The following is a 115343-nucleotide window of genomic DNA, read 5'->3' on the forward strand; positions in this document are numbered from 1 at the left end:
AGCGCCGGCCAAATCGTATTTGACAACCTGCCGCTTCTTTTTGCAGTAGGGGTTGCGATCGGTCTTGCCAACGGAGACGGTGTTGCCGGAATCGCGGCTATTATCGGATACTTGGTCATGAACGTATCCATGAGCGCCGTGCTTATGGCAAACGGCAGTATTCCGTCTGACAAAATTGAACGGGCAAAGTTTTTTGCGGAAAACCATCCGGCCTATATTAACATGCTGGGGATACCCACTTTGGCGACGGGCGTGTTCGGCGGTATTATCGTCGGGGTTCTGGCCGCGTTATTGTTCAACAAGTTTTATAAAATTGAACTTCCGCAGTACCTCGGATTCTTTGCGGGTAAGCGGTTCGTCCCGATTATCACATCAATTTCCGCATTAATTCTCGGTCTTATTATGTTAGTGATCTGGCCTCCGATCCAGCACGGTCTGAATTCCTTCTCCACGGGTCTTGTGGAAGCGAATCCAACCTTGGCGGCCTTTATTTTCGGGATGATTGAGCGGTCATTGATTCCGTTCGGTCTTCATCACATTTTCTACTCGCCGTTCTGGTATGAATTTTTCAGCTATAAAGATGCGGCCGGAGACATCATCCGCGGAGATCAGCGGATTTTCATGGCTCAGATCAAAGACGGCGTACAGCTGACGGCGGGAACATTTATGACGGGGAAATATCCGTTTATGATGTTCGGTCTTCCGGCGGCAGCGCTTGCAATCTATCATGAAGCGAAGCCTGAAAAGAAAAAACTTGTAGCCGGAATCATGGGTTCTGCCGCTCTGACAAGTTTCTTAACGGGAATTACCGAGCCGCTTGAATTCTCATTCTTGTTTGTGGCTCCTATCCTGTTTGCGATTCACTGCGTATTCGCGGGACTTTCCTTTATGGTCATGCAGCTTCTGCATGTAAAAATCGGTATGACCTTCTCAGGCGGTCTGATTGACTACTTCCTGTTCGGAATTCTGCCTAACCGGACGGCTTGGTGGCTTGTCATTCCGGTCGGCTTAGGATTAGCCGTCATTTACTACTTCGGTTTCCGGTTTGCGATCAGAAAGTTCAATCTGAAAACGCCGGGCCGTGAAGAAGAGGCTGCGGATGAAGGTGCGGGCGCCTCAGGCGAAGCCGGCGACCTTCCTTATGAAATCCTGCAGGCAATGGGTGATCAGGAAAACATTAAGCACCTTGACGCTTGTATCACGAGACTCCGCGTTACGGTCAACGACCAGAAGAAAGTGGATAAGACTCGTTTGAAACAGCTTGGCGCCTCAGGCGTTCTTGAAGTCGGAAACAACATTCAGGCCATTTTCGGCCCGCGTTCTGACGGTTTAAAAACACAGATGCAGGATATTATCGCCGGACGCACGCCGCGCCCTGAACCGAAAGTATCCGCGCAAGAAGAAGTCAGCCAGCAGGTTGAAGAGGTTATCGCAGATCCGCTCCGAAACGAGCAGGGTGAAGAAGTGTTCGCTTCTCCGATCACCGGCGAAATCCATCCGATTACCGATGTGCCTGACCAGGTGTTCTCAGGAAAAATGATGGGTGACGGTTTTGCGATTCTTCCTGAAGAAGGAATCGTCGTATCGCCTGTCCGCGGAAAAGTGCTGAATGTTTTCCCGACAAAACATGCGATCGGCCTTCAGTCTGACGGCGGAAGAGAGATCCTGATTCATTTCGGAATCGACACAGTCAGCCTGAAAGGCGAAGGATTCACTTCTTTTGTTTCTGAGGGTGACCGGGTTGAACCGGGACAAAAGCTGCTTGAAGTTGATCTTGAAGCGGTTAAACCTCATGTTCCTTCATTAATGACACCGATTGTCTTTACAAATCTTGCCGAGGGTGAAGCGATTTCCCTTTCGGCCGAAGGTACCGTAAAACGGGAACAAAAAGATATTGTGAAAATCGGAAAATAAGCATATAAATACGCCGTGCTTGTCAGATGACAAGTACGGCTGTATGATATAATATTGTGTAGTAAAATAGCTTTAATTTAAAGGAGAATGATAATCATGGCACAAAAAACATTTAAAGTAACAGCAGATTCCGGAATCCACGCTCGTCCTGCGACAGTTCTTGTACAGACTGCAAGCAAATACGATGCTGACGTAAACTTAGAATATAACGGCAAAACAGTAAACCTTAAGTCAATCATGGGCGTTATGTCTCTAGGTATTGCTAAAGGCGCTGAAATCACAATTTCCGCTTCAGGCGCTGACGAAAACGATGCTCTTAACGCTTTAGAAGAAACAATGAAAAGCGAAGGACTCGGCGAGTAATGCAAGAATTAAAAGGAATAGGCGCTTCAGCCGGAATTGCGATTGCGAAAGCATACCGGCTTGAAGAGCCGGACTTAACGGTTGAAAAGAAAAACATTGCTGATGCTGCGGCTGAAGTAAGCCGTTTTGATGAAGCGATTGTACGTTCTAAAGAAGAGCTTGAAAAAATTAAAGAGCATGCTTTAAAAGAACTGGGACAAGACAAAGCTGACATTTTCTCCGCGCACCTTTTAGTTCTGAGTGATCCTGAGCTGTTGAACCCGGTAAAGGAGAAAATCAGCGCAGATTCAGTCAATGCTGAATTCGCTTTGAAAGAAACAGCTTCCATGTTCGTTACTATGTTTGAATCAATGGATAACGAATACATGAAAGAGCGTGCGGCGGATATCCGTGACGTAACAAAACGTGTGACGGGGCACCTGCTGGGCGTGGAAATTCCGAACCCGAGCATGATCTCAGAAGAGGTTGTTATCGTGGCTGAAGATTTGACACCGTCTGATACGGCGCAATTAAACCGCCAGTTTGTAAAAGGTTTTACAACTGATATCGGCGGACGCACTTCACACTCCGCGATCATGGCCCGTTCGCTTGAAATTCCGGCTGTCGTCGGCACAAAAGCGGCTACAGGGACAATTGAAAACGGTGTTACGGTAATCGTAGACGGAATCGATGGCGATGTGATCATCGATCCTTCCAGTGAAACGTTAAAGAAATATGAAGAAAAGCACAGTGCTTACCTGGCGCAAAAAGCTGAGTGGGCGAAGCTCGTCAATGAACCGACTGTTTCAAAAGACGGCCATCATGTAGAGCTTGCCGCAAACATCGGCACACCTGACGATGTAAAAGGCGTTCTTGAAAACGGAGGAGAAGCTGTAGGGCTTTACCGTACGGAATTCCTTTACATGGGACGCGACCAGCTTCCGACGGAAGACGAGCAGTTTGACGCTTATAAAACGGTTCTTGAGCGTATGGAAGGAAAATCAGTTGTCGTTCGGACATTGGATATCGGCGGCGACAAAGAGCTTCCTTACCTGCAGCTCCCTAAAGAAATGAACCCGTTCTTAGGCTACAGAGCCATCCGCCTTTGCCTTGAAGAGCAAGAAATCTTCAGAACTCAGCTTCGTGCGCTGCTTCGTGCAAGTACATACGGTAACTTAAAAATCATGTTCCCGATGATTGCGACAGTAAACGAGTTTAAACAGGCGAAAGCGATTCTTCTCGAAGAAAAAGAAAAACTCGTCGAAGCCGGCGTAGCGGTTTCTGACGATATTGAAGTCGGTATGATGGTAGAGATTCCGTCTACAGCCGTTATCGCAGATCAGTTTGCCGCAGAAGTTGACTTCTTCAGTATCGGAACAAATGACTTGATCCAATACACGATGGCTGCTGACCGCATGAACGAGCGCGTAGCTTATCTGTATCAGCCATACAATCCGGCGATTCTCCGTCTGATCACCCTTGTTATTGAAGCCGCTCACAAAGAGGGCAAATGGGTCGGCATGTGCGGAGAAATGGCGGGAGACGAAATTGCGATTCCGATTCTTCTCGGCTTAGGCTTAGATGAGTTCTCGATGAGCGCTACATCCATCCTTCCGGCAAGAACGCAGATCAGCAAGCTTTCTAAAAAAGAAGCTGAATCATTCAAAGAAACAATCTTGTCTATGAGCACGACAGAAGAGGTTGTCGCATTCGTTAAAGAAACATTCAATAAGTAATACAACAGCCAGACGGTGTAAGCCGTCTGGTTTTTTCATATTCGGAAAAAAAGGGGGAACAATAACTTTCAACAGGAGGGATTATCATGACAAAATCATTTGCAGCGGGGGATACGGTCTATGTGATTTACCGCAATCCGCATGCCGCCAATGTTGCCCATATTAAAGAGGCGGAGATCGTCCATCACCCGTATCATGAGGGAGAACTGTCTCTGTTTTTATACGAAACCTATCATCCGCTGGCCGAAGATGACGCGGTCTTTTCGACATATGAGGAAGCGGAAGCGCTTTACAGCGAGCTTTTTGAAGAAGACCGATATCATTGATCAAAGGAAATGTTTACAACGCATATTCACACTCTTTTGAACGGAAAGTAACAACATGAGAATATGTAAAGGGAGTGTCTGTCTATGAAGCCGTTTGTGCCCCAGCTTGTTTATATTGAACCGAGAGCGCTCGAATACCCGTTAGGACAAGAGCTGAAGAATAAGTTTGAAAACATGGGGCTTGAGATCAGAGAAACGACATCGCATAATCAAGTCCGGAATATTCCGGGGAAAAATCACTTGCAGCAATACCGGAACGCGAAATCAACATTGGTAATCGGCGTCCGGAAAACACTGAAATTCGATTCTTCAAAGCCGTCCGCCGAATATGCCATTCCGTTTGCGACGGGCTGTATGGGGCATTGCCACTATTGCTACCTGCAGACGACGATGGGGTCAAAGCCTTACATCCGGACATATGTCAATGTGGAAGAGATTCTGGACCAGGCTGATGAGTATATGAAAGAACGGGCGCCGGAATTTACAAGATTTGAAGCCTCTTGTACGTCTGATATCGTCGGAATTGATCATCTGACACATACATTAAAAAGAGCCATTGAACATTTCGGACAAAGCGAATTGGGGCAGCTCAGATTCGTGACTAAATTTCACCACGTCGATCATTTGCTTGATGCAAAACATAACGGAAAGACAAGGTTCAGATTCAGCATCAATGCGGACTATGTCATTAAAAACTTTGAACCGGGAACTTCTCCGCTCGACAAACGGATAGAAGCCGCCGTCAAAGTCGCTAAAGCGGGCTATCCGCTCGGTTTCATCGTGGCGCCGATTTATATTCACGATGGCTGGGAGGAAGGCTATAAGGAACTGTTTGAGAAACTTGACGCGGCGCTTGATGAAGACGTTCGGCATGACATCACATTTGAACTGATCCAGCACCGTTTTACAAAACCGGCCAAACGGGTGATTGAGAAGAACTATCCGAAAACAAAGCTTGAGCTTGATGAAGAGAAGCGCAGATACAAATGGGGACGCTACGGAATCGGCAAGTATATATACCAAAAAGACGAAGAACATGACTTAAGGGAAACACTCGAATCTTATATCGAAACCTATTTTCCGAAAGCGAAAATCGAATATTTTACGTAAGGCGGAGCTGTCGGTACGACGGCTCTTTTTTTGCCGTTTCAAATGGCGGAAATTTTTGATATTTATTTCAAGGTTTATTCATTTTCTTGGCCGAAAGACCGATATAACTCTCAGGAGGGGATGGTTATGTTTAAAAAAATGCATATCAAAATTGCTGTGTTTGTATCCGCAATGCTTATCGTAACGGTTGTTTTTTTAACGGTTTCTTCATATTTGACATTAAAGCCGATGATGACGGAGGAAGCAAAACGTACGACAGAGAATGTCACCAATTCACTCGGTCAGAACATTGAGCTTCAGCTGAAAAATGATGAGACCGTATTAATGAGATTAGCAGGCGGTGAATTGTCCCGGTCTTTTCTATCAGATGGGAAGAAAGAAACCGCGCGGCTTTTTAACGATGAGTTAAAGCAGATCGGACAGAATGACAAATATGTCGCGCTTGCGTACGTCGGAACCGCAAACAAACAAATGTTTACATATCCAAAGGCCGATTTTGCCAAAGACTATGATCCGACAAATAGAACGTGGTATAAGATGGCGGCTGAAAAACCCGATAAGGTTGTCTGGACTGACCCTTATAAAGATGCAGTGACGGGAGACATGATCGTGACGGCGTCAAAAGCCATTCAAAACAGCGGAACCGTCGTCGGGGTGGCGAGCTTAGATCTGAAGCTGTCCTCCATTCAGAGCATGGTCAACGAGCAAAAGGTCCCGTATAAAGGATTTGCCTTTTTAGCGGATGAAAATGGCTCTCTTCTGGCGTATCCGGAAAAACAGGGGAAAAATATTTCGGAAGATCAGACGTTAAAAGACATCAGCACGGACAAAGAAGGCATCAAAGAGCTGCAGGGGAACATGGTCGTCTACCAAACGGTAAAAGAAACAGGGTGGAAAGTCGGAACGCAGTTTGAAAAAGATCAGCTGATGGGAGTAGCCGACAAAATGAACACGGTGAGCATTTTTATGTCACTGATCGCCCTTGTGATTACGATCGGACTCAGCTATTTCCTCGCAAAAACGATAACCGGGCCGATTCAGCAGCTGATCGCCAAAACAAATTCAGTCTCAGCGGGAGATTTAACCGTCCGCGCCCAGACGAAATCAAAAGATGAAGTAGGCGAGTTAACAAAAGATTTTAACCAAATGGTTGAAAATATGAAAGAGATGGTCGAACAGGTCAAAGCCTCTTCGGAAAATGTGTCCGATACATCTGACCAATTAACCGTCATTTCACAAGAAACAAATGAAACGAGCGGACAAATCGCAAAAGCGATAGAGGAAGTCGCCGCCGGAGCGACAGAGCAAGCGTCAGAGGTTGAGACGATCAACGAAAAATCAGAAAATCTCTCAGTCAAAATAAAAGGAATCGCAGATCGCGCAGGCAGCATAAAACAACTCTCAAAATCTTCAGAGGATGCCAGCTACAAAGGACTGGACGCGCTCGGGCAGCTGCTGATGAAGTCAAACGAAGCCAATTCAGAAACGAAAAAAGTAGAGGCAATGCTGAATGACCTGGAAGAACAAACGAAAAACATAGAAGAAGTCGTGACGGCAATATCCGCCATTTCAGACCAGACGAACCTCTTGGCGCTGAATGCGAGCATTGAAGCCGCAAGAGCGGGAGAAAGCGGCCGGGGCTTTGCCGTCGTCGCGGAAGAAGTCCGCAAGCTTGCTGAACAATCAGCTCTTTCTTCCGGCCATATCAGTGAGACGGTCCGTCTGATTCAATCTGAGACAAAAGAAGCGTCACACGCGATGATTGAGGCAAGCAGAATGAATGATGAACAAAACAGCGCCATTCATGAAACGGGTGAGGTTCTCAATCTGATTACGACGGAAATGCAGTCTCTCGTTCGAGGTATAGATCATATTTACAATGACATTCAAAAAATGAGTGAAGAACAAGCCGCGATTCAAGAAGCGATTCAAAGCATCTCCGCCATTTCTCAAGAATCTGCGGCAGCGGCGGAAGAAGTGAACGCTTCTACTGATGAACAGCTCGTTACGCTTGAAAAAGTGAAGCAATCGACTGATATGTTAAAGAGCGCAAGCGAAGATCTCATCAGCGCCATTTCTAAATTCACCTTGTAACGCGGTCTCTATCAGCCTATAATATGGTAATATAGACATGAAAGAATAACATAATGAATCGCATCAGGGGAGGAAAGCGCAGTGAACAAAACGGTCGGATTTATCGGTTTGGGCGTCATGGGAAACAGTATGGCATCGCACATTTTAGAAGCGGGCTATCCTGTTTTAGTCTACACGCGTACGAAACAAAAAGCGGAAGAGATTCTGAATAAGGGAGCGGTCTGGCAGGAGACGGTCAAAGACCTTTCAGAGAAAGCTGACATTATTATTACCATGGTCGGCTACCCGAGTGATGTCGAGGAAATCTATCTCGGCGAAAACGGCATTCTCCGTCATGCAAAAGAAGGGGCGTTTGTCATTGACATGACGACATCAAAACCGTCTCTGGCGAAGAAGATAGCGGAGAAAGCCAAAGAAAAGTCCATTCACGCCTTGGATGCACCCGTTTCCGGCGGAGACATCGGCGCGAGGAACGGAACGCTTGCCATTATGGCCGGAGGAGAAAAAGAAGCGTTTGAAGCATGCCTGCCGCTTTTCTCCGTTATGGGGGAAAACATTCAGTATCAAGGGCCGGCCGGCAGCGGCCAGCATACGAAAATGTGCAATCAGATCGCGATTGCAGCGGGAATGGTCGGAGTGGCTGAAGCGATGGCTTACGCTGAAAAATCCGGTCTGAACCCGGAACAAGTACTGAAAAGCATTACAACCGGAGCTGCCGGAAGCTGGTCATTGACCAACCTCGCTCCCCGTATGCTGAAAGGCGATTTTGCGCCCGGATTCTACGTGAAACACTTTATTAAAGACATGGGCATTGCCCTTGAAGAAGCGGAGCTCATGGGAGAAGAGATGCCCGGATTGGCGCTCGCCAAATCATTATACGACAAGCTTTCTGCGCAAGGTGAAGAAAACAGCGGAACTCAAAGTATTTATAAGCTTTGGGTGAAATAAAAAAGATTGCCCGCAGGGGCAATCTTTTTTATTATTTATTTTCCGATGAATTGCTGTGTCCAGATGTTTCCTGATTCTACGTAACCGACACCGATTTGAGTGAACTCAGGATTCATGATGTTCTTTCTGTGGCCTTCGCTGTTCATCCAAGCTTTAACGACAGCTTCAGGAGTCGGCTGTCCTTTGGCGATATTTTCACCGGCAGTTTTATAAGTGATTCCGAAAGACTTCATCATATCGAAAGGTGAGCCGTAAGTAGGGCTTTGGTGATCAAAATAGTTTTTGTCTTTCATATCTTGTGATTTTGCGTGAGCGGATTTGCTTAATTTTTCATCAATCTGCAGAGGTTTTAAGCCTTGCTTTTGTCTCTCTGCATTTGTCAATTCAACGACTTTCTTTTCGTACGCACTGACTGATGAAGGAGTTTTCTCGCTGCTGTTGTTTGTGTTATCTGTCTGTTTTGCATTGTCAGCTGTCTGGTTTTGATCGGCTTTCGGTTTTTCGGCAGCTGCCGGAGCTGTTTTTGCCGGTGTTTCTTTTTGAACGTCTTTAACTGTCATGTCAGAATGCTTTGCGTGTTTTTGCAGCAGCTGAGTCAGTTCTTTCTCATTTTTAACGTTCAGCTTTTTCACGCTCGTTTTCATATGTAGTTTTTCAACAGCCTCTTGAAGAGTCAGATGCTGTACAGTGTTTCCTTTTTTCACGGTAACGACGTGCTGGCATGACAGCTCTTTTGCAGATGCCTGCTGAATGCCTCCGAATGTAATCAAACTGACTGCCGCGGCGGCAGATAAGAGAAATGCTTTTTTCATAGTTAATAGCCTCCCAGAGAAGTTTTTTTCTACATGAAAAATCTTATCACAGCTTTTTTGTCATAATGCAGGCAGCCATTTCCTTTGACAACAAACTCTTGTCATAATTGTAATTGAGCGCAGAAAAATGGCTCTATACCGGGAAAAACGATCTGTATTTATTTTTTAAAATCCGTTACATCTCTTCAAATTATTTGAAGTGTTAGATATATTTTAAGATAATTTGATCTTGACAGTTTTTTTTACCCGTTTTCGCTGTAACAACTTTTACAAAAATGTTACAATTAAAATCTGTTTATGTAAATATATTCAATGATTTGAGAGGTGTAACAGAAAGTGGCTGAAGTCGCGCGCGAACCAAAGAAAAAAACGAAACGTTACAGAGCGCTGAGAATGAATCTCTATTTTTTGATTGTTTTTCTTCTCTTTACGGCACTGATTTTTAAACTCGGCATCGTCCAGATTGTCGAAGGGGATAAACACCGCCAGGATGCGGAGAAGGCAAATGCAAAAACCGCCTATTATCCGACACCGCGGGGAAAGATGTATGACAAGCGGAACAGGGTGGCGGTTGATAACCAGGCTGTGCCTGAAATTGTATACGTTTCTACCTCAAAAACCTCGGCAAAGGACAAATTGAAAACGGCAAAAAATCTCGCCGCACTGATTCATATTGATACTGAATTTATGAAGGATCGAAATATCATTGATTACTGGCTTGCCGCACATCCGAAGAAGGCGGAAAAGCTTATGAAGGATTCAGAAAACAGCCTGAAATCCCAAGAAGTGTACAAACGCCAGATTGAACGCGTTCCGAAGCAGGAGATTGATGCGATCAAAAAAGATAAAAAAGAGCTGCAAATTGCGGCGATTTATACGCGTTTTTCAAGCGGCAACGCCTATCAGCCGCAAGTCGTCAAATCAATGGACCCGAATAAGCTGAACGGAAACGGAAACAGCGGTTCATTGCTTGACGAGCATGAAAACAACAAGCAAAAACCAAAAAGCGATCTGACATATGAAGAAGTTTCCGTCGTATCCGAGCACCTGAAAGAGCTCCCCGGCATTGACGTGATCAATGACTGGACGCGGAAATATCCGTACGACAAAACGCTGTACTCTCTGTTCGGCGGTGTGACGACACCGGAACAGGGATTGTTGGGCGAACGGAAAGATTACTATGTCACAAGAGGCTACTCACTGAATGACCGGGTGGGAAAAAGCTACATCGAATATCAGTATGAGGACTATTTAAACGCGCATAAAGAAAAAGTAGAGTATGTGGAAAACAGCAAAGGTGAGGTCGTCAGCCAAAAGCCCGTCGATGAAGGCAGCAGAGGCTACGATCTGCAACTCTCGCTCGATATGGAATTACAGTCGAAAGTCGAAAAAGTCATTGAAAAAGAGCTGAGAAGAAGCCGCGCCGCAGGCAACTATATGGTTGACAGAGGATTTGCCGTCATGATGGACCCGAACAACGGGGATATTCTCTCAATGGCGGGGAAACGCATCGATCTCGAAACAAATAAAACACAGGATTTTGCGATCGGATCATTTACGACCCAATATGAGATGGGCTCTTCTGTTAAAGGAGCGACTGTTCTCGCAGGTTACCAAAGCGGTCTCCCGCATTATAAAACGTTTGTCGATGCACCGCTTGTATTTAAAGGCAAAACGAGAAAACAATCGTGGACACAAATGGGGACCATTACTGAGCTGACCGCGCTGCAAAGGAGTTCAAACGTATATATGTTTCATGTGGCCATGCATATAGCCGGCATTACCTACGTCCCGCACGGCATGCTGCCTGCCGGATTAGACGATATTAAGAAAATGCGCAACTACTACGCCCAATTCGGCCTAGGTGTGAAAACCGGGATTGATCTTCCTCAGGAATCAGCGGGAATGCAGTCAAATCCGCAATTGGTCGGGGGATTGCTGCTGGATTTTGCGATCGGACAGTTTGATACATATACGCCGCTTCAAATGGCACAATATATTTCGGCCATCGCAAACGGCGGATATCGCGTCCAGCCGCGGATTGTCACAAGCATTCATGAACCGGACAGCAAAAACAAGCTTGGAAAAGCGATTGAACAGCGAGATATTAAAGTTTTGAATAAAGTAAATAACAGTCCGAGCGATTTTGATCAAGTTCATAAAGGAATGAAATTGGTTACAAGCTCACCTCAAGGAACGGCTTATTCAACATTCCAAGGTTCCGGCGCTGATGTTTCCGGAAAAACAGGAACCGCGCAGACGCGCTATTACGGCACGAACAAAAACTGGTGGGGGAAAGAAACGTATAACCTGACCTTTGTCGGTTATTATCCGTCAGAACATCCACGAGTGGCATTCAGCGTCGTCGTTCCGTCTGTTCGAGATGATAAAGATCATATCAGTAAAAACATTGCCAAGGGAGCAGTTGACGCTTACAAAGAGCTTGAAAAGAAATACAATAAAAAATAACAAATGAAAGGGCGGCCGAACATATCGTGCGCCCTTTCTTTCATTCAGGAAAATTGACGTTCACAATAAGAATAGAAGGAGAATGCTTATTTTTTAGCGAATCAATCTAGTGGAATTTCTTTTTATACCAGTCCGTGTCCAGCCTGCAGTGCGAGTATAATGCAAAGGAGGGATTCTGTGGAACAGGATACTCAGCATGTCAAACAGTTTCAATCGAAAACCGATCTTCATGCCGTTTTGACGTCTAACGGGCGTATTATGTATATTTCTGCAAACTGCAAATCGTACTTCAGTTATTCTCAGGAAGAGATGATCGGATCATTTCTCAAAACGTTCCTGCATGAAGAAGATCAATTTTTGGTTGAAAGTTACTTCTATAATGAGCATCATTTGATGCCTTGCACCTTTCGTCTTATTAAAAAAGATCATACCATCGTATGGCTTGAAGCGGGTGTGGAAATTGTCACACCGCAAATGGAGGGGACGGATCGGGAAATCATCCTCAAAATCAAGGTGCTTGAGGAGAAGACGCCCCGCCGGCCTTATATGTATGAACAAAAGAAGCAACAGGCAGAACAACAGTCGGAAGATGCGGCTGGAAACGGCGAATTCGAGCGTCTTGTCGAAATGCTGCCGAATCCTTTATATGTCAGCATCAACGGCACAATCGCCTACACCAACAACGCGATGCTTGCCATGCTGGGAGCCGAAAGCAAAGACGAGGTAATCGGCAGGCGCTGTTATGAGTTTATTGAAGAAGAGTATCACGACATTGTGAAAAACCGAATTGTGCGGATGCAAAAAGGAATGGAAGTCGGAATGATCGAACAGACGTGGAGAAGGCTTGACGGCACGCCCGTTCATTTAGAAGTGAAGGCGGCACCGACGACATATAAAAATCAGCGGGCGGAATTGCTGCTACTGATTGATATTTCTTCACGGAAAAAATTCCAAACGATTCTGCAAAAAAGCAGAGAGCGTTATCAGCTCCTCATTCAGAATTCAATTGACACGATCGCTGTGATTCACAATGATAAATGGGTATTCATGAATGAGTCGGGCATTTCGCTGTTTGAGGCTGAAACATATGAAGATTTAATTGGGAAAAACGTCTATGATCAGCTTCATCCCTGTGATCATGACGGCGTGAAACAGCGGATCCAAAATATTATCAACCGAAAGACCGAGTCAGAAATTATTAAGCAATCGTGGTTTACCTTTAAAAACCGGCTGATCTACACGGAAATGGTCTGCATTCCGACGACGTTTTTCGGAGAAACGGCCGTGCAGGTCATTCTGCGTGATATTTCTGAGCGGAAGCAGACGGAGGAATTAATGCTGAAGTCGGAGAAGCTGTCTATCGCAGGGCAGCTGGCGGCGGGAATCGCTCACGAAATCCGCAATCCGCTGACGGCGATCAAAGGATTTTTACAGCTCATGAAGCCGACGATGGGGGAAAACGAACATTACTTTGAAATTGTATTTTCTGAACTGAGCAGAATCGAATTAATTTTAAGTGAGCTTTTAATGCTTGCCAAACCCCAGCAAAACGCCGTGAAAGAGCGTGTAAACTTAAAGAAAATTATAAGTGAAGTGACCGCTCTTTTAGAGACGCAGGCAAATCTTAAAGGGATTTTTATCAAAACGGATTACGAACATGACAGCATGTATATTAACGGTGATCAAAATCAGCTGAAACAGGTGTTTATCAATCTGATTAAAAATGCCGTTGAGTCGATGCCGGATGGGGGAACGGTTCACATTCTTATGACAGAAGATGAGTATTCCATTAATGTGACGGTGAAAGACGAGGGTGACGGGATACCGGAAAACGTGCTGAAACGAATAGGCGAACCGTTTTTGACAACGAAAGAAAAAGGAACCGGCCTGGGGCTGATGGTCACATTCAACCTAATTAAAAACCATCAGGGAGCTATCCAAGTAGACAGCAAACCGGATAGAGGCACGGCCTTTCATATTACATTCCCGAAACAATAAAAAACAACGGCGTTATGCCGTTGTTTAAATAGTCTGCATGGATTCTCTCGTTTTTAAAATAAATGCTTCCAGCCGGTCCAAGCCTTCTCTCAATGTATCCAGTGAATATGCGAATGACAGCCTCACATACCCTTCACCCAACTTTGAAAACGAGCTGCCGGGCACTAGAGCCACACCTGCATCCTCTAAAAGAGCCATACTAAAATCAAACGATGACATTCCGAATGACTTAATGGAAGGGAAGATATAAAATGCGCCTGACGGCTTTACGACGTCAAGCCCCATTGAAACAAGACGATCATATACATAGTCAAGCCGCTTTTTATACTGTTCTCTCATAATAAGCGCATCATCAACACCGTTTGTCACCGCTTCAAGAGCCGCTTTCTGAGAGATTGAAGACGCGCATGTCACACTGTATTGGTGAACTTTTAAGATGTGCTTGGCAATTTCTTTCGGTGCGAAAATGAAACCGATTCTCCAGCCCGTCATGCTGTGTGATTTTGACAGGCCATTGATGACGATCGTCTGGTCTCTCAAATAAGACGCGATCGAATAATGCGGTCTGTCATAGGTTAATTCGCTGTAAATCTCATCAGACAGGACAAAAACATTTCTGCCCTTCAGGACGGCTGCGATGTTTTGCAGCTCTTCCTCAGACAATGTCACTCCGGTCGGATTTGACGGATAAGGAAGAATGACGCATTTTGTTTTTGGTGTCAGCGATTCTTCAATGAGCCGCGCCGTCAGCTTAAATCCGTGTGTCGTCGTATCCACATGGACCGGAACGGCGCCCGACATGCGGATGATCGGTTCGTAGCCCGGATATATCGGTCCGGGGAGAATAACTTCATCGCCCGGAGATAAAATCGTCCGCAAAGACGCGTCAATCGCTTGGCTTGCCCCGGTTGTGACGATGATTTCAGTTTCAGCTTCATAATTCAAATCAGCTTTTTTCTTCATATAAAGCTGTACGGCCTGTCTCAGCTCAAGGCCGCCCGCATTCGGAGTATATGCCGTTGCGTTCTCGTCGATTGCCTTTTTGGCAGCCGCTTTGACATGGTGCGGCGTGAAGAAATCCGGCTGACCGATCGTAAGCGAAATGACATTGTCGTGCTGAGCTACAAGATTTGAGAATTTGCGAATTCCTGAAATTTCAATTTCTTTTACATTCGGATTAAGCAAATGTTCCATAATTCATCACCTTATACTATATATTGAGTTTATCCTATTTTACCACTAGCTGAGCATTTGTCATCTTTTTATTGAACTATCCCGAGTATATGTCCGATATGTGAAAACATACCTTCTTTCAGAAAAAAATAAGACAACCAGCTGAAATGATTGTCTTCATTGTATCATGATCTATCTATTGTGATATGTGGCGAATGTCATTAATACCCGTATTCAAAGCTGACGTCTTCCCGCCATAAGATGTATGGAGCGGGCTTGCCGTGACGCTCTTTCGCCTCTTTTTTCATTTGCAGGTAAGCCGTTTTGCTGATATCTTCTAACACCGTCATTTGATCTTGGTCGAATATGACTACTGTACCCATTTATTACACCCTTCTTCCTGAAAAATCCTTGACTATTTTACCACTCGATGTCAAAAAGTCAATGGGATATCAGAAAAAAGCATTTTTTTATAAAGAGTTCATGGCCAGTTGGACCGAATACATTCACTTTTTCCGTTTCCAGCCGATATATACAGTACAATACTGAATGCGGATAGCGAGGGATTGAATTGTCTTTACAACAATACGATATTTTATTGGATTCAGGCACAAACGAATTAGAAATCGTCAAATTTGAAGTAGGCGTCAATACATTTGGCATAAATGTGATGAAAGTCCGGGAAATCATTCAGCCGGTAGAGGTCACATCTGTGCCTCAGTCTCATAAAGACGTAGAAGGGATGATTAAGCTGAGAGGCGAAATTCTTCCCGTCATCAGTCTGTATTCCTTTTTCGGCGTTGATGCCGAAGGAGCAAAAGACGATAAATATATCGTAACGGAATTCAACAAGCGGAAAATCGTCTTTCACGTCGGTTCCGTTTCACAAATCCACAGGGTGTCCTGGGAGGCGATTGAAAAGCCGACTTCCCTGAACCAGGGCATGGAGCGGCATTTAACGGGAATCATCAAACTGGAAGACACAATGATCTTTCTGCCTGATTATGAAAAGATCATTTACGATATTGAATCGGCATCCGGAGTTGAGACTTATCATGTCCATCAGGAAGGATTTGATGAAAGACGGGCGGGTAAAAAACTGATCATCGTTGAAGATTCGCCGCTTCTGATGCGTCTTTTGACGGATGAGCTGACTGAGGCGGGGTACAGTGAAATCGTTACGTTTGAAAACGGAAAAGAAGCGTATGATTACGTCGTGGAACTGACGGATAACGGAGCAAACCTGTCAGACCATATTGACATGATTATCAGTGACATTGAGATGCCGAAAATGGACGGGCATCGTTTGACGAAGCTCCTTAAGGATAACCCGCAAAGCTCTGATGTGCCGATTATGATTTTCTCGTCCCTGATTACGGACGACCTGCGCCACCGGGGCGAAGTAGTCGGAGCGGATGAACAGATCAGCAAGCCTGAAATCAGCGAGCTCATTAAAAAAGTGGATACGTACGTGATTGAATAGAAAAAAGCCGATGCATGACGCATCGGCTTTTTTGCGGCGGAATTAAAAATAACTCTCACCAAGTTTTTTAAATACGGGTTTATGATAAGCGGGCTGCTGCCTGTTGGCGGCAAGCGGTTTTTCCTTTAAGCCCACATATTTTTGCAATACGTTTTTCGCTTTTGTCAAAGACATTTGTGCTTTAGGATTGCGGTACGATTGATTTAACGTACCTAAATGCGGAAGATGCTGGAAGTCTTCTTTTGTTGGAGGCATGTGAAAATAGTAGTCTCCGATAGAGATAAGTACGTCTGACTGCTGTTGGCTAAACCTGGGATTATTTGAAAAGTGAAGCCCTATTTTTTTCCCTTTGCCTTCTTTCACAAGCTTTTGTAATGCCCGTTTTTTCAGCAGATAAAGGTATTTAGGGTTGGGGGCGGTTTTTGCATGGCGGTTCACAGTATAAACAGCTTTTGAAAGATTCTCGATGGTTGGCTGCAGCTCTTTCGAATAAGCGTGGTCGTCCATTATTTCTCTCCTTTGCATTGATCAAGTTCATATATAGATTATACTTTTTTAGCGTTGAAATGCAAATATTGATTATAAAAATACGCCTTTTTCTGATGAAAAGGGCGCATCTTTTTCCTTTATTAGACAGGATTCGCATGTTTTTCGGAATCAGCCTTTAATGATTGCTGCACATCGACCTCTGCTGCCTCGGCGCTGTATTTCGGAAGAGCGATAAAATAGAACACAAATACCGCTAAAATCACGATTCCCATGCCGTAATAAAGGTAATCAATATTGGTAACGAATTTCGGAAATAACAGGGCAACCAGTCCGAGTGTAATCGATTGGGCAAACATCATAAAAGGATCCTGCCAGCCGCTGACCCGGCCCATTATTTTCGGATGAACGATTTTCGGCATCCAGCCGCCGATGGCGATATTGACAGGGCCGATGCACATGCCGAGGACGAAAGCCGCCGCATAATAAATCCACAGCTTATCCGTATAGCCGAGGACAAAAATGAGCAGTCCGGCTGCCAAAATAGGAATCGACATCAAATGATGCGGTTTGACTTTTTTTGCGATCATCGTTCCGATCACACTTCCTGCAAGCAGGCCGAAGCCGAGTGCGACGGTGAAGATGGAAGTATGTGATTCGTAATGATCAGGCGCAAGTCCGTATTTCATCGTAAACATCGGCAGTACGGCAAAGCCGCCGTTGACAAAACCAAAGATAAAAAAGCCGAAAATAAGGGAAGCAAGCAATTTGTTTTTAAAAATATATACGATCCCTTCCTTAAAATCAGCGACCGAGTCTTTCAGAAACGAATCTCCCCATTTAAAAGGGCCGTTCGGCTGACGGGCTTCTTTCGGTATGCGGCAGGCGCGGATCAGAAAGCCTGATACAATAAAGCTGACAAAATCAAGGATAATGGCTCCGTGAATACCGATCGTTTTATACATAAACGCGCCTATACCGACGCCGAATACCATGAAGATGCTGAACAGGATCTGGTTAAGTCCCGCCGCTTTCGCGTAATGCTCCTTAGGCAGAATAGCTTGTACAAGGCTGGCTTCCGCCGGGAAAAAGAACTTGGTCACGGCGCTTCTGATGAACAAAATACAGAACACGAGAGGGATGCTCCCGGTGTATAATGCGGCAAACAATACGATCGTCAGTCCGGCTCTGATCCAGTCACAATTCTCTGCGACTTTTTTTCTGTCAAGCCGGTCAGCTGCGACACCGACAATCAGAAATACGAAAACTGTCGGCAGTGAATACATCAGCTCAGCCAAAGTCGTGTATGCCGGCTGGTTTGAAAAATGGTCCAGCAAGTAAAAAGCGAAAGCCATATTACCTACAGTCGTTCCCATTTGAGAAGCGAGTGCTGCGAAAAAGAGACGGACAAAATTGCGATTTTTAAATATATCCATAAACACGCTCCTTACCCTAAAGGTCCCACTGTAATATATTATCATCAGCTCGTTCCATTAACAAATAAGATCTTTCTATCTTATAATAGTCACCCTTGTTCCATTAGGAACGGTAGCGGCAAGTTCAGTGACGTCCTGATTATACATCCGGATGCATCCTTTTGATACCGCTTTGCCGATGGAGGAAGGATTATTTGTTCCGTGAATGCCGTAATGAATTTTAGAGAGGCTGAGCCAATAAGCGCCGAACGGGCCGCCGGGCTTAGGCTGGCGGTTCACGATGTAAAATTCTCCGGTAGGCGTGGTCGTCAATATTTTTCCGACTGCGATGGGGTACGTACGGATGAGCCTGCCAAGGCGGTATAACTCCAGTTTCTTCGCTCCGATATACACGATGATGGAGTAGGGAATGGTGGATGGGTCGGGAAGATTCGGTATGATAATGTGCTGTCCCGCGTATATGACCGATTGGATTGAGGGATTTGCCTGTAGGAGAGCAGCTGTGCTTATTCTGAAGTCTTGCGCAATGCTTGAGATGGTTTCTCCTTGTTTCACTTGATATGTCAGCAGTTTCATCACCCTCCTTTTTGCTCTTTTCCATATACATATTACGGAGGGGGGTGTCTGTGCATCAGGATAAAAGTCTTATTTTTGTTCGGTTTTCAATGTGAACAGCGTGATTTCCGGTCTGGCTAAAAATCGATACGGCAGTCTTGTCGTACCGAGCCCGCGATTGACGTAAACGGCTGAGTCATGCAGCGTATACATGCCATCGGTATACGTTTTTCCGTAAGGAGGCGTAATGAGAGGGCCGAAAAACGGGAGCTGGACCTGGCCGCCGTGAGTGTGTCCCGACAGCTGGAGGTTTACGGGATATTCGCCTATCTTGAGAGCGGCATCAGGCTCGTGGACGATTAAAATGGAAAACGCATTTTCGGAAAGGCGGGACAAGGTGCCTTCATAATCGGGTTTTCCGAGCATTACATCATCCAAAAACGCGAGTTCAATCCGGCTTCCGTCTGTCAGCTGCACCTGACGATAGCCGTTTCGAAATACTTGAAAATCAGCCGCTTCCATCAGAGCCTTGTACGTGTTCGTACCGTAGCCTCCGTGGTCATGGTTTCCGTAAACACAAAGTTTGCCGAAGGGAGCTTCAAGATTTTGCAGCACGGCGAGTGCATGCTGGTAATCATTAAATAAATGCGGCTTATCAATCAAATCTCCCGTAAAGATGAGCAAATCGGGTTTCAGCTGATTGATCTTTTCCGCTGCTTTATTCAAGTCACCGGATGTAAACACATCACTGAGATGCGTATCGCTGAATTGAACGATTTTAAAATTGTCAAAGCCGCGGGGGATCAGGCGGTTGGTGATTGTATGCCGGGTGATCTCAATCATGCGCGGTTCAATATACCGGGCATAGCCGTAACCTCCGCAAGCCATTGCGAGAGCTGCACCCAAAATGCCGAATCCTCTTTTTAAAAATGTTCTTCTGGTCATTTTCTCCATATGTAAAACCAACCTTTGTCAGAGTTGTTCTATTATATCATCAGCCTGGCTGAAAAATCCCTTCTCAGCATGTAATGACGCGGAAAGACATCTGTGATAAAATTATGAATGATTATTCATTCAATAAAAAGGGGTGGGTTTGTTATGGATAAAAAAGCGGTAATCATTACAGGCGGATCAAGCGGCATGGGAAAAGCAATGGCGAAAAAACAGGCTGAATTAGGATGGCACGTCATGGTGACAGGGAGGAACCTTGAAGCACTTGAGGAAACAAAAAAAGAAATCGAGACCTTTGAGGGGCAGGTCGCCTGTTTTCAAATGGATGTCCGTTCTGATTCCGCCGCTTCAGACATGATTACAGAAGCGAAAAAAGTATTTGGCCGGCTCGATGCGCTGATTAACAATGCGGCCGGCAACTTTATTTGCCCGGCAGAGAAGCTGACGCCCAATGGATGGAAAGCTGTTATTGAGATTGTTTTAAACGGCACATTTTTCTGCAGCCAAGCCGCGGCAAGGCATTGGATCGAGCAGGAGCAGAAGGGCGTCATCTTAAATATGGCCGCTACATATGCATGGGGAGCGGGAGCGGGAGTCGTTCATTCCGCTGCAGCCAAAGCGGGGGTATTGTCACTGACAAGAACGCTGGCTGTTGAATGGGGGAGCAAATACGGCATCCGCACAAACGCGATAGCCCCCGGCCCGATTGAACGGACAGGCGGTGCGGAGAAGCTGTTTGAATCGGAAAAAGCGGTGTCCCGCACTATGAACAGTGTGCCGCTCGGCCGGCTGGGCACACCGGAAGAAATCGCCGCGTTGGCAGCGTTTTTGCTTTCTGATGAAGCGTCCTACATAAACGGGGATTGTATCACAATGGACGGGGGGCAATGGCTGAATCCTTATCCGTTTTAATTTTTCATATAAACAAGCGAACGTTAAAGCCGTTCGCTTGTTTTATTTTCTATTCAAAATTATGATATAATTTTGAAAGATTAAGGGGCGATTAATTGAAGAAATTATGAAAATGGTTCGTTGTACTATTTGTAAGCAGTTTCGTTATCATCTTTAATATTTGGTACTTTATGTGCTTTTACTCCAGAGGATTATCAAAATACCAATCTTACATCTGATGAAACGAAATTTATTAAAGCCAGGGAGTATTTGAGTGGGCTCGGAGGCGATACATCGGCTGTATTATATGTGTCTCTGCCAACTAAGCTGGCGGAAACAATTTTATCTGATTATACGTATATGCCAATAAATCATACTGATTATGCCGGTTCAATGTATGGAGTTGACGTTTCCAAGAGTGTTGGCGGGTTAACAACTCTTACATTTGGCACTTTAGATAAAAAAGGAACTTTCTTTCAGTTGGAACATGAGGATGATTGGATATATAACAGAATTGATTGGAGCCATTATTTTTGGACAGCTGCCGGTTATAATGCTCTTATATTTATCCTTTTATTTGTGATTGTGAAACAAATGAATAACGTCCTTAATTAACCGGAAGAGTATCTTAAAAAGTTTTCCCCTTTTATTTTAAGCTGCTGCCATACTGCCTCCTTTTCCCCTAATCTAAACATTTGTGGTGCTGATATAATTGTGTATAATCAGACAAAGATAGAGAAGCAGGTGATAACATGTTGGACCCACTTGATATACTGACGAATATTGATGATGTCATTCCGTATTACCAAGCGATTTTTAACGCTGAGGAACAAAGAGTCGTAGGCTACGAGGTGCTTGGCCGGATTTTGGCAGATGCGGAGATTGAGAGCCTTGGGCCGTTTTTCTTAGATTCCGGCATTCCGGAAGAATATAAGCTTGAGGTCGATGACAGAGTCATCAGGCAGGCGCTGGAGCGGTTTAAAGAAGCTGATCGTGATCTGTTGATTTTTATCAATCAGGATGCGAATGTATTGATGCTTGACCACGGCGAAAGCTTTCTTGAGCTTTTAAAAGAATACGAAGAGCAGGGCATTGAATTGAACCGTATTGTGCTTGAGATCACCGAGCACAATTTCGAAGGCGACATTGAACAGCTGTACCATATGCTTGCCTACTATCGTACATACGGCATTAAAATCGCGGTGGACAATATAGGTAAGGAGAGCAGCAACCTGGACAGAATCGCGCTCCTTTCACCGGACCTTCTGAAAATAGATTTGCAGGCGCTGAAGGTATCTCAGCCGTCACCATCATATGAGCATGTGCTGTACAGCATTTCATTGCTGGCGAGAAAAATCGGCGCCGCGCTGCTGTATGAAGATATAGAAGCTGATTTTCAGCTCCAGTACGCATGGAGAAACGGAGGTCGATTTTTTCAAGGCTATTATCTGCAGGCGCCGAGCGGCGATTTTATAGACCGGAGCCTGTTAAAAGCACGCTTGAAAACGGAGTTTCAGCAATTTATCACGAGAGAAAAAAAGAAGCTGGAAACGGTCTATGAACACTCTGAGAATTTTTATAAGCGGGTCAATCAGGCAGTTTCCGAGCTGAAGAAAACCCATCAGGCGGACGATGAGTTTATTAAAAAACTGGCGGAAAACCTGACCGACTGCTGCTTCAGAATTTATATGTGTGATGAAGAAGGCTATCAGCTGACGGGAAATGTGTTCAAGCAGTCCGGCGAATGGCTTTATCAGCCTGAATACATGGAGAAAAACTGGAGCTGGCGTCCGTACTTTTTAGAAAATATCATGAAGATGCGGAATTCAAGAAAAGGCTTTTTCAGTGACCTGTACAGTGATATTGAGACAGGTGAGATGATCAGAACCTTTTCATACCCGATGGATGACAATATGTATTTATTTATCGATCTGCCTTACTCTTATTTATATGAACAGGACGGATTACTTTAAAGCGGCTGCTGTATGCCGCTTTTTTTGTTCATTTGAAAAAAGTTTTAAAAAACGTTTGACAATGATACTGATAATCATTATCATTTGGTTATAGAGAGAAGTTACTCTCTGTTCCCCAACCCCTCTATCAGATCAAGATCCGAAAAAACTTGGCGCTACCCCCGCCAAGTTTTTTTATGCTGTTTCCTCATAAAAGGGCTTCTCCTCACATACATCTGACAATGGCGGCTCAAAAAGCGAAAAATTATTTTTGAAAGGTGTATGACATTCCGAAAAAAGCTTCAAACTATTCGAAAACACGGTTTTCCCGTTTATTTCTTTTTGAAAATCCAGCGGGAAAATGCCATCCCGGTCTACTTTATGGTATGATGCTCTGTAGAACTTGTATTATAATAAATACTTGTTGATTTGAAGTTGTTTTTTGAAAGGAGTCTTTTTTTAGAATGTCACAATTAATGGGTATCATCACGCGGCTGCAAAGTCTGCAAGAAACAGCGGAAGCGGCTAACGAGCCGATGCAGCGTTATTTTGAAGTTAACGGCGAAAAAATTTGCAGTGTTAAATATTTCGAAAAAAATCAAACGTTTGAACTGACGGTTTTCCAAAAAGGTGAAAAACCTAACACATATCCGTTTGATAACATTGACATGATTTCTATTGAAATTTTTGAGCTCCTTCAGTAATTTGATTTGATTTTTCAGGCTGACCAAGCTTCCGGTCTTCCGCAAGCGGAGCTTTATTAAATTATGCAAAGGAACGTGCTTGTTCGTTTGGTTGTAGACTCTGGAAAGAGGAGTGTCCGTACATGGCTGATTCTTTTCTGTTTTATAATCTTTCTGAGGCACAGATGACCTTTCAAGACGTGACGGAGCGGCTGAAACGCTTTGTCAATAAAGACCCCCGTTCAGCATATGTGCTGTCTGTAGGGACTGATTCACAAGTTTACCGCGACTTCACAAAGTTTATTACGGCTATACACTTGCACCGTACAGGCAAGGGAGCTTGGGGCTGTTTGAAAAATCATGATCTTGCAAGACCGATACATAGCCTTCGCGAAAAAATTTCGCTGGAAACCGCGTTCAGCCAGGAGATGGCAGCGCATATCCTCGACGGCCGTCTTATGGAACTGACAGATTTGCTCTTGCCTTTTACGGATGAAGGGGCGGATCTTTCATTTGAAGTGCATCTGGATATCGGTCAAAAAGGGCTGACAAAAGAATTGATACAAGAAATGACCGGCCGCATTACCTCGATGGGCATTGAAGCGAAAATCAAGCCTGATTCCTGCACAGCATTCAGTTATGCCAATCGTTACACAAAATAATATTTCATACAGAATCCGCAAAATGTCGAATTATGCGGTTGACGATTTTTTTCTGTTTACTTATTCTAGCGGTAGAGCTGAAAGCAAATTTCACATTGCTTTCAGAGGTATTCAGTTAAAAATAGGGGGCCTGATTACGTATGAGTCTTATCAGTGAACGATTTACGGAAGAAGAACAGAAACTTCTGCTGAATATCCTGATCAATCAAGAATATGCCATTGAGCTTTTGACCAGCGAAATCAACGATATAGAAGCAGGGTCAAAAAGCGTTGATGGAACCACTTATAAAAAACTCGTAACGCTCTATGACCGTTTTCGGAACGAAAATTAATCAGCGGCCTATAAATTGATACTCGATTGCAAAGAGTATCTTTTTTATTGACGGAAACTTTTCGACAAAAAATGATAATGTTTATATTATTGCAATATAGGGAATACATGCTTTGATGAAAAATGTAAAGGGGTCGAAGTGACATGATTAGCTTACAATCAGATCAGCTTCTTGATGCAACAGTCGGACAATTTATGATCGAGGCGGATAAAGTGGCGCACGTTCAAGTCGGAAACAACCTTGAGCATGCTCTATTAGTGCTGACGAAAACCGGCTATACCGCCATTCCCGTCCTTGACGCTTCGTACCGTCTGCACGGTTTGATCGGGACAAATATGATTATGAACAGCATTTTCGGACTTGAACGGATCGAGTTTGAGAAGCTGGATCAAATTACGGTTGAGGAAGTCATGCTGAAAGACATTCCCCGTCTCCACATCAATGATCCGATTATCAAAGGGTTCAGCATGGTCATTAATAACGGCTTTGTCTGCGTTGAAAATGATGAAGGCGTCTTTGAAGGCATTTTCACGAGAAGAGTCGTGTTAAAACAGTTGAGCAGCCATATCAGATCATTGAATAAGTAGGCTCGCACGATCAGCCTATTTGTTCTTTTGCATGCCGAAAAAAGAAAACGCATACATATGAGTGGCGCTTGCCTCGGCAGCCTTTATTTTATTAGAATGGTAGATAAGAAATACGAAAGGCATTGAAAAGGAGGACGACATGCAGCTTCAAGAGCTTCATATGCTCGTAGTTTTAGCTGAGGAATTAAACATGAGGAAGGCTGCCGAACGGTTATTCGTGTCACAGCCGGCTCTGTCCCAGCGATTGCAGACCATTGAAAAAGCCTGGGGAACAAAGATCTTTCTAAGATCTCAAAAAGGACTTACGGTAACGCCGGCGGGAGAAAAAATCATACAATTTGCAAATGACGTCACGGATCGGCAAGAAAGAATCAGAGAAAATATTGATGAACTTGAGGGTGAGATTCACGGCACATTAAAGCTTGCCGTCGCCTCCATTATCGGGCAGCACTGGCTTCCGAAAGTGTTAAAAACATATGTGGAGCGTTATCCGAATGCAAAGGTCTCTCTCATTACAGGGTGGAGCAGCGAAATGCTGAAAAGTCTGTATGAAGATCAGGTACATATCGGCATTATCCGGGGAAATCCGGAATGGAAAGGCCGGAAAGATTATTTAATGACCGATCATTTATATTTGGTCGATACGGAAATTTCCTGTATTGATGATATAGCCCATACCGATCGGCCGTTTATCCAATTCAAAAGTGACAGTACATATTTTCAGGAAATTCAGCATTGGTGGCATCAAAAATTCAAAACCTCGCCGAAACAGACCATCCTCGTCGATCAGATTGAAACGTGCAAGCAGATGGCGCTGCACGGGATCGGTTATGCCATTCTGCCGTCAGTCACCTTAGAAGAGGAAGATAAAGTAAATAAAATGCCCCTGCTTGATACAAAGGACCATCCGATCGGCCGTGACACATGGCTGCTCGGATATGAGCCGGCATTTGAATTAAAACAGGTGCAGGCTTTTGTTTCTGTTATTAAAGATATGCTGAAGCAGGAACGCCCATTTTAGAAAGACAGCAATCATGCTGTCTTTTTTTATTTTTTATTGACAATGAAAATCATTATCATTTAAAGTGTTATATATGTTAATGAAAATCATTATCAATTACGAGGTGATCATATGCAGAAAGCATTAATGATATACGCAAGCATGTCGGGGAATACAGAGGATATTGCCGGCATTATAAAAGAAACACTGAGCGGGCATCAGATAGCAGTTGACTGTCTTGACATGGACGAAGCAGATGCGGATTCTCTCGAAGCATATGATTATGTTTTTGTCGGCACGTACACATGGGGGGACGGTGATCTTCCTTACGAAGCGGAAGATTTTTACGAAGATATTCTGCACAGCCAGCTCAACGGACTGAAAACGGCTTGTTTCGGTTCAGGCGATCACGCCTACCCGAAGTTTTGCGAAGCGGTCACGCTGTTTTGCGATGCGTTTGAACAGGCCGGAGCCAATTTATATCCGGAAACGCTGAAAATCGAGCTGGCGCCCGAGACGGCTGAAGATCAGGAATGCTGCAAAGAATTTGTCCGCGGTTTTCTTGCATGGGCCGCTCACCACGGAGACCGGTGCCATGTTTCATAAAGGCGCGACGGCTGTCATGGCATCAGTGACTTCAGGATATTTTGTCGCAGTGAAAGACGAAGGTATTTTTCATTTTTCCGCGGAAGAAGGCTGGAAAAGACTATTCCGAGTGAAAAGCAGAATTCATGTGCTGACTTACATAGGGCCTTACATATTCGCCGCTGGAGAAAAAGGCGCCGTCCTCAGATCAGCCGATCAGGGAAAGACTTGGACGGCCTCCCGATTTCCGACCAGCGCCTCCGTATGGGCCGTTGCCGGGCGGAATGACGGGTTTGTCTGTGCGCACGGCACATACTGCCTCTACTTATCTGATGATTTCGGCGTCACTTGGCATGTGGCTAAGCCCTTTTCACAATTAAAGGAGCCGCCTGTCATCCGTTCGCTTTGTTTACACGGTCAGACGATTTATATCGGCACCCGGATTCATATGAATCATGGCGGCATTTGGGCGTATGATCTGACGGAAGACCGCATCCGGCGTATAAGCTGCGAAAGGCAGCGCATGACGGCTTCAATGATGATGTATCAGAATGACTGGCTCATTGCAGCAAAGGGCGCGGCAAAGGGAGAACGGGGGGAGGTTGCCGTCCTAAACGTACGGACGCAAGAGGAGTTTGCCATTACAGCCGGGCCCGCCGTACGGGAAAAATCATTTCTCGACGTTTCTGAGGATAACGGGATTATTTATGTCACATCGTCACAGGACGAAAATGGATTTTCGCGTATTTATCAAGCTGATCTGGCCACCGGTGAATTAAAGTGGTTTGATACGATCCGCGGTCACGGATGGCGGGTGGCCAACCGGGAAGAAAACTTTTTTTGCGCGGGCCTTTACGAAAGTAAGTATGTCAGACCGTATGAGGCGGTACAGCTCGCACATTAGTTTTTATGCATAAAGGAGAGACGAAGATGGGGAATGTATTGCTTGTTTACGCTACAATGTCAGGAAACACCGAGGCAATGGCGGATTTAATTGAAAAAGGGTTGATCGAAGCACAAGCATCCGTAGACAGATATGAAGCGATGGATATTCATGCCGAACTTTTTAATGATTACGAGTATATTTTATTAGGCACATATACGTGGGGAGACGGGGATCTTCCTGATGAAATGCTCGATATTGCTGAAGATATGGAAAACCTGGAGTTTAAGGGGAAAACATTTGCTTTGTTCGGTTCCGGAGATACGTCCTATGAGTTTTTTTGCGGAGCGCTTGACGAATTGGAAAAAGTAATCACGGCCCGCGGCGGGCGGGTGGTGCTGCCGTTGGTCAAAATTGAAAACAACCCTGAGGGCAGTGAGGAAGAAGAGCTCCGGGAATTCGGAAGACAGTTTGCCGCGCTGTGCAGCCAGCCGGCAGAATAAAGGCTTGTTCCTTTTTTTCTTGTCTTTGTATCCTTCCTTTGTTACAGTAATGAGGTAGAAAATCAGAGGAGGACAATACATATGAAAATGATGGATGCAAATGAAATTATTTCATTTATTCAAAATAGTACAAAATCAACGCCTGTAAAAGTGTATGTAAAAGGCGATCTTGAAGGAATCAGCTTTGGCGATTCCGCTAAAACATTCCTGAACGGCCAATCCGGCGTCGTTTTTGGTGAGTGGGCTGAAATTAAAAGCGCAATCGAAGAAAACAAAGACAAAATTGAGGATTACGTCATTGAAAATGACCGCCGCAACTCTGCGATCCCGATGCTTGATTTAAAAGATGTTAAAGCGAGAATCGAGCCCGGCGCTATTATCCGCGACCAAGTCGAAATCGGCGACAATGCCGTTATCATGATGGGTGCATCTATTAATATCGGTTCAGTCATCGGCGAAGGTACGATGATTGATATGAACGTTGTTCTCGGTGGACGCGCGACTGTCGGCAAAAACTGCCACATCGGAGCGGGTTCTGTATTAGCGGGCGTTATTGAGCCGCCTAGCGCTAAGCCTGTTGTCGTGGAAGACGACGTTGTGATCGGCGCAAATGCGGTTGTGCTTGAAGGCGTAACAATCGGTAAAGGCGCGGTTGTCGCTGCCGGAGCCATCGTTGTAAATGACGTCGAGCCATATACCGTGGTAGCGGGAACACCTGCGAAAAAAATCAAAGATATCGATGAAAAAACAAAAGGCAAAACAGAAATCAAACAGGAATTACGCCAGCTGTAAGGAATGGTTTGATAGAATGGGCGTGGATGATAAAATCCACGCCTTATTCTTATCTCAAGGAGGAATACATATGGAAAAAGAGCGGCTCATTGCCATCCGAAGAGATCTGCACCGCATTCCGGAGATCGGCTTTCAGGAATATAAAACCCAACAGTACCTGCTGAATCTATTGAACCAATATCCGGAGGACAGAATTGAAATCGAAACTTGGAGAACCGGCATCTTTGTCAAAGTCAACGGCACGGCTCCGGAAAAAATGCTCGCCTACAGAGCGGATATAGACGCTCTGTCGATTGAAGAGCAGACGGGGCTTCCGTTTGCATCTGAACACCCCGGTTTTATGCACGCATGCGGCCACGATATGCACATGACCATCGCGCTCGGCATTATTGATCATTTTGTCCATCATCCCGTCAAACATGATCTGCTCTTTTTATTCCAGCCGGCTGAAGAAGGACCGGGCGGAGCGGAACCGATGCTTGAAAGCGATGTGCTGAAAAAATGGACGCCGGATTTGATTACCGCTCTCCATATAGCACCTGAGCTGCCGGTCGGCACCATTTCCACCAAAAGCGGCTTGCTGTTTGCCAATACGAGCGAACTCGTCATCGATCTCGAGGGGAAAGGCGGGCATGCGGCATATCCGCATACAGCAGACGACATGGTCGTCGCCGCGAGCACGCTTGTCACGCAGCTGCAGACGGTCATATCCAGAAATACGGATCCGCTTGACAGCGCTGTGATCACTGTCGGAACGATTACCGGGGGCACGGCGCAAAATATCATCGCAGAGCATGCTCATCTGGAGGGAACCATCCGGACGCTTTCCGAGGAATCAATGCGTATGGTGAAAAAGCGGATTGAAGAGCTTGTCAAAGGAATTGAAATCGGCTTCCGATGCAAAGGAAAAGTCACGTATCCGTCCGTTTATCATCAAGTTTATAATACAAGCGGCCTGACCGAAGAATTTATGCAATTTGTCAGCGATCATCAGCTTGCTGACGTAAGAACGGCGAAAGAAGCGATGACCGGAGAAGATTTCGGATATATGCTGAAAAAATATCCTGGCTTTATGTTCTGGCTGGGGGCCGATTCATCCCACGGGCTTCATCACGCAAAGCTGAACCCGGATGAAGAAGCGATGGAAACCGCGGTAAATGTCATGGTCGGATATTTTTCGAAGTATGCCAATTAAATCCGAAAAGAAGAATAATCTAACAAAAATTGAGCATTCTACATAACGGAGGTGTTCAATATGACGAAAAAAATTGGAATTGAACAATCTTTATCGGATGTAGAACAGGCGTTAAAACAAAAAGGATATGACGTAGTGATGATGAAGACTCCTGAGGATGCGAAGAATTGTGACTGCTGTGTCGTAACCGGACTTGACAGCAATGTCCAAGGAATTGCCGATACGTCAACTCAGGCTCCCGTCATTACGGCTTCCGGAATGACCGCCGACGAAATCTGCAGCGAAGTGGAAAAAAAATTTCATTAAAAAGAAAAAACCGAAGCTTACGCTTCGGTTTTTCTATTCGGCGGATGCGGCGTTTTTAAAACGGTCGAGCGCGATTTTCATTTCTCTCCGCAGTACGCGTTCAACCCGCCATTGCTCCATATTTTCTGTTTTGGCAATGATTCTGAGCACCATTTCTGACGAGCTTAAATCCTGAACCCCGATGACGTCCGGCCCTTCCTTAATCTGCGGGAGCTCAGCGGCTGCTTTGTCACACGCGGTTTGCAGGATTTGAATGGTTTCATCAAGATTTTTTTCAAGCGGCACTTTAATATCGACAAGCGCCTGCATCGTTCCGCGGGAATGGTTGCTCACATTCGTAATGCCCCGGTTGGGAAGATAGTGAAGCGTGCCGTCAAAGCTCCGGATTTGCGTCGTACGGAGACCGACCTGCTCGACAATGCCGCTGTAGCCGGCAACCGTAATATAATCGCCGACGTCGATCTGTTTTTCCAAAAGGATAAAAAATCCGGTGACGATGTCACTGACGAGCCCCTGAGCCCCGAAGCCGACTGCGAGACCGACCACGCCGGCGCCGGCAATGAGAGCGCTCGGATTGTAGTGAAATAAATCCAAAATCATTACGATAAAAACGAAAATCAGGATGTATCCATATACATTAAGCGCGAGGCTTCGCAAAGTATAAGCGCGGCCTTTGGAGAGGTTGTTTTGTTGCTCGAATTTCTGAAACAGATGCTTGATCAGCTTTTTTCCTGCCGTCCGGAAAATAAAGTACGCTAAAATAATGAGAGCCAGCTTTATGATGAAAATCCCGGCAGATGTGAGAAGCCCGGCCCAATCAAAGTGTTTTAAATCAATCATAGTGATGTCTTCCTTTCAAGTCTATTGCGGAAAAAGCTAAAAGTGATATACCCGTTTTTAAAATAAAATAAACCTTTTTAATAGAAATCAGTTATTTCATTTATGATTTGTTCATATTGCCGGTTTCAATATCATCATTTTTGTGAAGATATGAACTAAGAAATCGCCACACTCATTTTAACATGGTGATTCAGCCAAATCATATCCTTTGGAGGGAAAACAGGAGAACGTTGCCCGGCGAAACTGAAAGCCCCGGCAAAAAACCTTTTTCATAAGGAGGGAAATAAGATGAAATTACGTCAGCAAATGTCTGAATTGACAGGCGCTAAAGCATGGATTAACAGAGAAGTCACGAAGGAACAGCTGGTCGGCGGAAAGCCGGCGCTGATTCACTTCTGGTCCGCCAGCTGCCCCATGTGTAAAGAAGCGATGCCTGAGATGAACGAATTTCGTGATAAATATAAAGATCAGCTGAATGTGGTGGCCGTTCACATGCCCCGTTCCGAAGATGATCTTGACCTTGAGAAAATCTAGGAAACAGCGGCTGCACACGATATCTCTCAGCCGATTTACGTCGACAGCGATCATACGCTGACTAAAGCATTTGAAAATGAATATGTGCCGGCTTATTACGTTTTTGATAAAAGCGGACAGCTCCGCCATTTTCAAGCGGGAGGAAGCGGGATGAAAATGCTTGAAAAACGCGTCAGCCGAGTACTTTCAGAATCGGAGCAGGCTTCTGAGTAATCGGGACAATCTCCGTCGGACTATTGTCTCGGTTCCGCAAACCCTTTGTCGTTTAGGTAACAGGGTTTTTTTGTGCCTATTGGATAAAAAATTCCAATATGCTATGTGTGGCTTAAAAAATAAGAGAAACAGCCGTAAACACGCTGTACCGCTTGTTTTATCCATATCATAATCTTTTACATATTATAGTCGAAAATTGTAGATATTACGCTAATTTTCATTAAACAAGTAATTTCAAGTTATATTTTGAAATGGTTGAATAAATTGGAACTTTGTCCAGAATCCCCTATATGATAAGGGATTTTTGTATATAAAGTACCATTTTCAGAAAATAAGCAATTTTTCATAGAGTAAATAAAATAGTAAAATGATAAAATAATAGTTGATAAAATTACTTTTGTAATCTAATATCTTAATAAAAGCGTTTAAATTTTTGACAGGGGGTTTTACACATGTTTAATGAAAGAGAAGCGCTGCGCTTACGTTTAGAACAATTGAACGAAGCAGAGGTAAAAGTCATTCGTGAATATCAAATAGAACGTGATAAAATATATGCAAAACTGAGAGAATTAGACAATACAGGCAGCCTGTCCGATACAAAAAAAGAGTTTCGTCCGGAGAAAAAAAGTGACTCTCTCCCGGTGCTTGCAGAGCTTGCAGCACAGGAAATGAGAAGCTATCAAAAGCCGCAGACACAGCCTCAATCCTCCCAGCCGCAGATGCAGTCTATTACGTCTCTTCCCGCCGGCATTCCAGACGGTTCTACAAGAAGAAGAAGAGGGACGGCGAGACCGGGATCAAAAGCGGCAAAACTGCGCGAAGCAGCGATTAAAACATTGAAACGCCACAATGCAGCGATCAAAAGTTCCGAACTGCAAAAGGAAATTGAAAAGGAAAGCGGCCTTGAAATTCCTAATATGACAACATTTATGCAAAGCTTAATTAAAATGTATCCGGAAGTGAAGAAACCATACCGCGGCCAATATATTCTTGAGGGAGAAATTTCTCAGGAAACATCAGAAACGGCAAATGATACGGCTGCTGAATAATAAAACAGTAAAAACTGCTTGCGTTACTCAAGCAGTTTTTTTGCGTTTTCCCGCTTATTCTGCGGAAGTGACGCATCTTTTCCCGGCTTTTTTTCAAGCTTGACGACATATTTTTGGAAAGGCTTTTCGCCGTCAGCACGTTCTTTCAACGCATCCAGTTTTTCATCAAACGACTGATCGCGGGACTCTGATTGTACAAATTGTTTTTGCAGGGAGATGACTTGTTCGGTAACGGCTTTAAGCAAGTCTTCTGCCTGAACAGTCTCTTTGGAAACAGAAGGGATTTCCAGAGCTTGTTCCGCCGGTTCCGCCGTGCGGCTGTCAATATCAGCAAAATGGCCGGCAATCCAAGCATCACTTTCGTCCAGCTGCCGTTTATACGAAAGAATGGTTTCTTGAAATAACTTTTCTTTCGTTTTTTCTATTTCTACAAGCCGTTCTTTTGTTTCTAGTATTCGATCTCTCATATGATTAATTTCTATTTTAATATGTTTGAGCTGGTATTCTTTTTCTATCATTTGTGTTTGGAGCCGGGTATTTTCGTCTGCAGCGGCATGATAACGCTGTTTCATATCTTCGTGAGAAGTCCGTTCAGTCTGAATGGCGGTCTCAAGTGAGCGGATGCGGGTATGTAAGTTTTTATTTTCTTCTTCAAATTTTACATTTGTAAGATGCAGACGGTGCTTTTCTTCCATCTCATTTTTCCGCCGAAACGTTTCCTGCTGAAGCAGTTCTTGCAGAATGACGATTTTATCGAGCAGCCCGGCTCTGATTTCATGCAAAGAACGTTCCGTGTCACTTGTCTGTTTGTGTTTTTGAGCCATGGCTTTCAATTCGTCAGAAAGCTTGTGAAGCCGCTCTTTAATATTGGCGTTTTCCTCCTGAAGCTTATTATTTTTTTGATGGAAGTAGCTTGCTTCAAATTCTGAAATTAATTTTCTGCATCTGGAAAGTTCGGATTTCAAGTAAAGGTTCTCTTGAGAAGTGTCGTGGAAAAACGGACCGGATATTTTCATAAGAACCATCTCCCTCATGATGTTAACACTACAATATGGGAAAGGATCAACGGCTATTCCTCTTAATTAAACAGACAAGCACCGTAATATTGTATTTCGGCTGAGGCGTTTGCTATGCTTTTATATAGAATGGGAGAGAGATGACATGAAACGGGTGAATGTAATATTAGCGGGGGGAGCTTCCCGAAGATTCGGAGAACCGAAAGCTTTTGCAAAGTGGAAGGGCGGCATGTTTTATGAACAGGCGAAAAAAGCCTTCGGCGGCGGAGAAACGGTAATTATCAGCCGCCCTGAGCATATAAAAAAGTTCTTATCAAACAGGGAGCGGCATGTTTTGGCCGATGAGCCGCGGTTTCGGGGAATGGGCCCGCTTGCCGGCATCTATACGGCAATGAAACAAACGGAAGGCGAAATATATACGGTCATATCCTGTGACACGCCGCTCGTGACAAGAAAAACGATGGCGGCGCTTGAAATGAAGCTGACCGGAAATCTGGACGCTGTCATACCGGTTTGTGAAAACAGAGAGCAGCCCCTCTTGGCGGTTTACCATAAACGGGTGCAGGATGTGCTTTTTGATCAGCTGACACAAAACAAACTGAAAATGACAGACACGCTGAAACGGCTGTCTGTCTGTTATGTGCAGGCTGAAGACATCAGCGCCGGGCCGGAGGAGTTCGCTAATATCAACACACAGGACGATTACACCAGACTTTTGGCGCATGTCGAGTCTTCAAATCAGGACTGATCGGGAAGAAACATGGTATGATGGAAATAAAAATGCAAGGGGACAACACAGATGGAAGAGCGCTATTCGCGGCAGACAAGATTTAAGCCGATAGGGGAAAAAGGGCAGCAGGCGCTGGCTGACAGCAGTGTCCTGATTGTCGGAGCCGGAGCCCTCGGAACAGCAGCAGCAGAGGGTTTGGCAAGAGCCGGAGCGGGCCGTATGGCGATTATTGACCGGGATTATGTGGAATGGAGCAATTTACAAAGACAGCAGCTGTATACAGAAGAAGACGCGAGACAGCGCCTGCCGAAAGCAATGGCGGCCAAGGCGCGTCTTTTGGCGGTAAACAGTGATATACATATCGATGCTTACGCGGCGGAAGGTACGGCGGAAACGCTCGAACCGCTGATCGAACAAGCGGATTGCATCGTGGATGCGACAGATAATTTTGAAACGAGAATGGTCATCAATGATCTGGCGCTGAAAACGAAAACACCTTGGATTTACGGTGCCTGTGTCAGCAGTCAGGGAATGTGCATGACGATTATTCCGGGGGTTACGCCGTGTTTATCCTGCCTGTTTGAGCAAATGCCCGTGGGCGGAGCGACATGTGATACAGCAGGCATCATACCTCCGGCGGTTCATATCGTCTCCGCTTATCAGCAGGCTGAGGCGCTGAAATTGCTGACAGGAAATCATGCGGCGGTAAATCGGCGCTTTTTCACGTTTGACGTGTGGAATAACACCAATATGAGCATAAATGTGGATCAGATCAAACGGAATCATTGCCCTTCCTGCGGCGCGGAGCCCGTATATCCGTATCTGCAGCCTGAAAACAGGCCGAAAGCAAGCGTGCTGTGCGGAAGAGACACCGTTCAAATCAGATCGGAAGCCTTAAAGAGGCTGGATAAAGAAGAGCTTGTCAAACGTCTGAAGCAGATCGGTAAAGTGGAAGCAAATGAATTTCTGCTGCACATGGCGTATGAGCGCTTCAGAATCGTTATTTTTCAGGACGGACGGGCTTTGATTCACGGCACAAACGATATAAAAGAAGCAAATTCAGTTCTGGCCAGGGTGATCGGACTGTAGGAAGGGGAGATATTGTTATGCTTGAAAAAAGAACGCCGATTCAGGTGGACGAAGCAGTCCGCCGGGTGAGCCGGTATAAAAAACAGGGGGATACCGAATGGGTGGCGCTTGAGGACAGTCTCCACCGCTATTTGGCGGAGGATGTTAAGGCGGATCATGATGTGCCGGCCTTTAACCGTTCCCCGTATGACGGGTTTGCCATCAGGGCGAGCGATTCAAAAACGGCTTCCCGTGACAATGCCGTCACCTTTGAAGTCATTGACCATATCGGAGCAGGCGCCGTGTCAGAAAAAGAACTCGGGCCTTATGAAGCGGTCCGCATTATGACGGGGGCGCAGATTCCAAAAGGCGCGGATGCCGTAGTGATGCTTGAGCTGACAAAAACGTTTTCTGAAAACGGGACGAATTATATGTCAGTGAAACGCCCTTTTCATGCGGGGGATAATATTTCAAATCAAGGAGAAGATGCGAAAATAGGCAGCTCGCTATTAAAAAAAGGGACGAAAATCACGCCGGGCGTAACCGCTCTTTTAGCAACCTTCGGCTATGCTTCCGTTCCCGTGGTCAGAAAGCCGGTTGTCGGCATTATCGCAACGGGAACCGAGCTTCTTCATGTCAGCGATCCGCTTGAGCCGGGGAAAATCCGCAACAGCAACGCAGCCATGGTGTATGCCCAGATCATTGAAGCGGGCGCGGTACCGCTGAACTTAGGGGAAATTTCCGATGATTTTGATGACAGCTATGCTGCGGTGAAGGAAGCTATGAAAAAAGTTGATTTTCTCATCACGACCGGCGGCGTGTCAGTCGGCGATTTTGATTTTCTTCCAGACATTTATAATAAGCTCGGAGCGGAAGTTCTTTTTAACAAAGTGGCAATGCGCCCGGGGAGCGTGACAACTGTCGCCCGGGCCGATGACATGCTGCTGTTCGGCCTTTCAGGCAATCCGTCCGCATGTTATGTCGGATTCACCCTGTTTGTCAAACCGATGATTCAGACGTGGCTTCTGAATGAAAAACCTCATTCCGGATGGGCGGAAGCCGTGTTAACAAACGACTTTCCGAAACCGAATCCGTTTACGAGATTTGTGAGGGCATTTGTTTATCATAAGGACGGAAAGATGATGGCGTCACCGGTCGGTCTCGATAAATCAAGCTCAGTCACATCTCTAGCCGAAGCAAACGCGTTTATCCTTCTGCCGGGAGGAACGAGGGGGTATGAAGCGGGCCGGACGGTTCACGCGCTCCTCATCCGTGATGAGAATGGAAGTGAATGGCCGTGGTCAATTCTTTCCCGATCGTCCAGATCGTAGGTTTTCAAAACAGCGGTAAAACAACGTTTATTGAACGTGTGCTGAAAGCGGCGCCGAAAGAGTGCGATATTGGATGTTTAAAACATCACGGACATGGCGGAGAACCGGAACCTTTTTCTGACGGAAAAGACTCGGAGCGTTTTTCAAAAGCCGGAGCCGCGGTTACGGCAGTAGAAGGGGACGGCGTCCTGCAGCTTACGGCGCGAAAAAAATGGGATCTGGCGGGTTTGATCAGTCTGTATGAATGTCTGGGAATTGACGGTCTTCTCATAGAGGGATTTAAACATGCGCCGCATCCGAAAATCATTATGATCAAAGACAGCGAAGATTGGCAAAAGCTGAAGCATTTGGAGCGCGTGATCGCAGTTGTCAGCAGAAATACGGAGCATATGCCGGCAGATGCAGGCATGCCCGTATTCCATGCGGACGATCCGGCTGCCATGATGTTTGTGCTTTCGCAGCTGAAAGGGGAATCTGCTTAAATGGAACGTTTTCAAATTACAAGGGAACCTATCATTGCGGAAAATATCGTAAAAAAAGTTGAAAAGCGTGAAGCCGGCGCCATCACAACGTTTATCGGCACGGTCAGAGAGTGGACTGCCGGGCGGCGGACGGTACGGCTCGAATATGAAGCGTATGAACCGATGGCTGTTCAAATGCTTTCTCAAATCGGCGATGAAATCAGCGCGAAATGGGAAGGAGCCGAAGCTGCAATCACTCACCGTGTCGGCGTCCTTGATATCGGAGAAGCAGCGGTCGTAATCGCCGTGTCTTCACCGCACAGAAAGGCGGCATATGAGGCGAATGAATATGCAATTGAACGGATAAAACAGATTGTGCCGATATGGAAAAAAGAAATCTGGGAAGACGGCGAAGAATGGATAGGCGATCAGCTGGAAACAACGCCCTATCCGAACGGAAAACCGGATTTGAATAAAGGGGAATCGCGATGATTAAAGTATTATTGTTTGCCGGGCTTGCGGAGCAGGCGGGAACACCGGTCATTGAACTTGACGAAAAAGAGACGGCGGCGTCTGCTGTAAAAACGCTGCTAAAGGAACGGTACGGCCTTCAGACGATTGACAATGCCATGATCGCAATCAATGAAACATATGTAAAAGACAACCGCATCGTAACAGAAGGTGATACCATTGCCTTTATCCCTCCTGTAAGCGGAGGGTGAAAAAAGAGCCGGATGTGCATCATTGCCATCCGGCTTTTTGTATATAGAAGCTATATTCCAGAGAACATCTAAATGGGATTTAAAGGGATTTGTGGTTGAGGCGGTTTTGATTACATGAAGAGGCTGAAGACAGTGCCTTCACAAGGCTTTGAACCTCCCGTCATACCGGTCTGACAATGCTTTTTTTTACATAATTATGGAACGTAAAGCTGAGAATTTGTGTTACAATTTAGCATAAATACGCAAACGGCAAAAAAATTGAAACTTCTCTCAGCCTAAAGCGTACGTATAAACAGAATAATACATAGGAGGCATCAGCAATATGGAACCAAACCTGGAAAAAAGCAATACGGCAGTAACGGAAAAGCCGTCAATTTTCGGCGTCATTACAAGTCCTGTTGTGCAGTTTAAAAGATTAAAAGAGAAGCCGGTCATCGGCATTCCTCTCCTGATTGTCATCATTCTCATCGCGGCCGGCAGTATTTTGCGCGGATTGGGGATGAATTATGAAGAAGTGCTGAACAGCTCATCTCTTGACGGATTGTCGGATGATCAGATTGAAATGACCAAAACCTTCGCTAAATTCGGCTCGATGTTCGGAGGAATCTTCGGGGGCATTATCGCTCTGTTTATCGTTCCGCTCATTTACTGGCTGTGCGTCAAAATTTCAGGCGGCGTGACAACTTACAAAAAAATGCTCTCACTCAGCCTGTTTACGGCATTTATTACCAACATCGGCTTAGTTATTAACGGTCTTGTTACTTATTTTACCGGTGCGGGCTCACTGTACGCCGTTACATCTTTGGCGAGTGTCATACCGGCCGGAGACGGCGTCGCGGTCTTTTTAAGCGCGTTCGACATTTTCAGCATCTGGAGCTATATTCTGCTCGCTTTGGGACTTCGCTATACAGGCGGCATTTCAAAAAAAGCGGCCTGGACTTCCGCGATTGTCCTGTTTGTTATTATGCTTTTGGTTTCGGCAGTCGGAGGACTGTTAAGTTCAGTGACAGCAGGTGTATAACATGAAAAAAATTTGGATCGGAATCGGCATTGCCGTAATTGTTGCAGTATTCATCGGTATCAATATTTATAAGTCTGCCGCTCCCGCGGGCGGCAGCGCCGGGAAAAAAATCGAAACCGGAACCATGGAAAACAGAGAAATCTCATCTACGGTTATGGTTCCGGGAACACTTAAATTCTCTAAAGAACAGTATGTTTTTTATGAAGCGGATAAAGGAACTCTTGATAAAGTGAAAGTAAAAGAAGGCGACAAAGTAAAAAAAGGGTCGTCGTTAGTCACGTATACAAATGAGCAGCTCAATCTTGATAAAGAACAAAATGAGTTGACAGAACAATCAAAACGGATGCAAATCGAACAAGTTGAAGAAAAACTCAGAGCATTAAACAGCAAGGAACAAGATCTGGCAAAACAAGTGGGAGAAGCGGAAGCCAAAAAACAAATTGAATCCGAACGGACTGATCTGCAGCTTCAGCAAAAAACGGCTGAAATCGAATTAAAGCAATCTGATTTGCAAAAGCAGTCTCTTGAAAATCAAGTGGCGAATCTCAATGTTAAGAGTGAGATGGACGGGACGGTTATCTCGGTAAATCAAGAAGCGGCTTCTAAAAAATCGGATATTCAAGAACCGGTTATACATATAGGAGACCCGGAACACCTGATCGTTGCCGGCAATTTGTCCGAATACGACACGCTGAAAGTGAAAAAGGGACAAAGCGTTACAATTACCTCAGACGCCATTCCAGGTAAAACGTGGAAAGGGAGAGTGGCGGCTGTCGGCCTCGTTCCTGATCAAAAGTCAAGCGCTGCTTCCGGGGAAAGTACGGAACAGGCCGTGCAGTATCCGTTCCAGGTTAAGCTGATCGGAAACCTTCCGGAGGGCAAGCCGGGGTTTAAATTAATTATGAACATTGAAACCGACAAACGGAAAGCCGATACGCTGCCGTCCTCCGCGGTTAAAAAAGACGGAGATGAGCACTGGGTCTTTACGGTAAAAGACGGGAAGGCCAAACGCGTGAAAGTTAAAGTCGGCGATACCGCAAATCAGCTTACGGAGATAAAAGAGGGGCTTTCAAAGGATGATAAAGTCATTTTGAATCCGGCTGACGGTTTGACTGACGGAACGGATGTGAAAGCATAGATGATTCAGCTTTCAAAGGTGAAAAAAAGCTATCAGATCGGCAAGGAGACGTTTGATGTTCTTCGTTCAATCGACTTGACGATTGAAGAAGGAGAATATGTGTCAATTATGGGACCGTCGGGATCGGGGAAATCTACGATCATGAATATCATCGGCTGTCTGGACAGACCGACGTCCGGCAGTTACAGGCTTGCGGGCGAAGATGTTTCTTCATGCACTGAAAAAGAGCTTGCGGCGGTCCGGAACAAATCAATCGGATTTGTCTTTCAGCAGTTTCAGCTGCTGCCGCGATTGAATGCAAGAAAAAATGTCGAACTCCCTATGATCTACGCCGGTATCGGCAAAAAAGAGCGTGAGGAACGGGCTGAGTATGCACTGGAAAAAGTCGGTTTGGCGGATCGGATGCGTCACATGCCGAATGAGCTGTCAGGCGGCCAGAAGCAGCGTGTCGCGATTGCAAGAGCCATCGTGAACGAACCGAAGCTCATTTTAGCTGATGAACCGACCGGCGCGCTGGATACGAAAACAAGCATTTCCATTATGGAGCAGTTCACAGAGCTTAATGCAGAGGGCGTGACCGTGGTGCTTGTGACTCATGAGCCTGAAGTGGCGGACTGTACAAACAGAGTGATTTTCGTCCGTGACGGCATGATCGTTTCCCGCGATGCTGAGCAGAGGAGAGTGGGGGAATGAGCCTGTCAGAAAATCTCCGGATGGCCCTCAGTTCCGTAAGAGCTCACAAGCTGAGATCGATTCTGACAATGCTCGGAATCATTATCGGCGTCGGTTCAGTAATCGTTGTTGTGGCTGTCGGCCAGGGCGGAGAGCAAATGCTGAAGCAATCCATCAGCGGGCCGGGCAATACGATTGAATTGTTTTACCTTCCGAGTGATGAAGAATTAACAGCCAATCCGAACGCCTTACAGGAAGCGAGTTTTACAGAAGAAGATATTAATGGATTAAAAGGAGTGGACGGCGTAAAGCAGGTTGTCGCTTCCGCTGTAAAATCCATGACGGCCCGTTACCATGAAGAAGACACGGATATTACGCTGAACGGCATTAACAGCGGCTACATGGACGTAAAAAAGCTGGACGTTCAAGATGGACGGACATTTACGGACAATGATTTTCTTTCCGGGAAAAGAGCGGGAATCATTTCGAAAAAAATGGCTGAAAAGCTGTTCGGGAAAACGTCTCCGCTCGGAAAAATCGTCTGGGCCGGCGGACAGCCCGTTGAAGTAATCGGCGTACTGAAAGAAGAGAGCGGTTTTTTATCGTTAGGACTCAGTGAAATGTATGTGCCGTTCAACATGCTGAAAACGTCTTTCGGTACTAACGACTACAGCAACGTTTCCGTTCAGACGGAGTCCGCTGATCAAATCAAATCAACAGGAAAAGAAGCGGCCCGTCTCTTAAATGACAATCACGGTACAAAAGAGGCCTATCAAGTTATGAATATGGAAGAAATCGCGGCGGGAATCGGTCAGGTCACGACCGTCATGACGACGATCATCGGTTCGATCGCCGGTATTTCTCTCATTGTCGGCGGGATCGGGGTCATGAATATTATGCTCGTATCAGTGACGGAACGGACAAGAGAAATCGGCATCCGCAAATCGCTTGGTGCCACGAGAGGACAGATTCTGACACAATTCTTAATTGAATCTGTTGTGCTTACATTAATCGGCGGCTTAATCGGAATCGGTCTCGGCTACGGGGGAGCATCACTCGTTTCCCTTATCGCAGGCTGGCCGTCGCTCGTTTCTTGGCAGGTGGTTTGTATCGGCGTACTGTTCAGTATGCTGATCGGTGTCATTTTCGGCATGCTGCCCGCCAACAAAGCATCACGCTTAGATCCGATTGAAGCGTTACGGTATGAATAACCCGTACCCCATGCAGTCTGCATGGGGTTTTTTTGTGTTTTAATGATTGAATGAATATAATAGACTTTTTTCATTTATGATAAAAAGAAAATGTCATACAATTGTCCCCCTTTTTGTCGAATTTACAGTTTACAAACCCTATGTACATACGTTAATATGAACAAATGTGAAAGATTTTGATAGTTATTGAATGAATTTGAGTGATTTTAGTTGCTAGAAGTAAAAAAAGCGTTTACAATTATCTTGCAGCCGAAATGAATACGTTTCCAAAGGAGGCGGAATATGCTCACTCCTGAAAGGTATCAGCTGATTATTGATCAGATTGAAAAGCGTGATGTGGTGAAGATTCAAGAGCTGATAAGCATGACAAATGCTTCTGAATCAACGATCAGAAGAGATTTATCAACACTAGAAGAACGCGGATTTTTAAAGCGCGTTCACGGCGGGGCGTCTAAACTTTCCAACAGCAGGCAAGAACCCGATATGCTTGAAAAATCCTCCAAAAACCTTCAGGATAAACTGAAGATCGCAGAAGAAGCGGCATCTTTATTAGAAGAAGGTGACTGTATTTATCTTGATGCGGGAACAACTACATTGCACATGATTGACTTTATAGATCCATCTAAGGACATTGTGGTTGTCACAAACGGAGTTATGCATATCGACGCTTTAATAAGGAAAGGGATTCCCTTTTATCTTCTCGGAGGATATGTGAAGCATAGAACAGGTGCGATGATCGGCGGCGCCTCATTAACGGCGGTCAGCCAGTACCGTTTTGACAAAAGCTTCCTCGGGGTGAACGGCGTGCACATTGAAGCCGGCTTTACAACACCCGATCCGGATGAGGCTCTTCTGAAGACAAAGGCTGTGAGACAGGCGAAAAACGCGTATGTTTTAGCCGATCCTTCTAAATTCGGCGAGATTTCTTTCGCAGCGTTCGCCGCCTTGGGCGATGCAGCTATCATTACCACTGAAGCTGAAGAACTTGCATTCGATAATTACCAAGAAAAAACTGTCGTAAAGGTAGTGAAACCATGATTTACACTGTAACCCTCAATCCGTCTGTTGACTATATCGTTCACGTTGAAGATTTTGCCGTAGGCGGTTTAAACCGTTCCAGCTATGACACGAAGTATCCCGGCGGAAAAGGCATCAACGTTTCAAGATTACTGAAAAGACACCATGTGCCGTCAAAAGCATTGGGGTTTGTCGGCGGATTTACCGGAAATTATATCACGTCATTTTTGCATCAGGAAGGTCTGGAAACGGCTTTTTCTGAGGTAGATGAAGACACGCGTATAAATGTAAAACTGAAAACGGGCGATGAAACGGAAATTAACGGACAGGGCCCGACGATTTCAGACGAAGTGTTCAATACCTTTTTAGACCAGTTCTCCGCTCTGGAAGAGGGAGACATCGTCGTTTTAGCGGGAAGCATCCCATCTTCCCTGCCGCATAACACGTATGAAAAAATTGCTGAGGCATGCAGAAAGCAGAATGCCCGGGTAGTGGTGGACATCTCCGGTGAAGCGCTGATGAAAGCGACAGAAATGAAACCGTTTTTGATGAAGCCGAATCATCATGAGCTTGGGGAAATGTTCAATACGGTTATTGATTCAGCCGAAGCTGCCGTTCCTTACGGTAAAAAATTGATTGAACAAGGCGCTGAACACGCGATTGTTTCGATGGCTGGCGACGGTGCGCTTTTATTTACGAAAGAGGCGGTTTTCCTCGCCAATGTTCCTAAAGGAAAGCTTGTCAATTCGGTAGGCGCGGGTGATTCCGTCGTCGCGGGATTCCTTGCGGGAATTTCAAAACAGCTGCCTTTGGAAGATGCGTTCCGTTTAGGAGTTGCTTCCGGAAGCGCGACGGCATTTTCTGAAGAACTCGGAACTGAAGAGTTTGTACAGCAGCTTCTTCCTGAAGTTAAAGTCACACGTCTATAGAGGAGGAAAGAAAAGTGAAGATAACTGAGCTGTTAACAAGAGATACAATTCATCTCAATATAGAAAGCAAAGAGAAAGAAAACGTTATCGATGAAATGGTGACAGTGCTTGACAAAGCCGGCAGATTAAATGACAGAGAGGCTTACAAAGCAGCCATTTTAAATCGTGAAAGCCAAAGCTCAACGGGAATCGGCGAAGGCATTGCCATTCCTCATGCGAAGACGGCGAGCGTCATTAACCCGGCCATCGCATTCGGACGTTCAAAAGATGGTGTGGATTATGAATCATTAGACGGTCAGCCGGCACACCTGGTCTTTATGATTGCGGCAACCGAAGGAGCGAATAATACGCACCTTGAAGCATTATCAAGACTTTCAACGCTTCTTATGCGTGAGGAAATCCGCAAACAGCTTCTTGAAGCTGAATCAGAAGATGCGATCATTGACATCATCAATCAGCATGACAAAGATGACGATGAGGAAGAAGAGCAGGAAGAACAGGCAGCGCCGTCAGGAAAAGGCAAAATCCTTGCCGTTACGGCATGTCCGACAGGTATCGCCCATACGTTCATGGCAGCTGACGCACTGAAGGAAAAAGCGAAAGAGCTCGGCGTCGACATTAAAGTCGAGACAAACGGCTCAAGCGGAATCAAGCATAAGCTGACGGCTCAAGAAATTGAAGACGCGCCTGCGATTATCGTGGCGGCTGATAAACAGGTTGAAATGGAACGCTTTAAAGGCAAACACGTTCTTCAAGTGCCTGTAACAGCTGGTATCAGACGTCCTCAGGAACTGATTGAAAAAGCCGTTAATCAAGATGCGCCGATTTACGAGGGCAGCGGCGGAGGATCTTCCGCTTCAGATGAAGACGGCCCCAAACAGAAATCAGGCACAAGTATCGGAAGCACTTTCTATAAACACTTAATGAGCGGTGTCAGCAACATGCTGCCATTTGTCGTCGGCGGCGGAATTCTCGTTGCGATTTCATTCTTCTGGGGAATTCATTCAGCTGATCCGAAAGACCCGACATACAACACGTTTGCCGCAGCGCTGAACTTTATCGGCGGCGATAATGCGTTAAAACTGATTGTTGCAGTTCTTGCCGGATTTATCGCAATGAGTATTGCGGACCGTCCGGGATTTGCGCCGGGTATGGTCGGCGGATTTATGGCTACGCAGGCGAATGCCGGATTCTTGGGCGGACTGATTGCCGGATTCTTAGCCGGTTATGTCGTAGTCCTTTTGAAAAAGCTGTTTGTCTTTATTCCTCAGACTCTTGACGGATTAAAACCTGTATTGATTTATCCGCTGCTCGGTATTTTTATCACCGGTGTCCTGATGCAGTTTGTCATAAACACACCTGTCGCAGCGTTTATGAATTTCTTAACAAATTGGCTTGAAAGCCTTGGAACTGGAAACCTTGTCTTAATGGGTATTATTTTAGGCGGTATGATGGCTATCGACATGGGCGGCCCGCTCAATAAAGCGGCGTTCACTTTCGGTATCGCGATGATCGGGGCCGGAAACTATGCGCCGCATGCGGCCATCATGGCGGGCGGAATGGCTCCGCCGCTTGGAATCGCACTGGCGACAACATTCTTTAAACATAAATTCTCTAAACGTGACCGTGAAGCCGGTATTACGTGCTACTTCATGGGAGCAGCTTTCGTTACAGAAGGCGCCATCCCGTTTGCAGCGGCTGATCCGCTTCGCGTCATCCCTGCAGCCGTTGTCGGTTCTGCGGTAGCGGGCGGGTTGACAGAGTTTTTCCGGGTAACGCTTCCTGCACCGCACGGAGGAATATTCGTTGCATTCATTACGAACCATCCGCTGCTTTACTTAATGAGCATCGTGATCGGAGCGGTTGTAACGGCGGTTATCTTGGGAATCGTCAAAAAACCGGTTGTAGAGAAATAAGCAAAAAGCGTCCTTTACGGGCGCTTTTTTCAATCATGTGCGCATAGAAGCGTTATGTATTTGGTGATGAGTTGTGATAAAGTAAAGATAGTACATGAAACCGTAACAGTGATCGTCTAGGAGGAACCACGTTGACTGAAGAACAAAAACCTACTTCTGAAAAATCGGTAAAAAGAAAATCCAACACGTATTGGGAATGGGGAAAGGCCATCATTATAGCGGTCGCTCTTGCGCTTTTAATCCGCCATTTCCTGTTTGAACCGTACTTAGTGGAAGGATCATCAATGTACCCGACATTACATGACGGTGAAAGGCTGTTTGTCAACAAAAGCGTCAATTATATCGGAGAAATCGAGCGGGGGGACATCGTCATTATTAACGGCGATACGTCGAAAGTCCATTATGTAAAGCGGCTCATCGGAAAACCGGGAGAAACGGTGGAAATGAAAAATGACACGCTTTATATAAACGGCAAAAAAATCGCAGAACCGTACCTCGCGAGCAATAAAAAAGAAGCGAAAAAACTGGGAGTCAACCTGACGGGAGATTTCGGCCCCGTAAAGGTTCCGAAAGGCAAATACTTCGTCATGGGCGACAATCGGCTGAACTCAATGGACAGCCGGAACGGACTCGGTTTAATTGCCGAAAACCGGATCGTCGGCACCTCGAAGTTTGTGTTCTTCCCGTTTCATGATATGCGTCAGACAAAATAAAAACGCCGCGCTGCCCGATTTGGACAGCAGGCGTTTTTTATTTGGCAAACGAGGCGGCGACGGCGATGAACAATACCGTGGCCAGCACTGATCCGACAATGGCCAGAACGCTGAAAAAAAGGTTCACCTGCTTCTTCTCTTTGCCGCGTTTTTCAAGCATCCGTTTTGAAAAGAGATGCGAAAACGTATAAATGAGGGCGATTCCGACGTACAAGCCGATGTCACGGGCCGTAAAGCCTGTGACGGCCAGAAAAACCCCGGTGAAGAAAATCATAAGACAATATTCTGTGAGTGTTAAAAGCTTCAACTTGTTCCTCCGTGATGAATATGGATATATATCTATTGTATCACAGGGCTCCGGGTTTGACGCCTGCATCTTTCAAACCCGTATATTCGCAGGGAAACATTTCTCTTCCCCTTTATTCATGGTATACTTTTAATGATGATAGACACGATGGAGGATTCTAAATGATTGCTGTAAATAATGTGAGCTTGCGTTTTGCGGATCGCAAGTTATTTGAAGATGTCAATATTAAATTTACGCCGGGCAACTGCTACGGATTAATAGGCGCAAACGGTGCCGGAAAATCAACATTTTTGAAAATTTTATCCGGTGAGCTGGAGCCGCAGACCGGCGATGTCCATATGAGCCCGGGCGAACGTCTTGCCATTCTGAAGCAGAACCACTTTGAATATGAAGAGTTCGAAGTGCTGAAAGTCGTCATTATGGGACATAAACGTTTATACGAAGTCATGCAGGAAAAAGACGCGATTTATATGAAGCCTGATTTTTCAGATGAGGACGGCATCCGCGCCGCTGAGCTTGAAGGAGAGTTTGCGGAATTAAACGGATGGGAAGCTGAAAGTGAAGCCGCTATTTTGTTAAAGGGTCTGGGCATCTCTGAAGACCTGCATACGAAGAAAATGGCGGACTTAGGCGGTTCAGAAAAGGTGAAAGTGCTTTTGGCACAGGCGCTGTTCGGCAAGCCGGACGTTCTGCTGCTTGATGAACCGACCAACCACTTGGATCTGAAAGCGATTCAGTGGCTGGAAGAGTTTTTAATCAACTTTGAGAACACAGTCATCGTCGTATCCCATGACCGTCACTTTTTAAATAAAGTGTGCACGCACATCGCCGATCTTGATTTTAATAAAATTCAAGTGTACGTCGGCAACTATGATTTCTGGTATGAATCCAGCCAGCTTGCTTTAAAGCTTTCTCAGGAAGCCAACAAGAAAAAAGAAGAGCAGATTAAACAGCTTCAGGAGTTCGTGGCCAGATTCAGCGCCAACGCCTCTAAATCAAAGCAGGCGACATCAAGAAAGAAACTCCTTGATAAAATCACGCTTGATGATATCAAACCGTCATCACGCCGTTATCCTTATGTCAATTTCACGCCGGAACGCGAGATCGGAAATGACGTGCTGCGGGTTGAAGGCTTAACAAAAACGATTGACGGGGTTAAGGTGCTTGATAACGTCAGCTTTATTATGAACAGAGAAGATAAAATCGCTTTTACGGGCCGCAACGAACTTGCTGTTACAACATTGTTTAAAATCATTTCCGGGGAAATGGAAGCAGACAGCGGCACATTTAAATGGGGCGTGACCACTTCTCAGGCGTACTTCCCTAAAGACAACAGCGAATACTTTGACGGCAGCGACGCGAACCTTGTTGACTGGCTCCGCCAATACTCGCCGCATGACCAAAGCGAAAGCTTTCTGCGCGGTTTCTTAGGACGCATGCTGTTCTCAGGAGAAGAAGTCAACAAAAAATCAAACGTCCTTTCCGGAGGAGAAAAAGTGCGCTGCATGCTTTCAAAAGCGATGCTTTCCGGCGCGAATATCTTAATTCTGGATGAACCGACCAACCACTTAGATTTGGAATCCATTACGGCGCTTAACAACGGCTTAATCAGCTTTAAAGGCGCTATGCTGTTTTCATCTCATGACCATCAGTTTGTACAGACAATTGCCAACCGCATTATTGAATTAACGCCTAAAGGCATTGTTGACAAACAAATGTCTTATGACGAATTTCTTGAAAACGCGGATGTACAGAAAAAGCTTGAAGAGCTATACGCGTAATAAAGAAGCAGGGGAGACTCTGCTTTTTTATTTATGAAAAAAGTTTTCAATCTTCTGACTTCCCGTTACAATAAATGAATACATAACTTGAAAAGAGACGGAGGAATGCATCATGAAGTTTTTAATTGTCGGAGCTGGAGGAGTGGGCGGATATATCGGCGCGCGTCTTGCAGAAAAGGGAAATGACGTTACGTTTCTCGTCCGCAAGAAACGGGCGGAACAATTACAAGAAACGGGTTTGACCGTCAAAAGTGCAAAAGGTGATGTTTCAATCAAGCCGAAATTAATGATGGCGGGCGAAGCAGGAGCATTTGACGCGGTTATCATCGCTTCAAAAGCGTATTCTTTGCAGGACGTCATTCGGGATGTCAAACCGTTTGTCAAACCTTCGTCGGTCATTATTCCTTTTTTAAACGGATACAGGCACTATAACCAGCTGTTTGAAGCTTTTTCAAAACGGCAGGTGCTGGGCGGCCTCTGCTTTATTGAGAGCGCCCTTAACGACAAAGGGGAAATTCTTCATACGAGCGCTGCCCACCGCTTTGTTTTCGGTGAATGGAACGGGGAACGCACGGAACGTATGAATGAGCTGGAAAACGCATTTGCAGGTGTGAAAGCGGATGTCATCATCAGCAGGGATATTGAAAAGGACATTTGGAAAAAATATATGTTTATTGCCGCGCAGGCGGGAGTGACCACTCTGTTTCAACAGCCGGTCGGACCGATTTTAGAAACAGAAGGCGGCCGCAACACGGCAAAGCGCCTCTTTGCTGAAATCGGAGCCATTTTCAAGGCTGCCGGCATCCCGAAAGATCCTGGTCTGGAAGAAGAGAGTTATCGCACATTGACAAGCATGTCTTACCATATGAAATCGTCGATGCTGAGAGATATGGAAAAGGGCAGGGTGACGGAAGGTGATCATTTACACGGATTTTTGCTTGAGAAAGCGAAAGGCTTGTCAGTTGATACACCTGTTTTGGAAACCGTCTGCGCCAACTTGCAAATGTATGAAGCGAAATAAAAAAAGGAGGCCTGATCGCCTCCTTTTTTATTAAAATGCCCAGTTTCCGTTTCTGAAGATCGGTTCTCTTTTGCCGTCCGCCGTAATGCCGTCGATATTCATATCTTTGGAACCGACCATAAAATCTACGTGTGTAATGCTTTCATTTAAGCCCTCTTTGACAAGCTCTTCCCGTGTCATTTGTTTACCGCCCTCAATATTAAAGGCATACGCACTGCCGATCGCCAAGTGGTTAGAGGCGTTTTCATCGTACAGTGTGTTGTAAAATAAAATATTTGATTGTGAAATCGGTGAATCGTACGGCACTAAGGCCACTTCTCCGAGATAGTGTGAGCCTTCATCGGTTTCGACGATACCTTTTAAAATCTCCTCGCCTTTTTCAGCTTTCACATCGACAATGCGGCCGTTTTCAAAGGTAAGAGTGAAGTTATCAATAATGTTGCCGCCGTAGCTCAGCGGTTTCGTGCTGGAAACTGTGCCGTTCACCCCGTCACGCTGCGGAAGGGTGAAAACCTCTTCTGTCGGCATGTTGGCCATGAATTCGTGCCCGCTCTCATTCACGCTTCCCGCGCCTGCCCATACATGTTTTTTCGGCAGTTCAATGGTTAAGTCTGTTCCTTCAGCCTGATAATGCAGGGCGCTGTAATGTTTTTTGTTTAAGTGTTCCACTTTTTCATGAAGGTTTTGATCATGTTTTTTCCATGCTTCCACAGGGTTTTCTTCATTTACGCGGGTCGTTTTGAAAATTTCTTCCCATAAAAGCTGAACGGCTGTTTCTTCCGGCTGATCCGGGAACACTTTTTTCGCCCAGCCTGTTGAAGCGGCTCCGATCACCGTCCAGCTGACCTTATCTGATTGAATATATTGTCTGTATGTATGCAATGCTTTTCCGGCGGCTTTTTGGAACGCTGCAATCCGTTTGCCGTCAGTGCCTTTTAACAGGTCGGGGTCGGATGAGACGACAGAAATAAACGCAGCCCCTTTTTTCGCGAGCTCTTCTTTGCCTTTTGCTTCCCATTCAGGATACTCTTCAAACGCTTCAAAAGGTGCCATCTCGTATTTTAATCTGGACAGTTCATCGTCCTGCCAATTTACGGTGACGTTTTTTGCGCCTTTTTCATAAGAATGTTTGGCAAGCAGTCTGACAAGTTCCCGGACATCAGTTGAGGCATTGATTACGACATGCTGTCCTTTTTGGACATTGACGCCGACTTCTACCGCCAGCTGAGCATATGTATGTAACTTTTCAGTAAACGAACTCATCGTTCATTCCTCCTCATCGGTTTTTCTCATCATATCAAATATCGCCTCATAAAGGAAAGAAAGGAGCGCAAACGAAAAAGACACAGCTTTTGCTGCGTCTTTACGGGTGATTCAGTTTTACGGCGCCGCCGGCCGGAGAATGGGGCATATTGGCCAGTGAAATGCTCATCCCCCCCAAAATAATTCCGCTTAAAATGACGGCTACTGCTACGCGTCTTCCCACATCTCTAAGCATATGCTTCCTCCTTAATGTTTCTCCAGTTCTCACAATATGAGCCGGCTGGAGAAAAAAGAAGCACAATCTTATTATTTAATCGCTTTTTGCAGCTTGTCGATGACGTCTAATGAACGTCCCGTGCCGATAGCCACTGATTCAAGCGGATTTGCCGCCAAATGAACGGGAACGACGATTTCATCTGTCAGCCATTCTTTCATCCCGTTTAAAAGGGAGCCTCCGCCGGTTAACACGACGCCGCGGTCAACGATATCACCGCTGAGCTCCGGCGGACAATCTTCAAGTGTCGCTCTGATCGCTTCAAGAATATGCAGGAGCGATTCACGCATCGCCTGCTGAATTTCATTAGACTGCAGTCTGATTGTCTTCGGCAGACCGGTTACAAGGTCACGCCCGCGGATTTCCATCGTTTCCGGCACATGTTCGATCAATGCAAAGCCGATTTCCATTTTCACTTGCTCTGCCGTACGTTCCCCGATCAGCAGGTTGTATTTTTTTCTGACGAACGAGGCGATATCTTCATCAAGCTGGTCGCCGCCGATTCTGATCGAATGGCAGGATACGACGCCCCCGAATGAGATGATTGCGACTTCAGTCGTACCGCCGCCGATATCTACGACGACGTTTGCGACCGGCTCGTCAACAGGGAGGTCGGCCCCGATTGCAGCGGCTACGGGTTCTTCAATCAAGTGAACGTTTTTCGCTCCGCAGTTTTTGACAGCGTCACTGATGGCGCGGCGTTCAACGGCTGTTGAGCCTGAAGGCGTACAGACGACGACATTCGGTTTGCGGAAGGTCATTCCGATTTTTTTTCCGGCTTTTTTCATAATGTGTTTTAATAAGTCAGTTGTCATATCATAATCAGCAATGACACCGTCTTTCATCGGCCGTACGGCGACGATTTTCCCCGGCGTCTTTCCGATCATGTTTTTGGCATCCGTTCCGATGGCAAGCACCGCTTTCGTTGTTGTATCTACAGCGACAACGGAAGGCTCATTTAAAATAATTCCTTTATTTTTACTGTAAACAAGTATATTAGCGGTTCCTAAGTCGATTCCGATCTCAGTTGATTGAAACATGTTTTCACCCAATCCCTATCCTGATTTAATTGATTCTACATTTAAAGTTTCTGAGAAAAACCACGATTTTTGGGGGTTTCCGCCGGGAATGAAATGTTTTTGTAAAAAAGGAGGGAAAGTCTGTATCCCATATTTCAAAAGGATTTTCTTTTTGTAAAAAAACATTCAGTTCCGGATGCTGAGAAACTTTTGCTCCGTTCCTTTCGTCTACGTTTATGAAGGATTTTCCTTGGACATAAAGAAGAGACATTAAAGGAAGTAGGGGATTTCTATGAAATCAATTGGTGTAGTAAGAAAAGTAGACGAACTCGGGCGTATTGTCATGCCGATTGAATTGAGAAGAGCATTGGATATCGCTATTAAAGATAGTATTGAATTTTTCGTTGACGGAGACAAAATTGTCTTAAAAAAATACAAGCCGCACGGCATTTGCTTAATGACGGGGGAAATTACTCCCGAAAATCAGGAGTACGGCAACGGCAAAATTATTTTAAGTCCTGAAGGAGCGAAAATGCTGCTTGAGGAAATCGAGGAAGCGTTAAAAGATAGATCATAATCAGCAAAAAGGGCGGAGCATCATTCCGTCCTTTTATTATGAACTTGTGCAAAAACTCACGGGAAAAGTAAGCGAACCTGCTCAATTAATTGGGAATAGTTATCATTTTTTAGTCAATAATGCAGTCAACAATGTTACAATATATGTAGAAATGCTAGCGGCAGGTGGGACTATGGGAAAATATCAAGCGCGTATCATTTCCTTAATCTTGGCAATGATTTTTATTATGTTTTGGGATTATTTATTTTATATGATTGAACGGAATCCGATTAATTGGCCCGTTGACATCACCTTTACCGCCGTCACATTAATCAGCGTCTGGCTGCTGGCTTATTATGTGGATAATAAAAAGCAGCTGCTGGCGGAGCTGAAGGACAGCGAGCAGAAAGCAAAGGCGCTTTCAGATGAGAAAAACCGGATCATGGACAATCTGCAGGAAATCGTTTTTCAGACGGATGCACAAGGGAATATTACATATTTGAATCAGGCCTGGACGGCGATTACGGGCCACTCCATCAGCGAATGTATGGGCACGATGTATAATGATTATTTTATAAAAGAAAAACATATCATTGATTATATTATCTCCCAAATCAAGCAGCAGTCCCCGTCAGGAATGTTTACGGCCAAATATATTAAAAGAGACGGCACGATCTTTTGGGGAGAAGTCCATTATAAGCTGTATTATGACCGCAGACAGAAATTTGTCGGAAGCCTGGGGACGATGTCTGATATCAGTGAACGGAAAAAAGCGGTCGACGAGCTTCTGGAAACGAACGAACGCCTCGCCATGCAATCTCAAAAGCTGGCCATTGCCGGGGAGCTTGCGGCAGGAATCGCCCATGAAGTAAGAAATCCTTTAACGTCAGTCAGCGGCTTTCTCCAGCTGATGAAAGCCCAGTATCCGGAAAGAACGGATTATTTTGATATTATTTTTTCGGAGATTAAAAGGATTGATCTTGTGCTGGGGGAGCTGCTTCTGCTCGCCAAGCCGCAGACCGTGACGTTTACCGCTCACCATCTCAACCATATTTTACGGCAGGTGGCGACGCTTCTTGACACGAACGCGGTGCTGTCGAACACTGTGATTGAGAAGGATTTCAGGCAGACTGAGTCCTGTATGGTCAACGGTGACGAAAACCAGCTGAAACAGGTATTTATCAATATTATTAAAAATGCGATTGAAGCGATGCCTGACGGCGGGAATATTCATATTTATACAAAACGGGATGAAGAATACGCGGTGATCAGCATACAGGATGAAGGAAACGGCATGTCGAAAGAAAAGCTTGAAAACATCGGGAAACCGTTTTTCTCAACAAAAGATCAGGGAACGGGTCTCGGTCTTCCGATTTGTTTACGAATTCTGAAGGAGCATAATGGTAAACTTAACATTAAGAGCAAAAATGGAGAAGGCAGTACGTTTCAGGTGATTCTGCCGTTAGAATCGGCTGCTGTCCAAAAGGAGGAAAAATAACTTGCTTCTTTTTGTATACGGTTTGTTACGGAAGCGTGAAGAAAATCATGAACTGCTGAAGGGCGCCCCGTGTGTGTGCGAGCAGGCTGCGATAAACGGCGTGCTGTACGAAACGGATAAAGGTCAGCCTGCGGCGTCTTTAGCAGAAACAGCTTTTGTGTACGGGGAATTGTATGAAACAGATCATCAGATGATCCGTAAGCTGGATGCGTATTATGCTGATTTTGATCGGAAAGAGGTTGCCGTGACGACGGATGCCGGGAATAAAACCGCCTTCGCATATGTCGTAAAGCCCGACCAGTGTGCCTCATTCAGCCGTATCAAAAGCGGAGACTGGAAAGAATACCGTTTTATGAAACGGGAGGATGACAGTCCGGTTTATTATTTCGCATACGGCTCCTGTATGGACAATGCCCGGTTTAAACAGGCGGGGGTCGATCACTTTTTTGCCGAGCCGGTCGGAGGGGCGGTTGTTGAAGGGTATTCGACGAGATTCACGTTAAGGCGTCCTGACGGTTCCAGAGCCGATCTTGTTGAAGACGGGGGACGAACTGAAGGCGTGCTGTACAAGCTTCCGTTTGAAGCGGCAACCTATCTGTACAAAAGAGAAGGTGTTGATAACCACACATACCGTCCCGCGTTCATAGAAGTGTGTGCCGGCGGCCGTGTATACAGAGGCGTCCTGACGTTTCTCGTTCTTGATAAAGCTGAGGAAATTGCGCCTCCGGGTCACTACCAGGAAGAAATCGAACGAGGAGCGGACCTGTATTTATCGCCCGCCTTTTCAGAAAAGCTTAAACGCTATATGAACTCATTGCCGAAAATGTGATACTATTCCTATTAGAGATATTGTTTAAAGGAGTACTGTTATGAGAAAAGAGTTTGCCGTTATCGGTCTCGGACGCTTCGGCGGAAGTATTTGCAAAGCATTAAGTGAAGAAGGCCTTGAGGTCATGGCGATGGATATTGATGAAGATAAAGTTAATGAATACGCCAAAATCGCATCACACGCGGTCATCGGCGATTCAACCGATGAATCAGTTCTGAAAAACTTAGGGCTGCGCAACTTTGACCACGTCATTGTCGCAATCGGCGAAAATATACAGGCGAGCATTTTAACGACGCTGATCTTAAAGGAACTCGGCGTGAACACGATCACAGTTAAAGCGCAGAACGATTATCATGAGAAAGTGCTTGCGAAAATCGGGGCCGACCACATCGTCCACCCTGAACGTGACATGGCAAAACGCATCGCCCACAACATCGTATCAAATAATGTGCTTGATTATTTGGAGCTGTCCGACGAACACAGCATTGTGGAGATCGTGGCCAACAGCAGGCTTGCGGGCAACACACTGCTTGATCTGGATATCCGGGCGAAGTACGGCATTAATATCGTGGCCATCAAGAGAGAAAAAGAAGTGATCGTATCTCCCCTGGCGACTGAAATGATCCAAAAAGAAGATATTCTCATCGTTATCGGCTCTCTTACGGACATTTCCCGATTTGAAAAAAGAGTGCTTCACACAAAGTGAAAAGCCGTCCGTAAAAGGACGGTCTTTTATTATGTCAGAATAGAAAGACATTTATCATGTAAGCGGTATTTTCTGCAATTTTTATTGACTATGATCAGGCGATCCGATAGCATATTGTACCATATAAAGAAAAAGAGGAGGCCTCATTTTGAACAAAGAAACACTGGCTGAACGGCTGAATGCATCAGCCGGCAGACAAAAAGCCGATACCGTCATTAAAAACGGAAAAATCATGGATGTATTTAACCAGGAATGGATTTCTGCAGATATCGCCATTACGGGCGGAGTGATCGTCGGGCTGGGCGAATATGAAGGGGAAGAAGTCATTGATGCAGAAGGTCAAATGATCGTTCCGGGCTTTATTGACGGACATGTTCATATCGAGTCCTCTATGGTTACTCCGATTGAATTTGCTAAAGCCGTCCTCCCACACGGAGTGACTACTGTCATTACTGATCCTCACGAAATTGCGAACGTTTCCGGAGCAAAAGGCATTTCTTTTATGATAGAGCAGGCAAAAAAGGCGCCGCTGAACATCCGTTTCATGCTTCCTTCCTGTGTTCCCGCCGCTAGCTTTGAACGCTCAGGAGCCGTATTAAAAGCCGAGGATTTAAAGCCTTTTTATCAGGAGAAAGAGGTGCTCGGACTTGCGGAAGTAATGGATTATGTGTCTGTTGCGGAAGGTGAAGAGGATATGCTTCAGAAACTGCTTGATGCCAAGCGTCACGGAAAACGGATCGACGGGCATTTAGCCGGACTGTCTTCAGAGATCATCAATATATACAGAACCGCACTGGTGTCAAATGATCATGAAGTGACGACAAAAGAAGAAGCGCTGGACAGAATCAGACGGGGAATGTATGTCATGCTGCGCGAAGGATCGGTGGCGAAAAATACGCTCAATGTGCTGCCGGCGGTGAATGAAAAAAACGCGCGGCGCTTTTTCTTTTGCACGGATGATAAGCATGTAGATGATCTGCTTTCAGAAGGAAGTGTGAACCACCAAGTCAAAATGGCGATAAAGGCCGGACTTGATCCATTCCTTGCGTATCAGCTCGCCAGCTTAAATGCGGCTGAGTGCTACGGCCTTGAAACAAAAGGGGCGGTAGCGCCGGGTTTTGACGCAGATCTGCTGTTCATTTCAGATGTACGGGAGGTTGCCGTCACGAAGACCATGGTCGCCGGCCGGACCGTCGCCGAGAACGGACGCACGGTTTATGAACAGTCTGCCGGTTCCTATTCGCCGGACCAGGCGCTGTTGGATACAGTGCGGCTGAAAGCGCCGCTGACTGAATCGGATTTTCATATACCGATTCAAGAAGGCAAGAAAATGAATGTAATCAAAATGATACCGAATCATTTGGAGACGAGAAAAAAAGAAGTGCCTGCACCGTCTGCTGACGCGTTTCGTCCTGATACAGAAAATGATTTATTAAAAATCGCCGTCGCAGAGCGGCACAGCGGTGAAAAAATGTTAGGACTCGGGATTGTACAAGGGTTCGGGTTAAAAGAAGGCGCCATCGCCACAACCATTTCTCACGATTCCCATAATATCATCGCCGTCGGTACAAACGATGCCGATTTGGCAAAAGCAATCAACAGGCTCCGTGACACCGGAGGAGGATTAACAGCCGTGAAAAACGGAGAATTGCTTCATTCCGTTCCGCTTCCGATCGCCGGGCTTTTGTCTGATAAGTCGGCGGAATGGGTCAATGACAGCTTGGGCGTGCTTCATGAGAAGCTTCCTCTGCTCGGATTCACCGGTGATTTCAATCCGTTTCTCACATTATCGTTTTTAGCGCTTCCGGTGATTCCGGATATTAAAATGACAGCAGCCGGTCTGTTTGATGTCAAAGCCTTTCAGCATATTCCGCTGCAATAAAAAAACTGCACTCGTAATGAGTGCAGTTTTTTTTAGACCTCCATAATGATCGGAAGGATCATCGGGCGGCGTTTTGTTTTTTCGTATAGGAACGGAGCAAGCGTATCGGTAATTTCGTTTTTAATTTCGGACCACTGCGTTGTTTTCCGATCCATTACTTTCTCCAGATGGTTCGAAATCAGCTGCTGCGCGTCATTGATCAAATCACCGGATTCTCTCATGTATACAAAACCTCTTGAGATTAAATCAGGCCCCGCCGAAACCTTAAAGTCGTCCATGTTGATGCTAACAACAACGATAACAAGGCCTTCTTCTGAAAGAATGCGGCGGTCGCGGAGCACGATATTGCCGATATCACCGATTCCGCTTCCGTCAATGTAAACGGAGCCGGACGGAATTTTGCCTGCCACAGCGGCTTCTTCGCCTTTGAGGGCCAGCACTTCGCCATTATCCATGATAAAGCAGTTTTCTTCAGGTATACCGCAATCAGTCGCGAGTTTGACGTGCATTTTCTGCATTCTGTACTCACCGTGAATCGGCATAAAGAACTTCGGTTTGATCAGGCGGAGCATTAATTTCTGCTCTTCCTGTCCGCCGTGTCCGGATGTATGAATGTCATTCAATGAACCGTGAATGACTTCTGCGCCCGCACGGTACAGCTGGTTGATGGTGCGGCTTACGCTGATTGTGTTTCCGGGAATCGGAGAGGAAGAAAAGACGACCGTATCTCCGGGATTAATGGAAATCTGCCGGTGCGTCCCGTTAGCGATGCGTGATAACGCCGCCATCGGTTCACCTTGGCTTCCCGTACATAAAATTGTTACTTTATTGGCAGGCAAACGATTGATTTCGTTATGCTCAATAAACGTATTTTTAGGACAGGTAATGTAGCCGAGATTTTGTCCGATTTCAATAGCCGATTCCATACTGCGTCCGAATACGGCAACTTTTCTGCCTTTTAAAACGGCTGCTTCAATCACCTGCTGAAGACGGTGTATATTCGAAGCGAATGTCGCAAATATAATTCTGCCGTCCACTTTTCGGAAAATATCGTGAATGCTTTCGCCTACGCGGCGTTCTGACATGGTGAAATCAGGAACCTCACTGTTTGTACTGTCAGAAAGCAGGCACAGAACGCCTTCTTTCCCGATTTCAGCCATCTTTGTCAAGTTTGCCGGTTCGCCTACCGGTGTGAAATCGAACTTAAAGTCCCCGGTATGTACGATATTGCCCGGCGGTGTTTTGACGACGATTCCGTATGAATCCGGAATGCTGTGTGTCGTTCTGAAGAAGGATACAGATGTCTTGCGGAACTTCACGATGTCGTCTTCACCGATGATGTTTAATTTGGTCTGTCTTAACAGCCCGTGCTCTTCAAGTTTATTCCGAAGTAAGCCGATCGCGAGTTTACCGCCGTAAACGGGAATATTTACTTGTCTGAGCAGGTACGGAATACCGCCGATATGGTCTTCGTGACCGTGGGTGATAAACAGACCTTTAATTTTATCTTCATTTTTTACTAAATACGTGTAATCGGGGATTACGTAATCAATGCCGAGAAGTTCATCTTCCGGGAACTTGATTCCCGCATCAATCAGTACAATTTCATCCTGAAACTGCACCCCGTACGTATTTTTCCCGATCTCGCCCAATCCGCCGAGGGCGAAAACGGCAGTCTGGTCATTTTTTACAAATTTCATTCCGCTCATAACTCCAATACTTTAAAATTTTCGCTCTGCTTCTCATATTCTAAAAAAGCACCGTCCACAGGCTGAACAAATTCAATGTTGTATTTCTGATCTTTCAGTTTCGTTCTGACGTCCCGTTCTGAAACGCCCTCAATGTAAAGTGAATCTGTTTTTTCCCGAACAGGTACTTCGTCAGCCTTCTCTTGATAAAATACCTTATAAATCATCCAAATCTCTCCTTAAATGCCGTATGTTAGACTCGCTTATTCTATTATATTCGAAAACGGATTATAAGGAAAGTCTCGAGCAAAAAAGGGACTTTCAAAAAACGAAAGATCCCTTCTACGCGATGACTTTTTTCCGGAGCATTCCGCCCCACTGTCTTCTGAGTTTCTTCCGTAATCGGCGCAGCATCGTATACCTCCTTTAAAGCCCTTTATAGCAGTAGTATGCGGAAAAAATGAATTTGTTTTCGTGGGTAAAACTGGAATTTCATCAAGGCGGTTTTCCGGAAGAAAAACTTTCTGTATGATGATATTGAAAAAGACACGACTGATAAACGGGAAAAAGGAGAAATTGATATGAATCCAAAACTGATCTTTTTTGATATTGACGGTACGATCTATGACCATGATAAACATATTCCCGATAGCGCAAGAAACGCCGTGAAGGCGCTTAAAGAGGCTGGCCATCACGTTTTTATCGCCAGCGGAAGGTCCCCGTTTATGGTAAAACCGATTCTGGAAGAGCTTGAGATTGAATCATTTATTTCATACAACGGCCAGTATGTCGTATTTGAAGGTGAGGTCATTTATAAAAATCCGCTTCCTGAAGATGCGGTTGCGCGTTTATTAAAGCAGGCGGCAGAAGGGGAACACCCCGTCGTATTTATGGCGGAAGACACGATGAAAACGACCGTCCCCGGACATCCGCACGTCTCGGAAGGAATCGGCAGTCTGAAAGCGCCTTATCCCGAAGTTGATGAAACTTTTTATAAAGGAAAAGAAATTTATCAGCTGCTTTTATTCTGCCGCGGACACGAAGAAAAAGCATATGCCGCTTTTCCGGAGTTTGATTACGTCCGCTGGCACGAATTGTCAACGGATGTGCTTCCGAAAGGCGGTTCAAAAGCGGAAGGCATTAAAAGAGTGCTTGAGCGGCTTCCGTACGGCGTAAGTGACACTTATGCATTCGGCGACGGATTAAATGACCTTGAGATGATCCGTTTTGTCGGCACCGGGGTGGCGATGGGAAATGCGGTTCCGGAATTAAAAGCTGCCGCTGATTTCGTCACAAAGCCGGTGGATGAGGAAGGAATCAGCTGGGCCGTCAAAGAACTGGGCCTTTTGAAATAAAGAAAACCGGCACTTTGGGAAGTGCCGGTTATTTTTAACGGTCAATGGCAATGGCGTTTTCAGGTTCTTTGAACGGATTTTCTTTATCGATATGGTCGTAAAACATCACGCCGTTCAGATGATCGATTTCGTGCTGAAACACGATGGCCGGAAAACCTTTGAGGCGGATGTCAATCTGTTCTCCTTCAAGCGTCACCGCCTTTACGCGGATGCGGGCGTAGCGCGGCACATAGCCGGGAATGGGTTCGTCTACCGACAGGCAGCCTTCTCCGCTCGTCAAGTAGCTTTTTTCCACTGAGTGGCTGACGATCTTAGGGTTAAAAAGAGCATAGCTGTATAAAGTGCCTTTCGCATCTTCTGCATGGACGGCGATCATCCGTTTTTTTACGTCTGTTTGGGGAGCGGCAAGACCGACGCCCGGACGAAGCTTGTATTTCTCGGCTAATTCAGGATTTTGGCTGTTTTTCACAAACTCAATCATATCAGCAAGATGCTGTTTTTCTTCGTCAGAAGCGGGAAGCTGAACTTCTTCAGCGATCTCTCTGAGCGCGGGATGTCCGTCGCGTACAATATTTTCCATAGTAATCAAGAAACTTCACTCCTAAAGCTTAATATGTAAATTATAGCGAATTTCTTTATCGCGGCGCAACGAAACAATTGGCCGGCCATAGCAGGCCGGCCGATGTTCATGTTGTATAGGGTCAGCAGCCGCAGCCTAAATAAGCGGCACCGACGATGATTAATAAGATAAACAATACGACGATTAATGCGAATGTGCGGCCGTAACCGCCGCCGCAGCCGTAACCGTAACCGCCGCCATAACCATATCCGCCGCCGCAGCAACCGCCGCCAAATCCGCCGCCAAATCCATATCCGTACATAAAAAAACCTCCTCTTTTAATTACGCTGACCCTCTGTCAGCAGGGCCGGCGTCTACTATAAACTATGTAAAAGCCAAAAAGATGTATGGTCATCCGCCCTGTTTTCTCAATTTTTTATGCAAGTAATCTTTGACAGCACCGTAAGCGTCTTTTTACCCGGTCATGCCAATTACAGCTCAGCTATTGTCAAAAAGCGTTCGGGCTTCTATAGTGGAAATTGTCAAGATTGGGGGATTTTAAGTGAATATGATTCAAAAAAAGGTATTAGCAGGAATCGGAGCGCTCGGCGCCGCAAGTATGCTGCTTGCCGGCTGCGGGGGAAAAGATCCGGTTGAATCGCTTCATGACTCGATGGAAAAAGCCGTTCAAGCGGAAAAACCGTTTCAAAAAGAGCAGAAAACATTAGAAAAATTGGAGAAAAAAGAGCATCAGCTATACGACAGCGCGGTTAAACTGAATATGGATGATTACCAGAAAATTGTCACACTGTCTGATCAGGCTCTGAGCAATGCAAATCAGCGAAAAAAACATCTGAAAGCAGAAAAAGACAGTATTGATGATTCAAAACAAGCGTTTGAATCCGCAAAAAAAACTTCTCAAGATATAAAGGATAAGAAAGTAAAAGAAAAAGCCGGGCATGCGGTCGCTTTAATGGAGAAAAGGTATGCATCTTATGATCTTTTGTACAAAAAGTACGAAAAAGCCATTTCACTTGATAAGGACCTTTATAAACTGATTAAAGATAAAAAGCTCACATTAGCGCAGCTGGAAGAGCAAATCAGCAAAGTAAACTCAGTTTACGAAAAGGTGCATAAACAAGCAGATGAGTTCAATCAATTTACTAAAGACTACAACAAAGAGAAAGAACTATTATTCCGTAAATAGTATAGTGAAGGCATATCGGCATGGGCTGATGAACTGATAACAACCGAGTTCAGCCGCCTGTAAAAAGGCGGCTGAAGAATTGGTATATACGTGTGTTTCCCATTGACAACAAGTAAATCATGGTATAGTATTTATTTAGGGAAATATTCACATAAAACCAATCGTTGTTTCGGCACGTTGGAATGTTTTTATTATATTGATATACAAAAAACAGAATGAAAATGTAGTTTTAATTATCAGAAAATTCTATCTATTTATATTTGCGGCAATATGATCTTTGTACATGTTTTTGCTTTTAAACCTTTATCCGGCATAAAGGTTTTTTTATTTTGCTTATTAAGTAAATTACAATTTTAAAATTGAAGTGAAAAATGTTAATCAAATAACAATCGGAACGAAAAGAAACGGCAGAAATACGGAACAAGGAGGAAAACAAATGCTTGCTTACGTCTTTCCCGGACAGGGAGCGCAGTTTAAAGGAATGGGCAGAGACTTATTCGATGAATTCAGTGAGCTCATTAAAAAGGCAGATCATATTTTAGGATACTCCATAAAGGATTTATGCCTTTCAGATGAAAAAGAGAGGCTGACTGATACGAAGTATACACAACCTGCAATTTATACAGTGAGCGCACTGCAATATTTAAAGGGTTTAAAAGAAGGTCATACACGCCCTGATGCTGTTGCAGGACATAGTCTGGGTGAATATACTGCGCTTTTTGCGGCCGGCGTTTTTAATTTTGAAACAGGTCTCCGGCTGGTTGCTAAAAGAGGCGAGTTAATGAGTGAGGCTTCCGAGGGCGGAATGGCTGCCGTGATCGGACTGGATGAGCACCACATAAAAAAAATACTTCAGAAGTATGAATTCGGCCAAATAGATATCGCCAATTACAATACATCTTCACAAATTGTGATAGCAGGGGCTGCAGATGAGATAAAGCGGGCAGCCTCTTTTTTTGAAAAAGAAGGGGCGAAAGCTTATATCGTATTGCAAGTCGGCGGAGCTTTTCATTCTCGTTTCATGGAAAGCGCACAGCGTGAATTTGCGGAATTTATCGAGGAGTTTCATTTTTCTGAATTGAATTTCCCGGTCATCTCTAACTATACGGCAAGACCTTATAAACAAGAAGATATCAAACGGAATTTAATTGAACAAATAACAAACTCGGTGAAATGGACTGAAAGCATCAGGTATCTAATGGGACAAGGCGTAACTGTGTTTGAAGAGATCGGTCCCGGCAACATTCTGACTAAATTAATTCACACCATACAAAGAGAGGAGGAACCGCTTACTATCAGTGCGCCGGAAGACAGTCTCTTTTTTTCTGAAGGGAACAAGGACAATTCGGAAAGCGGGAAAGAGCATAGCCTCTTGGCCGAAAATATAGAGAGCGGTGCAGCTTCACCGGTGTCCCGATTGGGTGATCAATCTTTCAAAGAAGATTACGGTTTGACATACGCGTATTTGGCAGGTGCGATGCATAGAGGGATCTCTTCTGCTGAAATGCTGATCCGCCTCGGGAAGAAAGGAATGCTGGGGTTCTTTGGCACAGCGGGTTTACCTAAAAGGGAAATTGAACAGGCCCTTATTTCTATTAAGAAGACACTCAAAAATGGTCAGCCCTACGGAATGAATCTGCGATTTGAGCCGGATCATCAAGATAGAGAAAAGGAATTAATAGATTTATATATCAAGCATGACGTACGAGTAATAGAAGCGTCTTCGTATCTTTCCGTCAGCGCACCATTAATTTATTACAAAGCGCATCAGTTGAAGATAGACAAAAGCGGCAGGGTTATACCTCATAATCGGATCATTGCCAAAGTTTCACGGCCGGAAGTTGCGGCCGCATTTCTGAGTCCGCCTCCTCAAAGTATCGTAAAGAGAATGTGTCAGAACGGTATGCTGACGGAAGAGCAGGCGGAGTGGCTCAGCCGTATTCCGGCAGCAGATGATATCATTATTGAAGCAGATTGCGGAAGTAATACCGAACAGGGCTCATTGACGGCGATGCTGCCGTTTTTTGTTAACCTGCGGGATGAGATGATGGAAACACACAAATACGCAAGGAAGATAAGGATTGGGGCTGCGGGAGGAATCGGGACTCCCGAATCTGCGGCGTCTGCTTTTTTAATGGGCGCTGATTTTATTATGACGGGATCCATTAATCAATGTACAGTTGAAGCCGAAACAAGCGGTTTTATTAAAGAAATGCTGAGTGAGACAGGAATATGCGATACTGCTTATGCGCCTTCGGAGACTCTGTTTGAGTTCGGAACAAAGGTTCAGGTGCTGAAAAAGGGCACGCTGTTTCCGGTCAGGGCAAATAAATTATTTCAAATCTACCAACAATATGAGTCTTTGAGTGAGATAGATGAAAAGACAAAGATTCAGCTCGAAAATGATTATTTTAACAAGACTTTTGATGAAATCTACGAAAGCATAATAGAAAAACAGCCGAACCTGGCCCAAAAAGCTGAGCGCAATCAAAAATATAAGATGCTGTTACTATTTAAGTGGTATTTGCAAAGAGGGTGTCTGCTTGCTTTGGAAGGGAAGGAAGAACAAAAGGTGAATTTCCAAGTTCATTGCGGCCCGTCTTTAGGCGCTTTTAATCATTGGGTAAAGGGCACGGATTTGGAATCATGGAGAAACAGACATGTCGATGACATTGGTGAAAAATTGATGAATGAGACCGAAAGTCTGCTTAGGCGCAGATTGGATACGTTATTTCTACACTAAAGAAGAGGCGGGTGGAGGCCAATGGTTCATTTGAATAAACAGAATGCGGATATCGCGATAATCGGGGTTGCTTGCAGATTCCCCGATGCAGATCATTATCATGAATTCTGGGAAAACATAAATAGCGGCAAAGATTCCATCCGGGAAGTGCCGATTGAACGGTGGGATCCCGAACTTTATTATTCAGCTGATATCAGTATACCGAACAAAACAATCAGCAAGTGGGGAGGTTTTATTCATAAAGCTGACCATTTCGACCATAAGTTTTTTAATATCTCTCCCCGGGAAGCGAAAAACATGGATCCTGAGCAAAGAATCCTTTTAGAAGAAACCTGGCGGTGCATCGAAGATTCCGGGGTTTCTTTGCAGGATCTCCAGCGTAAAACCACTTCTGTTTTTGCGGGTATTATGAATTCTGACTACCGGCAGACAGGTCATGCTGAATCGGAAATCGACAGTTATGCCTGTTTAGGAAGTTTCGAAGCTATGCTTTCCAACCGGCTTTCATACACATTCGGTTTGACCGGAAAAAGCATGTCTGTAAACGCCGCTTGTGCATCGTCGCTTGTTGCTTTACATGAAGCGGTTAAGTCACTGCGGACAAAAGAAAGCGATTATGCAATCGCATCGGGAGTAAACTTGAATTTCCAACCCGGAAAATATATTTCTTTTTCTAAAGCCAGAATGCTGAGTCCTGACGGCAAATGTAAAACCTTTGACGCAGCGGCGAATGGGTACGTTCCCGGAGAAGGGGCAGGCGTTGTATTGCTGCAGCGCCTTGGTGATGCAGTAAAAGCCGGTCACCATATATACGGGATCATAAAAGGGACAGCTGTTAATCATGGCGGTAAATCCCGTTCCATAACCGCTCCCAGAGCAGAAGCGCAGAGCCGGGTCATCTCAGAAGCTTTACACAACGCTGCTGTCGATGCTGCGACGGTTTCTTATGTAGAAGCACATGGCACAGGAACATCTCTGGGCGATCCGATAGAAATAGAAGCATTGACAAAAGCGTATCGGCAATATACTGAGGATACTCAATATTGCAGGATCGGAAGTGTGAAAACAAATATCGGTCATACAGAAGCAGCAGCTGGAATGGCCGGATTGATAAAAGTTCTAATGATGATGAAACACCGGAGGGTGCCGAAAAGCCTGAATGTACATACGGTAAATCCAATTATACAGTTTGAAAAAACACCGTTCAGGCCGGCGCTTGATTCAAGTGATTGGAAGGCGGCAGACGGGGCTCCGCTCAGGGCGGGAATCAGCTCCTTCGGTTTTGGGGGTGTTAACTCTCACGTCATCATCGAAGAATTTATACATACAAAAGACGAATCTGACAGAAAAGGAAGGGTACCCTTCCTTTTTTCCGCTAAAAGTGAAGAAAGCATGAAACAAATGATACATCATTGGAGAACCTTTGCTGACGATTCTGAGGAATTTTGCAAAATATCAAATGAAGTGATCAGCAGCACCCTTTTAACGGGGAGGACATCGTTTGATTACAGGGCTGGTTTATTGGCAGGCAGCAAGGAGGAATTTAAAAATCAGCTTAAAGAGGGATTAAGTTTTCGGAGGAAACAAGATTCTGAATGGGCGCTTGCCATCGGTGACTTCAAATGGGAAAGTTATAAACAATTTGCCGTTTTGAAACGGGTATTCCCTGATTTAGAAAAGAACGTAAGGCCGGTGCTGAAAGATATACCAACATTGCACAGTTCATTTAAAAGAAAATGGACACCTGAGAAAATCCGCTTGTATTCTTTAGTTATCAATACGGAAATCATAAAAAGTATCCTGGCATCCGGTTTTAAGCCAAGCCTCATTACAGGCGCCGGAGACGGATATTACGTCGCTCTTGCAGCAGCGGATATCATCAAAATTGAAAAGGCCATTTCTGTAATCACAGGCGCTGAAAAACCTTCGCACATATCCTGTGAGCCGCCGTCCATTCCATTTGTCAATCCGTACACTTCAAAAACGTACCCGCCGGTTCGATTAAATGAAAATTATGTAAGGATGCTGCTGAACGGTCTGAGCTTCCCGGCTGATTTTACAGACCGCCTGTACGGGAAAACACGGCTGCTTCTTGAGCACCAATATACGTTTAAAGGGTTTTTAGAAGAGTGGGATAAAGCGGGGAAGACTCAGGAAATCGAGATTTTATCTTATATTGTGAATCGCACGGCGGATAAAAGAAATGCATTGCCGGCTGATGAGGAAGCGGCGATCATGGCTATCCTTGCCTCTTTGAGAAGACTGTATAAGAGATGGGATTTAACAGATTATGATGGATTCTTTAATAATGATTATGTTCTGGAAATATTAAATTTACTTGATGAAGGAATCTTGTCTAAAGAACTTTTTCTGAGCATGTTATTGAAAAAGCAAGACGGAATTAAACAGGCTGTTGCCTGTATTAATGAGCAGCCGGCAGGTTTTTATGATAAAACTCGTTTTCCGTTGATGACAGAATATAATCAAATGGATGCCCTGTCTCAGGAGATAGCTGACCATATGCCGCTTCACACGGAAGGAAAGGGAACGGAGCCGGATGTGGATATTTCTGATTTTTCAGTTTTCCAATTCGGATCGCTCCCTCCATCAGCAAAACTAAACAAAGCGGCTGCTTTTGAAACGGACAAAGCAGCTGATGAGGCTCTTTATCATTCATTTATGCAAATGTGGCTTTCAGGAGAAGAGATTGAATGGGCGAAACTAGGTGATTATCATAAAAGAAAAGCCCCGCTTCCGCCTTATCCGTTTGAGCGCTGTCAATTTTCTTTAAACCCTCAGCAGGTAAAATCAGACGCGGCTTTTTCAGAAAAGAAGAATCAGGCACTTTATACGCCGGTATGGAAAGAAACCGCACTTGAGAATGAAGCGGACAGCGGACAAGCCTGTACTATTTTGTTGTTCTCCGGTAACAAAGACTATTTTGAAGAGCTGAAAAAAAGAGAGAATACGTCCGCATATCTTATTATGCCCGGTGACCGTTTAGAGCAGATAAGCGACAGTGTTTTCACGATCAACAGGCAGCGTCCCGATGATTATCAAAGTGTCATTCGTCTGTTAAAAGAAAAAGGCGCAGCGCCTGATGCAATTTTGCATACGTGGTCTGAAAAACGGCCTGAACTGGAAGAAACACTCGAATCAGGAATTTATTCCGTGTTTTATCTGACTAAGGCTTTAATCAGCGAGAACCTTATAAACAAAGTAACGTTCATTTATACATTCAGCGCAGATCAAAAAGAAAAATTGCCGTATTTTGAAGGTGTGAACGGTTTTTTAAAATCGGTAAAACAAGAATATCCGCAGCTGCATTGTAAGACGGTTTGCTTTGAACATTATTCTGCAACCGTTTCATTTTCAGAGAAGGCTGCCATTCTTTATAAAGAAATAAACACAGCACCTGATCGGCATATTCATATCACTTACAGAGGCTGCGTAAGATATGCACGGATGTTAGAGAAGCAGAGAGAAACATACACAAAGGCCATTCAATACCCTGAAAAAGATAAAGTGTATTTAATTACAGGGGGATTTGGGGGAATTGGCAGTAAAGTCGCTGAATATTGCGCGAAAACTGAAAGATCCACCATTATTCTATCGGGGCGATCTGCTTTAAACGGAGATAAGCAGAAACATTTAGAATACCTGAACAGCTTTAAAGCAAAGGTTTATTATATACAGGCGAATATATCCGATAAAGAAGCGGTAAAAAAAATGATTGACGGTATTACCGATCAGCATGCAGGTCTTCATGGCGTCATTCATTGTGCAGGAGTTATCAGAGACTCGCTGCTTTTTCGAAAAACAAAGCATGAACTTTCAGAGGTGATTGCTCCAAAAGTTCATGGCGCATTGAATCTTGATCATGCAACGAAGTCGCTGGAATTGGATTTTTTCGCCGTTTTTTCTTCAGTCGTCTCTATTGCAGGGAACGAAGGCCAGTGTGATTATGCATATGCAAACGGCTTTTTAGATCATTTTGTAGAATATCGGGAACAGAAACGGCAAAATTCTCTGCGCAGCGGCCGCACGCTGACAATCAATTGGCCTTTATGGAAAGACATCGGAATGGGGGCGAACCTGTCAGGTCAAGGGCGGACGTCTCTTTTTCATGGTTCCGGGCTCGAAGAACTTCCTGCTGAAGACGGAACGCAATGGTTTTCGCGGATTGTAACTTCGGGTCAGCTGCATAATATTGCAGTCTGCGGTGATCATGAGCGCTTTGAACAATTTATGCGGCAGAGATTTTTGACGGACGAAACAGAGACAGGCAGTGCCATTCCTTTGGCTCAAGGCGATATTTTGGATCAGACAGTTTTGTTTTTAACCAATATCATCTCCTCTGAGGTCGGTTCAGAACGGGAAGAGATCGATCAAGATGTGCATCTGGCTGAATATGGAATGGATTCGGTTATGATTCATCAATGCAACACAAAGCTGGAGCAGTCACTGGGAGCAATTTCGAAAACGCTTTTATTTGAATTTCATACAATCAGAGATTTAGCAGATCATCTTGTAAAGGAATATCCGGATCGGCTGGGGCGTTTATTTTCACGGGATGAAAAAGGAAAACAGATTCAGAGCATTACCCCCGCCAGGCCGGAACAAAACATCACTGCACCTGCGGCGGAGGAAAAAGAACATCTTGACGGGATAGCGGTAATCGGTATCAGCGGCCGTTATCCCGGAGCTGAAAATATCGAAGAATTGTGGGAGCTTCTATCAAAAGAGAGAACCGCAATCACAGAAATTCCGAAAGAACGATGGAATTATGAGACCTACTATGATCCAGACCCCGCTAAAGCGCATGAGGGGAAAATTTATTGCAAATGGGGCGGATTTTTAAAGAATGCTGAATCATTTGATTCTTTGTTTTTCCAAATATCGCCGAGAGAAGCAGAAGCGATGGATCCTCAGGAACGAATATTTCTTGAAACCGTGTGGAAAGCATTTGAAGATTCGGGATATACCATTGAAGGGTTGAGAAAGCAGACCGAAAAACATGTCGGTGTATTTGCGGGAGTGACAACCAATTCCTACAAGCTGCTCGGCGAAAGAATACCGACGGATAAAAACGATGTACTTCCAAATTCGTTCCCATGGTCTCTCGCGAACAGAGTGTCTTACACATTTGACTTTACGGGTCCCAGTGTCCCTGTAGATACGGCTTGCTCTTCATCCTTAACGGCAATTCACATGGCTTGCCAAAGTTTAACAAAGGGTGAGTGCTCGGTTGCGGTTGCGGGAGGAGTAAATTTGTATCTTCATCCTTCTGACTATTTATACCGATGTCAGATGGGGATGCTTTCAAAATCGGGAAAATGCAGAAGTTTTGGAGAAGGCGGCGACGGTTTCGTACCCGGGGAAGGTGTCGGGGCCGTTATTCTTAAACCGCTTAAAGATGCCATACGTGATAATGATACTGTGTACGCCGTCATTAAAGGAACGGCAATTAATCATGGCGGAAAGACGAATGGCTATACGGTGCCTAATCCTGCCGCACAGGCGGATTTAATTCAAGGAGCTCTTAAAGCGGCCGGTTGGAGCGCCAGAAGTGTCAGCTTTATTGAAGCCCACGGCACGGGAACGCCGCTGGGTGACCCGATTGAAGTCCGAGGCCTGACCAAGGCGTTTAGAGCTTATACCGAAGATGTTTCATATTGCTCTCTCGGATCGATTAAATCTAACATCGGTCATCTCGAAGCGGCTGCGGGTATTGCCGGCCTGACAAAGATTATCTTACAAATGAAGTATAAAAAAATAGCCGCAACACTGCATGCTGAACGGGTGCATCCGGATCTTTATCTGGAAGAGACACCTTTTTGTCTTCAGCAGGAAACCGCCGACTGGATAAAACCCGCGAATGAAAAACATTCTGACAGCAAATATCCGCGGCGCGCGGGATTAAGTTCTTTCGGAGCGGGCGGGGCAAATGCTCATATCCTTGTGGAAGAGTATGAGTCTGCTGCTGACTGTCATACGGATTGTGAGGAAAGTGAGGAACTTATCGTACTCTCAGCCAAGCATTCACTGAGTTTACGGGAATCGGCAAAACAGCTGGAGGAATATCTTCAAAAGGCCCGTCATAAGCAGGACGAGTTTTTGCAGCAAGCGGGAACAAACAAGCCGCTTCACCTTTCTGATATTGCGTATACCCTACTTGAAGGGCGTGAAGCCATGCCGGAAAGGCTTGCTGTCATTTCAAATAATATCGATGATCTGATGTTGAAATTAAATCACTTTTATAATGGAATTGACGATCACGAAATATTTAGAGGGAAAAAACCGAATCATAAACGCAGACAGCAGCAATCGGATCTTCCGCTCAAATCCGGCAGAACCACATTAGCCGAAATGGCTGAATTCTGGGTATCAGGAGGCAATTTAAGCTGGGAAGATTTCCGCACCGGCAGAAAACCGGCGAAAATTGCGCTGCCGACTTACCCTTTCTTAAAAAACAGACTGTGGGTGTCAAATAAGGCGCAAACAAAATCAGCAGCCGGTACAGCTCCTTTATTTGATTTTTCTGCAGGTGAGTGCCGATTTTATAAAACGCTTTCTGATTCTGAATATTATTTAAAAGATCATGTTGTGCATGGGAATATGGTTCTGCCCGGAGCGGCAATCATCGAAGCGGCCAGAGAAGCGGGAGAGAGGCTGTACGGAAAATCAGTCATAAAACTGAGTCAGGTTGTATGGCCGGTTCCAATAATCGTTGAAAAAGAAAAGACGATAATGATAGATCTGCTGCCGAATCAAAAAGACGGCAGATTTGTGGTGAAAACCGATATGCAAACTGAAGCGGCAGTTCATTGCCAAGGAAACATTATCACATGCGGAGATAATGATGCCTCTCATACAGAGCATTTTCAATTGGACAGCTGGTTAACCGGACAGAAGAGATTAATCAGCGGCGCTGAGTGTTATAGGACCTTCCGGCAGAGCGGTTTGGACTATGGAGCCAGTTTTCAGGTAATAAAACAGCTGTTTATCCATGAAAATGCTGTTCTTGCACGAATATCACTTCCTGAGAGCATTCATAAAAAATCCGGCACACTGCTGGAACCGTGTTTATTGGATGGCATTTTTCAATCCACAACCGGGTTTATGTCCGGTCAAGAAGGGGATCACACCGCATATTTGCCTTTTGAATTAGGTGAGCTGGAGATTCTTCACGCACCTTCGGCAAACGGCTATGCTTACATTACAGCTGCCGATGAAAGACAACATGATGATGTCAAAAGGTTTCATATACTATTTATGGATGAAAACGGATCTGTAAGTCTTAAAATAAAAAACTTAGCGTTGAAGGCATTAAAGGCTGCACCGCCGACTCAGGGTGAGCGGCATTCAGTTAAGTATTACACTGACATGTGGAAGCGGGCCCCTCTGCTTCATCAGCCTGAAGCCAGCGGTTTAAACAGCTGCCTTGTGATTTCACTCCGTCAGGATATATCAGAACCGCTGATCCGCCAGGCATATAAAGATATCGGCTTGAACATGATCTTTGTCCGCCATGGCAGCAGTTTTCAAGAAAAAGAAGCTGATTCCTTTGAATTGAACAGCGTCAAACTTGACGGCTATCAGAAATTGCTGGCGATTCTTAAAGAAAGACAAGTGACAATTGACCGCGTCATTTTAATCGGGATGAGCCCTGAAACGGGAATTGAGCATAACATTCGTGAAAAACTGGAAGAGGCTGTTTTGCCGGTTTTCAATGTAACGAAAGCTCTGCTAGCAACAATCCCAAGACATAAAATCCTGATATCACATGTATTTTTCACAAGGGAAAATCAAATCTTACCTTATCAAATGGCAATCAGCGGCTTTTTTAGGTCGCTTCATTTAGAACATCCTATGTTGTCCGGTAAAAATATTGAAATACACAGCGACGAAATTCAGTTACAGCTGAACGCCGGTCTGCCTGAATTAAAAAACCTTGTGAAAGAAACAGTCATCAGCGATGATACTTCTTCAGAAATCAGATACAGAGATGGAATCAGGCAGGTAAAGCACTCTGCAGAAATTGAAAGTGCCGAGCCCCCCAAAAAGATGGAAGTAAAAGAAGGGGGAGTTTACCTCATTACAGGAGGAACGGGCGGTCTGGGACTGATTTTCGCCAAACATCTTGTGCGAAAAGGGAGAATAAAACTTGTCCTTATCGGCAGGTCAGAGCTTTCTGAGGAAGCCATAAGCAATGTAAAAGAGCTCGAAAAAAACGGATCAGAAGTTTTTTATGTAAGAACCGATATTTCTGATAAGGAAAATGTCAATAACCTGATAAAACTCGTCAAAAACAAATTAGGTCCTGTTAAAGGAATTATTCACAGCGCCGGTGTGATAAAAGATTCATTACTTATCAATAAGCGTGAAGAGGATCTCGATTCAGTCTTGGCCAGCAAGGTTTACGGAACGATATGGCTTGACCGGTATACAGACAGAGAACCTCTGGACTTTTTTGTAATGTTTTCATCTATCAGCGCAATAATAGGGAACGCGGGACAAACTGATTATGCTTATGCAAACCGGTTTATGGATTATTTTGCGGAAATGAGAGCGGCGGAAAATAAACCTGGACAAACAGTCTCGATTAATTGGCCTTTATGGAAAGAAGGCGGTATGCAAGTTGACATTCATTCAGAGAAGTTCCTTTATGACCGTTTCGGAATGCTGCCTCTGGAAAAACGGGAAGGCCTTGCAGCATTTGATCAAGCAATGACAGGGTGTGAACATCAAATAATGGTATTTAGCGGTAATGAATTAAAGCTGGAACGAATGATAACGATTGACAGCGGAAAAAGTGACCCGGCAATTGCCGACGAAAATCACGAACCGAAAGAGCTGTCAATAACTGAATCTTTAAAAAGCACTTTGACGCGCATCATTACCGGCGTATTAAAAATTGAAGAACGGGAATTTGATTTTGAACTGCCGATAAGTGAATACGGATTTGATTCAATTATGTTTACAATGCTGGGCAACGAATTAAACGAAACATTAGGAATATCAATGATGCCGTCAGATTTTTTCGGCCTTACTGATTTTAATGAACTTCTTGAGTTTTTAAAGAGTGAGTATTCCGAGGAGCTTCATCTCTGCGGTTCTTTTTCTTCAGATGAATCTGCGGCGAAAGACAGGAGAGAAAATCTGATTGAGGGCATCGCAAAGATGATGTCAAGTATTTTGAAGATTGACAGAAAGGAAATAGAAGAAGAGACTTCATTCGGCGAGTACGGATTTGATTCTATTACGTTTACCAGACTCGGAAATGAAATCAATCAACAATATGGTACGGAATTATTGCCGTCCATTTTCTTTGAATGCAATTCACTGGCTGAACTGACTGATTATGTAATCGAGCAATACGGAGAAATCCTTTTTGCTGAGACAGAATCTTTTTCTGCAGCTGACGAAAAAACATTGTACAGCACGCCTCCGCCGGAATCTTATGAACATTCCCCTGAGCCTGAAAACAAAACTAGGCAAGAGGAAAGACATATGAATGAGCCGGTTGCAATAGTGGGAATAAGCGGCCGTTTCCCCCAAACAGATTCGCTGGAAGAATTTTGGGAAGGGATTGAAAAAGGGCGGGATATGATTACAGACATTCCTGAAGACCGTTGGAACTGGAAAGAGTTTGACGGCGATCCGATCAGGGACGTCAATAGAACAAAAATAAAAAAAGGCGGATTTATCAAAGGTGCGGACAGTTTTGATCCGTTGTTTTTCGGGATTTCTCCCGCCGAAGCAGAATTAATGGATCCCCAGCAAAGAATTTTTATGGAGACTGTATGGAAAACAATAGAAGATGCGGGCTATAAGCCATCTGATTTGGCAGGGACGAAAACCGCGGTGTTTGCAGGGGTCGCCACAACGGATTATGCTGAACGTCTGAATGAAAATGGCGTCTCTGTTCAGGCGCAGACCGCAACCGGTTTGAATCATTGTATATTGGCAAATCGTATTTCTTACCAGCTGAACCTGACGGGTCCGAGCGAACCGATTGACACTGCCTGTTCAAGTTCGTTAGTTGCGCTTCATCGTGCGGCTGAGGGAATTCAAAGAGGCGATTTTGAAATGGCGATTGCAGGCGGTGTGCATATTATGACAAGCCCTACTCTGTTTATAGCTTTTGATAAAGCAGGTATGCTTTCCAAAGACGGAAAGTGCAAAACGTTTGATAAAAGCGCTGATGGCTATGTAAGGAGTGAAGGGGCGGCTGCAGTATTGCTTAAGCCGCTCAGCAAAGCACAGGCAGACGGTGATCATATATATGGTTTGATTAAAGGGTCAGCTGTAAATCACGGCGGCCGCGCCAATTCTTTGACAGCTCCGAATCCGAACGCACAGGCGGACTTATTAACCGAAGCTTGGCGGAAGGCGGGGGTCAGCCCTGCCACTGCGGGATATATAGAAGCGCATGGCACAGGGACAAGTCTTGGCGATCCGATTGAAGTGAACAGCATCATAAAGGCATTTAAAACGTTATATCAAGAATGGGACATTCCCTTTGCGAAACAGAAATGCTGCGGAATCGGATCTGTGAAAACAAACATCGGCCATCTCGAAACCGCTGCCGGAATAGCCGGAGTGCTGAAAGTGTTACTGGCTTTTAAATATCGCAAACTTCCGGGACTCGCCCATTTTTCAGAACTCAATCCATACATCAAACTGGAAAATACGCCATTTTATATCACAGAAACCGCTCAAAAGTGGAATCCGATAAAAGATGAAGAGAACAACGATCTGCCGAGGAGAGCAGGTGTCAGCTCATTCGGATTCGGCGGTGTGAACGCGCATATTGTTTTAGAGGAATATAGGGAACCTCAAAAAGAAGTGCCGGAAAACAACGGTAACACACATATTTTTGTTTTATCTGCGAAAACCAAAGATCAATTACTTGAGTATATCCGGCTTATGCTTCAGTACTTGGATCGCGTGATTGCCGGTGAAATGACCGTTAATGCCAGTGACATGGAATTTACATTGCAAAGCGGCCGGGAAGCAATGAACGAAAGAATTGCCGTATGTGCAGCGAGTCTGACTGAGCTGAGAGATAAATACGTCAGCTTTCTTGATGACAGCAAGGTGCAAAAAGGCGTATTTATAAGCGAAAACACAGAAGAGCGCACAGCTGTTTCTGAATATATGATTGAGGAGGCTCTTCAAAGCGGAAAAGAGGAGCTGCTCGCACAATGGTGGGCCAATGGAGCCGAGTTTGAATGGAAGACAATCGGCAATAAGAAATTGAATAGAGTGCCGCTGCCAACTTATCCGTTTGCAAAAGAGAGTTATTGGTTTACTCCGAAAAAGAACAAAAGCGAGGTTAATAGCAAAAGTCTTCACCCATTAATCAGCGAGAATGTCTCAACATTAAAGAAACAAGCATTTAAAACTGTTATTTCCGGAACTGAATTTTTCGTCACTGATCATCTTGTTTCAGGAGACTATGTGCTGCCAGGAGCCGCTTCGCTTGAAATGGCTCTTATTTGTGCGGAAATAAGCGGAGAAAGTAAAGTATATAAAATAAAAGACGTGATGTGGAACAGACCTATATTATATAAAGGAAAAACGCTGCACATTTATACCGACTTGGACATGAAACAAGATAAGTTGATCGTAACGATATGTAAAGAGGGTCCGGATGGCGTGCAGCAAATCTGCACACAAAGTGAAACAGTATTCGGAGACATAAACAGCAATCCTGAGTATGTCGATATTGATAAGTTCATACGCAGCAGTAAGGATGCCATAACCCGGGAAGAGTGTTATCACCGCTTCAGTCGTATGGGCCTGACATATCATAGCAGTTTTCAAACGTTGAAAGCCGTATACCGCAGTGATATGGAGTTAATGGCAGAATTGGAGCTTCCGGCACATTTAGCGAACGGGTTTTCACATTTTACACTCCATCCTTCATTAATTGACGGCGGTTTTCAAGCGGCTGCATTTTTGTTAAGAGATAATGAGAAAGAGGGCTTATTTGTTCCTTATTCACTTAGAGAGCTTCACATTAAGAGGGCGCTTACTGCCCGATGCCATGTTTCGGTGAAAGAAACCGGTTTTTATACGTATAACATTGATTTTATTAACGAGAGCGGCGAAATAGCCGTGAGCATGAAAGACTTTTCTGTCAGAAAAGTGACCGGGGGAGAATTAACCGCAGGACGTAAAAATGAAGATCAGGAAATTCTCTTCTTATTAGAACAATTGAAAAACGGTGAACTTTCTGCTGACCAAGTTTATCAGCTGCTGGAGGGAAAATAGTGCAGATCAAACAAATACTTTCCTTAATTGAAGAACAGCAAATGTCTCCTGATGCAGGACTGGAGCTAATTCGCACTTACAGAAAAGAACAAATGGAAAAAAAGGCGGAGCAAGCTCCGTCCCCAACCATTTTTTTTAAGAACGATTGGGTAAGGACAAATAACATTGATATGCCGAATCAGCAGGCACCGGGGAATATGCTGATTTTTGATCAGGATAACCGTCTTTTTCAGCATGCCGAGATGATGAATGGAGATCATAACCGTGTCATTCTCGTAACGCCCGATTCTGATTATAGAATTGAACGGAATAGATACACAATCAATCCTTCTGATGAAAGTCATGTCGAAATGCTGCTGTCTGATTTGGCTGAAAACGGATTTACACCTGATGTCGTGCTTTATTTATGGAACGGAGAAATCAGAGAATTCACTGAAGAATCCGTTAATGAAACTCTTTGCAGAGGGATAAACTCGCTCTTTTTATTATCAAAAGCTTTAATGCGGAGAAACGAACCTGTTACGTTATTGCATATTTATTGGACAAGGGGTCTGAATCAGCCGTTTCATGAAGCTGTCGGAGGTTTTATGAAAACGTTAAACATGGAAAGCTCCAAGCTTAAAGCGAAAACCATACAGATTCGCCATGAGCATTCTGACATAAATCCTCCGGTTTCCGAGATATGGGATGCTGTAATCAGTGAAATGCAGCGCTTTCAAACGGATGAATGTGAGATTTTAATAGACTCACATACCCGTTATGTGAAAGGGCTGCAGCCTATTGATATTCCGGAACACGATCACGGATCTGTAACGTATCAAAAAGGCGGCATATATATGATTACCGGAGGAGCCGGAAAACTCGGGCTGCTGTTTGCGGAACACATCGCTAAAGAAAACCAAGCCGTGATTATACTTACAGGCCGTTCTTTTTTAACAGCTGATCAAAAAGAACGGATCAGTAAGCTTAATGAGAGCGGCTCTATTGTTGAATATCAGCGGACGGACATAACAGATCGAACAGAGGCAGAGCGATTCATTTTCGGCGTTAAACAGCGGTACGGCAGCATAAACGGGATCATTCATGCTGCCGGCATCCTTCGTGACTCATTTCTTGTAAATAAAAGTCTCAGTGATTTTACGGACGTACTGAAACCGAAAGTTTACGGAACAATCTGGCTGGATGAGCTGACAAAAGACGAAGATCTTGATTTTTTTGTTCTCTTTTCTTCTTTTTCCGCTTACGGAAATGCCGGCCAAAGTGACTATGCGTACGCAAATCATTTTATGGACAGTTTTGCAATGCTTCGATCTCAGCTCTCCCGAAACGGAAAAACCCTTTCAATCAATTGGCCGTTATTGAAAGATGGCGGGATGAGTCTCGACAGCAATGGAATCAACCAAATAAAAGAAAAATACGGAATGACTCCGATGCGAACTTCCTCTGTTCTGGAAGCGTTTCTGAAAATGCTGCGGTCTTCATTTACCAGCTTAATGCCTGCAGAAGGAGAGCGGGATAAAATGATAAAAGCGCTTTCGATTCAAAGAAACACAGCTGCAGCAGATCAAGATACACTCACGGCGGAACACGATGAAGAAGAGGAATATGCTGCGAAAGAAAAAGTCAATGACTATTTAATCAAGATCATCAGCGGTGTCTTGAAAATCCAAGCTCATAAAATAAATGCGAAAGACTCTTTTGAGAAATTCGGAATCAACTCACTTATGATCATGTCACTTATTTCAAAGCTTGAAGATACTTTCGGGGATCTTCCAAAAACAATCTTTTTTGAATATCAGAACATTGAAGAGCTTTCAAACTTCTTCCTAACATCTTTTAAAGAAAAAGTGCTTAAGGCCGCAGGGGCAGCTCCGGTAACAAGAGTGCCGAAGAAAAGAGAAAATCCGAGTAAAAAACAGCACCGGCAGCAGAAGGGTACACCTGCACCGAGCATGGTTCAGCCGGGTGAGGATATTGCCATTATCGGTGTGAGCGGAAGATATCCGAATTCCGATACTCTTGAGGAGTTCTGGGAAAACATTGCCGGAGGGAAAAACTGTATTATTGAAATCCCCGAGGAACGTTGGGATTTCAGATCGATTTACAGTCCCGACAGAATGGAGAAGGGGAAAATCAACAGTAAGTGGGGCGGTTTTATCAGCGGTGTTGATCAATTCGATCCGCTGTTTTTCCATATTTCTCATAAAGAAGCTGAGCTGATGGACCCTCAGGAGCGAATTTTTCTCGAAACCTCCTGGCATACGTTTGAAGATTCAGGATATACAAAAGAGAAGCTTAACGGTATGAAAGCCGGTGTGTTTGTCGGAGCCATGTACGGACAATATCAATTATTCGGCGCAGAAGAAACTGCGCGGGGCAATCCGATTGCGCTCAGTTCCTTCTTTTCATCTATTGCGAACAGGGTTTCATACTTTTTTAATCTCTCCGGCCCGAGCATTGCACTGGATACGATGTGTTCATCATCGCTGACGGCCATTCACTTGGCATGTGAGAGCATTAAAAGAGGGGAAAGTGAAATTGCGCTTGCGGGCGGCGTTAATGTGTCCATACACCCCAGCAAATACCTTTGGCTGAGTCAAGGTAATTTTGTTTCCACCGAAGGATTGTGCAGAAGTTTCGGAGAGGGCGGAGACGGCTATGTCCCGGGAGAAGGTTCGGGAGCCGTCCTGTTGAAACCTCTGGAAAAAGCAATTGCTGATCAGGATCATATATACGGAGTGATTAAAGGAACATCTGTAAATCATGGCGGAAAAACCAATGGATTTACGGTTCCGAATCCGAATGCACAAGCTGAGCTGATTGCTGAAAATTTCAAGAAATCGGGCATCAGTCCGCGATCCGTCAGCTACTTGGAAGCACACGGAACGGGTACTTCGCTCGGAGATCCGATTGAGATCGCAGGATTGACAAAAGCTTTTGAGAAATTTACGGACGATAAACAATTTTGTGCCATAGGTTCAGTGAAGTCTAATATCGGACATTTGGAGTCTGCTGCAGGTATAGCAGCCCTTACAAAAGTTCTTTTACAATTTAAGCACCAGAAATTGGCGCCATCCATTCACTCGGAACAGCTGAACCAAAATATCCGATTTGAAAAGACGCCTTTTTACGTTCAGCAGAAAGAAGAAGAGTGGCGGAAAGAATCAGGCGCCTCCAACAGGAGAGCAGCAATCAGTTCGTTCGGAGCGGGAGGAGCAAATGCCCATGTCATTGTGGAAGAATATCAAAACCATGCGGACACACAAACAATAAGCGGTCCGTTTGCCGCAGTTCTCTCTGCCAAAAATGAAGACAGACTGAAAGAATACGCTCGGCGCCTTCTGCAATTCACAGAGCGGGAGACAAAGGCCTCGGCAGCTGATATCGCTTTTACATTGCAGACATGCAGGGAACCGATGGAAGACAGACTTGCTGTTGTAGCTTCCGATTTGCCGGAACTTAAGGAGAAGCTGAGAACTTTCTGTACTGAAGGAACAATTGGAGAGGGCGTATACAAAGGCAATGTTACGAAAGATTTTGATAAAGTCTTTATCTTTCATGATCAAAAGATGAAAGATAAATTCCTCGAGGCGATGATGGAGACAAAGGACTTGAATCTTCTTGCAAAATTATGGTCTTTCGGGGCTGATATTCAATGGAGAGAGTTATATGAAGAATATACCCCGCAAAAGGTCAAGCTTCCTTTATATCCATTTGCTGAGGAGTCTTACTGGGTGCCTGGAAGCCAAAGTGCAGTATTTCCGGAAATATTGCCGCAGCAGTCTTCACTGCACCCGCTTCTGGATTCGAATGAATCTACTCTGGAACAGCAGTTTTTTAAAACGACATTAAGAGACAAAGAGATTTGGTTAAAAGACCACATTGTAAAAAACAAGAGCATTCTCCCGGCAGCTGCTTTTCTTGAAATGGCATGCGCAGCGGGAACGCGGTCATATCGAAAGAAAAAGGTCACTTGTTTAAAAAACGTGATATTTGCCAGACCGGCCATGCTTTTGCAAGAGAGCCTGACCATTTACACTCACATTTCCGTAAAAGACGGCAGCATATTATTTAACATGTCACCTGACGAGGATGCTGCTGTAAGGACTGGATTTGTGACGGGGGAATTAGATTATGATCATCATTACAGTGATGATGATATAGAGAACATCGACAGACAAGAAATGATGAACAGAAGTGCTTTTGTCCGTGAACAAGATGAATGTTATGAGTATTTTCGGGAAAACGGGTTCCTGTATGGGCGCGCTTTTCAGCCGATTCAACGTTTATGGGGCGGCGGAACGGAAGCGGTTGCACACTTATTGCTGCCAAAAGAAGCCGCATATGCTCTTGAAAATTATACATTGCATCCGTCTTTAATTGATGGGGCTCTGCAATCTTTGTTCGGCATTACGGACGGAAGGGAAGAGGCATCTGTTTATGTTCCTTTTTCAATAGGAGAGATTACGATTCGGAAAAAAGTTTCAGCAGAATGCTGGGCTTATGCGCGTAAAACAGGCCAAAAAGGTCAATCCGAGCTTATTTACGATATTCAGCTGCTTAATGAACACGGAGAGAGACTTGCAGGTTTAAAGGATGTAACCATTCGTAAAAAAGAAACGTTTTCCGCGGAGGCACAGAATCATGCAACAGCGGATTCCAATGGAAAGAACGAGAGAGTAAAAGAGCTCCTCAGACAATTAAAAGCGGGCGAACTGACTGCGGAGGAAGCAGATTATGCGCTGGAGCGTATGCAGGATTAGTTTATCATTTTGCGGCAGTGCCATTTGTAAAGGGGATGAAGATTTTTATGAAAGAAGCCCGTCATATTAGAAAAAAAGTACTTTCTGACATAGAAAGCGGCATTATTTCTTTGGAAGAAGGAGTAAAGCGGATCCAGCAGCTTGGTTCTCATTCCGCAGGGGTTAACGGACAGTCGATATATTATCAGACGGTCTGGCAGCGGACAGATCTCAGCATTCACGTAAAAGGCGGCCGACGTGAGGGCAGCCTTTTATTATTTGATAAAAATGAAGATGTGAGTAAAGAACTTGCTGCATTGCATGATACAAGGGTTATTTTGGTTAAGCCGGGGAAAGAGTTTCGAAAAACCGGGGACGGTGTGTTTGAAATCGACCCCCGCTCTGAAAGAGATTACATAAACCTGTTAGGATGGCTTATAGAAGAAGAGAAGTCAGATATACGGGAAGCGGTGCATTTATGGTCAGACATGCCATTTGAAAAGACAGAGAGAGCGATTCGTGAACAATGCGACAGCGGAGTCTATTCTTTGTTTTTACTGCAACAGGCGCTCTTCAAAAATAACTGCCGCAAACCGATCAAGCTGTTATATGGATATTTTTCGCATCTTTCCGGAGAACAGCCTCTTTACGCGGCGGCAAGCGGATTTTTGCGGACATTGCAGCTGGAAAATCCGTTAATCTCAGCAAAAAGCATTGAAATGGAGCAGTCAATAGCTGCCGTTCACGCAGCTGATATCATACGCAATGAGCTGAGTGATTTCCAGCCTTCAGATGTAGAGATCCGTTATAAAGACATGCAGCGTTATGTCAAACAGCTCAAAACGTATGAACCCGAAAAAAATTCCGGAAGCGGCGATGTGCCGCTGAGAGAAAATGGAGTATATATTATCGCGGGCGGAGCGGGCGGATTAGGATTTACCTTTGCAGAATATTTGGCTTTTCAAACAAAATGCTGCCTTGTTTTAACGGGGAGATCTCCGCTTTCAGATCATATAAGAAAACAGCTGAGACGATTAGAGGATGCCGGTTCTTCAGCTGTTTATGTTCAGGCTGATATTACCAATAAGGAAGAAGCCGAATATGTAGTCAAAAAAGCCAAAACTTCTTATGGAAAAGTAAACGGGGTCATTCAGGGCGCGGGAATCATCCGTGACTCTTTCCTTCTTAACAAGTCACGAGAGGAATTCGATCAGGTAATCAGACCGAAAGTATTGGGTACGATGTGGCTGAATGATGCTGTTGAGAAAGAAAATCCTGACTTTTTCATTTGCTTCTCCTCTACTTCCGCAGTGTTGGGAAATGTCGGGCAATCTGATTACGCGTTTGGAAACAGTTATATGGATCATTTCATGAATATGCGTTCTGCCCAGCATTCTGATACGATTTCTCTCTCTCTGAACTGGCCGCTGTGGAAAGAAGTCGGCATGCAAGTGGATGAGCGAACGGTAGAGACAATGAAAAAGGCGGGTTTTTATCCTTTAGAAAAAGAAGAAGGTAAAGAAGCGTTTGCAGTCGCATTGTCCTCCGGTTTTTCGCAATTTACTGTATTTTACGGAGATGAGCAAATTGACAATCATGTTCATCAATTATATGAACGAAAAGACAATATTCAGGCAGATGAAGGAACAGGGAGAAATATCGAATCATTTGATTCAGAGAAACTGACAGCTGAAACATCTGATTTTATTATAAAAATGATTGCTGCAGAATTCAGGATGCCTGCGGACAAAATAGATGCAGAAGAGGCATTGGAAAAATACGGACTTGATTCCGTTATGATTATCAATATGACGAATGAGCTTGAAAAACATTTCGGCGCGCTCTCAAAAACGCTGTTATTCGAATATCAGACTGCGGCAGAATTGTCACAGTATTTCGTTGAGGAGCACAGGGATACTCTTCTTCATAAACTCAGGTTAGGAGAAAACAGGAGCAGCATCCCATCTCAGAAGAAAAAAGACAATAAACAGACAGCCGAAGTTAACGGGAAACAGAAAATCCAGATGAAAAATCAGGTGCAGCAGGAGAAGTATCATGACAATGATATCGCGATTATCGGTATCAGCGGACGTTACCCGATGGCAAATGATCTTGATACTCTGTGGGAAAACTTATTGAACGGTAAAGACTGTATAACTGAGATACCTAAGGATCGGTGGGATTCGGGGCTGCACTATCAGCCCGCAGCGGGCGATGAAGTAAAAAACCAAAGCAAATGGGGGGGATTTATTGACGATGTGTATCATTTTGATCCGTTGTTCTTTAATATTTCTCCTGCCGAAGCTGAATTAATTGATCCGCAGGAGAGACTGTTTTTAGAGACGGTTTGGCACACCATAGAAGATGCGGGGTACGCAAAGAAAACGCTTGAAAGAAAAAACGTCGGTGTTTTTGCAGGGGTTATGTACGGCCAATATCAGCTGTACAGCGTTGGTCACGAAGCGGCCGTTTCTTCCTCATATGCATCAATCGCCAACCGGGTATCCTACTTCTTTAATTTCAGCGGGCCAAGTATTGCTTTGGACACGATGTGTTCCTCATCATTAACGGCTGTTCATTTTGCCTGTGAAAGTTTAATCAGGAATGAATGTGAAATTGCAATTGCAGGAGGCGTCAATTTATCCATTCATCCTCATAAATATGAACTCCTGACTCAAGGCGGATTTTTATCCAGTGATGGCCGATGCAGAAGCTTCGGTTCAGGAGGAGACGGCTATGTGCCGGGAGAAGGGACAGGTGCCGTGCTGCTGAAACCCGTAAAAAAGGCTATTGCCGACGGTGATCAGATTTATTCAGTTATTAAGGCAACAGCCATCAACCACGGTGCTAAGACGAATGGATATACCGTGCCGAATCCCAAAGCTCAAAGTGAGGTCATTACGAGAGCCTTAAAAAAAGGGTTTATTGATCCAAAAAGCATCAGCTATATAGAGGCTCACGGAACAGGCACCGCGTTAGGAGATCCGATTGAAATCACCGGTCTGACCAAAGCATTTTCAGGTGCCGAACGTGATAAGAAGACATGCGCGATCGGGTCGATTAAATCAAATATCGGACATCTTGAGGCTGCTGCAGGCATAGCGGGCATTACGAAAGTTATTCTTCAAATGAAACATAAAACAATTGTTCCGTCACTGACTCATTCTGCTGAATTGAATGAAAATATACCGTTTCAAAAAACACCTTTTTATGTACCGGACAGTGCCGAAAAATGGGAGTCATCCGTTCCCAGGCGTGCCGGAATCAGTTCTTTCGGGGCAGGAGGAGCTAATGCCCATGTTATTTTAGAAGAATTTGCGGATGAAGCTATCTCTCCTCTCGCGGCTGAAGAACCTGAACAGCTTTTATTTGTTTTTTCTGCAAAAAATGCCGACAGGCTGGCAGAATATGCAAAACGCGCAAAAGAACATATAGCAGCCAGAGATTATCCATTAGAAACACTTAGAAATACAGCATTTACTTTACAAACCGGCAGAGAAGAAATGCCGCACAGATTGGCTGTTATCGCCTCTACAAAAGATGAATTGCTTAAAGGACTGACAGATTATACTCTCGGAAACGCGATGGATCATATTTTTACAAGCGGCAAAGACACAACAGCAGCTCAAAGGATGAACAAAGCTGAGATTGAAGAAGCAGCCGCAAACAGGGATCTTGTGAAGATTGCTGAATACTGGGTTGGCGGTAACGGAGTAGATTGGCCGTCACTTTATAAAGATGTCACTTTGAGACGGATTTCAGCACCCGGATATCCATTTGCCAAAGAGCTATGCAGAATAGATGTGCAAAATACGGGAAGCCGCCGGATGAACGTAAATAACGATCTGCATCCTTACATTTCATGCAATATATCTGATTTTAAAGCACAGAAGTTTCTTATCAATGTAAGCGATACCGGTTTGTATATAAAAACAAAGTATCAAGACAAGGAAATGTTTCCGTTTCTCAGCCAGATTGAAATGGCGAGAGCTGCCGGAGCGATGGCTTCAGGGAATCCGATTATTAAATTAACAGAGCTCTCCTTTAGAGAACCGATGTTACAAAGCGGAAGCAATGAGCAGATCCGGATTGTATTAACCCCGGATAATCAGGGTGCATCGTATTCTATAGAAAAACAGAGCGACTCATCCATTTATTCCTCAGGGCGGCTCGAATTAGAAGGCGGGGCGTACGAGAACGGAAATATTCATCTTGAGCCGTTCCTGTCTCAGCATGCAGACCGCATACCGTACGAAGCGTTTTATCAGCGGCTTGCCGAATTCGGATACAGCTGCAGTGACAGTCTTAAAGCGGCAGAGCACTGCGTCAGCAGGAACGGACAGGTGCTTTTAAAGATAAAAGCAAAGGCCGGGCCGAAAGGGTGCATAATCAAACCGGAAGTTATTGAGAGCGTATATCAAGCCGTCATATACCTTGCGGGGGAAAATGCCGGAGAGCTCCCGGAACACATTAAAGAATGTACGATTTTTGATCATGAGACTGAACCCGTTTATGTATATGCGGAACAAACTGGAGAAAGCGATTCGGCTTATGATGTGTATGTATTAGACAATGCCGGCGGGATTTTGATGGAACTGAACGGGCTGGTTTTTGGCGAAAAGCCTAATAAAAATGTGCGTTTTTATGAGCATAAGTGGGATCAAAAAAACCCTCTGATTGAAATCAAAGATAGGGAGCCAAAAACAATTCTGGTCTTTGCAAAAGATGAAGCATTAGCTGAAGCTCTGAAAAATCAATCAGACAGCCGTGTCATTCTCGTCACGCCGGATCAGCGGCAGACCGATCAAAATCTGCTGACATTCTGTGTAAACCCGGAAGTGACGTCAGATTACATTCGTTTATTCGAAGAATTGGAGAAAAAGGGGTTTGCTCCTGATGTCATCTTACACACGGGAGAAACATTTTACGCGGGTGACCACCTTCTCAGCGGCCTGGAATCAATTTTTTATTTATTAAAAGCCCTGAGCGCCCGCAGTGACGCCTCTCTTTATCTTCATTCTTTGCTTCTTGTTCACTCTTTTAAAGAAGGCGTGAATGATCCGTATACGGGCGCTCTTGCAGGCTGTTTAAAAACGGCAAATATGTTGGTGCCATCCGCAGAGAATGTGAAGTCAATCGGTTTTTCAGAATGTATATCAATTGAAAAAAGGGCTGAATTTTGTCTTAACGAAATGGTTTCAGGCATGGAACAGCAGGCGGAAGAAGTTAAATATATAAATGACAAGAGGTATGTTAAGACATTAAAGGAGTATGTATTCAATCATACAGAGCACTCTCATCAGCTGAAACAGAAAGGGGTTTACCTCATAACGGGCGGTTTGGGCGGTCTGGGCCTGATTTTCGCAAAATATTTAGCCTCTCAGTATCAAGCAAAATTAGTATTGACGGGAAGGTCACCGTTAACTGCTGATAAACGCCATAACATTGACCGGCTGCAGGCGCTTGGAGGAGATGCTGTATATTATCAAGCTGATGCCGCAGATCAAAAGACGATGGGACGGGTCATAGGAGAAACGAAACGGACTTGGGGCTCCATTCAAGGTGTTATTCATTCAGCTGGTCATGCCGATGATCGGTTATTTACAGAGATGAATCTGACTGATTTTTCAGAAGGCATGACTGCTAAAATTGAAGGAACGGTATGCTTAGATGAATTAACGAAAGATGAGCCGCTTGATTTCTTTATCGTATTTTCTTCTATTTCTTCGGTCTTCGGAGATTTTGGACAGGTTAATTATGCGTTGGGCAATTATTTTCAAGATCAATATATAAATTGGAGATTCGAACAGAGCCGCCGGCAAGAGAGACAAGGCAAGAGCATTTCGATTAACTGGCCGTTGTGGCGTAAAGGCGGAATGCATTTAAACAAAGAAGCTGAAGAAGCATATCTTTCCGCATCCGGGTTTGATTATTTGGAAACGGAAGAAGGGATAGCGGCTTTTGAGACGATTTTGGCAAGTGACTGCCCGCAAATTTCGGTTGTTACCGGGGATGCCGGAACAACACCAGCAAAAAAAGATCTGCCGCATCAAAAAGTAAATACGCTTCCGGTTCGTCAAGAGGAAATTTCTTATACAGCACCGGTGTCTGCAGACAATGTCCTGGAAGAACTGAAGCAAATGGTATCGGAATTATTGAAAATTAACATTGAACAGCTGGATACGGCAGAGAATTTCGGCAATCTCGGCTTTGATTCTATCAGTTTGAAAACATTAGCTGTCCGACTGAATAAAAAATACAAGCTTAAGCTGACACCTGCCGTTTTCTTTACTTACAGCCATATTAAGTCTCTTTCAGAATTTCTAAACAGTGAACTGCGTACTGTTGCAAAAGGGAATACGGATGCAGAAAAAAACATTTCTGAAAAAAGGAAAGTGCACGCCGAGAAAACCACCGGGAAAACCGTGAAGCCGCCGCGAAGTTTTCCGTTTGAAAAAAAGACAACAAGACAGGCTGACCATCATCCAGAGAAGCAGCCAGTTGCCATTATCGGGATGAGTTGTGTTTTTCCGGGAGCAAAAAATGCAGATGAGTTCTGGATCAATTTAATCAATGAAAAAGATTTGATTCAGGAAATTCCCCCGGATCGCTGGGATTGGAAAAAATACGCCGAAGGCAAAGGAAGCAGCGAAGTACATTCGAAATGGGGCGGCTTTATCACAGATGCCGATAAATTTGATGAGGCGTTTTTCAATATTAATCCGCGGGAAGCAGAACTCATGGATCCTCAGCACAGAATTTATTTGCAGGAAACCTGGAAAGCGATAGAAGATGCGGGTTACAAAGCTTCAAAGCTGTCTGGCAAAAATATCGGGGTGTTTACGGGCATTCAATTTAATGATTACCGCCAGCTGCTGATGAGGCATTCGGACGGGGCGCATGCGTTTGCGGGAACCGGAAACAGCCAGGCGCTCATCAGCAATCGTGTATCCCACTATTTTAATTTCAGAGGTCCGAGTGAGTCCATTGATACAGCCTGCTCAAGCAGTCTTGTAGCAATCCACAGAGCTGTGCGCTCGATTCAAAATGGTGAAAGTGAGCTGGCGGTAGCAGGCGGGGTTTCGCTGCTCTTAGATCCAGTCACGCATATGTATACTGATAAACTCGGTATTTTGTCTAGGGATGGCCGGTGTAAGACGTTTGATAAACTTGCCGACGGTTATGTCCGCGGTGAAGGTGCAGCTGTTCTGTTATTGAAACCATTGCAAGCGGCAATGAATGACAGAGACAATATTTACGGAGTTCTGAGAGGAACCGGAGAAAATCACGGAGGAAGATCTGCTTCATTGACCGCTCCGAACCCGGAAGCTCAGGCAGAACTGTTAACGTCTGTTTACAAAAATGCCGATATTCCTGTTGATACGATATCTTATATTGAAGCACACGGAACCGGGACAGAACTGGGAGATCCGATTGAGATTGAAGGCTTGAAAAAAGCGTTTGGATCTTTTGAGCCGCATTCAGGAAAGAATCATGATCAATATTGCGGCATCGGTTCAGTAAAAACGAATATCGGTCATTTAGAGCCCGCCTCTGGAATGCCGGGGCTGATTAAAGTATTACTATCCATGAAGTATAAAACACTGCCTGCCACACTACATGTCAAGGAACTGAACCCTTACATTCAATTAAGCGGAACGCCGTTTCATATTGTCAATAAAACTATGAAGTGGGCCAGATTAATAGATCGAAAAGGAAATGAAATTCCGCGCCGCGCGGGAGTCAGTTCCTTTGGATTCGGCGGGGCAAATGCTCATGTCATCGTGGAAGAATTTGAATACGGCCAAGATAAAGCAGTAACTGCCAAGCGGGAACAAATCATTGTTCTATCGGCCAAAACAAAGGAAAGGCTGATGGTTAAAGCCAAAGAGTTAACAACGTTTTTACATGAAGAACTATCAGTTCAATTCAGTCAGCAAGAGGTGCAGGAACGTGATTTGCAAGAGGCGGTTCGGGAAGCGGCAGCGGGTATCCTGCGTTTAGATACCGCAGATATAGATGCAAAGACACCTCTTTCTGAATTCGGATTTGATCCGTTGGCTTATTCCGAATTAATCTCTTATATAAACCAAATGTACGGCACAGAAATATCACTAGACATATTTCAGGAATTAATGACCCTGAGCGAGCTGTGCCGCTATATCAGCAGCATCCGGAATCGATCAGCTGATAAACCGCATAACGGCAATTTTAGAGAAAAGTCCGGAATCACTCTTGAAGAAATAGCATATACGCTGCAAACCGGAAGGGAACCATTTGAATGCCGCCTTGCGATCACTTGCTCGAATACCGGAGATCTTCTTGAAAAATTAAACGGTTACATCCAGGGGAGCAGGCTGCAAGGTGTTTATGAAGGAAATGTAACGGATTTTGATAGTCTGTACGCTCCTTTATTCGGCGGCCCCGAAGGTCATGCATATGTTCAATCACTGATTCAGCAAAACAAGCCGGCCAAACTGGCTCAGTTGTGGACGATCGGTTGTGAAATCAGCTGGGAAGACTTGTATGAGGAGGAACTCAAACCGGTTAAACTGTCTCTTCCTCTTTATCCTTTCAGCAAGAACAGACATTGGATTCATTTAAATAAAGATGAAGCGCAGAAGGCTGAGGCTTTCTCGGGTACTGAGCTTCACAACTCAAATAAAGATACAGCAGATGGAGAAATCATGTCGCTTCTTGAAAAAGCACAAACAGGTGAGATGAATACGAAAGAGACGTCAGAGCTGATAGAGGAGTTGCTTTTCCATGAATGAAAAAACGATGCAAATTGAGCAAATCGTGAAAAAGGTGAAAGAATGCAGCCTGACGCCTGAAGAAGGGCTGGAATTAATTAAGAGCTTGGGGAAAACCCATCTATATGAAATGGTATGGGATAGACATGAATTTAAAGGCAGTGAAAAATTCCCGCATACTAAAGAGCCAATTTTATTTTTTTGCGAAGACGACAGCATGTATACCGTAATGAAGAGGCAGCTTGAAGGCTATGAGGCACCTTTCATTTACGTGACTTCCGGCGAGCGTTTCGAAGATTGCCGGAACGGTCGTTTTACAATGAACTTTGCAAAAGGTGAGGATTATGATGCGTTATGCGGGGTTCTGCGTTCTCAAAATATAAGACCCCGCCATATTATTCATTTTTTGGCTGCCGGGCTCTTCAAAAATACAGAAGATGCAATGAGAAAGCAGCTCAATAAAAGTCTGTTTTCCTTGTTTCACATGTTTCAGGCCTTCATGGCGAACAAACTTTGTCCGAAAGCAGAAATTTTGTATCTGTATGAAAATGCCGAGGGCGAGGTTCAGCCGATTTATAACGCGGTTGAAAGTTTTCTTAAGACCGTACAGGCCGAAAATCCGAATTTCACATGTAAGGCTGCAGAGCTGAAATCAATGTTTGACGAGCCGTTTACAAAGCAGCATGTTGCAGATGTCATCTCTTTTGAATGGAACAATCAATGTAAGACGAACCACGTTACCTGTTATGAGCCGAGCCATTATTATAAAAGGCAGCTTCAAAGAGTAAAAAAAGAAGATGGGGAGAAACATAGTTTCAGTGTAAAAAAGAACGGTGTGTATTTAATTACGGGAGGAGCCGGCGGTCTCGGGTACCTGTTTGCGGAATATCTGGCGAAACAGGCAGAAGTCAAGCTGGTATTAACCGGCCGTTCCCCGGCCTCCCGTGAAACGGCGCAAAAATTGAGCGCTCTTGAAAATCTTGGCGCTGAAGCCTTATATGTCCCGGCAGATATTTCAAAGGAAAAAGAGACGGCCGCGTTAATGAAGCACATTAAGCAGACATTCGGAGAATTAAACGGAATTTTGCACAGCGCCGGACTTGTTAAGGATGCATTTATCATAAAAAAAACGAAAGAAAGCATAGAAGAAGTTATAGCGCCTAAAGTATTCGGAACCGTTTGGCTGGATAAAGCAGCTGAAGAAGAGCCTCTTGATTTCTTCGTTATGTTTTCGTCCCTTTCGGCCGTTCTGCCTAATGCGGGTCAAAGCGACTACGCCTTCGCTAACGGATATATGGACGGATTCACCCAGTATCGAAGCATTAAGGGACGTCCCGGGAAAACACTTTCTATTAATTGGCCGTTATGGGATGCGGGGAATATGACAGTCGGGCCGGGAGAGCTGCAAGCTTTAAGACATGCAGGGCTGGAACTTTTATCCGCCCAAGCCGGGCTTGCCGCTTTTCAGGACAGTATGAGCCGCTCTGCTTCTCAGCTGGCTGTTATCAGCGGAGACAAAGATAGAATAAGTGAATTACTCTCAACGGATCATAAAGAAATAGAGACTGTGCCTGAAAACAACAGTAATCTGCCGCAATTAAATGAAAAAGATCTGAAAAAGCAAACGGTTCGTCTTTTGACAGAGATCGTCGGTGCGGAAACGGGAAGACCGGCGGACAGTATTTTACCCGAGGATCCATTTGACCGTTACGGAATTGATTCTCTAACGATTTTAGGTCTTAACGCCCGTCTGGAAAAATATTTTGGAAGAGTGTCTAAGACTCTTTTCTTTGAATACAGCAGTGTTGAAGAGCTGTCAGAGTATTTTCTTGAACACTATCATCATGAGTTGAAGAAGGCGTTTTTACCGGCAGCCGAACAGCGAATTGATCATTCGGCGCCGGCGAAACGAGAGAAGCTTTCCGTTTCCCGCATACCATCCGCACCTTCCGAGGAAGATATTGCAATTATCGGTATAGCCGGCCGCTACCCGATGGCGAAGGATGTGGAACAGTTTTGGGAAAATATTTCTTCCGGAAAAGATTGTATAACGGAAATACCGAAAGAGCGCTGGGATTTTCGGAAATATTATCACACAGGTGACAATGCCCGTCATGACAGCAAATGGGGGGGGTTTATAAAAGACGCTGATAAATTCGATCCGCTGTTCTTCTCAATTTCGCCCCGTGATGCCGAGTTAATTGATCCTCAGGAACGGTTATTTTTAGAGACAGCGTGGCACACGTTTGAAGATGCGGGTTACACAAAGAAAAAGTTGAAACGGCATAAGACAGGTGTATTTGTCGGTGTCACCTACAGCCACTATCAGTTATTTGCAGCCGGTGCTTCAGATGATGAGGAACGTCAGGCGCTCCTGTCTTCTTATTCGTCTATCGCAAACCGGGTATCATATTTCTTTGACCTGCACGGACCCAGCCTTGCAATTGATACAATGTGTTCTTCTTCACTTTCTGCTGTTCATTTTGCATGTGAAAGTATGAAAAGGGGAGAATCCACCCTCGCTATAGCCGGAGGAGTGAATTTATCCTTACACCCGGATAAATATACTTTGCTTTCACAAAATCATTTTGTTTCAAGCGATGGGCGCTGCAGAAGCTTTGGAGCGGGAGGAGACGGATATGTGCCGGGAGAAGGAGTCGGGGCCGTTCTTTTGAAACCGCTCTCTGCCGCGAAGGATGACGGGGACAGGATTTACGGTGTGATTAAGGGAACATCTGTAAATCACGGCGGAAAAACAAACGGATACACTGTGCCAAATCCGGGCGAGCAGGCAAACGTCATCAGTGAAACTCTTGATAAGGCGGGGATTGATGCAGACAGCATAAGTTATATTGAAGCGCATGGCACCGGAACATCTTTGGGAGACCCGATTGAAATTTCAGGTTTAACCAAAGCTTTGCACAGCTCGAAAAGCGATTATCGTTGTGCAATTGGGTCGGTTAAGTCAAATATCGGACACCTAGAGGCTGCGGCGGGAATTGCTTCTATCACAAAAGTGCTGATGCAAATGAAATATAAACAGCTTGCTCCTTCCCTTCATTCCGATAACTTAAATCCTAATATTGATTTTGGGGAAACACCGTTTTACGTGCAGTCTGAACTGACCGATTGGGAGACGCCGCAAAATCAAGCCAGAAGGTCAGGCATCAGTTCTTTCGGCGCTGGAGGATCTAATGCTCACATTATCATCGAAGAGTATAAGAATGAAGAAAAGATGGAAACGGTACAGAGCAACAAGACGCAAATTATTCTGCTTTCTGCCAAAAATGAAGAACGGCTCAGACTCTTGATTGATGCATATATAAAAGAACTGGAGCCAAACACGTCACTAGCTGATGCTGCGTACACTTCGCAGACCGGGAGAAACGCTATGGAAGAGCGGCTCGCTGTTGAGGTTAGCAGCATTGACGATCTTCGCAATAAGCTGACGATGTATTTGCGGTCAGATCAGAAGGTAAACGGTTTATATAGGGGAAAGGCCCGCCGAGGCGCTGGTCAAAAGGGTGCCCTGTCAGCCGCTCACTTTGAAAATGCAAGAGATATGGCCATTCACTGGGTGAACGGAGGAGACGTTGAATGGGAAGAGATGTACACTTCGGAATTACCGAAGCTTATCTCTCTTCCTGTATATCCTTTTGAACGGAACAGATATTGGGTGCCTGCCGCAAAAGCAGCACAGAAACAGAAAAAAACAAGTGTACCGCAAAGTCTGTCCCATGCACCGATTGACTTATCATTTGATGTATTAAAAAAATCGTGGAAAAAACAAAAGGCTGCGCCTTCCGCTTTTACGAAAGGACAGGTGATGATCCTGGCTAATAGTGAAAGTGAGCGGCTTGCATTCGAATTGTTTGATTCAGATCTTCTGATTGAACCCGCTGTCATTTGCGCAGATAACTGGGATCATTCGGATGGGGAAGCCGAAAAAACGGCTCTAGCAGTCATAGAAGAAAATCCGGAAATCATCGGCATGATTGACCTGTCAGATTTGCGGAGTGATCAAAACGGGGCACACACCGGCACAATCGGGAAGCTGACACTGCTGCAGGAAATCATAAAGACACGTAAACAGCTTTTCGTTTTACATGTGACCAGAGGGCTGCAGGCATTTCTGAATGACAAGCCGTCGTTAGCCGGAGCCGAAACAGCCGGACTATATAAAATGCTGAGTGCGGAGTATCAAAAGATAAAATCAAAAACAATAGATGTAGACGGGCATGTCGGGACTGCGGCGGAATTGAGACAGGTAATCACAGATGAAGCTTGCGCTGACGGGCTGTATAGTGAAATCTGCTACCGGAACGGTGAACGTTATATTCCATACGTCGAGAAGTTACATGCAGCGGAAATAAACCGGAAACTATCCGGCCTGCCGGTATGCTGTACGGATCAAACCCTGGTTATTACAGGGGGAACAAGAGGGATCGGAGCAGAACTTGCCAGACATTATGCCGGCAAGGGAGTCAAAAAACTTGTGTTGATGGGAGTAACCGACCTTCCGGAATCTGATAAAATAGCCGGCATGTTAAAAGACACCGATGAAAAGTCACCTCTTTATTCGAAATTACAACTGCTGCATGAGTTGGATCAAAAGGGAGTTCAGGTGGAAGTGTATTCCGGGCCGCTCACGGAAAAAGAAAAATTACAACGCTTCTTTTCAAAGGTGAGAATGAAGTTCGGCAAAATCGGCGGGGTGATTCATTGCGCTGGTGCAGCCAATCATTCGAATCCGGCTTTTATTCATAAATCTGATCAAGAAATAAGAGAAGTATTTGAGCCAAAGGTACAGGGGATGCAGGTACTCCATGACATTTTTATTGATGACAAACTTGATTTCTTCATTTTGTTTTCATCTGTTGCGAGCGCCTTTCCTTTATTAGGCGCCGGAACAAGTGACTATGCCGCAGCGAACGCTTTCATGGATTACTTTGCGGCATATCAGCATGCAGCCGGCAGAACATATTATCAATCAATTAACTGGCCGAGCTGGAGGGACATTGGGATGGGCGAGGTGACAAGTCCATCATATCAGGCACTTGGTTTACTTTCACACTCAACAGAAACAGGTATTGCCATGCTGGATGAAATGATGACGATAAACGGATACCCCTGCCTTATACCGGCAAAGACACATCCGGAGAAATTCAAGCTGGAGCAGCTGCTTCAGACAAGAATTCAAGCTGCTATAAATAACCAGGATGCTGAAGAAAAAGAGATCTCTGGTCAGGGAGACAATGAAGCTATGATCAGGAAGTTAATGGAGATTTTTTCCGCGGAGCTGAAAATACCTTACGAGAATTTAGATCAGGATACGTCTTTTGCGGATTACGGAGTTGATTCAATCTTACTGGTTCAGCTTGTCAAAAAAGCGGAAGATGCATTTCAAATAAAAATTGAACCATCAGCTTTTCTGGAGTATCCGAGTTTTTCACAACTGGGCGTCTATTTAAACGAATTATTTGCAAGTGAGGGGATCAGTCCTCAAATTGATTCAGAAAACATTGAGATTCGGAAAAAAGAGCAATATATAAATCAAAATGCTTCCGAAGTACGGGACAGCGGATCTCAAATACAACAAACCAGTCTGAACCAAATCGCTATTATCGGAATGGGCTGTGAGTTTCCGGATGCTCCGGACACAGAAACGTTCTGGAGAAATTTGAAGAAAGGACAAAATAGTGTCCGCGAAGTCCCGGCGTCGCGATGGGATATTTCTTCATACTACTCTGACACCTATGAAAAGGGAAAAAGTATCAGTAAGTGGGGCGGATTTCTTCAAGATATTGAGTCTTTCGATCCCGCGTTTTTTAATATGAACAAAAGTGAGGCATCAGAGCTTGATCCGTTAATCAAAAAATGCCTTGAGGTCAGCGTCCAGACATTGAGAGACGGCGGCTATACAAAAGAAGAAGTATCAAACAAAGAAGTCGGCGTCTTCATCGGTTCGCGGACCGGGACGTTTATGTCCAAAATAGGTTCCCCTTCAAAAAATACGATCGTGGGTATAGGACAAAATTTCATAGGCGCGCATATCTCACACTTTTTTAATCTGAAAGGACCGAATCTGGTTGTAGACACGGCTTGTTCTTCTTCATTGGTCAGCGTCCATCTCGCTTGTCAGAGCCTGATGTCAAAAGAGTCAGATATGGCGATTGCGGGCGGGGTTGACATTTTGCTGGATCAAAAACCTTACGTCATGCTGAGTGAGGCTCGGGCGCTTTCACCTGAAGGAAAGTGTCATACATTTGATGAGAAGGCAGATGGATTTGTACCGGGAGAGGGATGCGGCGCAGTCCTTTTGAAAAGACTTGATGACGCCCTTGCCGAAGGTGACAGAATTTACGCGGTAATTGACTCATCCGCGGTTAATAATGACGGACAGACAATGGGAATGACAACACCTAATCCGAAAGCGCAAAGCGCAGTGATAAAAAAAGCCCTGAAAAAAGGCGGAATTGATGCAGATACTCTCAGTTATGTCGAGACGCATGGCACCGGTACGATGATAGGAGATCCGATTGAATTAAAAGCGCTGACAGAAGTGTTCCGGGAGGTTACGGAAGAAACGCAATTTTGCGGAGTGGGCAGCGTAAAAACGAATTTCGGACATTTAATGAGCGCAGCGGGGATAGCGAGTATTATAAAGGTTGCCTTATCCATAAAAAATCAGATGCTCCCGCCGACATTACATTGTAAAACGCCAAATCCGCGTTTTAAATTTGATCAGTCGCCATTCTTTCCGAACACGTCTTTAAAAGAATGGCGTCCCAGAAAAGGGGTTTTGAGAGCCGGAATCAGTTCTTTTGGATTCGGGGGCACGAACGCACATATGATATTGAGCGACAGCCATCTCACATTAGGATATGGAGAGACAAAAAGACACCCGCTTTCTCCGATTATATTCAATAAGGAACAATGCTGGATCGACAATGGAGAAACTCCAGAAAAGGAAGAGTCAGAATTGCTGATTCCTTTACTTGATTTCAAAGAATTATAAAGAAAAGAAAAGGAATGAGACAGGTGGCCAGTAATCAAAACTATCAGTTCACATTAACAATTAAACATACGGACTATATTGTCAGGGATCACCGGGTGCATGGCACCCGGATTATACCCGGTGTCACATTTTTAGATATGATATACCGTATGGCGCTGAGCAAAGGTTTGCCTATTGAAGAACTCGAGTGTCAAAATATTTTGTATTTGGAACCTGTAGCAACATCGGATACCTTTGACAGAGAAATCCGCATTCGGTTTCAGGGATTGGAACAGGGATGGGAAATTCAGGCGAAGAGCAGAAAGGTAAAAGATGACCGCATTCTGGATGAAAGCTGGGATGAGAATATGAACTGCAGGCTCATGCCGAAAATCCCGGAAAGCATGAGTTCAATCAATATTGATGAAATTAAACATGCCTCCGTCCGTGAAGATGATATGGAGATATGTTATGACTATTTAAAAAAGGTTGATATAGAGCATTTTGAATTTATGAAGAGCCTTGGGAAGGTTTATGCGTCTGATCATTCTGTACTTGCAGAGTTGACGCTCAGCCAAATTGCCAATCAATATACCGGCTATTTTCAATTGCATCCCACTTTTCTTGATGCGTCTACCATCATATCGATCCTTTATCAGGCATGTCCCGAATATTTTACACAAGGATCTCCGGCAAGCCGGATGAAAACGTATATTCCCATTCATATTGAATCTTTCCGTATGACGAAGCGCCTGGAAGACAGGTGTTATGTGTACATAGAGAAGCAAGACCAAAATCATGATTCAGGGGATGTCATCCAAATAAGTTACGGTTTGTACGATGCACACGGGGAGATGATCGCTTATTTTACGCGGCTGTCTGTGAAACATATTCGCTCAAAAGATTTAATTGAAAACCTGAAGCAGACTCGTTTGGAAACTGAAGCGGCTTCTCAGTCAAAAGACAGCCTGATCAGAAAAGATTCAATCAAAAATCGAAGCGAAAGCATCGAGACACACCTTAAAGAATTAATATCCGGGGTTTCAAATATAGATCTGCGTGACATAAGGACAGACATTGGTTTTTATGAACAGGGCCTGGATTCAGCTTCTTTGCTTGCCATTGTCAAAGAACTTGAAAACAAAACAGGGGAACAGCTGTATCCTACACTCCTGTTTGAGCAGAAAACGATCCGGGAACTCGCCGCGTATATTAAAGAAAATCAAAAAATGTCCAGTTATTTCTTAACGCGAAATCAACCGGCTGAAAAGCCTGACATGAAAGAAAGTAAGAACGAAAATCTTTCCGCTCTTATAACAGAAGGAGACATTCAGCAGCTGATCGCAGATATCAAAGGGACTGCCCCTGAAACACTCTCTGTGGTAAAAGGTTTTTATGAACAAGGCCTCGATTCCGTAACACTTATGCAAGCCGTAAAGGCATTGGAAGAGAAAACAGGCAGGGAACTGTACCCTACTTTATTGTTTGAGTATCCGACGATTCAAAAACTTGCAAACTATTTTGCAGAGAACGGCGAAAAAACTTCCGTTGAAAAAGACCTCCCTCTTTATCATGGAGAGAATCATACGGCTCTGACCTATTTAACGCCGCATTGGAGACAAAAGGCTGCCGCTTGGGACCCGAATTGCGGAAATAAAAAGAAAAGAACATACCTGCTGTTTCAATATGACAGAGAGCTTTTTCATTTTATGCGGGAAAATGCTGAAAATGGATTCGGAAATACACAGATCATCCTCGTTTTATCAGGGAATCGTTATTCCTATCACGGAGACGGTGTTTATGAGATCGATCACAGAGAGGAAGCTCACTTTGACAGGCTTGCAGCTGATCTGAAAAAAAGGGGGCAAATGCCCGACACCGCGGTTTACGGGTGGCCGGAAGGGTCATTTGCCGGCCCGGAAAAAATAAATGAACAGCTTTCTAAAGGGGCTTACCCGCTATTCTTTTTCAGCCGGGCATTGATGCGCAGCAAGGCGGAAAAAAAGGTTGTATCGCTTTTCCTTTATCCGTCGGACCATAAAAATGATCAGCCGCTTTACGCTTCAGTCCATGGCGCAGGGCAGTCTATTTTGCTTGAGAACCCGAAACTGACCCTTAAGACAATCGGGATATCAGTTTCAGACAAGTCATCGTTGCCGGATCTTACAGCTGAAATCATCAGATGCGAATCAACTGAAGCGCATCCGGGAGAAACCGATCTTTATTATGAAGGAAATGTGCGCTGGGTCCGTGCCTTACGGGAAGCGGAACCGGCTCAAAACTCAGGTTTCTCCTTTAAAGAAAACGGAGTATACATGATTACAGGAGGTGCCGGCGGCTTAGGCCTTATATTTGCAGAACATATCGCAGCCCAAACGAAAGCCAATATTATTTTAGCGGGCCGTTCTGAACTTACGGAAGACAAAAAGAACAAAATCAGCCGAATGAAAGCAGGCGGTTCTTCGGTTCAATATATAAGAGGTGATTTTTCAGATAGCCGCGATGCAGAGCGAATCATAAAAACCATTAAAAGGAAATTCGGAGAAATCAACGGTGTGATACACAGTGCCGGTGTGACGCACGACGCTTTATTGATTCAAAAATCAAAAGATGAAATCCAGGAAGTGATCGCTCCGAAAATAAATGGGACGGTCTTATTGGACAGCTTGCTGCAAACCGAACCTTTGGACTTCTTTGTGATGTTTTCATCAAGCAGCTCGATGTACGGGAATATCGGACAGACGGACTACGCATTGGCCAACCGGTTCATCGATCTTTTCGCTGAGTGGCGTGAAGGAATGAGGCGGAAAAAAGAACGCTCCGGCGTCTCAGTAGCCATCGGCTGGCCGCTATGGGAAGACGGCGGCATGAAAGTGGATAAACAAACTGAAAAATGGATGAAACAAAAAATCGGTATGGTTCCTCTTAGTAAAACCAATGGGATCAAAGCTTTTCAAGATTCACTCTCTCTGAACGCATCACAGCTGATCGTGTTTGAAGGTGACAAAGAAAAATTGAAATCTGCACTTCAAGATACCTTCATGGAGGATGAAAACCGTGAGATCCAAATAAATGAAACAGCTGATACAAGGCATGAGGACATTGCCATTATCGGATTAAGCGGGAAGTATCCGATGGCTGAAGACTTACCTGAATTTTGGGAGAATTTAAAGAGCGGAAAAGATTGTATTACAGAAATCCCGCCTGACCGCTGGAATATGGATGATTTCTTCAGCGAAGACAGAGATATGAAAGGGAAGTCTTACAGCAAGTGGGGAGGTTTTATCAGCGGAGCCGATCAATTTGATCCGCTTTTCTTTCATATTTCCCCAAGGGAAGCAGAACTTATGGATCCCCAGGAAAGGCTCTTTTTAGAAACGGCCAAAAATTGTTTTGAAGACTCAGGATACCCGAGAAACATGCTGGAAAAGATGAAAGTCGGTGTATTTGTCGGTGCAATGTGGGGCCAATATCAACTATTTGAAGGAGAAGAAAATGGAGTGGCTTTCTCGCCGGCATCCGTCTATTCTTCAATTGCCAATCGGGTGTCTTATTATTTTCATTTAAAAGGTCCGAGTTTGGCTCTTGATACAATGTGCTCTTCATCACTGACCTCTATTCATTACGCATGCCAAAGCATACATTGCGGAGAGAGCGATATGGCATTAGCCGGCGGAGTGAATTTGTCAATACATCCGAATAAATATAAGTTCCTCAGCATGGGACAGTTTCTATCAAGTGACGGCAGATGCCGGAGTTTTGGAAAAGACGGAAGCGGTTATGTTCCCGGTGAGGGAGTCGGAGCCGTATTGTTAAAACCATTGAAAAAAGCAATAGAAGATCAAGATCAAATATACGGTGTGATTAAGGGAAGCGCCGTTAATCACGGAGGAAAGACGAGCGGGTATTCCATACCGAATCCGGATGCGCAGGCGGAGGTCATTTCAGAAGCGCTTCGTAAAGCTGACATTGATCCAAATACCGTCAATTATATTGAAGCGCATGGAACGGGTACGTCATTAGGCGATCCGATTGAAATTCAAGGACTGAAAGATTCCTATCAACTGAATCATCCTTGCGCCATCGGTTCGGTGAAATCAAATATCGGACATTTAGAATCTGCGGCAGGAATCGCTGCGGTAACGAAAGTGCTTCTCCAAATGAAGAATAAGCAGCTTGTTCCTTCTCTGCATTCCGATATTGTTAATCCGTTTATAGATTTTGAGCAGGTTCCTTTTCAAGTGCAGCGGAAAGCGGCTGAATGGAATATTCCGCAAAACAGCAATGCTGTTCATCCTTTGAGAGCCGGGGTAAGCGCTTTTGGGGCAGGAGGGACAAACGCGCATCTTATATTGGAAGCGTATGAGCCGCCAAAAGCTTTTAATCATCAAAGCGGCCGAGTGATCTTTGTTTTATCGGCTCAAGACAAACAACGGCTGATAAAGTATGCGAAGGTTATGGCTGATTTTCTATCAGAAAATGAATCGAAGGATAACAATCATAAACTGCGTCTTCAGGATATTGCCTATACACTTCAGACGGGACGCGATCATATGGAAGAACGGCTGGCGATAGTGGCAGATTCCGGGCAGGTCATTGCTGAAGAGCTTTCAGCTTATATCAGGGGTGAAAAAAGCAGCTTGAGCTATACCGGTAATACATTCGAATCAGAAGTTCACAATGAAATGCCTCACGTTTGTTCAGATTACGCCGAAGCAGCATCCAAATGGGTAAATGGACGAAAGATAGATTGGGAGACTTTTGAGGTAAATCGGAATGCCCGCAGGATTTCTATTCCGGGACAACCGCTGATCAAACAGCGGTATTGGATAGCGGAAAAAGGGGAAACGCTTGTTTCAACAGATGTGAGTAAGCCGGGTCACCCTTTCTTGGGGAGTAACACGTCCGATTTTAATCAGTTCAGTTTCACGAAAAAAATCAGCCGTAATCATCCATTCGCACTAAGTCTGTCTGAAGGAAACGTGTCCTTTTTCCCTTATGCATCTTTGGCTGAAATGGCTATCGTCAATGCAGCGGCGGCATTTGGACAACCAGTTCATACATTAACTGATTTATTGTGGACCGAAAGCATGAACGGAATGACTGATATACGGGAACTGATGGTTACGCTGACGCCTGAGCGCGGCTTTGCGCGGTTTGACATATATGCAAACACAAAACATGAGAATACAGTACGTCTTGCCAGGGGAAATGCGCATATTGTTAAGCCTGAAAGCGGTATGCTTCCTGAAGCGCTTGATATTGCTGAAGTCAAATCAGAAATGACTGAACATCCTGCTGAATCGCCTTTTGTCATTGAATCAGCGAAAAACAGTGACGGAATGCTGTCGCTTCATTCATTGCCGGATGAGCTTTATGCAAAAAGAGAGAATTTTACGATCTCTCCTGAAGCGCTTGAGTCCGCGATTCAAGCCAGTGCGTTTTTTGTCAGCGGAGAAACCTTCCCGGAATTGATCGGAATGGGAGCGGCGTATGTCTATCAGCCTCTCGCTCAAAATTTTTATGTCTATACTCAAAAAGAGAACCGGCAGAACAGCCGTGATGTAACGTGTCGTATGACATTTACAGATGAAAACGGAAGCATTCTGGCAGAGTGCAAAGATGTGAGATTCAGATATGGTCATGAAAAAAGCACTGTTCAGACGGACGACGAACTCATTCGTCTCCTGCGTCAATTGGAAACCAATGATATTGATCAGAAGGCTGTATTGAAACAATTAATGGGGGAAGAATGATGAACGGAAAACGTGAACAAATCAGCGATATTCTTGATCTGATTCAAACAGGACAAATATCGGCTGACGAAGGCTATGCCCGTGTGACATCCATTCAGAATCAAAAATCACGGGCATCGAACCATCCGCTTTTTTATTACAAGCCGGAATGGACAGAATCGTTCATTCCGAATAAGAAGAGCGCACCCTTGAGGGGATTGCTCCTGATTTTTGCAGAAAATGAACGGCAAATACAAGAATTGAGCGGTTTGTTTAAGGACTGTACTCTCTTGTTTGTTATCCGCGGAAAAGAATTTGCTGTTTTACATGATGATACGATTTGTATGAACCACGTGAAAAAAGACGATTATCTAAAGCTGTTCCGATACATTCATGATCATTATCAGCCGCCCGAAAAGATTCTTCACTTGTGGTCTGATTCTCAGGCTGACATGAGTAAGGGAGGTATACAGAAACAATTGGAAAACGGATTGTTTTCTCTTCTGTATATTACACAGGCGCTGATTGAACTAAAATGGAAAAAGATAATAAAGCTGACGCATATTTTTCAAACCGAGAATAAAGAACAACTGCCGCTGCATCATGCTCTCGGCGGATTGGTGAAAACCGTTCACCAGGAACACCCCAATTTTCACTATCAGATTATCAATATCACGCAATCAGAGGGTGCGGGAGCCGCTCTTCCAGCAATAGCGGATATATATCAGAGAGAGTGTGACGAAAAACGGGATATCCATTTTGAAGTGCGCTATGAAAACGGCAGACGTTTTACAAAAAGCTATAATAAAGCCGGCTCATTCGATTTAACCCAGCCGCTGAAACATCATGGGAATTATCTGATTACAGGAGGCCTGGGCGGTCTCGGGTATATATTGGCAAAACATCTGTCGGAAAAATGGAAAGCGAATCTCATATTGACGGGGCGCTCTGATTTAACTGAAGAGCAGGAGAAAAAGATCGAATATTTAAGAAGTTCAGGTTCAACAGTTGAATATATCCTATCTGATGTTTCAAAACAAAGTGATGCTGAACGGATGTTTGCTTTTGCAAAAGAGCAGTTCGGCACCTTACATGGAGTATTTCACAGTGCCGGCGTACTCCGTGACTCTTTTATCTTAAGAAAGACAAAAGAAGAAATTGATCAAGTCACAGGTTCGAAAGTTTATGGCACGTTGTGGCTGGCGGAAGAAATCAGAAAAATGAAAGTTGAATTACTTGTCTTGTTTTCATCCACATCGGCAGTCTTCGGCTCAGCCGGCCAATGTGACTATGCTTTCGCCAATGCCTGTTTGGATCAGTATGCAGCAGTTATGACCGCAAAAGAGTCTGCCGGAAGGGTAGTGTCAGTCAATTGGCCGCTATGGACTTCCGGCGGGATGAATATTGACGATGAAGGAATATCCTACATGAAACAGGAACTCGGTCTTGACCCGTTAGATGACGGTGACGGAATACAGGCCCTGGAGAACAGCTTGTGTCAACCATCTGAACAGCTGATTGCCTTGAAAGGCCGAAAAGAAAAGATTGAGGATGTGCTGAAGCGTGCCGGCACAATCAGCTTACACTCAGAGCAGCAGGAAGATGCTGATTTGCAAAACGATGAATTAAGACAAAATATCATCAGTTATCTGAAAAATATAATGTCCGAAGAGTTGAAATTACCTGCCTCACTCATAGATGAAAAACAATACCTGGAGAAATACGGCATTGATTCAGTGATGATCATGCGTCTGACCAAAAAGCTGGAGCAAAGTATCGGCAGATTGTCGAAAACATTGTTTTTTGAATATCATTCAATATCGCAGTTAGCCGAATATTTCCTGAGTCATCACAGCGAACGAATGATGAAACTGCTGAACCCGGCCGGCACACCTGAACTTGTCTCATATCAAAAAAAGCAAAAAAGAAAACCATTGGAAACAAAAGCGCCGGTACGCTCTGAAGAAGATTCAAAAGAGCACATTGCGGCCGATCCCCTTTCTGCTGATATAGCGATTATCGGTGTCAGCGGCAGATACCCGGGTGCGGAAAACATCAGGGAGTTCCAAAATGTGCTGATGAATGGACGGGATTGCGTAAGCGAAATTCCTGATGACCGGAAGGAAATGCTGGAGGGAAGCTGCTATAAGTGGGGAGGTTTTCTGAAAAATCCAGATCGGTTTGATCCTTTATTTTTCCGGATATCACCGAAAGAAGCGGCTTTTCTTGATCCTCAGGAACGTCTCTTTTTAGAGACAGTGTACAATACCATAGAGGATGCGGGTTATAAACCTTCAGATCTGACCCGCAAAAAGGTCGGAGTTTTTGCAGGCGTCACATATGGAAGCTATCAATTTTTCGGCGTTGAAGAATCACTTAAAGGAAATGAACTGGCCGTCGGGTCTCCATTTTCTGCAATAGCAAACAGAATATCGTATTTCTTTAACTTTAAGGGGCCGAGTATGGCGGTTGATACAATGTGTTCATCCTCTCTTAACGCCATTCACTTAGCCTGTGAAAGTATACGAAGAGGAGAAAGCACACTTGCTGTTGCGGGCGGGGTCAATCTTACGCTTCATCCGAATAAATATACATTATTAAATCAAAGCCGCTTCTTTGCAAGTGATGGCCGATGCCGTACATTCGGCGAGGGCGGTGACGGTTATGTACCGGGAGAAGGAGTGGGATCCGTACTTTTAAAGCCGGCGGCGGAAGCGGTAAGGGACGGAGATCATATTTATGCGCTGATTAAAGCGACAGCGGTCAATCACGGAGGGAGAACAAACGGTTTTACGGTTCCTAATCCGAATGGTCAGTCTGAACTGATACAGGACGCGCTTGAGAAAGCTTGTATTGACCCTCGTACAATTAGTTATATTGAAGCTCACGGAACGGGAACTGCTCTGGGAGACCCGATTGAGATCACCGGGTTAACAAAAGCGTTTCGGGAATTTACGGAGCACACTCAATATTGTTCAATCGGTTCTGTCAAATCAAATATCGGCCATCTTGAGGCCGCAGCGGGAATTGCCGGTTTGACAAAGGTTCTTTTGCAAATGAAACTGAAAAAACTGTTTCCTTCCATACATGCGGAGACGCTGAATCCAAATATTGATTTTAAAGCATCTCCCTTTTATGTACAGCGGTCATTGCAAGACTGGAAGAAACCGAAACTGCAGGAAAACGGAAAAACAGTAACTGTTCCGAGAAGAGCGGGGATCAGCTCATTCGGAGCGGGAGGAACGAATGTTCATATCATTATAGAAGAATATGAAGAAACAAACGTCTCAACAGAACATGTTGAGAACGAACCGCATATTGTCCTGTTATCTGCCAAAGACAATGAACGTCTTCTTGAGTATGCCGAAAACATGAGAGATTTTATCCAACGTTCACTAAGTCCTGAAGTAAAGGATAAACAGCCTGATATGAAAGAAAAGGTGAATGAAGTACTCAAACCGTTTGTTTCGGAATTGCTTCATATCCATCCGGAAGAAATTAATATTGCTGATCACCTGAGTGAATTTGGCGTAGGACCTTTGGAATTAAGCCGGATGGCGGATTTTATTAACGAAATGTTTCATATTGAACTCACGATGTATGAATTAACTGATTGCCCCTCCATTCAAGCGGTTACTGAATACTTATTGAAGGAATATGCCGGAGCGATAAGAAACATGTTCCCGAATGAAGTGATGGAAGCCGGCCAATCGGAAAGCGTCGTTTTACGGGATCTGGCATACACTACACAATCGGGCAGAGAAGCGATGGAGGCCAGAGCGGCGATTACCGGTACCTCCCTTAAAGAAATTAAGGATAAATTATTTGAGTTTTGCCGCGGTGACAAGCAAGTTCCAGGCGTATATGTTAATCAGCAATCAGCAGATGCGTTTGCTGAAAGAATGAAGGCGTTAACGGAAGGCAGAGCAGGTGAATTGTTTGTAAAGACCATTATTGAGACCGGTGAAGCGGAAAAGCTGGCTCAATTATGGGTTTGGGGGGCGGATATCGATTGGAAATCCGTTCATCAACATTTACAGCAGCCGGGTAAACGGATCTCAATTCCGACTTATCCGTTTGCGAAAGAACGTTATTGGGTTCCGTCCAGGACTGAGAAGGCAGAGATCCCTCAGCATTCTTTTCAACATCACTTGCAAAAAAAATGGAGGGAGAATCCGTTTGTAAATCCATCCGAAACAAAAGATTACGGACTGACAGTAGCATTTGTAAATCAAGACACAGAATCAATTGCCCGCACCATTTGTTCGGATATAGATCAGGAGAATCTGATTGTCATAAAACATCACTCTTCATTTATAAAACACTCTGATCAAATGTTTGAGTGTTCTTTATTAGATGAAAACCACGCATACGACGTTATCCGTGAGATCTTCTCGGGCGGTGAGCGGCAGGTCGAAAATATATTTGATTTCTCAGATATCGGAAACCAGAGTGAAAATCAGAACGGCATCCCATATGGTAAATTCTTATTTATACAAGAAATAATTAAGAGGAGTAAAAAGGAAACACCAATATCCATTTTACAAATCACCAATGGCTTGCAGGTATTTAAAGCGGAAAAACCAAAGCTGACGGGGGCAGAATCAGCGGCTTTTCTGAAAGCCCTTTCTGCGGAATACGGCTTTGTTCATGTGAAAACAATAGATATAGACAGCATGAAAGAAACGCATGAGCTGAAACAAATCTTTGAGAATGAAAGGGCGCAATGTACCGGAGAGAATGAAGTATGCTACCGCAGCGGCGTCAGATATGTTCCGTATTTTGAAGAAGAAAGAATCCATACCGGCGAGCCTGTTTCATTTCCTGCGGATAAAGCCATCGTGATTACCGGCGGGACAGGGGGCATTGGCAGAGCAATAGCTGAAGATTTGGTGAAACGGGGAGTGAAAAAACTCGTACTGACGGGTACGCGTCCATTACCTTTGCGAAGTGAATGGGATCATTTGCTGAAAGAGGGCAGACAGGACGAAAAGACAGTCAGCAATATCAAACTGTTTCAAAGTTTTGAAGAGAAAGGTGTCAACTATCTGTATTACAGCGGTTCTCTCACAAATGAAGAGAAGCTGCGTTCATTCTTTCACCAAGTAAGCCTTGAATTTAAAGATATAAGCGGTGTCATACACTGTGCCGGACTGCACAGCGGCGGAAATCCGGCCTTTATTCATAAAAGAATGAGTGAATTTAAGACGGTGTACGGGCCGAAAGTCACTGGACTTCAGAATTTGGAGCGGATTTTTAATAATAGGCCGCTGGATTTCTTTATTCTATTTTCATCAATTGCTGCACAGTCACCCAAACTGTCGAAAGGAATGACTGATTACGCGTCTGCAAACGCATATATGGACTATTTCGCGGCTTATCATTTTCAAAAGGGGAGAACGTATTTCACGTCCATCAATTGGCCGAGCTGGAAAGAAGTCGGAATGGGTACTGTGACGAGTCCTTTATATGATGAATTGGGATTGGACTCTCTTTCCACACGGGAAGGACTGGCGATTTTGTATCATGCACTGGAGAGAAAATCGGCCAATATCATTCCTATCGTGAAAAAAGGAACAGTGTTTCATGCAGACAGTCTCCTGAACATCAATAAAACCGGCGGAGCTTCGGTGCCAGTCCGAAGACAGGAGACTCCCGACACTTTTGATCATTCAGAAGGGCTTGTCAGTGAACTTTCTGCCGTATTTGCCGAGGAATTGAGCATTCCCCTTGAAAAGCTTAACCCAAATACGGATTTTCAGGAATACGGTGTGGATTCTATACTTCTTGTCAGCATTATACATCGTATAGAAGCAATGATTCAGAAAAAAATTGACCCTACTGTGCTTCTTGAACACAACACGATTCAGGGTCTTGCGGAATATATCGGTAAGACGGCGCCGCCGTTGAAAAAACAAATCGAACAGACTGATTCTCAAAGCAGCAATCAGCAAGATATGCAGTCTGTGACGAGCCGAAATACAGAACCGCAGACGGCTTCCTCTGCAAAGATAGCTGTTATCGGAATCGGATGTAAGTTCCCTGGAGCGGCTGATAAAGAGGAATTTTGGGACAATCTGAGAAAAGGGAAGAATCATATTAAAGAAGTACCTGATTCCCGGTGGAATATAGAAGAAAATTACTCTCCGGTGCAGCAAAAGGGAAAAAGCATCAGCAAATGGGGAGGATTTATCAATGGAATCGGCAGCTTCGATCCGGAGTATTTCCGCATGGAAGAGGAGAAAGCCATCCAAACGGACCCGCTGATAAGACATTTCTTAGAAACGAGTGTACAGACTGTACGGGATGCCGGTTATGAAGAAACGGAATTATCGGGAAAAAAAGTCGGCGTATTTGTCGGTTCCAGAATGGGCGGCTACGGTCACAAACTGCCGAAAGAAAGCAGCAGCCACATCGTCGGGCTCAGTCAAAACTTTATTGCTTCACATGTGTCGCATTTCTTTAATTTTCACGGTCCAAGCATGGTTTCTGATACCGCTTGTTCTTCTTCATTAGTCAGCATTCATTTAGCCTGCCAAAGCATAAAAAACGGTGATTCAGAGATGGCGCTGGCAGGAGGGGCGGATCTGCTTTTGGATGAAATTCCTTACCTGATGTTAACCGAAGGAGGAGCTCTTTCGCCGGACGGTCAGTGTTTTACTTTTGATGAAAGGGCAAACGGCTTTGTACCCGGAGAGGGTTTTGGCGCTGTTCTGTTAAAACCGCTGGATAAAGCGAAAGCAGACGGAGATCGGATATACGGTATCATTGAAGCATCAGCTATTAATAACGACGGTGCGACAATGGGAATCACGACGCCGAATCCTAAGCTTCAAGAGCAGGTTATTCAAGATGCATTTGAAAAAGCCGATATCACTCCCGGATCAGTCAGCTACGTCGAAACTCACGGCACAGGCACGATGATTGGAGATCCGATTGAGCTTCAGGCTCTGACAAAAGTATTCCGAAGAGACACAAACAAAACGCAATTTTGCGGAGTAGGAAGTGTAAAAACCAATATCGGACACTTATTAAGCGCTGCCGGAGCGGCAAGTTTCATTAAAGTGATTTTATCAATATGGCATAAGGAAATTCCGCCTACATTGAATTGTGAAACGCCAAATCCCCGCTTTGAATTTGAAAAGTCGCCTTTTTATCCGAATACAGAACTGAGAAGCTGGAAGGATGGAAAACGGAGGGCGGGCATCAGCGCTTTCGGTTTTGGCGGAACAAACGCCCACCTTTTGGTAAGCGGCCTGGAGGATTCATATCATTCCGTCAGAACTCCGCTGCCGCCTGCCGAGTTTGTCAGAAAAGAGTACTGGCCGGATTCAATTCGGAAAAAACAAATCAAACAGAATAAAAAACGGCTTCTTGAAATTATTGATGAAACAGAGTAGCACCTGCTCTGTTTCTTTACTTTGTAAAAGAAGAAAGGTTGTCGAGTTGCATGAGGTTCAGCGTATTAGTCAAACATGACGATTATATTGTTTCAGACCATGTCCTTCATCAAGTGCGTACGATACCCGGCGTAACGTATTTGGATTTAATAACCCGATTTTTAGCTGAGAAAGGGATATCACCCCGAAGTTTTGAAATCAAACATGTTTTATTCCGTGAACCTGTTGCGACGTCAGTCCATTTTGATAAAAAAGTCACCTTCCAGTTTACGCAACAAGAAAACGGCTGGCTTGTTGAAACAACAAGCAGGAAATGGGTCGCTGAAAAGGCGGAAGGTGAAGCGTCAGTCAACTTGCAGGCGGAAATCATAAGAAAAAATGCGATAAACGAAAAGACAATTTCAATCGAAGAATTAAAGAAAGGGGCCGTCCGGACTACGGATGCTGAATCCGCCTATCGTAATTTGCGCAGAGGCGGCCTGATTCATAAAGATTTTATGAAATTGGAAGGTACGGTATATGAAGGTGAAAATTATATTCTGGGAGAGGTCAGTTTAAGCGGACTTTCAAAAGAATATACAGATGACTTTTACATGCATCCCGCGTTTTTGGATGGGTCTCTCAGCTTGTTGGGAATCCTTACATCAGATTTGCCGGATGAAGGAACAAATGCGTTTATCCCTATATATATTGAGACGTTCCGGGCACTGCATAAAACAACTGGGTCTTGTTTTGTGTATATTGATAAAAACAGTATAACGCAGCCGCCTTCTAAAGACATTTTATATGCGGACATAGAAGTATACAGGCCTGATGGAGAGCTTGCTTTTTATTATGAGCGGTTCGGTGTGAAAAGAGTCAGAAATGAAAAATCAATACAAAGGCTGGAGCATTCCCAAAAAGCTAAAGAGGTCGGCAGCGCAACGAACAATAAAGAAATGATCAGAAATAATTTGATCCAAGAGATAGCCGGCATGATTGAAAAACCTGCTGAAACAGTCAAGAATGATATTTCCTTTTACGAGATGGGCTTGGATTCTAAACAATTATTAGACTTATCCAAAAAATTAGAACTGATGTTAGATACAAAGCTGTACCCGACTTTATTATTTGATTACTCCACAATCGGTGAATTGACGGAATATCTGCAGGAGAAATACGGAGCCGGCATTACAGACTCTATCTCTGATACAGTTTTGCACCAAGACAGTCATAAAACATTAACAGATGAGCTGTCATCCATTATTGGAGAGGTTACAAACACACCGCCAAATAAAGCGGACAAACACCAATCTTTTTACGAACTGGGTCTTGACTCAAAACAGCTGCTGCATATATCGAAAATTCTCGAGGAAAGATTAGATACACAATTGTATCCGACATTGCTTTTTGATTATAACAATATTCATGATTTAGCGGCTTATTTAGAAGAAAAATATGATGTGCGTAATACGCCGGCCGCAGTTTTTAAAGAAAAAACGCAAACGAAAGAGCCGTCCGAAAAGCCGATGCTTGAATCTTTGTATTTACAAAAAGAATGGATAGAATCGCCATTAAAGTCCGGAGAAGTACCTAAGGAAAATACATTGATTTTCGATTTCGACAGTTCATTGAGTGATGAAATCCGAAAGTACATCGGCAGTGAAAATGTTATTTATGCGGAAGCCGACGATGAATATGAAATGGTAAATGAAAAGCATTATAAATTTAATCCGGAGCAGTCTGCTCATTACACCAGACTGTTAGAGGATATGAAAAAGTCCGGAGCGTTTCCGTCGTCAATCATTCATTACCTGTCAAAAAAAGCTTATACTGAAGCAGCGTTAGATCTGACTCACAGCTTTTATTCAATTCTTTATTTGAGCAAAGCTTTGATCCATCAAAAAGTAAAAGAAAACATCAACATTCTGTACGTACATGACAAGGGTCAATATACAAATCCGGTTTACGCCGCGATTGGAGGCTTTTTTAAAACGCTGAATGCGGAGCAGCCGAATATAAAGTGTAAAACGGTTGAGATTTCTTCAAGACAAACCATTAAAAAAGCACCTTTGCTTCTCAATGAATTAAGTGCCGGACATCATCAGGCTGTGAAATATGACGGCGATCAAAAAAGGTGGGTGACAGCATATAAAGACGCTTCGCTGCAACCAGGGCAAAAGGCCGCAAAGTTTGCAAAAAACGGGGTGTATCTCATCATCGGAGGGTTAAGCGGCATCGGCTGGATTATTTCAGCGTTTCTTTATGCAAATCACGGAGCCAGCGTTATCATTGCCGGGCGATCGAAAATGACAGCAGACATGGAAGAAAAATTAGACAGCATCCGCTATGACGGGTCAAGCATTTCTTACATTCAGGCTGACATGTCAGATAAGCAGCAGGTCATCAAGTTAGCGGAAAAAATTCATGCTGATTATTCCGAAATCAACGGGGTCATTTACAGTGCAGGCGTGTTAAAAGACTCTCTCATTATGAATAAAACAGACGCGGAAGCTCAAGCGGTGCTGCAATCAAAGGTCAATGGTGTGATTCATTTGGATGAAGCGCTCAGAGATATGCCTTTAGACTTTTTTGTTTTGTTTTCTTCCATCTCCTCAGAAATCGGAAGTCTGGGTCAAGCCGATTACGCCTACGCCAATCGTTTTCTGGAGCATTTTGCCGAGTGGAGGGAATGTATGAGAAAGGCGGGGGGAAGATCAGGAAAAACCATCGCTGTAAATTGGCCTTTCTGGAAAGACGGAGGCATGTCAGTTGATCCCGGCATTCAAGATATTATGAAAAGGGAGTACGGACTTCACCCATTAGAAAATACTGCCGGAATCAAAGCATTTGAACACTCGCTTCTCGGCCAAGGCCACCAGCTGATCGTGTTATACGGAGAAAAAGAAAAAATACAAAACGATTTCAAGCCGTTATCCGCCCGTTCAGCACCGCCTCTAGTAAGAGATTCAGCGATTGCAGCCGATTTTGATGCTTCGTCGTTCGTTACGGAAGAAGCTGAGAATCCTTTCCGAATACTCGGCACGGCCTCCAATCGTCATCTCGACGATTATTTGCATTATTGGAGCAGACTGAAGAAAGGAGCCCTTCAGCACGATCAAAGCGATGCCGCAAAAAAACTCATCGCTTTTTACCAGACAGAAGAAACGGAAACCGTTCATTTTCTGGCAAACACAGAAAATGCCCGGCATATGGAAATATTGATGAGCGGTAAGGGTGAAACAATTTTACTGATTTGCGGTTTCGCTACCACTGCTTACATGTGGAAAGAACAAATGAAGGAGTGGGCAGATCAATTTAATGTCATTGTCATACACACACCGGGTTACGGGCTGAGTGAGGGGAGCGCCGATTTTACACTGAGCGGGCTGGCTCAGACTTTTATCGAAGTGCTGAACGAGATAGGGGTTGCTTGGCCGATCCACATTGCGGCAGCTTCTTGGGGAGGCATGATAGGGCAGAGGATAGCCTATGAATACCCTGAAAAAGTAAAAACACTCATTCTTTCCGGAAGTTACACCGAATACGAAGAAGACCCTGAAAGCAGTGTCGAGGAAAAACTGAAAAATGATTTTATAGCTATAGGAAAGTCGCATGAATATGAAAGTTTATACAGTAATCAATTCTTAAATGCTTCTATTGAACGTTTTATGAAGATACATCAACAAGAAGGCTATTCTACGATCGGCTTTTTAAAAGACATTCATACAAGAACGCTTATCCTTACAGGTGAGAAGGAAAGCGTAGTTGATCAGAAAGAAACAAAAAGGCTGCGGAAACTGCTGAGCAATGCAGAATTAAAGAAAATTAAGGGAGCGGGGCATCTTCCGAACATCACACATCCGGAAGAATTTAATAAAGCGGTGTCAGAATTCATCAAGAAATCGGTAAGTAAGGGATGAAAACGATACATACAGTACAGGGGGAGAAAACAATGAAACAAACAATAAGCAATCCGGCA

Annotated in this window: 72 protein-coding genes and 3 pseudogenes (2 of these 75 only partly in view); 58 read left to right on the forward strand and 17 right to left on the reverse strand. The window is 44.6% G+C overall.

Going from position 1 to position 115343, the window contains the following annotated elements; translation table 11 throughout:
• From ptsG to HWY38_RS08115, 7 genes are all read left to right on the forward strand, one after another.
• Window positions 1-1914, forward strand: partial view of a glucose-specific PTS transporter subunit IIBC gene (gene ptsG, locus HWY38_RS08085; protein ID WP_003154656.1) — the 3' portion only. It extends 183 nt beyond the left edge of the window; the window shows 1914 of its 2097 coding nt (coding positions 184-2097); the start codon falls outside the window, past its left edge; it ends in the stop codon at window positions 1912-1914.
• Between the two features lie 96 nt (window positions 1915-2010).
• The gene (locus HWY38_RS08090) at window positions 2011-2277 is read left to right on the forward strand and encodes a phosphocarrier protein HPr (RefSeq protein WP_003154654.1); all 267 of its coding nucleotides are present in this window, start codon (window positions 2011-2013) and stop codon (window positions 2275-2277) included.
• Window positions 2277-3992, forward strand: a complete 1716-nt coding sequence (gene ptsP / locus HWY38_RS08095) for a phosphoenolpyruvate--protein phosphotransferase (RefSeq protein ID WP_007611069.1) — start codon at window positions 2277-2279, stop codon at window positions 3990-3992. Before HWY38_RS08090 ends, ptsP begins: the two co-directional genes overlap by 1 nt.
• 86 nt (window positions 3993-4078) lie before the next feature.
• A complete protein-coding gene (locus tag HWY38_RS08100) occupies window positions 4079-4318 on the forward strand; it encodes a transcriptional regulator SplA domain-containing protein (RefSeq protein WP_003154646.1) in 240 nt (79 codons plus the stop codon).
• A gap of 84 nt (window positions 4319-4402) precedes the next feature.
• The gene (gene splB, locus HWY38_RS08105) at window positions 4403-5428 is read left to right on the forward strand and encodes a spore photoproduct lyase (protein WP_224181630.1); all 1026 of its coding nucleotides are present in this window, start codon (window positions 4403-4405) and stop codon (window positions 5426-5428) included.
• A 126-nt stretch (window positions 5429-5554) separates the two neighbouring features.
• Window positions 5555-7522, forward strand: a complete 1968-nt coding sequence (locus tag HWY38_RS08110) for a methyl-accepting chemotaxis protein (protein WP_224181631.1) — start codon at window positions 5555-5557, stop codon at window positions 7520-7522.
• A gap of 81 nt (window positions 7523-7603) precedes the next feature.
• Window positions 7604-8470 (forward strand): NAD(P)-dependent oxidoreductase, encoded by an 867-nt coding sequence (locus HWY38_RS08115; RefSeq protein WP_224181632.1) that lies wholly within the window; start codon window positions 7604-7606, stop codon window positions 8468-8470.
• A 35-nt stretch (window positions 8471-8505) separates the two neighbouring features.
• On the opposite strand, the gene HWY38_RS08120 is transcribed toward HWY38_RS08115, so the two are convergent.
• Window positions 8506-9282 (reverse strand): CAP domain-containing protein, encoded by a 777-nt coding sequence (locus HWY38_RS08120; RefSeq protein WP_014417601.1) that lies wholly within the window; start codon window positions 9280-9282, stop codon window positions 8506-8508.
• A 336-nt stretch (window positions 9283-9618) separates the two neighbouring features.
• Between HWY38_RS08120 and HWY38_RS08125 the strand changes: the two genes are divergently transcribed.
• On the forward strand, window positions 9619-11751 hold the full coding sequence (locus tag HWY38_RS08125; protein WP_224181633.1) for a peptidoglycan D,D-transpeptidase FtsI family protein: 2133 nt from the start codon (window positions 9619-9621) through the stop codon (window positions 11749-11751).
• 177 nt (window positions 11752-11928) lie between these two features.
• Window positions 11929-13749, forward strand: a complete 1821-nt coding sequence (locus tag HWY38_RS08130; protein ID WP_224181634.1) for a PAS domain-containing protein — start codon at window positions 11929-11931, stop codon at window positions 13747-13749.
• On the opposite strand, the pseudogene HWY38_RS08135 reads toward HWY38_RS08130, so the two are convergent.
• Together HWY38_RS08135 and HWY38_RS08140 are read right to left on the reverse strand one after the other, a co-directional pair.
• A pseudogene (locus tag HWY38_RS08135) lies at window positions 13730-14943 on the reverse strand (aminotransferase A). The gene HWY38_RS08130 and the pseudogene HWY38_RS08135 sit on opposite strands and share 20 nt — an antisense overlap.
• 200 nt (window positions 14944-15143) lie before the next feature.
• Entirely contained in the window at window positions 15144-15305 is a 162-nt protein-coding gene (locus tag HWY38_RS08140; protein ID WP_224181635.1) for a hypothetical protein, read from the reverse strand.
• Between the two features lie 188 nt (window positions 15306-15493).
• Here HWY38_RS08140 and cheV point away from each other — a divergent pair, with 188 nt between their 5' ends.
• Entirely contained in the window at window positions 15494-16405 is a 912-nt protein-coding gene (gene cheV / locus HWY38_RS08145) for a chemotaxis protein CheV (protein ID WP_088462207.1), read from the forward strand.
• A gap of 42 nt (window positions 16406-16447) precedes the next feature.
• Here the strand turns inward: cheV and HWY38_RS08150 are convergent, their stop codons facing one another.
• The 4 genes from HWY38_RS08150 to HWY38_RS08165 form a co-directional block, all read right to left on the reverse strand.
• Window positions 16448-16912 (reverse strand): YkyB family protein, encoded by a 465-nt coding sequence (locus tag HWY38_RS08150; RefSeq protein ID WP_003154622.1) that lies wholly within the window; start codon window positions 16910-16912, stop codon window positions 16448-16450.
• 122 nt (window positions 16913-17034) lie between these two features.
• Window positions 17035-18327 (reverse strand): MFS transporter, encoded by a 1293-nt coding sequence (locus tag HWY38_RS08155; protein ID WP_224181636.1) that lies wholly within the window; start codon window positions 18325-18327, stop codon window positions 17035-17037.
• Window positions 18328-18402: 75 nt separating this feature from the next.
• A complete protein-coding gene (locus tag HWY38_RS08160; protein ID WP_088462390.1) occupies window positions 18403-18897 on the reverse strand; it encodes a L,D-transpeptidase family protein in 495 nt (164 codons plus the stop codon).
• A gap of 75 nt (window positions 18898-18972) precedes the next feature.
• Entirely contained in the window at window positions 18973-19836 is an 864-nt protein-coding gene (locus HWY38_RS08165) for a metallophosphoesterase (protein WP_224181637.1), read from the reverse strand.
• A 144-nt stretch (window positions 19837-19980) separates the two neighbouring features.
• Here HWY38_RS08165 and fadH point away from each other — a divergent pair, with 144 nt between their 5' ends.
• The 14 genes and pseudogenes from fadH (at window position 19981) to HWY38_RS08235 (ending at window position 30204) form a co-directional block, all read left to right on the forward strand.
• Entirely contained in the window at window positions 19981-20745 is a 765-nt protein-coding gene (gene fadH, locus HWY38_RS08170; protein ID WP_224181638.1) for a 2,4-dienoyl-CoA reductase, read from the forward strand.
• Window positions 20746-20891: 146 nt separating this feature from the next.
• Window positions 20892-21339, forward strand: a pseudogene (locus HWY38_RS08175) (hypothetical protein).
• Window positions 21340-21476: 137 nt separating this feature from the next.
• Window positions 21477-22697, forward strand: a complete 1221-nt coding sequence (locus tag HWY38_RS08180; RefSeq protein WP_007409615.1) for an EAL-associated domain-containing protein — start codon at window positions 21477-21479, stop codon at window positions 22695-22697.
• Between the two features lie 443 nt (window positions 22698-23140).
• Window positions 23141-23380, forward strand: coding sequence for a YkuJ family protein (locus HWY38_RS08185; protein WP_003154613.1), 240 nt, complete (start codon window positions 23141-23143; stop codon window positions 23378-23380).
• Between the two features lie 122 nt (window positions 23381-23502).
• Window positions 23503-24021 (forward strand): ribonuclease H-like YkuK family protein, encoded by a 519-nt coding sequence (locus HWY38_RS08190; RefSeq protein WP_007409617.1) that lies wholly within the window; start codon window positions 23503-23505, stop codon window positions 24019-24021.
• 140 nt (window positions 24022-24161) lie between these two features.
• The gene (gene abbA, locus HWY38_RS08195; protein WP_003154609.1) at window positions 24162-24353 is read left to right on the forward strand and encodes an antirepressor AbbA; all 192 of its coding nucleotides are present in this window, start codon (window positions 24162-24164) and stop codon (window positions 24351-24353) included.
• A 143-nt stretch (window positions 24354-24496) separates the two neighbouring features.
• On the forward strand, window positions 24497-24940 hold the full coding sequence (gene cbpB / locus HWY38_RS08200) for a cyclic-di-AMP-binding protein CbpB (RefSeq protein ID WP_003154608.1): 444 nt from the start codon (window positions 24497-24499) through the stop codon (window positions 24938-24940).
• Between the two features lie 139 nt (window positions 24941-25079).
• Complete coding sequence (ccpC, locus tag HWY38_RS08205) at window positions 25080-25961, forward strand: transcriptional regulator CcpC (RefSeq protein ID WP_007611101.1); 882 nt, start codon at window positions 25080-25082, stop codon at window positions 25959-25961.
• A 111-nt stretch (window positions 25962-26072) separates the two neighbouring features.
• Window positions 26073-26546 (forward strand): flavodoxin, encoded by a 474-nt coding sequence (locus HWY38_RS08210; protein ID WP_012117440.1) that lies wholly within the window; start codon window positions 26073-26075, stop codon window positions 26544-26546.
• A complete protein-coding gene (locus HWY38_RS08215; protein WP_224181639.1) occupies window positions 26536-27429 on the forward strand; it encodes a WD40/YVTN/BNR-like repeat-containing protein in 894 nt (297 codons plus the stop codon). Before HWY38_RS08210 ends, HWY38_RS08215 begins: the two co-directional genes overlap by 11 nt.
• A 26-nt stretch (window positions 27430-27455) precedes the next feature.
• The gene (locus tag HWY38_RS08220) at window positions 27456-27911 is read left to right on the forward strand and encodes a flavodoxin (RefSeq protein ID WP_224181640.1); all 456 of its coding nucleotides are present in this window, start codon (window positions 27456-27458) and stop codon (window positions 27909-27911) included.
• A gap of 81 nt (window positions 27912-27992) precedes the next feature.
• Window positions 27993-28703, forward strand: a complete 711-nt coding sequence (dapD, locus tag HWY38_RS08225) for a 2,3,4,5-tetrahydropyridine-2,6-dicarboxylate N-acetyltransferase (RefSeq protein WP_007409623.1) — start codon at window positions 27993-27995, stop codon at window positions 28701-28703.
• Between the two features lie 70 nt (window positions 28704-28773).
• A complete protein-coding gene (locus HWY38_RS08230) occupies window positions 28774-29898 on the forward strand; it encodes an N-acetyldiaminopimelate deacetylase (RefSeq protein WP_224181641.1) in 1125 nt (374 codons plus the stop codon).
• 60 nt (window positions 29899-29958) lie between these two features.
• On the forward strand, window positions 29959-30204 hold the full coding sequence (locus HWY38_RS08235) for a YkuS family protein (protein WP_003154596.1): 246 nt from the start codon (window positions 29959-29961) through the stop codon (window positions 30202-30204).
• A gap of 33 nt (window positions 30205-30237) precedes the next feature.
• Here the strand turns inward: HWY38_RS08235 and HWY38_RS08240 are convergent, their stop codons facing one another.
• A complete protein-coding gene (locus HWY38_RS08240) occupies window positions 30238-31044 on the reverse strand; it encodes a mechanosensitive ion channel family protein (protein ID WP_044801353.1) in 807 nt (268 codons plus the stop codon).
• 288 nt (window positions 31045-31332) lie between these two features.
• Between HWY38_RS08240 and HWY38_RS08245 the strand changes: the two are divergent.
• Window positions 31333-31791, forward strand: a pseudogene (locus tag HWY38_RS08245) (TlpA disulfide reductase family protein).
• A 452-nt stretch (window positions 31792-32243) separates the two neighbouring features.
• Window positions 32244-32840 (forward strand): transcriptional regulator Rok, encoded by a 597-nt coding sequence (gene rok, locus HWY38_RS08250; protein WP_082997942.1) that lies wholly within the window; start codon window positions 32244-32246, stop codon window positions 32838-32840.
• 23 nt (window positions 32841-32863) lie between these two features.
• On the opposite strand, the gene HWY38_RS08255 is transcribed toward rok, so the two are convergent.
• Window positions 32864-33856, reverse strand: coding sequence for a sporulation protein (locus tag HWY38_RS08255; protein ID WP_224181642.1), 993 nt, complete (start codon window positions 33854-33856; stop codon window positions 32864-32866).
• Window positions 33857-34001: 145 nt separating this feature from the next.
• Here HWY38_RS08255 and HWY38_RS08260 point away from each other — a divergent pair, with 145 nt between their 5' ends.
• From HWY38_RS08260 to sipT, 14 genes are all read left to right on the forward strand, one after another.
• Window positions 34002-34604 carry a molybdenum cofactor guanylyltransferase gene (locus tag HWY38_RS08260; protein WP_224181643.1) on the forward strand — a complete coding sequence of 201 codons (603 nt, stop codon included), beginning with the start codon at window positions 34002-34004 and terminating at the stop codon, window positions 34602-34604.
• A gap of 51 nt (window positions 34605-34655) precedes the next feature.
• A complete protein-coding gene (locus HWY38_RS08265) occupies window positions 34656-35675 on the forward strand; it encodes a molybdopterin-synthase adenylyltransferase MoeB (RefSeq protein ID WP_032874747.1) in 1020 nt (339 codons plus the stop codon).
• Between the two features lie 17 nt (window positions 35676-35692).
• Complete coding sequence (gene glp, locus HWY38_RS08270; protein ID WP_224181644.1) at window positions 35693-36985, forward strand: gephyrin-like molybdotransferase Glp; 1293 nt, start codon at window positions 35693-35695, stop codon at window positions 36983-36985.
• Window positions 36946-37467 carry a molybdopterin-guanine dinucleotide biosynthesis protein B gene (gene mobB, locus HWY38_RS08275; RefSeq protein WP_007409631.1) on the forward strand — a complete coding sequence of 174 codons (522 nt, stop codon included), beginning with the start codon at window positions 36946-36948 and terminating at the stop codon, window positions 37465-37467. The genes glp and mobB overlap by 40 nt, the downstream gene beginning before the upstream one ends.
• Complete coding sequence (locus HWY38_RS08280; protein WP_045926916.1) at window positions 37468-37938, forward strand: molybdenum cofactor biosynthesis protein MoaE; 471 nt, start codon at window positions 37468-37470, stop codon at window positions 37936-37938.
• Window positions 37935-38168 carry a molybdopterin converting factor subunit 1 gene (gene moaD / locus HWY38_RS08285; protein ID WP_224181645.1) on the forward strand — a complete coding sequence of 78 codons (234 nt, stop codon included), beginning with the start codon at window positions 37935-37937 and terminating at the stop codon, window positions 38166-38168. The genes HWY38_RS08280 and moaD overlap by 4 nt, the downstream gene beginning before the upstream one ends.
• Window positions 38169-38490: 322 nt before the next feature.
• The gene (locus HWY38_RS08290) at window positions 38491-39189 is read left to right on the forward strand and encodes a Yip1 family protein (protein WP_088462194.1); all 699 of its coding nucleotides are present in this window, start codon (window positions 38491-38493) and stop codon (window positions 39187-39189) included.
• Between the two features lies 1 nt (window position 39190).
• Entirely contained in the window at window positions 39191-40327 is a 1137-nt protein-coding gene (locus tag HWY38_RS08295; protein WP_012117453.1) for an efflux RND transporter periplasmic adaptor subunit, read from the forward strand.
• The gene (locus HWY38_RS08300) at window positions 40328-41020 is read left to right on the forward strand and encodes an ABC transporter ATP-binding protein (RefSeq protein ID WP_007611126.1); all 693 of its coding nucleotides are present in this window, start codon (window positions 40328-40330) and stop codon (window positions 41018-41020) included. It abuts the gene before it with no gap.
• Entirely contained in the window at window positions 41017-42210 is a 1194-nt protein-coding gene (locus HWY38_RS08305; RefSeq protein WP_038457867.1) for an ABC transporter permease, read from the forward strand. Before HWY38_RS08300 ends, HWY38_RS08305 begins: the two co-directional genes overlap by 4 nt.
• Window positions 42211-42492: 282 nt before the next feature.
• Window positions 42493-43248: a DeoR/GlpR family DNA-binding transcription regulator gene (locus HWY38_RS08310; protein WP_032868156.1), complete on the forward strand. Its 756-nt coding sequence runs from the start codon at window positions 42493-42495 to the stop codon at window positions 43246-43248.
• Window positions 43245-44156, forward strand: coding sequence for a 1-phosphofructokinase (pfkB, locus tag HWY38_RS08315; protein WP_224181646.1), 912 nt, complete (start codon window positions 43245-43247; stop codon window positions 44154-44156). The genes HWY38_RS08310 and pfkB overlap by 4 nt, the downstream gene beginning before the upstream one ends.
• A gap of 14 nt (window positions 44157-44170) precedes the next feature.
• Window positions 44171-46072, forward strand: a complete 1902-nt coding sequence (locus HWY38_RS08320; RefSeq protein ID WP_224181647.1) for a fructose-specific PTS transporter subunit EIIC — start codon at window positions 44171-44173, stop codon at window positions 46070-46072.
• A 131-nt stretch (window positions 46073-46203) separates the two neighbouring features.
• A complete protein-coding gene (gene sipT, locus HWY38_RS08325) occupies window positions 46204-46785 on the forward strand; it encodes a signal peptidase I sipT (protein ID WP_003154568.1) in 582 nt (193 codons plus the stop codon).
• 37 nt (window positions 46786-46822) lie between these two features.
• On the opposite strand, the gene HWY38_RS08330 is transcribed toward sipT, so the two are convergent.
• Window positions 46823-47092: a hypothetical protein gene (locus HWY38_RS08330; RefSeq protein ID WP_021493749.1), complete on the reverse strand. Its 270-nt coding sequence runs from the start codon at window positions 47090-47092 to the stop codon at window positions 46823-46825.
• A 161-nt stretch (window positions 47093-47253) separates the two neighbouring features.
• Between HWY38_RS08330 and HWY38_RS08335 the strand changes: the two genes are divergently transcribed.
• Both HWY38_RS08335 and HWY38_RS08340 read left to right on the forward strand, forming a co-directional pair.
• The gene (locus tag HWY38_RS08335; protein ID WP_007611134.1) at window positions 47254-48873 is read left to right on the forward strand and encodes an ABC-F family ATP-binding cassette domain-containing protein; all 1620 of its coding nucleotides are present in this window, start codon (window positions 47254-47256) and stop codon (window positions 48871-48873) included.
• A gap of 112 nt (window positions 48874-48985) precedes the next feature.
• Complete coding sequence (locus HWY38_RS08340; protein ID WP_224181648.1) at window positions 48986-49894, forward strand: ketopantoate reductase family protein; 909 nt, start codon at window positions 48986-48988, stop codon at window positions 49892-49894.
• A gap of 30 nt (window positions 49895-49924) precedes the next feature.
• Here the strand turns inward: HWY38_RS08340 and HWY38_RS08345 are convergent, their stop codons facing one another.
• The 3 genes from HWY38_RS08345 to mreBH form a co-directional block, all read right to left on the reverse strand.
• The gene (locus tag HWY38_RS08345; protein ID WP_007409644.1) at window positions 49925-51157 is read right to left on the reverse strand and encodes an aminopeptidase; all 1233 of its coding nucleotides are present in this window, start codon (window positions 51155-51157) and stop codon (window positions 49925-49927) included.
• A 100-nt stretch (window positions 51158-51257) separates the two neighbouring features.
• The gene (locus tag HWY38_RS08350) at window positions 51258-51392 is read right to left on the reverse strand and encodes a protein YkpC (protein ID WP_003154559.1); all 135 of its coding nucleotides are present in this window, start codon (window positions 51390-51392) and stop codon (window positions 51258-51260) included.
• A 71-nt stretch (window positions 51393-51463) separates the two neighbouring features.
• Window positions 51464-52471 (reverse strand): cell shape-determining protein MreBH, encoded by a 1008-nt coding sequence (gene mreBH / locus HWY38_RS08355; RefSeq protein ID WP_038460721.1) that lies wholly within the window; start codon window positions 52469-52471, stop codon window positions 51464-51466.
• Between the two features lie 271 nt (window positions 52472-52742).
• On the opposite strand from mreBH, the gene HWY38_RS08360 reads away from it, so the two are divergent.
• The 5 genes from HWY38_RS08360 (at window position 52743) to ade (ending at window position 57921) form a co-directional block, all read left to right on the forward strand.
• Window positions 52743-53027 (forward strand): AbrB/MazE/SpoVT family DNA-binding domain-containing protein, encoded by a 285-nt coding sequence (locus tag HWY38_RS08360; RefSeq protein ID WP_003154557.1) that lies wholly within the window; start codon window positions 52743-52745, stop codon window positions 53025-53027.
• A gap of 172 nt (window positions 53028-53199) precedes the next feature.
• The gene (locus HWY38_RS08365; protein WP_224181649.1) at window positions 53200-54504 is read left to right on the forward strand and encodes an ATP-binding protein; all 1305 of its coding nucleotides are present in this window, start codon (window positions 53200-53202) and stop codon (window positions 54502-54504) included.
• A 1-nt stretch (window position 54505) separates the two neighbouring features.
• Entirely contained in the window at window positions 54506-55333 is an 828-nt protein-coding gene (locus HWY38_RS08370) for a gamma-glutamylcyclotransferase (protein WP_015239773.1), read from the forward strand.
• 40 nt (window positions 55334-55373) lie between these two features.
• Window positions 55374-56039 carry a Ktr system potassium transporter KtrC gene (ktrC, locus tag HWY38_RS08375; protein WP_003154554.1) on the forward strand — a complete coding sequence of 222 codons (666 nt, stop codon included), beginning with the start codon at window positions 55374-55376 and terminating at the stop codon, window positions 56037-56039.
• Between the two features lie 148 nt (window positions 56040-56187).
• Entirely contained in the window at window positions 56188-57921 is a 1734-nt protein-coding gene (ade, locus tag HWY38_RS08380; protein ID WP_224181650.1) for an adenine deaminase, read from the forward strand.
• A 32-nt stretch (window positions 57922-57953) separates the two neighbouring features.
• Here the strand turns inward: ade and rnjA are convergent, their stop codons facing one another.
• Both rnjA and HWY38_RS08390 read right to left on the reverse strand, forming a co-directional pair.
• A complete protein-coding gene (rnjA, locus tag HWY38_RS08385) occupies window positions 57954-59621 on the reverse strand; it encodes a ribonuclease J1 (protein ID WP_007611151.1) in 1668 nt (555 codons plus the stop codon).
• 5 nt (window positions 59622-59626) lie between these two features.
• Window positions 59627-59836 carry a DNA-dependent RNA polymerase subunit epsilon gene (locus HWY38_RS08390; protein WP_003154548.1) on the reverse strand — a complete coding sequence of 70 codons (210 nt, stop codon included), beginning with the start codon at window positions 59834-59836 and terminating at the stop codon, window positions 59627-59629.
• 354 nt (window positions 59837-60190) lie between these two features.
• Here HWY38_RS08390 and HWY38_RS08395 point away from each other — a divergent pair, with 354 nt between their 5' ends.
• A complete protein-coding gene (locus tag HWY38_RS08395; protein WP_061581544.1) occupies window positions 60191-60964 on the forward strand; it encodes a Cof-type HAD-IIB family hydrolase in 774 nt (257 codons plus the stop codon).
• Window positions 60965-60998: 34 nt separating this feature from the next.
• Here the strand turns inward: HWY38_RS08395 and def are convergent, their stop codons facing one another.
• Window positions 60999-61553: a peptide deformylase gene (def, locus tag HWY38_RS08400; RefSeq protein ID WP_003154544.1), complete on the reverse strand. Its 555-nt coding sequence runs from the start codon at window positions 61551-61553 to the stop codon at window positions 60999-61001.
• A gap of 112 nt (window positions 61554-61665) precedes the next feature.
• Entirely contained in the window at window positions 61666-61845 is a 180-nt protein-coding gene (locus HWY38_RS08405; RefSeq protein WP_007409651.1) for a YjcZ family sporulation protein, read from the reverse strand.
• Window positions 61846-62091: 246 nt separating this feature from the next.
• Here HWY38_RS08405 and HWY38_RS08410 point away from each other — a divergent pair, with 246 nt between their 5' ends.
• The 10 genes from HWY38_RS08410 to HWY38_RS08455 form a co-directional block, all read left to right on the forward strand.
• Window positions 62092-62730, forward strand: coding sequence for a YkyA family protein (locus tag HWY38_RS08410; RefSeq protein WP_224181799.1), 639 nt, complete (start codon window positions 62092-62094; stop codon window positions 62728-62730).
• A gap of 436 nt (window positions 62731-63166) precedes the next feature.
• A complete protein-coding gene (gene fabD / locus HWY38_RS08415; protein WP_224181651.1) occupies window positions 63167-65473 on the forward strand; it encodes an ACP S-malonyltransferase in 2307 nt (768 codons plus the stop codon).
• Window positions 65474-65494: 21 nt separating this feature from the next.
• Window positions 65495-77755, forward strand: a complete 12261-nt coding sequence (locus HWY38_RS08420) for an SDR family NAD(P)-dependent oxidoreductase (protein WP_224181652.1) — start codon at window positions 65495-65497, stop codon at window positions 77753-77755.
• Window positions 77755-82518: a type I polyketide synthase gene (locus HWY38_RS08425; RefSeq protein WP_224181653.1), complete on the forward strand. Its 4764-nt coding sequence runs from the start codon at window positions 77755-77757 to the stop codon at window positions 82516-82518. The genes HWY38_RS08420 and HWY38_RS08425 overlap by 1 nt, the downstream gene beginning before the upstream one ends.
• 47 nt (window positions 82519-82565) lie before the next feature.
• The gene (locus HWY38_RS08430) at window positions 82566-91271 is read left to right on the forward strand and encodes a type I polyketide synthase (RefSeq protein ID WP_224181654.1); all 8706 of its coding nucleotides are present in this window, start codon (window positions 82566-82568) and stop codon (window positions 91269-91271) included.
• Complete coding sequence (locus HWY38_RS08435) at window positions 91264-98268, forward strand: SDR family NAD(P)-dependent oxidoreductase (RefSeq protein WP_224181655.1); 7005 nt, start codon at window positions 91264-91266, stop codon at window positions 98266-98268. Before HWY38_RS08430 ends, HWY38_RS08435 begins: the two co-directional genes overlap by 8 nt.
• A gap of 23 nt (window positions 98269-98291) precedes the next feature.
• The gene (locus HWY38_RS08440) at window positions 98292-104003 is read left to right on the forward strand and encodes a type I polyketide synthase (protein ID WP_317986215.1); all 5712 of its coding nucleotides are present in this window, start codon (window positions 98292-98294) and stop codon (window positions 104001-104003) included.
• Entirely contained in the window at window positions 104003-111382 is a 7380-nt protein-coding gene (locus tag HWY38_RS08445; protein ID WP_224181800.1) for an SDR family NAD(P)-dependent oxidoreductase, read from the forward strand. The genes HWY38_RS08440 and HWY38_RS08445 overlap by 1 nt, the downstream gene beginning before the upstream one ends.
• Window positions 111383-111432: 50 nt before the next feature.
• Window positions 111433-115284, forward strand: a complete 3852-nt coding sequence (locus tag HWY38_RS08450) for an alpha/beta fold hydrolase (protein ID WP_224181657.1) — start codon at window positions 111433-111435, stop codon at window positions 115282-115284.
• Window positions 115285-115316: 32 nt separating this feature from the next.
• Window positions 115317-115343, forward strand: the 5' end (the start) of a protein-coding gene (locus HWY38_RS08455; protein WP_038457891.1) for a serine hydrolase domain-containing protein. Its footprint extends 1065 nt past the window's final position; only the first 27 of its 1092 coding nucleotides appear in the window; the start codon lies at window positions 115317-115319; its stop codon lies off the right edge, out of view.

It is taken from the genome of Bacillus sp. KS1 (assembly GCF_020075515.1).
Classification (GTDB): domain Bacteria; phylum Bacillota; class Bacilli; order Bacillales; family Bacillaceae; genus Bacillus; species Bacillus velezensis.

What these genes read in the sequence shown, in the direction of transcription:
- HWY38_RS08090 (WP_003154654.1), top strand. Translation starts at nt 2,011, where the DNA reads ATGGCACAAAAAACATTTAAAGTAACAGCAGATTCCGGAATCCACGCT.
- ptsP (WP_007611069.1), top strand. Translation starts at nt 2,277, where the DNA reads ATGCAAGAATTAAAAGGAATAGGCGCTTCAGCCGGAATTGCGATTGCG.
- HWY38_RS08100 (WP_003154646.1), top strand. Translation starts at nt 4,079, where the DNA reads ATGACAAAATCATTTGCAGCGGGGGATACGGTCTATGTGATTTACCGC.
- splB (WP_224181630.1), top strand. Translation starts at nt 4,403, where the DNA reads ATGAAGCCGTTTGTGCCCCAGCTTGTTTATATTGAACCGAGAGCGCTC.
- HWY38_RS08110 (WP_224181631.1), top strand. Translation starts at nt 5,555, where the DNA reads ATGTTTAAAAAAATGCATATCAAAATTGCTGTGTTTGTATCCGCAATG.
- HWY38_RS08120 (WP_014417601.1), bottom strand. Translation starts at nt 9,282, where the DNA reads ATGAAAAAAGCATTTCTCTTATCTGCCGCCGCGGCAGTCAGTTTGATT.
- HWY38_RS08140 (WP_224181635.1), bottom strand. Translation starts at nt 15,305, where the DNA reads ATGGGTACAGTAGTCATATTCGACCAAGATCAAATGACGGTGTTAGAA.
- HWY38_RS08150 (WP_003154622.1), bottom strand. Translation starts at nt 16,912, where the DNA reads ATGGACGACCACGCTTATTCGAAAGAGCTGCAGCCAACCATCGAGAAT.
- HWY38_RS08155 (WP_224181636.1), bottom strand. Translation starts at nt 18,327, where the DNA reads ATGGATATATTTAAAAATCGCAATTTTGTCCGTCTCTTTTTCGCAGCA.
- HWY38_RS08165 (WP_224181637.1), bottom strand. Translation starts at nt 19,836, where the DNA reads ATGGAGAAAATGACCAGAAGAACATTTTTAAAAAGAGGATTCGGCATT.
- fadH (WP_224181638.1), top strand. Translation starts at nt 19,981, where the DNA reads ATGGATAAAAAAGCGGTAATCATTACAGGCGGATCAAGCGGCATGGGA.
- HWY38_RS08180 (WP_007409615.1), top strand. Translation starts at nt 21,477, where the DNA reads ATGTTGGACCCACTTGATATACTGACGAATATTGATGATGTCATTCCG.
- HWY38_RS08185 (WP_003154613.1), top strand. Translation starts at nt 23,141, where the DNA reads ATGTCACAATTAATGGGTATCATCACGCGGCTGCAAAGTCTGCAAGAA.
- HWY38_RS08190 (WP_007409617.1), top strand. Translation starts at nt 23,503, where the DNA reads ATGGCTGATTCTTTTCTGTTTTATAATCTTTCTGAGGCACAGATGACC.
- abbA (WP_003154609.1), top strand. Translation starts at nt 24,162, where the DNA reads ATGAGTCTTATCAGTGAACGATTTACGGAAGAAGAACAGAAACTTCTG.
- cbpB (WP_003154608.1), top strand. Translation starts at nt 24,497, where the DNA reads ATGATTAGCTTACAATCAGATCAGCTTCTTGATGCAACAGTCGGACAA.
- ccpC (WP_007611101.1), top strand. Translation starts at nt 25,080, where the DNA reads ATGCAGCTTCAAGAGCTTCATATGCTCGTAGTTTTAGCTGAGGAATTA.
- HWY38_RS08210 (WP_012117440.1), top strand. Translation starts at nt 26,073, where the DNA reads ATGCAGAAAGCATTAATGATATACGCAAGCATGTCGGGGAATACAGAG.
- HWY38_RS08215 (WP_224181639.1), top strand. Translation starts at nt 26,536, where the DNA reads ATGTTTCATAAAGGCGCGACGGCTGTCATGGCATCAGTGACTTCAGGA.
- HWY38_RS08220 (WP_224181640.1), top strand. Translation starts at nt 27,456, where the DNA reads ATGGGGAATGTATTGCTTGTTTACGCTACAATGTCAGGAAACACCGAG.
- dapD (WP_007409623.1), top strand. Translation starts at nt 27,993, where the DNA reads ATGAAAATGATGGATGCAAATGAAATTATTTCATTTATTCAAAATAGT.
- HWY38_RS08230 (WP_224181641.1), top strand. Translation starts at nt 28,774, where the DNA reads ATGGAAAAAGAGCGGCTCATTGCCATCCGAAGAGATCTGCACCGCATT.
- HWY38_RS08235 (WP_003154596.1), top strand. Translation starts at nt 29,959, where the DNA reads ATGACGAAAAAAATTGGAATTGAACAATCTTTATCGGATGTAGAACAG.
- HWY38_RS08240 (WP_044801353.1), bottom strand. Translation starts at nt 31,044, where the DNA reads ATGATTGATTTAAAACACTTTGATTGGGCCGGGCTTCTCACATCTGCC.
- rok (WP_082997942.1), top strand. Translation starts at nt 32,244, where the DNA reads ATGTTTAATGAAAGAGAAGCGCTGCGCTTACGTTTAGAACAATTGAAC.
- HWY38_RS08255 (WP_224181642.1), bottom strand. Translation starts at nt 33,856, where the DNA reads ATGAAAATATCCGGTCCGTTTTTCCACGACACTTCTCAAGAGAACCTT.
- HWY38_RS08260 (WP_224181643.1), top strand. Translation starts at nt 34,002, where the DNA reads ATGAAACGGGTGAATGTAATATTAGCGGGGGGAGCTTCCCGAAGATTC.
- HWY38_RS08265 (WP_032874747.1), top strand. Translation starts at nt 34,656, where the DNA reads ATGGAAGAGCGCTATTCGCGGCAGACAAGATTTAAGCCGATAGGGGAA.
- glp (WP_224181644.1), top strand. Translation starts at nt 35,693, where the DNA reads ATGCTTGAAAAAAGAACGCCGATTCAGGTGGACGAAGCAGTCCGCCGG.
- mobB (WP_007409631.1), top strand. Translation starts at nt 36,946, where the DNA reads ATGGCCGTGGTCAATTCTTTCCCGATCGTCCAGATCGTAGGTTTTCAA.
- HWY38_RS08280 (WP_045926916.1), top strand. Translation starts at nt 37,468, where the DNA reads ATGGAACGTTTTCAAATTACAAGGGAACCTATCATTGCGGAAAATATC.
- moaD (WP_224181645.1), top strand. Translation starts at nt 37,935, where the DNA reads ATGATTAAAGTATTATTGTTTGCCGGGCTTGCGGAGCAGGCGGGAACA.
- HWY38_RS08290 (WP_088462194.1), top strand. Translation starts at nt 38,491, where the DNA reads ATGGAACCAAACCTGGAAAAAAGCAATACGGCAGTAACGGAAAAGCCG.
- HWY38_RS08295 (WP_012117453.1), top strand. Translation starts at nt 39,191, where the DNA reads ATGAAAAAAATTTGGATCGGAATCGGCATTGCCGTAATTGTTGCAGTA.
- HWY38_RS08300 (WP_007611126.1), top strand. Translation starts at nt 40,328, where the DNA reads ATGATTCAGCTTTCAAAGGTGAAAAAAAGCTATCAGATCGGCAAGGAG.
- HWY38_RS08305 (WP_038457867.1), top strand. Translation starts at nt 41,017, where the DNA reads ATGAGCCTGTCAGAAAATCTCCGGATGGCCCTCAGTTCCGTAAGAGCT.
- HWY38_RS08310 (WP_032868156.1), top strand. Translation starts at nt 42,493, where the DNA reads ATGCTCACTCCTGAAAGGTATCAGCTGATTATTGATCAGATTGAAAAG.
- pfkB (WP_224181646.1), top strand. Translation starts at nt 43,245, where the DNA reads ATGATTTACACTGTAACCCTCAATCCGTCTGTTGACTATATCGTTCAC.
- HWY38_RS08335 (WP_007611134.1), top strand. Translation starts at nt 47,254, where the DNA reads ATGATTGCTGTAAATAATGTGAGCTTGCGTTTTGCGGATCGCAAGTTA.
- HWY38_RS08340 (WP_224181648.1), top strand. Translation starts at nt 48,986, where the DNA reads ATGAAGTTTTTAATTGTCGGAGCTGGAGGAGTGGGCGGATATATCGGC.
- HWY38_RS08345 (WP_007409644.1), bottom strand. Translation starts at nt 51,157, where the DNA reads ATGAGTTCGTTTACTGAAAAGTTACATACATATGCTCAGCTGGCGGTA.
- HWY38_RS08350 (WP_003154559.1), bottom strand. Translation starts at nt 51,392, where the DNA reads ATGCTTAGAGATGTGGGAAGACGCGTAGCAGTAGCCGTCATTTTAAGC.
- mreBH (WP_038460721.1), bottom strand. Translation starts at nt 52,471, where the DNA reads ATGTTTCAATCAACTGAGATCGGAATCGACTTAGGAACCGCTAATATA.
- HWY38_RS08360 (WP_003154557.1), top strand. Translation starts at nt 52,743, where the DNA reads ATGAAATCAATTGGTGTAGTAAGAAAAGTAGACGAACTCGGGCGTATT.
- HWY38_RS08365 (WP_224181649.1), top strand. Translation starts at nt 53,200, where the DNA reads ATGGGAAAATATCAAGCGCGTATCATTTCCTTAATCTTGGCAATGATT.
- ktrC (WP_003154554.1), top strand. Translation starts at nt 55,374, where the DNA reads ATGAGAAAAGAGTTTGCCGTTATCGGTCTCGGACGCTTCGGCGGAAGT.
- rnjA (WP_007611151.1), bottom strand. Translation starts at nt 59,621, where the DNA reads ATGAAATTTGTAAAAAATGACCAGACTGCCGTTTTCGCCCTCGGCGGA.
- HWY38_RS08390 (WP_003154548.1), bottom strand. Translation starts at nt 59,836, where the DNA reads ATGATTTATAAGGTATTTTATCAAGAGAAGGCTGACGAAGTACCTGTT.
- HWY38_RS08395 (WP_061581544.1), top strand. Translation starts at nt 60,191, where the DNA reads ATGAATCCAAAACTGATCTTTTTTGATATTGACGGTACGATCTATGAC.
- HWY38_RS08405 (WP_007409651.1), bottom strand. Translation starts at nt 61,845, where the DNA reads ATGTACGGATATGGATTTGGCGGCGGATTTGGCGGCGGTTGCTGCGGC.
- HWY38_RS08410 (WP_224181799.1), top strand. Translation starts at nt 62,092, where the DNA reads ATGATTCAAAAAAAGGTATTAGCAGGAATCGGAGCGCTCGGCGCCGCA.
- fabD (WP_224181651.1), top strand. Translation starts at nt 63,167, where the DNA reads ATGCTTGCTTACGTCTTTCCCGGACAGGGAGCGCAGTTTAAAGGAATG.
- HWY38_RS08420 (WP_224181652.1), top strand. Translation starts at nt 65,495, where the DNA reads ATGGTTCATTTGAATAAACAGAATGCGGATATCGCGATAATCGGGGTT.
- HWY38_RS08430 (WP_224181654.1), top strand. Translation starts at nt 82,566, where the DNA reads ATGAAAGAAGCCCGTCATATTAGAAAAAAAGTACTTTCTGACATAGAA.
- HWY38_RS08435 (WP_224181655.1), top strand. Translation starts at nt 91,264, where the DNA reads ATGAATGAAAAAACGATGCAAATTGAGCAAATCGTGAAAAAGGTGAAA.
- HWY38_RS08445 (WP_224181800.1), top strand. Translation starts at nt 104,003, where the DNA reads ATGAACGGAAAACGTGAACAAATCAGCGATATTCTTGATCTGATTCAA.
- HWY38_RS08450 (WP_224181657.1), top strand. Translation starts at nt 111,433, where the DNA reads ATGAGGTTCAGCGTATTAGTCAAACATGACGATTATATTGTTTCAGAC.